The sequence below is a fragment of the Dehalococcoidia bacterium genome (genome assembly GCA_022449765.1).
Lineage (GTDB): Bacteria > Chloroflexota > Dehalococcoidia > Lucifugimonadales > Australimonadaceae > UBA2963.
Genome location: JAKUPZ010000001.1, coordinates 1 through 115343 on the forward strand (window position 1 = coordinate 1; position 115343 = coordinate 115343).

The 115343-nt window shown below is 42.8% G+C and carries 105 protein-coding genes, 4 tRNA genes, 2 rRNA genes and 1 pseudogene (1 of these 112 running past the window's edge); 59 read left to right on the forward strand and 53 right to left on the reverse strand.

Annotation, left to right across the window (positions count from 1 at the left end; translation table 11 throughout):
- Positions 1–156: 156 nt before the first annotated feature.
- Genes MK127_00005 through coxB form a run of 3 tightly spaced genes read right to left on the reverse strand, consistent with a single transcriptional unit; the run spans position 157 to position 3836 of the window.
- On the reverse strand, positions 157–810 hold the full coding sequence (locus tag MK127_00005; GenBank protein MCH2531191.1) for a cytochrome c oxidase subunit 3: 654 nt from the start codon (positions 808–810) through the stop codon (positions 157–159).
- A 30-nt stretch (positions 811–840) separates the two neighbouring features.
- A complete protein-coding gene (ctaD, locus tag MK127_00010; protein ID MCH2531192.1) occupies positions 841–2703 on the reverse strand; it encodes a cytochrome c oxidase subunit I in 1863 nt (620 codons plus the stop codon).
- Between the two features lie 26 nt (positions 2704–2729).
- Complete coding sequence (gene coxB, locus MK127_00015) at positions 2730–3836, reverse strand: cytochrome c oxidase subunit II (GenBank protein ID MCH2531193.1); 1107 nt, start codon at positions 3834–3836, stop codon at positions 2730–2732.
- 424 nt (positions 3837–4260) lie between these two features.
- Here coxB and MK127_00020 point away from each other — a divergent pair.
- From MK127_00020 to MK127_00030, 3 genes are all read left to right on the forward strand, one after another.
- Positions 4261–7247: ribosomal RNA gene (locus MK127_00020) — 23S ribosomal RNA — on the forward strand.
- A 63-nt stretch (positions 7248–7310) separates the two neighbouring features.
- Positions 7311–7385 (forward strand) — tRNA-Met (locus MK127_00025).
- 94 nt (positions 7386–7479) lie between these two features.
- Positions 7480–8799 (forward strand): Rieske 2Fe-2S domain-containing protein, encoded by a 1320-nt coding sequence (locus MK127_00030; protein MCH2531194.1) that lies wholly within the window; start codon positions 7480–7482, stop codon positions 8797–8799.
- On the opposite strand, the gene MK127_00035 is transcribed toward MK127_00030, so the two are convergent.
- Positions 8800–9801, reverse strand: a complete 1002-nt coding sequence (locus MK127_00035; protein MCH2531195.1) for an ABC transporter substrate-binding protein — start codon at positions 9799–9801, stop codon at positions 8800–8802.
- A 649-nt stretch (positions 9802–10450) separates the two neighbouring features.
- On the opposite strand from MK127_00035, the gene MK127_00040 reads away from it, so the two are divergent.
- The 9 genes from MK127_00040 (at position 10451) to MK127_00080 (ending at position 19681) form a co-directional block, all read left to right on the forward strand.
- On the forward strand, positions 10451–11326 hold the full coding sequence (locus MK127_00040) for a betaine/proline/choline family ABC transporter ATP-binding protein (GenBank protein ID MCH2531196.1): 876 nt from the start codon (positions 10451–10453) through the stop codon (positions 11324–11326).
- Entirely contained in the window at positions 11326–12315 is a 990-nt protein-coding gene (locus MK127_00045; GenBank protein ID MCH2531197.1) for a proline/glycine betaine ABC transporter permease, read from the forward strand. The genes MK127_00040 and MK127_00045 overlap by 1 nt, the downstream gene beginning before the upstream one ends.
- A gap of 53 nt (positions 12316–12368) precedes the next feature.
- Complete coding sequence (locus MK127_00050) at positions 12369–13466, forward strand: hypothetical protein (GenBank protein MCH2531198.1); 1098 nt, start codon at positions 12369–12371, stop codon at positions 13464–13466.
- Between the two features lie 96 nt (positions 13467–13562).
- A complete protein-coding gene (locus MK127_00055; protein MCH2531199.1) occupies positions 13563–14525 on the forward strand; it encodes a DUF523 and DUF1722 domain-containing protein in 963 nt (320 codons plus the stop codon).
- Positions 14525–15427, forward strand: coding sequence for a TIGR01777 family oxidoreductase (locus MK127_00060; protein ID MCH2531200.1), 903 nt, complete (start codon positions 14525–14527; stop codon positions 15425–15427). Before MK127_00055 ends, MK127_00060 begins: the two co-directional genes overlap by 1 nt.
- A 28-nt stretch (positions 15428–15455) precedes the next feature.
- Entirely contained in the window at positions 15456–17450 is a 1995-nt protein-coding gene (gene uvrB, locus MK127_00065; protein ID MCH2531201.1) for an excinuclease ABC subunit UvrB, read from the forward strand.
- Positions 17451–17535: 85 nt separating this feature from the next.
- Positions 17536–18408 (forward strand): hypothetical protein, encoded by an 873-nt coding sequence (locus tag MK127_00070; GenBank protein ID MCH2531202.1) that lies wholly within the window; start codon positions 17536–17538, stop codon positions 18406–18408.
- Positions 18409–18488: 80 nt separating this feature from the next.
- Complete coding sequence (locus tag MK127_00075) at positions 18489–18803, forward strand: metal-sulfur cluster assembly factor (GenBank protein ID MCH2531203.1); 315 nt, start codon at positions 18489–18491, stop codon at positions 18801–18803.
- Positions 18804–18853: 50 nt separating this feature from the next.
- Positions 18854–19681, forward strand: a complete 828-nt coding sequence (locus MK127_00080; GenBank protein MCH2531204.1) for an Mrp/NBP35 family ATP-binding protein — start codon at positions 18854–18856, stop codon at positions 19679–19681.
- 1 nt (position 19682) lies between these two features.
- Here MK127_00080 and MK127_00085 read toward each other — a convergent pair whose 3' ends face one another.
- From MK127_00085 to MK127_00135, 11 genes are all read right to left on the reverse strand, one after another.
- Complete coding sequence (locus tag MK127_00085) at positions 19683–21920, reverse strand: DUF87 domain-containing protein (protein ID MCH2531205.1); 2238 nt, start codon at positions 21918–21920, stop codon at positions 19683–19685.
- An 85-nt stretch (positions 21921–22005) separates the two neighbouring features.
- A complete protein-coding gene (locus MK127_00090) occupies positions 22006–23664 on the reverse strand; it encodes a ribonuclease J (GenBank protein ID MCH2531206.1) in 1659 nt (552 codons plus the stop codon).
- Positions 23664–24308, reverse strand: a complete 645-nt coding sequence (locus MK127_00095; GenBank protein MCH2531207.1) for a uracil-DNA glycosylase — start codon at positions 24306–24308, stop codon at positions 23664–23666. The genes MK127_00090 and MK127_00095 overlap by 1 nt, the downstream gene beginning before the upstream one ends.
- 11 nt (positions 24309–24319) lie before the next feature.
- Positions 24320–24577, reverse strand: coding sequence for an acyl carrier protein (locus tag MK127_00100; GenBank protein ID MCH2531208.1), 258 nt, complete (start codon positions 24575–24577; stop codon positions 24320–24322).
- A gap of 46 nt (positions 24578–24623) precedes the next feature.
- Positions 24624–25097, reverse strand: a complete 474-nt coding sequence (nusB, locus tag MK127_00105) for a transcription antitermination factor NusB (GenBank protein MCH2531209.1) — start codon at positions 25095–25097, stop codon at positions 24624–24626.
- Positions 25098–25121: 24 nt separating this feature from the next.
- Positions 25122–26033: an ACP S-malonyltransferase gene (gene fabD, locus MK127_00110; GenBank protein MCH2531210.1), complete on the reverse strand. Its 912-nt coding sequence runs from the start codon at positions 26031–26033 to the stop codon at positions 25122–25124.
- 7 nt (positions 26034–26040) lie between these two features.
- Positions 26041–26232 carry a 50S ribosomal protein L32 gene (gene rpmF, locus MK127_00115; protein MCH2531211.1) on the reverse strand — a complete coding sequence of 64 codons (192 nt, stop codon included), beginning with the start codon at positions 26230–26232 and terminating at the stop codon, positions 26041–26043.
- Entirely contained in the window at positions 26216–26767 is a 552-nt protein-coding gene (locus MK127_00120) for a DUF177 domain-containing protein (protein MCH2531212.1), read from the reverse strand. Before MK127_00120 ends, rpmF begins: the two co-directional genes overlap by 17 nt.
- A gap of 52 nt (positions 26768–26819) precedes the next feature.
- Complete coding sequence (locus MK127_00125; GenBank protein ID MCH2531213.1) at positions 26820–27239, reverse strand: cobalamin B12-binding domain-containing protein; 420 nt, start codon at positions 27237–27239, stop codon at positions 26820–26822.
- Complete coding sequence (locus MK127_00130; protein ID MCH2531214.1) at positions 27232–27669, reverse strand: VOC family protein; 438 nt, start codon at positions 27667–27669, stop codon at positions 27232–27234. Before MK127_00130 ends, MK127_00125 begins: the two co-directional genes overlap by 8 nt.
- Positions 27670–27693: 24 nt before the next feature.
- Positions 27694–28851 (reverse strand): acyl-CoA dehydrogenase family protein, encoded by a 1158-nt coding sequence (locus tag MK127_00135; GenBank protein ID MCH2531215.1) that lies wholly within the window; start codon positions 28849–28851, stop codon positions 27694–27696.
- 80 nt (positions 28852–28931) lie between these two features.
- On the opposite strand from MK127_00135, the gene rsmI reads away from it, so the two are divergent.
- The 3 genes from rsmI to MK127_00150 are packed head-to-tail and all read left to right on the forward strand — an operon-like array spanning position 28932 to position 32481.
- The gene (rsmI, locus tag MK127_00140) at positions 28932–29753 is read left to right on the forward strand and encodes a 16S rRNA (cytidine(1402)-2'-O)-methyltransferase (protein MCH2531216.1); all 822 of its coding nucleotides are present in this window, start codon (positions 28932–28934) and stop codon (positions 29751–29753) included.
- Between the two features lie 46 nt (positions 29754–29799).
- Positions 29800–31467: a methionine--tRNA ligase gene (gene metG / locus MK127_00145; GenBank protein ID MCH2531217.1), complete on the forward strand. Its 1668-nt coding sequence runs from the start codon at positions 29800–29802 to the stop codon at positions 31465–31467.
- An 18-nt stretch (positions 31468–31485) separates the two neighbouring features.
- Positions 31486–32481, forward strand: coding sequence for a polyprenyl synthetase family protein (locus MK127_00150; GenBank protein ID MCH2531218.1), 996 nt, complete (start codon positions 31486–31488; stop codon positions 32479–32481).
- Here MK127_00150 and lipA read toward each other — a convergent pair.
- The 5 genes from lipA to rrf form a co-directional block, all read right to left on the reverse strand.
- The gene (gene lipA, locus MK127_00155; protein ID MCH2531219.1) at positions 32478–33356 is read right to left on the reverse strand and encodes a lipoyl synthase; all 879 of its coding nucleotides are present in this window, start codon (positions 33354–33356) and stop codon (positions 32478–32480) included. The two genes, MK127_00150 and lipA, sit on opposite strands and share 4 nt — an antisense overlap.
- Before the next feature lie 70 nt (positions 33357–33426).
- Positions 33427–34800 (reverse strand): DNA repair protein RadA, encoded by a 1374-nt coding sequence (radA, locus tag MK127_00160; protein ID MCH2531220.1) that lies wholly within the window; start codon positions 34798–34800, stop codon positions 33427–33429.
- Positions 34801–34896: 96 nt separating this feature from the next.
- Positions 34897–37377: an ATP-dependent Clp protease ATP-binding subunit gene (locus tag MK127_00165; protein ID MCH2531221.1), complete on the reverse strand. Its 2481-nt coding sequence runs from the start codon at positions 37375–37377 to the stop codon at positions 34897–34899.
- A 49-nt stretch (positions 37378–37426) separates the two neighbouring features.
- Positions 37427–38569 (reverse strand): S1 RNA-binding domain-containing protein, encoded by a 1143-nt coding sequence (locus tag MK127_00170; GenBank protein ID MCH2531222.1) that lies wholly within the window; start codon positions 38567–38569, stop codon positions 37427–37429.
- Positions 38570–38716: 147 nt separating this feature from the next.
- Positions 38717–38833: ribosomal RNA gene (gene rrf / locus MK127_00175) — 5S ribosomal RNA — on the reverse strand.
- A gap of 208 nt (positions 38834–39041) precedes the next feature.
- On the opposite strand from rrf, the gene rplS reads away from it, so the two are divergent.
- The 5 genes from rplS to secF all read left to right on the forward strand — a co-directional run bounded on the left by rplS (position 39042) and on the right by secF (position 44866).
- Entirely contained in the window at positions 39042–39395 is a 354-nt protein-coding gene (rplS, locus tag MK127_00180; GenBank protein MCH2531223.1) for a 50S ribosomal protein L19, read from the forward strand.
- 48 nt (positions 39396–39443) lie between these two features.
- Entirely contained in the window at positions 39444–41924 is a 2481-nt protein-coding gene (priA, locus tag MK127_00185; GenBank protein ID MCH2531224.1) for a primosomal protein N', read from the forward strand.
- A gap of 35 nt (positions 41925–41959) precedes the next feature.
- A complete protein-coding gene (gene def, locus MK127_00190; GenBank protein ID MCH2531225.1) occupies positions 41960–42472 on the forward strand; it encodes a peptide deformylase in 513 nt (170 codons plus the stop codon).
- Positions 42473–42578: 106 nt separating this feature from the next.
- Positions 42579–43928: a protein translocase subunit SecD gene (gene secD, locus MK127_00195; GenBank protein MCH2531226.1), complete on the forward strand. Its 1350-nt coding sequence runs from the start codon at positions 42579–42581 to the stop codon at positions 43926–43928.
- Positions 43928–44866 carry a protein translocase subunit SecF gene (gene secF / locus MK127_00200; GenBank protein MCH2531227.1) on the forward strand — a complete coding sequence of 313 codons (939 nt, stop codon included), beginning with the start codon at positions 43928–43930 and terminating at the stop codon, positions 44864–44866. The genes secD and secF overlap by 1 nt, the downstream gene beginning before the upstream one ends.
- On the opposite strand, the gene MK127_00205 is transcribed toward secF, so the two are convergent.
- Positions 44856–45845, reverse strand: coding sequence for a zinc-binding dehydrogenase (locus tag MK127_00205; protein MCH2531228.1), 990 nt, complete (start codon positions 45843–45845; stop codon positions 44856–44858). The two genes, secF and MK127_00205, sit on opposite strands and share 11 nt — an antisense overlap.
- Before the next feature lie 82 nt (positions 45846–45927).
- Here MK127_00205 and MK127_00210 point away from each other — a divergent pair, with 82 nt between their 5' ends.
- Positions 45928–46776, forward strand: coding sequence for a deoxyribonuclease IV (locus MK127_00210; GenBank protein MCH2531229.1), 849 nt, complete (start codon positions 45928–45930; stop codon positions 46774–46776).
- 6 nt (positions 46777–46782) lie between these two features.
- Positions 46783–47148: a metallopeptidase family protein gene (locus MK127_00215; protein MCH2531230.1), complete on the forward strand. Its 366-nt coding sequence runs from the start codon at positions 46783–46785 to the stop codon at positions 47146–47148.
- 62 nt (positions 47149–47210) lie between these two features.
- Here MK127_00215 and MK127_00220 read toward each other — a convergent pair whose 3' ends face one another.
- The 3 genes from MK127_00220 to MK127_00230 form a co-directional block, all read right to left on the reverse strand.
- Positions 47211–48341 (reverse strand): MFS transporter, encoded by a 1131-nt coding sequence (locus tag MK127_00220; protein ID MCH2531231.1) that lies wholly within the window; start codon positions 48339–48341, stop codon positions 47211–47213.
- Positions 48342–48500: 159 nt separating this feature from the next.
- Positions 48501–50114 carry an ATP-binding protein gene (locus MK127_00225; GenBank protein ID MCH2531232.1) on the reverse strand — a complete coding sequence of 538 codons (1614 nt, stop codon included), beginning with the start codon at positions 50112–50114 and terminating at the stop codon, positions 48501–48503.
- Positions 50105–50707, reverse strand: coding sequence for a hypothetical protein (locus tag MK127_00230; protein ID MCH2531233.1), 603 nt, complete (start codon positions 50705–50707; stop codon positions 50105–50107). Before MK127_00230 ends, MK127_00225 begins: the two co-directional genes overlap by 10 nt.
- Before the next feature lie 83 nt (positions 50708–50790).
- Here MK127_00230 and thiE point away from each other — a divergent pair, with 83 nt between their 5' ends.
- Positions 50791–51813 (forward strand): thiamine phosphate synthase, encoded by a 1023-nt coding sequence (gene thiE, locus MK127_00235; protein MCH2531234.1) that lies wholly within the window; start codon positions 50791–50793, stop codon positions 51811–51813.
- On the opposite strand, the gene MK127_00240 is transcribed toward thiE, so the two are convergent.
- From MK127_00240 to MK127_00290, 11 genes are read right to left on the reverse strand one after another with little or no spacing between them, the layout of a single operon-like run.
- Positions 51806–53332, reverse strand: a complete 1527-nt coding sequence (locus MK127_00240; protein ID MCH2531235.1) for an NADH-quinone oxidoreductase subunit N — start codon at positions 53330–53332, stop codon at positions 51806–51808. The two genes, thiE and MK127_00240, sit on opposite strands and share 8 nt — an antisense overlap.
- Positions 53332–54813 carry an NADH-quinone oxidoreductase subunit M gene (locus MK127_00245; protein MCH2531236.1) on the reverse strand — a complete coding sequence of 494 codons (1482 nt, stop codon included), beginning with the start codon at positions 54811–54813 and terminating at the stop codon, positions 53332–53334. The genes MK127_00240 and MK127_00245 overlap by 1 nt, the downstream gene beginning before the upstream one ends.
- A 4-nt stretch (positions 54814–54817) precedes the next feature.
- Positions 54818–56812 carry an NADH-quinone oxidoreductase subunit L gene (nuoL, locus tag MK127_00250; GenBank protein ID MCH2531237.1) on the reverse strand — a complete coding sequence of 665 codons (1995 nt, stop codon included), beginning with the start codon at positions 56810–56812 and terminating at the stop codon, positions 54818–54820.
- Positions 56813–57001, reverse strand: a complete 189-nt coding sequence (locus MK127_00255; GenBank protein MCH2531238.1) for a hypothetical protein — start codon at positions 56999–57001, stop codon at positions 56813–56815.
- Between the two features lie 9 nt (positions 57002–57010).
- Complete coding sequence (nuoK, locus tag MK127_00260; protein MCH2531239.1) at positions 57011–57355, reverse strand: NADH-quinone oxidoreductase subunit NuoK; 345 nt, start codon at positions 57353–57355, stop codon at positions 57011–57013.
- Positions 57355–57873, reverse strand: coding sequence for an NADH-quinone oxidoreductase subunit J (locus MK127_00265; protein MCH2531240.1), 519 nt, complete (start codon positions 57871–57873; stop codon positions 57355–57357). Before MK127_00265 ends, nuoK begins: the two co-directional genes overlap by 1 nt.
- Position 57874: 1 nt before the next feature.
- Entirely contained in the window at positions 57875–58471 is a 597-nt protein-coding gene (locus tag MK127_00270) for an NADH-quinone oxidoreductase subunit I (GenBank protein MCH2531241.1), read from the reverse strand.
- Complete coding sequence (nuoH, locus tag MK127_00275; protein ID MCH2531242.1) at positions 58472–59638, reverse strand: NADH-quinone oxidoreductase subunit NuoH; 1167 nt, start codon at positions 59636–59638, stop codon at positions 58472–58474. It abuts the gene before it with no gap.
- Positions 59638–60744, reverse strand: coding sequence for an NADH-quinone oxidoreductase subunit D (locus MK127_00280; protein MCH2531243.1), 1107 nt, complete (start codon positions 60742–60744; stop codon positions 59638–59640). The genes nuoH and MK127_00280 overlap by 1 nt, the downstream gene beginning before the upstream one ends.
- Before the next feature lie 3 nt (positions 60745–60747).
- On the reverse strand, positions 60748–61224 hold the full coding sequence (locus MK127_00285) for an NADH-quinone oxidoreductase subunit C (protein ID MCH2531244.1): 477 nt from the start codon (positions 61222–61224) through the stop codon (positions 60748–60750).
- Entirely contained in the window at positions 61221–61877 is a 657-nt protein-coding gene (locus MK127_00290) for an NADH-quinone oxidoreductase subunit B (GenBank protein MCH2531245.1), read from the reverse strand. Before MK127_00290 ends, MK127_00285 begins: the two co-directional genes overlap by 4 nt.
- A 141-nt stretch (positions 61878–62018) precedes the next feature.
- On the opposite strand from MK127_00290, the gene MK127_00295 reads away from it, so the two are divergent.
- The 18 genes from MK127_00295 (at position 62019) to leuS (ending at position 80616) form a co-directional block, all read left to right on the forward strand.
- Positions 62019–62654, forward strand: coding sequence for a haloacid dehalogenase (locus MK127_00295; protein MCH2531246.1), 636 nt, complete (start codon positions 62019–62021; stop codon positions 62652–62654).
- A gap of 126 nt (positions 62655–62780) precedes the next feature.
- A complete protein-coding gene (locus tag MK127_00300) occupies positions 62781–64829 on the forward strand; it encodes a sodium-translocating pyrophosphatase (GenBank protein MCH2531247.1) in 2049 nt (682 codons plus the stop codon).
- 69 nt (positions 64830–64898) lie between these two features.
- A complete protein-coding gene (locus tag MK127_00305) occupies positions 64899–65699 on the forward strand; it encodes an SDR family oxidoreductase (protein MCH2531248.1) in 801 nt (266 codons plus the stop codon).
- Positions 65700–65735: 36 nt separating this feature from the next.
- Positions 65736–66317 carry a dCTP deaminase gene (gene dcd / locus MK127_00310; protein MCH2531249.1) on the forward strand — a complete coding sequence of 194 codons (582 nt, stop codon included), beginning with the start codon at positions 65736–65738 and terminating at the stop codon, positions 66315–66317.
- A 39-nt stretch (positions 66318–66356) separates the two neighbouring features.
- Positions 66357–67442, forward strand: coding sequence for a bifunctional diaminohydroxyphosphoribosylaminopyrimidine deaminase/5-amino-6-(5-phosphoribosylamino)uracil reductase RibD (ribD, locus tag MK127_00315; GenBank protein ID MCH2531250.1), 1086 nt, complete (start codon positions 66357–66359; stop codon positions 67440–67442).
- A gap of 5 nt (positions 67443–67447) precedes the next feature.
- Positions 67448–68032, forward strand: coding sequence for a riboflavin synthase (locus MK127_00320; protein ID MCH2531251.1), 585 nt, complete (start codon positions 67448–67450; stop codon positions 68030–68032).
- A gap of 2 nt (positions 68033–68034) precedes the next feature.
- Positions 68035–69243 carry a bifunctional 3,4-dihydroxy-2-butanone-4-phosphate synthase/GTP cyclohydrolase II gene (locus tag MK127_00325; GenBank protein ID MCH2531252.1) on the forward strand — a complete coding sequence of 403 codons (1209 nt, stop codon included), beginning with the start codon at positions 68035–68037 and terminating at the stop codon, positions 69241–69243.
- 58 nt (positions 69244–69301) lie between these two features.
- On the forward strand, positions 69302–69799 hold the full coding sequence (gene ribH, locus MK127_00330; protein ID MCH2531253.1) for a 6,7-dimethyl-8-ribityllumazine synthase: 498 nt from the start codon (positions 69302–69304) through the stop codon (positions 69797–69799).
- A 2-nt stretch (positions 69800–69801) separates the two neighbouring features.
- Positions 69802–70245 carry a GatB/YqeY domain-containing protein gene (locus MK127_00335; GenBank protein MCH2531254.1) on the forward strand — a complete coding sequence of 148 codons (444 nt, stop codon included), beginning with the start codon at positions 69802–69804 and terminating at the stop codon, positions 70243–70245.
- A gap of 21 nt (positions 70246–70266) precedes the next feature.
- Positions 70267–70974, forward strand: a complete 708-nt coding sequence (gene purQ, locus MK127_00340) for a phosphoribosylformylglycinamidine synthase subunit PurQ (protein ID MCH2531255.1) — start codon at positions 70267–70269, stop codon at positions 70972–70974.
- The gene (gene purL / locus MK127_00345; GenBank protein ID MCH2531256.1) at positions 70974–73181 is read left to right on the forward strand and encodes a phosphoribosylformylglycinamidine synthase subunit PurL; all 2208 of its coding nucleotides are present in this window, start codon (positions 70974–70976) and stop codon (positions 73179–73181) included. The genes purQ and purL overlap by 1 nt, the downstream gene beginning before the upstream one ends.
- A 165-nt stretch (positions 73182–73346) precedes the next feature.
- Entirely contained in the window at positions 73347–73949 is a 603-nt protein-coding gene (gene rplI, locus MK127_00350) for a 50S ribosomal protein L9 (protein MCH2531257.1), read from the forward strand.
- A gap of 29 nt (positions 73950–73978) precedes the next feature.
- Positions 73979–75349 (forward strand): replicative DNA helicase, encoded by a 1371-nt coding sequence (gene dnaB, locus MK127_00355; GenBank protein MCH2531258.1) that lies wholly within the window; start codon positions 73979–73981, stop codon positions 75347–75349.
- Positions 75339–75986 carry a DnaD domain protein gene (locus MK127_00360; GenBank protein ID MCH2531259.1) on the forward strand — a complete coding sequence of 216 codons (648 nt, stop codon included), beginning with the start codon at positions 75339–75341 and terminating at the stop codon, positions 75984–75986. The genes dnaB and MK127_00360 overlap by 11 nt, the downstream gene beginning before the upstream one ends.
- Positions 75916–77277: an ATP-binding protein gene (locus MK127_00365; GenBank protein ID MCH2531260.1), complete on the forward strand. Its 1362-nt coding sequence runs from the start codon at positions 75916–75918 to the stop codon at positions 77275–77277. The genes MK127_00360 and MK127_00365 overlap by 71 nt, the downstream gene beginning before the upstream one ends.
- 18 nt (positions 77278–77295) lie before the next feature.
- The gene (locus MK127_00370; protein MCH2531261.1) at positions 77296–77730 is read left to right on the forward strand and encodes an HIT domain-containing protein; all 435 of its coding nucleotides are present in this window, start codon (positions 77296–77298) and stop codon (positions 77728–77730) included.
- Positions 77723–78100 carry a fluoride efflux transporter CrcB gene (gene crcB / locus MK127_00375; GenBank protein ID MCH2531262.1) on the forward strand — a complete coding sequence of 126 codons (378 nt, stop codon included), beginning with the start codon at positions 77723–77725 and terminating at the stop codon, positions 78098–78100. The genes MK127_00370 and crcB overlap by 8 nt, the downstream gene beginning before the upstream one ends.
- Positions 78101–78141: 41 nt before the next feature.
- Positions 78142–80616 carry a leucine--tRNA ligase gene (leuS, locus tag MK127_00380; protein MCH2531263.1) on the forward strand — a complete coding sequence of 825 codons (2475 nt, stop codon included), beginning with the start codon at positions 78142–78144 and terminating at the stop codon, positions 80614–80616.
- A 9-nt stretch (positions 80617–80625) separates the two neighbouring features.
- On the opposite strand, the gene MK127_00385 is transcribed toward leuS, so the two are convergent.
- The gene (locus MK127_00385; protein ID MCH2531264.1) at positions 80626–83211 is read right to left on the reverse strand and encodes an SMC family ATPase; all 2586 of its coding nucleotides are present in this window, start codon (positions 83209–83211) and stop codon (positions 80626–80628) included.
- 191 nt (positions 83212–83402) lie between these two features.
- Between MK127_00385 and MK127_00390 the strand changes: the two genes are divergently transcribed.
- The 4 genes from MK127_00390 to MK127_00405 all read left to right on the forward strand — a co-directional run bounded on the left by MK127_00390 (position 83403) and on the right by MK127_00405 (position 86969).
- The gene (locus MK127_00390; GenBank protein MCH2531265.1) at positions 83403–84200 is read left to right on the forward strand and encodes an electron transfer flavoprotein subunit beta/FixA family protein; all 798 of its coding nucleotides are present in this window, start codon (positions 83403–83405) and stop codon (positions 84198–84200) included.
- Positions 84200–85165: an electron transfer flavoprotein subunit alpha/FixB family protein gene (locus tag MK127_00395; protein ID MCH2531266.1), complete on the forward strand. Its 966-nt coding sequence runs from the start codon at positions 84200–84202 to the stop codon at positions 85163–85165. Before MK127_00390 ends, MK127_00395 begins: the two co-directional genes overlap by 1 nt.
- 17 nt (positions 85166–85182) lie before the next feature.
- On the forward strand, positions 85183–85629 hold the full coding sequence (locus MK127_00400) for a hypothetical protein (GenBank protein ID MCH2531267.1): 447 nt from the start codon (positions 85183–85185) through the stop codon (positions 85627–85629).
- Between the two features lie 89 nt (positions 85630–85718).
- Positions 85719–86969, forward strand: a complete 1251-nt coding sequence (locus tag MK127_00405) for a hypothetical protein (GenBank protein MCH2531268.1) — start codon at positions 85719–85721, stop codon at positions 86967–86969.
- Here MK127_00405 and MK127_00410 read toward each other — a convergent pair.
- The 6 genes and pseudogenes from MK127_00410 to MK127_00435 all read right to left on the reverse strand — a co-directional run bounded on the left by MK127_00410 (position 86960) and on the right by MK127_00435 (position 91888).
- Positions 86960–88006: a DPP IV N-terminal domain-containing protein gene (locus MK127_00410; GenBank protein MCH2531269.1), complete on the reverse strand. Its 1047-nt coding sequence runs from the start codon at positions 88004–88006 to the stop codon at positions 86960–86962. The two genes, MK127_00405 and MK127_00410, sit on opposite strands and share 10 nt — an antisense overlap.
- Positions 88007–88084: 78 nt before the next feature.
- Positions 88085–88441: a hypothetical protein gene (locus tag MK127_00415; protein MCH2531270.1), complete on the reverse strand. Its 357-nt coding sequence runs from the start codon at positions 88439–88441 to the stop codon at positions 88085–88087.
- The gene (locus MK127_00420) at positions 88438–89199 is read right to left on the reverse strand and encodes a DNA alkylation repair protein (protein ID MCH2531271.1); all 762 of its coding nucleotides are present in this window, start codon (positions 89197–89199) and stop codon (positions 88438–88440) included. The genes MK127_00415 and MK127_00420 overlap by 4 nt, the downstream gene beginning before the upstream one ends.
- Before the next feature lie 72 nt (positions 89200–89271).
- Positions 89272–90564 (reverse strand): Rieske 2Fe-2S domain-containing protein, encoded by a 1293-nt coding sequence (locus MK127_00425; GenBank protein ID MCH2531272.1) that lies wholly within the window; start codon positions 90562–90564, stop codon positions 89272–89274.
- A 50-nt stretch (positions 90565–90614) separates the two neighbouring features.
- Positions 90615–91733, reverse strand: a pseudogene (locus MK127_00430) (zinc-binding dehydrogenase).
- A 78-nt stretch (positions 91734–91811) separates the two neighbouring features.
- Positions 91812–91888: transfer RNA gene (locus MK127_00435), tRNA-Glu, on the reverse strand.
- Positions 91889–91990: 102 nt separating this feature from the next.
- Between MK127_00435 and MK127_00440 the strand changes: the two genes are divergently transcribed.
- The 4 genes from MK127_00440 to MK127_00455 are packed head-to-tail and all read left to right on the forward strand — an operon-like array spanning position 91991 to position 95438.
- On the forward strand, positions 91991–93649 hold the full coding sequence (locus MK127_00440) for a hydantoinase B/oxoprolinase family protein (protein MCH2531273.1): 1659 nt from the start codon (positions 91991–91993) through the stop codon (positions 93647–93649).
- Between the two features lie 16 nt (positions 93650–93665).
- On the forward strand, positions 93666–94595 hold the full coding sequence (locus MK127_00445) for an MBL fold metallo-hydrolase (GenBank protein MCH2531274.1): 930 nt from the start codon (positions 93666–93668) through the stop codon (positions 94593–94595).
- A gap of 26 nt (positions 94596–94621) precedes the next feature.
- Positions 94622–94930, forward strand: coding sequence for a hypothetical protein (locus MK127_00450; protein ID MCH2531275.1), 309 nt, complete (start codon positions 94622–94624; stop codon positions 94928–94930).
- 22 nt (positions 94931–94952) lie between these two features.
- Positions 94953–95438: a YajQ family cyclic di-GMP-binding protein gene (locus MK127_00455; GenBank protein MCH2531276.1), complete on the forward strand. Its 486-nt coding sequence runs from the start codon at positions 94953–94955 to the stop codon at positions 95436–95438.
- Between the two features lie 3 nt (positions 95439–95441).
- Here MK127_00455 and MK127_00460 read toward each other — a convergent pair.
- Together MK127_00460 and gltX are read right to left on the reverse strand one after the other, a co-directional pair.
- Positions 95442–95515: transfer RNA gene (locus MK127_00460), tRNA-Gln, on the reverse strand.
- A 23-nt stretch (positions 95516–95538) separates the two neighbouring features.
- Positions 95539–96990: a glutamate--tRNA ligase gene (gltX, locus tag MK127_00465; protein ID MCH2531277.1), complete on the reverse strand. Its 1452-nt coding sequence runs from the start codon at positions 96988–96990 to the stop codon at positions 95539–95541.
- Positions 96991–97088: 98 nt separating this feature from the next.
- Here gltX and MK127_00470 point away from each other — a divergent pair, with 98 nt between their 5' ends.
- The 3 genes from MK127_00470 to MK127_00480 all read left to right on the forward strand — a co-directional run bounded on the left by MK127_00470 (position 97089) and on the right by MK127_00480 (position 101500).
- The gene (locus tag MK127_00470; GenBank protein ID MCH2531278.1) at positions 97089–98429 is read left to right on the forward strand and encodes a Rieske 2Fe-2S domain-containing protein; all 1341 of its coding nucleotides are present in this window, start codon (positions 97089–97091) and stop codon (positions 98427–98429) included.
- A gap of 93 nt (positions 98430–98522) precedes the next feature.
- Entirely contained in the window at positions 98523–99473 is a 951-nt protein-coding gene (locus MK127_00475; GenBank protein ID MCH2531279.1) for a cyclase family protein, read from the forward strand.
- Positions 99474–99499: 26 nt separating this feature from the next.
- Positions 99500–101500: a tripartite tricarboxylate transporter permease gene (locus MK127_00480; GenBank protein ID MCH2531280.1), complete on the forward strand. Its 2001-nt coding sequence runs from the start codon at positions 99500–99502 to the stop codon at positions 101498–101500.
- Positions 101501–101508: 8 nt separating this feature from the next.
- Here the strand turns inward: MK127_00480 and MK127_00485 are convergent, their stop codons facing one another.
- Both MK127_00485 and lspA read right to left on the reverse strand, forming a co-directional pair.
- A complete protein-coding gene (locus MK127_00485; GenBank protein ID MCH2531281.1) occupies positions 101509–102444 on the reverse strand; it encodes an RluA family pseudouridine synthase in 936 nt (311 codons plus the stop codon).
- The gene (gene lspA / locus MK127_00490; protein ID MCH2531282.1) at positions 102434–102949 is read right to left on the reverse strand and encodes a signal peptidase II; all 516 of its coding nucleotides are present in this window, start codon (positions 102947–102949) and stop codon (positions 102434–102436) included. Before lspA ends, MK127_00485 begins: the two co-directional genes overlap by 11 nt.
- Positions 102950–103036: 87 nt before the next feature.
- Between lspA and ltaE the strand changes: the two genes are divergently transcribed.
- Positions 103037–104056, forward strand: coding sequence for a low-specificity L-threonine aldolase (ltaE, locus tag MK127_00495; protein ID MCH2531283.1), 1020 nt, complete (start codon positions 103037–103039; stop codon positions 104054–104056).
- Between the two features lie 7 nt (positions 104057–104063).
- Here ltaE and MK127_00500 read toward each other — a convergent pair whose 3' ends face one another.
- On the reverse strand, positions 104064–105434 hold the full coding sequence (locus MK127_00500) for a replication-associated recombination protein A (protein MCH2531284.1): 1371 nt from the start codon (positions 105432–105434) through the stop codon (positions 104064–104066).
- Between the two features lie 69 nt (positions 105435–105503).
- Here MK127_00500 and MK127_00505 point away from each other — a divergent pair, with 69 nt between their 5' ends.
- The 3 genes from MK127_00505 to MK127_00515 are packed head-to-tail and all read left to right on the forward strand — an operon-like array spanning position 105504 to position 108280.
- Entirely contained in the window at positions 105504–106262 is a 759-nt protein-coding gene (locus MK127_00505) for a molybdenum cofactor biosynthesis protein MoaE (protein ID MCH2531285.1), read from the forward strand.
- Positions 106237–107550: an MFS transporter gene (locus MK127_00510; GenBank protein ID MCH2531286.1), complete on the forward strand. Its 1314-nt coding sequence runs from the start codon at positions 106237–106239 to the stop codon at positions 107548–107550. The genes MK127_00505 and MK127_00510 overlap by 26 nt, the downstream gene beginning before the upstream one ends.
- The gene (locus tag MK127_00515; protein MCH2531287.1) at positions 107540–108280 is read left to right on the forward strand and encodes a class II aldolase/adducin family protein; all 741 of its coding nucleotides are present in this window, start codon (positions 107540–107542) and stop codon (positions 108278–108280) included. Before MK127_00510 ends, MK127_00515 begins: the two co-directional genes overlap by 11 nt.
- Here the strand turns inward: MK127_00515 and MK127_00520 are convergent.
- From MK127_00520 to MK127_00530, 3 genes are read right to left on the reverse strand one after another with little or no spacing between them, the layout of a single operon-like run.
- Positions 108270–109034, reverse strand: coding sequence for a class II aldolase/adducin family protein (locus tag MK127_00520; protein MCH2531288.1), 765 nt, complete (start codon positions 109032–109034; stop codon positions 108270–108272). The two genes, MK127_00515 and MK127_00520, sit on opposite strands and share 11 nt — an antisense overlap.
- A gap of 12 nt (positions 109035–109046) precedes the next feature.
- Complete coding sequence (locus MK127_00525; GenBank protein ID MCH2531289.1) at positions 109047–110465, reverse strand: amidase; 1419 nt, start codon at positions 110463–110465, stop codon at positions 109047–109049.
- Positions 110465–110647: a hypothetical protein gene (locus tag MK127_00530; GenBank protein MCH2531290.1), complete on the reverse strand. Its 183-nt coding sequence runs from the start codon at positions 110645–110647 to the stop codon at positions 110465–110467. Before MK127_00530 ends, MK127_00525 begins: the two co-directional genes overlap by 1 nt.
- Before the next feature lie 41 nt (positions 110648–110688).
- Here MK127_00530 and MK127_00535 point away from each other — a divergent pair, with 41 nt between their 5' ends.
- Positions 110689–111393, forward strand: a complete 705-nt coding sequence (locus MK127_00535) for an HAD family hydrolase (protein MCH2531291.1) — start codon at positions 110689–110691, stop codon at positions 111391–111393.
- 13 nt (positions 111394–111406) lie between these two features.
- On the opposite strand, the gene nadC is transcribed toward MK127_00535, so the two are convergent.
- The 3 genes from nadC to MK127_00550 all read right to left on the reverse strand — a co-directional run bounded on the left by nadC (position 111407) and on the right by MK127_00550 (position 113727).
- Positions 111407–112258 carry a carboxylating nicotinate-nucleotide diphosphorylase gene (gene nadC, locus MK127_00540; GenBank protein MCH2531292.1) on the reverse strand — a complete coding sequence of 284 codons (852 nt, stop codon included), beginning with the start codon at positions 112256–112258 and terminating at the stop codon, positions 111407–111409.
- 48 nt (positions 112259–112306) lie between these two features.
- A complete protein-coding gene (gene miaB, locus MK127_00545; GenBank protein ID MCH2531293.1) occupies positions 112307–113596 on the reverse strand; it encodes a tRNA (N6-isopentenyl adenosine(37)-C2)-methylthiotransferase MiaB in 1290 nt (429 codons plus the stop codon).
- Positions 113597–113634: 38 nt separating this feature from the next.
- Positions 113635–113727, reverse strand: a tRNA-Ser gene (locus MK127_00550).
- Between the two features lie 76 nt (positions 113728–113803).
- Here MK127_00550 and MK127_00555 point away from each other — a divergent pair.
- Entirely contained in the window at positions 113804–114007 is a 204-nt protein-coding gene (locus MK127_00555; protein ID MCH2531294.1) for a hypothetical protein, read from the forward strand.
- On the forward strand, positions 113994–115343 hold the 5' portion of the coding sequence (locus MK127_00560; GenBank protein MCH2531295.1) for an amidase. The gene runs 54 nt beyond the window's last position; 1350 of the gene's 1404 nt are visible here — the first part of the coding sequence; it begins with the start codon at positions 113994–113996; its stop codon lies off the right edge, out of view. Before MK127_00555 ends, MK127_00560 begins: the two co-directional genes overlap by 14 nt.

Genomic DNA, 115343 nt, shown 5'->3' on the forward strand with positions numbered 1-115343 from the left:
ATTAGCGTCATTGCCAAGGAGCTTAACTCTAGGTAGAAAACGCCAACCTCAATTGCAGTGATGACAGCTAAAATAATCCCGATGATTACATATTCTTTTGGTCCGGGATGACTGTGATTTTCGCTATGTGAATGCTCAGTTGCCATTCTGATGTCCTTACATAAGTCCTAATAATTGACCGGCATGTTTCGCACCTTCAGCAGCATGTCCTTCTTTGCCGTAGGCACCAATGAGGTATACCACCCCGAAGATAACAATCCATACTATATCGACAAAGTGCCAGTACAGGCCCGCAATTTCGACTTGAAGTGAGTTATCCTGACGAATTTTCCCTTTATAGGATGAGAACACAATCGTCCAGAGCCATATTACACCGAGAGTAACATGCGCCCCATGAAATCCTGTCATGATTAAGAAAGTACTTCCAAATAAGTTGGTTTGCGGTACGAGCCCGTAGTGTTTAAATTCTGCGAATTCATACATCTGGAAGCCAATAAAAATTGATCCTAATAAGGCAACTGAAACTGTCCAAAAACGGAATGACCCCATATTCCCACGTTGAATTGCAGCAAGCGCAAGGACCATTGCCAAACTGCTCATAAGAAGCACGAAAGTGCTGACGGAGGTAACAGGTATATTAAGAATTTCCTCTTGGGGGCCGCTAAGAGATTGGCCAGTATAAATAAGGTGTGTAGCAATCAGCGTTCCGAAGAACATGACATCCGAACCTAAGAAAGCCCACATAAGGAGTTTTCGGTTATCGAGGCCTGTTGAGGTTCGATGATCGTCTATGCCGCTAACGTATCGCATTTATTTCAATAGTTCCTTAAAAGCCATAATTTAATGTTCGGATTCCTCTGCAGTAAGTGGCTCAAAGACCCAACCATATGCACCACGAAAGAGAAGACAGCCAAAACCTACCATCACTGCAATGCCAGACCAGAAGTAATTATCATAAATCAAAAGACCTGCAGCAATCCCTGTAGCAGCGAACGCGAGTACTAAAGGCCAGTATGAAGGGCTGGGCATGTGCGGCTCTCCGTGTTCTGGTAATTCTGGAGGCTCGACAACATTCGCCTCTTCATCCCACAATGGGTAAAGACTTTCTACAGTAGGTACCACCGCAAAGTTATAATGATGTGGTGGCGATGGAATTGACCATTCTAAAGTGGCACCTTGCCATGGGTTCATCCCCGAAGGTGCACCAGAGCGGGCAGATACGATTAAGTTGTAGATCAAGACCAGGATAGATAAGGCAATAATAAATGCTCCGAAACTGACAAAAAGATTTAAATCGTCCCAATTTTGATCAGCCGTGTAGGTATAAATTCGTCGTGGCATTCCTAAGACACCAAGGATATGCATGGGCATGAAAGTGACATTAAAACCAATAAACATTAGCCAGAAATGGAGATGCCCAATTTTTTCACTCATCATCCTGCCGGTCATTTTAGGGAACCAGTAATACAGCCCTGCAGTAAGGCCAAAAATGCTTCCACCAAAAAGAACATAATGGAAGTGAGCGACAATGAAGTAGGTATCTTGTTGCTGCGTGTCTACGGGTACCGCGGCGTGCATAACCCCACTTAGGCCACCAAGCATGAACATGCTGATAAATCCAAGGCTAAACATTAGAGGTGTCCTATATTGAATAGTCCCCCCCCAAAGTGTTGCAAGCCAATTAAAGATTTTCACGCCCGTGGGGACACCAATAGCCATAGTTGCAGATGCGAACGCTGCAACTGCCCAAGCTCCGATTCCGGTAGTGAACATATGGTGAGCCCAAACGCCAAATCCCAAGAAAGCAATGACTGCGCCTGCAAATACAATAGTGGCATAGCCAAAAAGTGGTTTTCTCGAGAAGGTGGGGAGAATGTCGGACACAATACCCATTGCAGGAAGAATCAAAATGTAAACTTCAGGGTGACCAAACACCCAGAAGAGGTGCTGCCATAGCAAGGGATCAGCTCCTGCGCCGACAGTATCAAAGAAGTTCGTGTCAAAGAAGCGATCAAACATCAAAAGGGTAAGTGCAATCGTTAGCGGAGGGAATGCAAAAATAACCAAGAATGAAATAATGAGAGTCATCCATGCAAATACGGGCATTCGCATCAGGGTCATGCCCGGAGCTCGAAGATTAAGTATGGTTACAACGAAATTAAGACCCGCAGCTGTTGTGCCTATACCCATAATCTGCAAGCCAAGGACCCAGTAATCGGTACTGGCCGATAATGTATATTCACTAATTGTAAGGGGTGCGTACCCGAACCATCCCATGTCAGGGAAGGCGCCCACGAAGAAGCTAAAGTTCATGAGGAGCGCACCGAACAAATACAGCCAATAGCTAAATGCATTTAATCGAGGGAACGCAACGTCCCTGGCACCGATCATTAGCGGTATTAGAAAATTAAAAAATGCTGCACCGGCTGGCATGACGACCATGAATACCATGGTGGTTCCATGCATTGTGAATAATGAGTTGTAAGTTCCTGCGTCCATAAAAGTACTGTCAGCAGAGGACAGCTGGACTCGCATAAGGAGGGCTTCAATCCCGCCAAGAATGAAAAATATGAAAGCGCTTATGCCATAGAGAATTCCAATTTTTTTATGATCTACCGTAGTGATCCACCCCCAGATACCTTCCGTTGATACTGGACGTTTGATTACTCCGATATTCACTAGATTTGCTAAATTCGCTGCCATTTTTCAGTAATTCTCCGCTTGTAGCCTTAGCGCTTAAGACTCTGTAAATACGCGACTACTTGATCGATTTGTGCTTCAGTCAATAAATCGGTATTAGGGTCACCTCTGTGGAAAGTGGGCATTAAGCCGCTACCTTCTTCAGGGACAGGTTTTAGATCTCTCACGTTTGAGACCCATTGCTTAAGGTTTTTACTATTGTTGTCGAGAATACCGGCACCAAGCGTATTACGCTCACCAAATAAGGTTAAATTAGGGCCGATCTTGCCCACAGCGTTAGTACCATTAATTGCATGGCAACCCGAGCAACCGCCTGCAATCTCAAATACATTTTTACCTAACGCCTCTACGCTTCCTGCTGCAGGTGTCACTACTGAAGAATTCATGCTTTCTACCCACCGGTCAAATCCGCCAGTGGTATCTACGTGGACCCTGAATCGCATCAATGCGTGAGCAGAACCACAAAATTCAGCGCATTGACCGTAATAAATCCCCGGCTCAGTTGCAGTGAATTTTTCTAAAGGATTTTGACGGTTAGGAACCATGTCTGTTTTTCCGACAAGCTGTGGAACCCAAAATGAGTGAATTACATTGTCAGATTCTAGGGTTATCGAGACCTGTCGTCCAACTGGGATGTGAAGTTCATTAGCGGTGATTAGTTCAGAACCATCAGGACCTAGGCCCGGATATTGAAACTCAAACCACCATTGCTTCCCCACGGCGGTAATCTCTAAAACATTAGCATCGGGTTCATCTTGCGTTTGAACTACCCATAGCACGGTAGGTACAGCAATAGAAATCAAGATTAATATAGGCACTACAGTCCATGTAATTTCTAATCCTGTATGGCCATGAATCTGCTGTGCTTTTCTGCCCGGTCGGTCACGAAATTTTACAAGAATATATGCCATGCCAATTAGAACGAATGCTCCCACAAGAGCAGCAGCCCAAATTACATAGATATAGATGTCGTAAATTCGTTGAGTAGAATCTGAACGTGCGACAAAAGTGTTTTGCGGGGTATCACAAGCTGCCAACAGAAGCAAAAACACTCCGATTATGGGCGCAAGAACGAGTAAGCGACTTGATAGGCTTCTTCTGATTTTATGAGGAAGGTACTTTTTGTTGGTTTGCATACTAAAAACTGACACACATTTGACTTGTTACGGATATCACAGATTGAAGGGTAAGGTCAAGCAGATATGCCTGTGCATGCGGGTTTTTAAGACTCTTAATTTTTTGAAATTTGTGATTTCGGGCCGTTGACACTTTTACCTGTAATTCCGTATACTAGCTTGGCTGTCGTTAGGACTGCATGGAGTTAGCATAAAATATGACCCAGGTCGTAATTAACACCTAAAGCACTAACGGCATGGCTACCGATAATTAAGGGCGGTGGCACGCCTGAGCGGCCACCGCCTTTGCACGTTAACAAGAGAATATCGAGTGAGTACGAGCAGCAGTCCATCTGAACAGGATGGATGGGCTGCAACTTCATCATCAATTTGATGATCATTGAGCCAAGAGAATCATATCTGCATTAAGCAGATGTAAGAGTTAGGTCAAGTTATTAAGGGCCAACGGTGGATGCCTTGGCGTCAAGGGCCGATGAAGGGCGTAGCACGTCTGCGATAAGCCTCGGCTAGCTGTCAAGCAAGCTTAACCGGGGATTCCCGAATCGGGGAACCGGTCCTAGAGAAACTAGGACATCCTCAGCTGAACACATAGGCTGAGGGAGGTAACCAGGGGAACTGAAACATCTAAGTACCCTGAGGAATATAAAGCAACCGCGATTCCCTAAGTAGTGGTGAGCGAACGGGGAACAGCCTAAACCTGCAGGGTTTAGTGGCCTGAGGGCCTATACCTTGTGGGGGTTGTACGGCATATCGGCATGAGCCTCAGTGATTGCACAGAGTTACAAATCTGCTTTCTAGCTGAAGGAACCTGGAAAGGACCGCCATAGGGGGTGATAGCCCCGTAAGCGAAAGGAAGTAGACTCTGGATATGTTCGTGAGTACCACGGGACACGAGAAATCCCGTGGGAAGCTGGGGGGACCACCCTCCAAGGCTAAATACCCTTGACGACCGATAGTGTACAAGTACCGTGAGGGAAAGGTGAAAAGAACCCCTGAAGGGGAGTGAAATAGACCTGAAACCGTGGGCCTACAAGCGGTCGGAGCCTCGATTTATCGGGGTGACGGCGTGCCTATTGAAGAATGAGCCGGCGAGTTACTCCTGTGTGGCAAGGTTAAGGAATTTATACGTTCCGGAGCCGTAGCGAAAGCGAGTCTGAATAGGGCGTCCAGTCGCACGGGGTAGACCCGAAACCGGGTGAGCTACCCATGGCCAGGGTGAAGCCTCGATAGTCTCGAGGTGGAGGCCCGAACCCGTGTACGTTGCAAAGTGCTGGGATGAGCTGTGGGTAGAGGTGAAATTCCAACCGAACCCGGAGATAGCTGGTTCTCCCCGAAATGCATTGAGGTGCAGCCTCAAGGGAGAGGAACGGAGGTAGGGCTCTGAATGGGCTAGGGGGCGCAAGCTTACTGAACCCAATCAAACTTCGAATGCCGTTCTATCTATGCCTTGGGAGTGAGACAGTGGGGGATAAGCTCCATTGTCGAAAGGGAAACAGCCCAGACCACCAATTAAGGTCCCTAAATACAGGCTAAGTGTCAAAGGAAGTATGGTCACCCAGACAACCAGGAGGTTGGCTTAGAAGCAGCCACCCTTTAAAGAGTGCGTAATAGCTCACTGGTCAAGGGACTGTGCGCCGACAATTTATCGGGGCTAAAGCCTGTTACCGAAATTGTGGCTTCCGCTTACGCGGAGGGGTAGGGGAGCGTTCTATATGCACTGAAGCTCAACTGTAAGGTTGGGTGGAGCGTATAGAAGTGAGAATGCCGGCATGAGTAATGTGAAGATGCGTGAGAACCGCATCCGCCGAAAGTCTGAGGTTTCCTACGCAACGTCGTTCGGCGTAGGGTTAGTCGGTCCTAAGTCGAGGCCGCAAGGCGTAGACGATGGATAGCTGGTTAATATTCCAGCGCCACCCATGGATCGTTTTAAGGCTAAGGAGGGACACGGGAAGCTAGGTAGAGCGTGCCTATTGGACATGGTACGTCGGAACCTGTAGGTGATCTCGGGATAGGAAAATCCGTTCCGAGGCTTGAGCTGAGGGGTAATGCGACTTTAGGGCTTAGCCCTAGGGAAGTCTATTGATGCTACACCGGCAAGAAAAACTTCGTAGCTAGAGTCATGGGTGTCCGTACCGCAAACCGACACTGGTGGACTGGTATAAATGTACTAAGGCGGACGAGAGAACCATCCTTAAGGAACTCGGCAAATTGACTCCGTAACTTTGGGAGAAGGAGTGCCCTGGGACGTGTACCCCCTTGCGGGAGAAGCGTTTTGGGGTCGCAGATAAGAGGCTCTGGTGACTGTTTAACAAAAACACAGGTCCCTGCTTAAGTCGTAAGACGATGTATAGGGGCTGACGCCTGCCCAGTGCCGGAAGGTCAAGAGGCGCGGTGAGAGCTGCAAATCGAAGCCCCGGTGAACGGCGGCCGTAACTATAACGGTCCTAAGGTACCGAAATCCCTTGTCAGGTAAGTTCTGACCCGCAGGAAAGGCGTAACAACTGGAGCGCTGTCTCAAGGATGGTCTCGATGAAATTGAAGTACGAGTGAAGATGCTCGTTACCCGCAGCAGGACAAAAAGACCCCGTGGAGCTTTACTGCAACCTGACATTGATCCGAGGATACAGTTGTGTAGCATAGGTGGGAGGCTATGAAACTCAGACGCCAGTTTGAGCGGAGCCATCGTTGAAATACCACTCTTCTCTGTTTTTGGATCTAACCCCTGAACAAGCAGGGGAACCGTGTCTGGCGGGCAGTTTGACTGGGGCGGTCGCCTCCCAAAAAGTAACGGAGGCGTGCAAAGGTTCCCTCAGGGTGGATGGAAATCACCCGCAGAGCGCATTGGTAGAAGGGAGCTTGACTGCGAGGCCTACAAGCCAAGCAGGGACGAAAGTCGGCCAAAGTGATCCTACGGTCCCGTGTGGAAGGGCCGTGGCTTATCGGATAAAAGCTACCCCGGGGATAACAGGCTTATCTTGCCCAAGAGTTCAAATCGACGGCAAGGTTTGGCACCTCGATGTCGGCTCGTCGCATCCTGGGGCTGAAGAAGGTCCCAAGGGTCCGGCTGTTCGCCGGTTAAAGCGGCACGCGAGCTGGGTTCAGACCGTCGTGAGACAGGTCGGTCTCTATCCGCTGTGGGCGTAGGAAGTTTGAGAGGAGCTTTCCCTAGTACGAGAGGACCGGGAAGGACGTACCTCTGGTGTTCCGGTTGTCCCGCCAGGGGCACCGCCGGGTAGCTATGTACGGAACGGATAAGCGCTGAAAGCATCTAAGTGCGAAGCCGGCCTCAAGATGAGACTTCCCATCCGAAAGGAGTAAGGTCGCAGAGAGACTATCTGCTTGATAGGCCGCAAGTGTAAGTCCAGCAATGGATTCAGCTAAGCGGTACTAATCGACCGAGGGCTTGACCATAAAATTCTACTCACTCGAATTCTCTTGTTAACGTGTTCCCCATTTGATAAGTCAGGATTTCGATGCGGGGTGGAGCAGTGGCAGCTCGTCGGGCTCATAACCCGAAGGTCCCAGGTTCGAGTCCTGGCCCCGCTACCAAAATTCCCCCTATTAACAGAGCGTCGGATGCGTGTTTGATGATTTAGATGTACAATTTTCACGCTTGCATGAATTCCTTTGAAGGGAGCCATAAATGCTCACAATAGAAGCTAATGATCTTGTGACGAAGGTGACTGGAGATGCCCCAATGGGAATGTACTTCCGGGAATTCTGGTTGCCCTTTCTTTTTTCGAACGAACTTGAAGTAGACGGACCACCTGAAAGAATTAGATTACTCGGCGAAGATTTAATCGCATTTCGTAATAGCGAAGGTAAGGTGGGTCTTATAGGTGAGCACTGCCCGCATCGTTATGCATCTTTGTTTTTTGGTCGAAACGAAGAAGGAGGTATGGCATGTGTATACCACGGCTGGAAATTTTCTCCCGATGGCACCTGCCTAGATATGCCTTCCGAACCCGAAGCGAGTAATTTTAGAGATAAAGTCAAGCAACCTGCTTATCCTTGTGAAGAACGAGGTGGGGTAGTTTGGGCTTATATGGGCGACCAAAAGGTTTTGCCTGCTTTACCTGATTTAGAATGGATGGATTTGCCCGCAGATCAAATTGTCGCTTCAAAACGAATTCAGTACACTAACTGGCTTCAAGGCTTGGAAGGTGAGATTGACCAATCCCATTTGTCTTTCACTCATAGGCGCCTTAAATATGGTGAAGGATTAAATTTTTCAGGCACTCTTGTTAATCAAATAAGGCAATCAGATAAGCATCCAGTATTTGAAACGATTAACACTGAAGCAGGCGTTTGTATTGGTTCAGGCAGGAAAGCGCCTGATGGCCAAAAGTATTGGCGCATAAGCCAATGGCTTACTCCTTCCCATATTATGACTGGCCCGTATGGTCCTAACCCGATGAGGAATTGGAGAATGTGGGTTCCTGTAGATGACGTAACTGTCCTGATTATGGGTTGCCATTTTCATCCCAATCGCGCGATTGAGGGGTCTGAAAGGGAGAAACTGGTTACAAATGGCCAAGTGTGGAACATTTCACCGCATCTAAGGCTTCATAAGCAAGGACAAGCTTTTGCGAAATGGCACCCTAAACCAGGTCTTGAAAATGATTTCTTTATTGATAGGCAGATACAGAAAACCGAGAGTTATTCTGGGATTGAAGAGTTTTGGGCTCAAGACGCAGCTCCTCAAATTTCAATGGGGCCGATCACGCCAAGGAATTTAGAGCATCTTGGGACATCTGATTTAGGTATCATTGCTATGAGGAAACGGCTTCTTAGCGAACTAAAAGCATTTGAGCAAAATAAAACAGCACCACCCCAAGTAAATCACCCGGAATGGTATAGGGTTCGTTCAGATGCAGCCATTCTCGCAAGCGACGAACCTTGGTATAAGGCAACTGCAGAACGTCGGGTTGCCTATGCTAATTCAAACCCTGATTGCCCATAATTAGGTCTTTAATACACCTTCGGCGAATACCTCGTCGAAGGTGTTCTTTTTAGCCATTATTCCTTGTTCGTGACTTATGCCTATGTACCACTCTAGCATTCTCTTGTTCGCCTCGATGCCATAAACGAAAGGATCTCCCCATTTTTTGAATTGATTTTCTATGTATTCTCGTAGGTAAATCACTGAAAAGCTTCCGCGGTCCCTCAGCAAATCATAATAGGCTTGGGCTTTTGACTGCTCAAAGGCATTATAAATTCGCATAGCTAGATCTGGGTTTTCCCTGTTTAATTTTCCACTCATTACCATCATATGCACGGGGGTAAATATACTTTCATCTCGCCAAAGACGCAGATCTTCATCCATATAATCTGGAAATAGCCTGCGTATGCGATGATCACTTTCCACCCATCCGAAAAGTTCAGGGTCGGAGATATCTCCGAGAAAAGCGTCAATTTCGCCATCGAGCAATCTTTGAAGATGATCTTTTACACTAATTTTGCCATTAGTAACGACCTCCACATTGGCCGACTTATCATAAATGGGGAAATAGTCTTCCGCATCTGTAACTAACCATTTGAAGGTAGATGTATCTACCCCATGCCGGTGTTTTAGAAGTCCTCTACACCAGGTCACGATTGCAGAGCGGAATGATCGAGTTGCAATACGTCGTCCTTCAAGGTCTTTTGGTCCTCCTATGCCTCGATCATTACGTACAACCATGTACCAATGAGCACTTTTTCGTTTAACGAAGATTGGAAGTCCAGTGATATCCCAGCCTTGATCGATAGCCGCTAACCAATAACCCATATTTAGATCACATAGGCCGAAATCTCCTGTTTTCATACGAGAATCCCCGGTAGGCGTCGGGCCTAACTCGTCAAAAGGCTCTAATTCGACTCCTTCGATTTTCACTCTTCCTTCCATCAACGGCCTGACTATTTCATAAGTCATTGAAGCGTACCCAACCGAAATTTCTAGCTTCATTGGATTAGAAGAATTCATTTAAGGCTCCTTATGCCGAACGGATCGTGTCTGAGTGCACCCTATTAGTTAATTGGATTGCTGGTCAAGCCTAGAATGAATCGTCAGGTCATGGAATTTATGAATTGAAATAATTAATTATTAGCAATATTAAAATTAGTAAATTTGGAACAAGGTTGAATTATGACGGAATAGGGCTTAGATAAGTAAATGAAGGACGAAAACGGCAAAAATCAAGGCTTTCTTCGTAGCTGATTTCCTAGTAACAATGATTGCCAAGGAGCTAGGCAGTCAAGTGGCTAAGGCGATATTGGTTGCATATTCTACGATGTAGATATTTTGTGAAATCTTGATATCCGATTTGCTCTCTGTCACTAGTTCAAGGGGGCGAGAGCATTAATTGATAGAAAAAGGCAAAAATGATAGTAATCCGACGATAATTAAAAAATATGCTACGAATTATGGACATTGACACGCTTAGTTTAGATGGCTAGGGTGTGTATATCTCTGCGGCAAGGGGGCAGCTTGCAAGCTATATTGCAGGTCCATATTTAAGCCCTTCCATCGATTCCCGCGGGTCGATTCCCCCAACCAATTTTTTTAGTAATTACGGAATTATTATTGATGTATTTAAACCAAAACCTACGAACCAGAAAGACAGGGAGTAGCTATGGCAATTAAGACGAAAGAAAAACCCCAGGTAAGCGTTCAGGGCCTATGGAAACTATTTGGAGATAACATCCCTAAGGAAATTACTCCTGAATTAGAAGGGCGAAGCAAGGCGGACCTTCGAGAAACTGACGGCGTTGTGCTAGCTCTTAAAGATGTTAGTTTTGACGTGAGCAAAGGTGAAACCTTTGTAGTGATGGGGCTTTCCGGAAGCGGGAAATCTACGCTAGTTCGTACATTAATAAGACTTATTGAGCCTAGCTTTGGGGCCATTGAGTTTGAAGGCGAAGATATTTTGCACTACGGCACGGATGCGCTGATACAGTTTCGGCGCTCTAAAACTGCGATGGTATTCCAGCATTTTGGGCTACTACCACATCGAAACGTTAGAGAAAATGTAGCCTGGGGCCTTGAAGTTCGCGGGATGTCGTCTCAGGAAAGATTGCAAATAGCTGATGAGACACTTGAATTAGTAGGTCTCCAAGGCTGGGGTGAGTATAGACCGTCAATGCTGAGCGGGGGCATGCAGCAACGCGTAGGTTTGGCGAGAGCATTGGCTGCAGATCCTGATGTATTGCTGATGGACGAACCTTTTAGCGGATTAGATCCTCTGATCCGCAGAGATATGCAGAATGAATTGCTGCATCTTCAGGAAAAATTTCGCAAAACAATTATATTTATTACGCATGATATGAACGAAGCGCTCAAGATTGGGGATCGCATAGCTATTATGCGAGATGGTCTAGTGGTGCAGATTGGTACGGGAGATGAGATTTTGAATTCTCCCGCAGATGATTATGTATCGGAATTTACAAGAGACGTCCGAGAGGCAGCCCAGTTGACTATTCCTTCTCCTCAGGAATCTGGAATCCGATAATGAATGATTTAAGGCGAAAATTCCTTAAAGGGAACTTGATATCGGCTTGGATTGTACTTAGCTTGGTGGCAGCTGCATATTTGTTGCGTCGGTTCGGTCAAGACCTTGGGCTTCTGAACAAGAAAATGACATTTCCGTGGGAGTGGAGTAGGCCAATTGAAGATGCAATAGATGGATCAATCAGTTGGATCACAAGGAATGGTGCATTTATATTTGACCCTACATCAGATCTAATTTTAGATTTTCTTCTCAAACTTGAGGCAATTCTTTTATGGATACCTTGGCCTGTAGTAATCATTGCAATTGGTTGGATTTCATGGAAATCGGCGGGTCGAGGAGTGATGATTTTTTCTGCCACTGCTCTTCTCACTTTAGGGATCTTTGATCTTTGGGATAGCACAATGGAAACCATCGCACTAATTACTGTTGCTGTCCTATTATCAATAGTTATAGCTATTCCCACAGGAATCGTTGCTTCAAGGAGTGACAAATTAGACGTGGTGTTGAGGCCTGTTTTGGATGGCATGCAGACTATGCCTAGCTTTGTTTATTTAGTTCCAGCGATTATGTTCTTTGGTATTGGTAATGTTCCTGCCGTGATTGCTACGATTATTTATGCAGTACCTCCCGCTATTCGCTTGACGAATTTAGGTATAAGGCAAGTTTCTGCAGAGACCATAGAAGCGGCTCGTTCATTTGGAACAACCAATAGGCAATTACTGATAAAAGTACAGATTCCAATGGCTGTACCAACTATCATGGCCGGGATTAACCAGACCATCATGATGGCAGTTGCAATGGCTGTAATTGCTTCGTTAGTAGGTGCTGGAGGTCTTGGAGAAGATGTTAATCGGGCTCTTGGAAGGATTGAACCAGGAGAAGCTTTACTTGCGGGCCTTGGAATAGTATTCCTTGCAATTATTGTTGACCGAATTACGCAGTCTGCTGCTAAAAAGCGTCAGGCTGCTCTAGAAGGGCCAAAACTATAGATATGGGCAGCTTCTAGATTCTTAGAATGGAGAAGAGAGGAAGGAGATTTTGGATGAGTAAATTTTGGAGATTGGATAAAGCCGCATTAGTGGTAATGACCGCAATGGCAATGCTATTGGTGGTGATTGGTTGTGGGTCAGACCCGACACCAACACCAAAACCCGCAGCAACTGCTACACCTACACCACTTCCTAAGCCTAAGATTGTTTTGGCAGGGCTGAACTGGACAAGTGCAGCGGTACAAAACGAGATCGCAAAAGCGGTGCTGGCAAGTGGTTATGGATATGAGGTTGATGAAATAGCTGGTGGCACAGTGCCTTTGATGGAGGCTTTGACTAAAGGGGACGTTAACGTCAACTTAGAACTTTGGCTTCCAAATCAACAGGCAGCCTATGCTAAGGCAGAGGCTAAAGGTGTCACTCAAATATTGGGAGATACTATAACGACAGGTGCTTGGCAGAGTTCATTCATCATTCCTAAGTACGTTGCTGATGCGAACCCATGGTTGACATCGGTTGAGGATCTCAAGGACCCAAGAGCCACGGAGCTGTTTGCTACAAAACTGAGCAAAGGTAAAGTTGGAATAGTAACTTGTATTCCTGGTTGGGAGTGTGAACAGGTTAATGCTAAGCAGGTTGCTGGCTATGGCTTAAGTGATTACGTTGAATTGATCAACCCGGGCTCATATGCAGCTCTTAATGGTGAGATTCTAGGTGCTTACGAAAAGAAAGAGGCTATTGTTCACTACTACTGGGGACCAGAAGCGCTCCCTGGTAAGCTAGCAGCGGAATACGGCGGATATGTGTTCTTAGAAGAGCCAGAATATACTGTCGAGTGTTTTGACTACTTAGCAACTGTAGAGAAGCCAGAGGATGCAGAGAAGGCTTGTGCTTACCCATTAGCGAAGGTGCATTCTGTAGTAAATAAAGAACAAATTACTGCGGCTAACGCTCCTGAAGCAGTCGCATTCCTTAAGGCCTACAACTGGACCGGTGAGGAAATTGAAGCAATGCTTGCACATGGTGCTGCAAATGACCTAAAGGCAGATGAAATTGCTAAATGGGTTATGACAAATGACACATTTGCCAAGTGGAAGACTTGGGTAGAACCTGCAATTGCAACGAAAGTATTAGCTGCGTTAGCGGGCTAATTTCTAACAGCAATATTGCTAAAATAAGAGGGGATGTACCAAGCGTACATCCCCTCTTCGTTATGTCTATAAGCAGAAGGCTGTTACGATTAGTAAATGGAAACAAATTTTAAACCACGTATAGGGATTAGCACGTGCTTATTAGGTGAATCTGTTCGTTACAACGGAGGGCATCTAAAAGACGCTTTCCTCACAAATACGGTGAGTAAATACGTTGAATGGGTACCCGTTTGCCCAGAAGCAGAATCTGGAATGGGTATACCTCGAGAACCAGTACGTCTTGTGGAGGAAAACGGAAAAGTAAAGATGAAAGGTGTTAAGTCCAAGCATGACCATTCGGTCACCATGGAGAAATGGACCCAATCGCGTATTGACGAGCTAAAAGATAGTAATCTGCACGGGTACGTGTTTACGAAAGATTCGCCAAGTTGTGGATTGTTTCGGGTAAAAATATACGGAACTAATGATCAAGTCGTTTTGCGAAACGGGCGAGGCAAATTCGCAGATGCCCTTTCCTCAACGTTTGAGAATCTTCCAGTGGAAGAAAATGGGAGACTGAATGACCCGCGCCTTAGGGAAAATTTCATTGAACGCGTATTTGTCTATAAACGATGGACTGAGTTGATCGAAGAGGGTCGCTCACCTAGGAATTTAGTTGACTTCCACAGTCAATTGAAATTGACCCTGATGGCACATTCGGTAGTCCATTACAGAGAAGCAGGGCGTATTGTTGCGCGCGCTGGAATTGACGAATGGAATTCAATAACCAATGAATATGAAAATGTACTTATGTCGGCTATGCAGCGCCTCGCGACAGCAAAGAAACACGCAAATGCATTGCAGCATGCAATGGGCTTTTTAAAACAAGACCTTTCTTCAGATGACAAAATTGAATTAATGGGAATGATTGACCAATATAGAGTTGGCCAGTTGCCAATTATTGTCCCAGTTACTTTACTTCGACATCATATTAATAAAATTGGTGGGCCAAAATGGCTGACCAATCAAACATATCTTGACCCCTACCCATCTGAAATGATGTTAAGGAACCATGTCTAATGCGTGTTCTATTAGTTGGGGGTACAGGATTTATAGGTGCAGCTTTAGCTAATTCTCTGATTGAAGATGGCGATGAAGTGGTTTGCATAACGCGCAATCCCGGTAAAGCAATTCAGAAAATTCCTCAGGTTGAAAATATTCACCACGCAGATGTTGTTTCTGACGTACTTCCGAAGTCTATTTTTTCAAATGTAGATGCAGTTGTTAATTTAGCCGGGAAAAGAATTCCAGGTATTTGGACAAAACGTACAAAAAATTTAATTCTTTCCACTAGGCAGATTGCAACGCAAAATTTAGTTGATGCAATGAGAGATTCAGGGGTTGGGGTTTTAGTTAATGGTAGTGCACTTGGGTATTATGGTGATAGAGGAGACGAAATACTGTCCGAATCTGCAGATGCCGGATCAGGGTTTTTAGCAGATGTCTGTAAGAGCTGGGAGAACTCTGCCCATAAATTTGAAGGACGTTTAGTGCTATTACGCTCCGGGCATGTGCTTGGATTAGGAGGCTTGATGACTCCTATGAAAATCATTGCAAACTTGGGATTATTGGGTAAATTGGGCAATGGAGAGCAATGGTGGCCTTGGATTCACATGGACGACGAGATAGGTATTATCAAACATGCGATTAAGTCTGTGAAAATTACAGGTCCATTAAACGCTTCATCGCCAAATCCTCTTCGCCAAAAAGATTTTATTAAATCTTTGGCAAAAATTATGAAACGCCCGTGTTTTTTCCCTTCAACGTCGATGATGATACGTACTGTTTTAAGTGAATTTTCTACTGAAATACTTAGTAGTAGAAGAATGGTACCTTCTTTGGCAGTATCTTCTGGATATAAATTTTTATATCCAGAGTTTGAGGATGCTATAAGTCAAATAATCGAAATGGGGAGACGTTAGACGGCGCATGCGGATTAATGATAGGGAAATGAAGCCTTTTAAGGTAGTGGCAGATTTTGAACCCCGCGGAGACCAGCCTGCTGCAATTGAGAGACTTGCACAGGGCGCAAGCCAAGGTTTAAAGCATCAGACATTGCTTGGTGTCACAGGTTCAGGCAAAACCTACACGATGGCAAAAGTAGTCGAATCTATCCAGAAACCTACACTAGTGATTGCCCCTAACAAAACGTTGGCAGCTCAGTTGGCTCAAGAATTTCGAGATTTTTTCCCTGAGAACGCTGTTGAGTACTTTGTATCTTATTACGATTATTACCAGCCCGAAGCTTACGTTCCTTCAACTGATACATATATTGAAAAGGATTCAGATGTAAATGACGAAATAGACAAATTGAGGCATGCGGCAACAAGATCTCTAATGACAAGAAGAGATACTCTCATTGTTGCTTCTGTCTCATGTATTTACGGCTTAGGATCTCCTGACGAATATTTTGCTTTCGTTGAGCGGATTGAGAAAGGTGAAAGAAAGAATCGTCAGAAGCTCGCAAGAAGATTGATAGAGATGCAATATGAAAGGAATGATTATGACCTTGCGCGATCTCGCTTTCGCATAAAAGGTGACACATTGGAAATCATGCCTGCATACGAAGATTTAGCAATTAGGATTGAATTTTTTGGAGAAGATGTTGAAAGAATAGTAGAGATAGATCCATTAACGGGTGAGTTGTTAACGGATCGTGATCAAATAGATATATATCCAGCCAAGCATTTTGTTACTTCAAGAGATAAATTAATTGAAGCTATTGCTGAAATAGAGCAGCAGCTTGAAGCTCGGCTTGAATATTTTCGAAGCCACGGACGCGTATTAGAAGCACAACGATTAGAACAACGAACAAGGTATGACTTGGAGATGCTTCAGGAAGCGGGATATTGCTCAGGCGTTGAAAATTATGCTCAACCTCTTGGTCGTCGATTGCCTGGTAGTACTCCCTGGACATTGATGCATTATCTTCCCGATGATTTCTTACTGATTTTGGATGAATCACATATGGCAGTTCCTCAATTACGTGCAATGTTTAAAGGAGAGATGTCTCGCAAGGATTCTTTAATTGATTTTGGATTTCGTTTACCTTCTGCGAGGGATAATCGACCTCTGAATTTTGAAGAATTTGAAGAAGTGGTGAATCAGGCAATATATGTCTCGGCGACGCCCGCATCTTACGAACTGCAGCACAGTGAGCAAGTGGTAGAACAGGTTATAAGACCTACAGGGTTATTAGATCCCATTATTGAGATAAAAAAAACAGAAGGGCAAATAGATGATTTGCTTGGCCAGATTCGTTTACGGGTAGATAAAAAGGAACGATGCTTAGTGACTACGCTCACGAAACGAATGGCCGAAGAACTTACTGATTATCTGAGTGAAATGGACGTTAAGGTTCACTATTTACATTCAGAAATTGATACTTTAAAACGCACTGAATTGCTTAGGGATTTACGGCTAGGCGTATATGACGTGTTAGTGGGCATTAATTTGCTTCGTGAGGGTCTTGATTTGCCTGAAGTTAGCCTGGTGGCGATTCTTGATGCTGATAAAGAAGGATATTTACGATCTGCACCTTCTCTTGTTCAAACAATTGGCAGGGCTGCAAGGCATATTGATGGTCGGGTGATAATGTACGCAGATAAATATACAGAATCTATGCGTGTTGCCTTAGAAGAAACTGATAGGCGGCGCAAAATACAGACGGAGTACAATCAGCTCCACGGGATCATTCCGGAAGGGATCAGTAAAGCAGTTCGGGATATTACAGATTCTTTACGCGAAGTTTTTGATAACCGTGCCACACATGAGGTGCGGAAGAATTTAGGAAAAGATGAGCTCGCAAGGGCTATAAAAGAGCTTGAAATTCAAATGAGAGAATCCGCAAGGCAATTAGAATTTGAAAAAGCGGCGCTACTCAGAGATGAGGTTGTCGATTTAAAGAAATTACTAATAACTCAAGAAATTGTTGGTAATTTTTAATAAAGCAACGATGAGGATTAGAGAGAGATATCGATTGCTATTGGTATTTATAAGCGCCTTTAGTATGAGCCTTTTAATAAGTTGTATGCCAGCCCCAGAATTAAACTCGTCGACACTTCCTGTAGGGTTTGATGACTCAAATACATTTATTCATTCAGCAAATTTAGGATTATACATTGGCAGCGACGCCCCGATTAATTCTTTTCTACAAATTGACGAAGGAATTCCTTTAGAGAGTATGGAATTAAGAGCTAAATTAATCCCTACTGATTTGGCTATACGCTTGAAGCTCCGAGAACTGAAAGAGCAAGAATTTCCAGGACGGGCAGAAGATATATTCGGCAAATTCTATGGAGACTCAATAGTGATAGATAATCAGCATAATCAAATTATGTTGATTAATAATGAATCTCAATGGAGCAGGCAGGCGAGTAAACTTTGGATGACTGCGGTTATGGGGAAAAGCGCGATGGATCCTGAGCTGCGAGAGTTGTTGTCATTCCTACCTCAAAATCCTTCTTCTGAAATTCAGGCAGTTGGCTATGTTCGTAATGTTGATACTTTATATGGTGATGTGTTTAGCCATGTAAGTAATTCTTTAAGGGCAGTTGATGGATTTTTAAACTTTTTGAGATCAAATCTAGTTATTGCTGCAGGGTATGGTGAAATCAATGCAACAGACTGGCAAAAACTTAGAAACAACCAGAACTTTACCGGGATTATTGCTTTAGCTCGTAGCAGTTACCCAGGCTTCCTCTCCGAAATAATTTGCGATCAATTTTTCCAAAACTTTTCTTTTGAGCACTTGAGCACAAATGGGCATAAATGGCATATCCTGGATACACGCGAAGATTCTCACATAATGACTAAGTGCCAAGAAGATTTAATTTACCTAGTACTGACACCTAACCTGGATAAGGCAATGACCTTGGCCAAGGTCATTGACCTCGATAGTTGATTCTCTTAATGAGCTATTTGTAACTAAAACTAACTGAAATACAAAAAATTTTGGTAAAATCATTGAAATGGAGGTCTGCTATGAGTGCTGAAGTAACAGTTGAGGAAGTAACAGAGGCCTTGAAGGACGTATACGACCCTGAAATACCTGTGAATGTAGTAGATTTAGGGTTGATTTATGGAGTTCAAGTAGATGATGACAGTAACGTTCATGTGGATATGACGCTAACTGCCGCTGGTTGTGGCATGGGGCCATTTATTGCACAGCAGGCGGAATGGGCTATCGCAGATCTTGACGGGGTTAGAGACGTGAATGTTGAGATTTCCTTCGATCCTCCTTGGACCCCCGAACGTATAACGGAAGACGGGCGAAAAATGCTCGGGCTTGATGATTAGATTGAACTAATATTTCTATGGGAGCATTGCTCGGGAGGGCTACACGTTCGATGACAATGAGCGAGGAGCAGAGACAGGCACGTCTAGCACAGATTAAGAAACAATGGGAGCAGCGGCGAGCTATAAGCCGTTCTCTTGGCAAGATTAAGACTAAGATAGGTGTTTATAGCGCTAAAGGCGGAGTTGGGAAGACTACAGTGGCTGTTAATTTGGCAGCGTTCTTAGCAAAAAAAGGTTATTCAGTAGGCCTTCTTGATGCAGATATTGATACTCCTAACGCCCCTGAGGTTTTAGGAACGGATAGTTATCCAGAAACAGAGGATGGCCGTATTTCTCCGGCTGTTGCACACGGGGTAAAAACCGTTTCTATGTCGTACTTTCAACAAAATAGAGAAGAGGCCATTATCTGGCGTGGTCCAATGATACATAACGCAATTAATCAGTTCCTCCAAATGACAGATTGGGGTGAAGTTGATTTTTTGATTGTTGATATGCCCCCTGGCACCTCAGATGCTCCTCTAACGGTGATGCAAGTCCTGACAATGCATGGATTTGTTGTTGTGGCGACTCCACAAAATTTGGCAGCGTTAGATGCTAAGAGATCTATCAATATGATAAGGAAGCTTAATGTTGAAGTACTTGGTGTTGTTGAGAATTATACGGGCGAGATCTTTGGTTCTGGGGCTGGGAAGCAATTAGCTAAAGATTTGGAGTTGCCTTTCTTGGGCGAGATACAACTAAGAGCCGTATATAAAGACATGGATATTCCACCAGTATTAGGCGATCAAGAAATAGAGGAGGAATACAACTCAATTTGGAGATCTCTAGAAGAGCAGTTACAAAAACTTGAATTTATGCCAGATCAAATTCAAGAATGATTTATCGATAGCGATCGGGAAGGTAAATTACCTCCCGGGCTTTGCCAGGCTCGCTCGTGGAAGCTACGATGCCTTGTTGTTCTAATTGATCCATTAATCGGGCGGCACGAGGGTAGCCAACCCTAAGCTTACGTTGAATTAGAGATGTAGATAATTGCTTATCATTTGCAGCTAATTTCATTACACGATCGTATAATGAATCGTTCTCATCAAAATCTGGATCACTACTGCTTTCTGCTTGAGCGACTTCTGCTTCCCTAGCGAGTTCTTCTAATGGAATTTCAGGTACGTTTATGTTGGTAGGTTGCTCACGCCAGTGCTCACTCAAAAGCTCAGATTCTTTTTCTGAGATAAAAACACCTTGGATCCTTCGAGCTTTAGGTGAATCAGCAGAAAGAAAAAGCATGTCCCCTCTACCTAATAGTCTCTCTGCTCCTGCTGTATCCAAAATGGTTCTAGAATCAACTTGTGATGCTACTGCGAAAGAAATCCTACTGGGGAAATTAGCCTTGATGAGTCCAGTAACTACATCAACTGAAGGTCGTTGAGTGGCGACAATTAAATGAATTCCCGTTGCTCTACCTAGCTGTGCTAGTCGGCAAATTGATTGCTCGACTTCAAACGAGGCAGTCATCATTAAATCAGCAAGTTCATCTATGCATATAACAAAATAAGGGAGATTTTCTTCCCGCCTTTCACTACTGTTATAAGATTGGATATTTCTTACTCCTGCCTGCTCAAGCAATTTATACCTGCGCAGCATCTCGTGGATTGCTCCTCTCAGGAGTCGAACAACACGATCCGCATCTACTACAACAGGCGTTACTAAGTGAGGAATCCCGTTATACGGAGTTAGTTCTACACGTTTAGGATCAACAAGCAGCATACGAACTTTTTCGGGTGATTGGTGAGTGATAAGCGAAGAGATAATAGTATTTATGCAAACGCTTTTACCGCTACCAGTTGCACCTGCAATTAATAGGTGTGGCATCTTTAGCAAATCAATCGTGATAGGCTCTCCGGCTGATGCAAGTCCAAGGGCAACTGGTAGTGAATCTGAATGGATCTTTTCTTGGTATTCCTTTGATTCCATAACTGTGCGAATTGTTACCAGCGTGGAGTCTTTGTTCGGAACTTCAACCCCTACTACCGATTCACCAGGCACTGGAGCCTCTATTCGCAAGCTAGGCGCAGCAAGAGCTAATGCTAAATCTTTTTCTCTTGCAATAATGCTATCGACTTTTACCCGATTTCGCGCCTGTGCTTTGATATCTTCTTGCAAATTTTGAGAGGGATTTTGGTCTCTGGTATTTCTTGGTTTTCTATTCCAACCTGGTACAAGCCCGAACATCGTGACACTGGGACCAGGTCGGATTTCAGCTACACTAACTTCTACACCATGCTCAGCAAGAGTTTCTTCAATTAAGGCTGCGGTGGATTGATGCGAGCCTGAAACAGATGCAGCAGAAATAGAAGGGGAAAGCAATGAAAGCGGAGGGAGCTTTGTAATAGACGGTTTATGTTTGCGTTTTGCCGTAGTAATTAGCTCTTGGTCTATTCCGAGAGCAGTGGCTTCAGATGCCAATGGGCCAGAGTCCGGAACAGACGAGGCGTATAATTCGTCAATGTCTTCAATCCAGTCTTCCTCTTGTTCAGTTGCTTCCAACATTAAATATTCACGCTTAGGATTGGAAGCGAAATGCTCTTGCATTTGGCGGCCTAAAGGATTACGAGCATTACTGAATTTATTTCGCCCCATTTTGAACGAATGGTTAAAAAGCCTAGATGAGCGCTTTGCAAGACTTAATAAAGTTTTTGTTGAAGTTCTTGGGAATATGAAATATATGCCAGCAATAAGAGGAAGGCTTGTGCGCAGAAGACCTAGGATTCCTTCGCTTCCACGGATATTAATACCTACATTTCCTCCAAGAACATGATTTCCAATAATTGGTAAATCTGCTTGAAAATAAGACATTAAAGAAAATGAGCTGGAAGTTAAAATACCGAAGCCAATGACGTAACGCCATTTTTTAAATATTCCTAGGAAACTATTTGCCAACAACCAAAGAACCCATACAAACCAGATACTTAGAGGTATGATTCCCACCCCGAGGGAAAATAATATTTCTTGTGCTCCAGACTCCAAGGGCTTAATCAGCCAGCTTGGCTGGAGAATATATATGGACGTTAGAGCCAGCCCTGCTACAAAAGCAAAGGTAAGCCCATATCGTGTTGTCACCAGCCATTTAAATATTTTCACGTATAAACGATATCTTAAATTGAGCTAAATTTAATAGGGTTTGAACTCTTGTTTTAGAAGGCTGTTAATGCTTAATTAAGGTAGTGACTATCATCGGGCGTTTTTTTGTTTCTTTGCTAAAGAAAGGCTTCAGTACTTCAGCAAAGATACGGTTGAGGCTTGCTTCGTCATGGTCTTCCAAATTGACGGATTTTATAGATTCAATGAGAAGATCCTTCGCGGTTTCTATTACTTTATTACTACCGTCGTCTATGTCAACAAAACCTTTGGAAACTATTTCGATACCTGGGGCGAAGCTATTTTCTGCGAAGGAAGTTACTACTACTAGGACAATCCCATTTCTTCCTAAAGTGCGCCTGTTTTGAATGATATTTGCGGGCAGATCCCACATTTGAAGGCCGTCAATCACGATATCGCCAGCGGGGATTTTTTCGAGTAATTTTGCACTATTAGCATCAATCCCGAGTACATCTCCATCTTGAAGGACAAAAATATTTTGTTGAATTACGCCTACTTCTTTTGCGAGTTCACTGTGTGCTACTAGCATCCTATATTCCCCATGTATTGGGATGAAATATTTAGGAGTAAGAAGCCTTAGCATCAGTTTTAGTTCTTCTTGGCTTGCATGTCCAGGAACATGAACTCCCGGTATATTTCTGCGTGTAATGACTTTTGCGCCTTGCTTAGTAAGGCCATCAATTACTGATGCAACGGCTACTTCATTTCCAGGTATAGGTGATGCAGAAATAATAACTGTGTCTCCTTCAGAAATGGAGATCTCCCGATGGCGCCGGTTTGCGATTCTAGTCAAAACGGACATTGGCTCTCCTTGGGCACCAGTCAACACAATTAATTGAGATTCATTTTGAAGAGAATTCAGTTGTTCTAATGGAATGATGGTTTGTGAATGAGCCTTCAGGTAACCTCTTTCAAGAGACATTGTCATATTGTTAACCATTGAACGGCCTAACAAAGACACTTTGCGGTTGTGCCTTATTGCAACGTCGACGACTTGCTGAACCCGAGCTATCAATGATGCAAAAGTGGCGACCAAAACTCTTCCTGTAGCTTTTCCGATAACCCAATCGAGCGTTTCTGTTACGGTTTTTTCTGATGGCGTGTAGCCAGGAACCTCAGCATATGTTGAATCAGAAAGTAGGAGTAATACGCCCTCTTTTCCTATTTCTCCCAATCGTTGGAGATCGGCGGCTCTGTTATCAATAGGCGTATGATCGATTTTGAAGTCTCCAGTATGAACGATTGTTCCTAAGGGGGTTTTGATGATCACGCCACAAGCATCCGGGATGCTATGGCTCACTTGAAAGTATTCTATGGACAATTTACCTAGCTTTATACGCTCACCTGTCTTGATCTCTTTGATTACAGATTTACTGATACTAGGGTGTTCATTTAACTTCGTTTTAATGAGGTCGCATGCAAGGGGTGGGCCATACACGGGAGCATTAATTTTCCGTAATAGGTAAGGTAGTCCACCGATATGATCCTCGTGTCCATGGGTAATTAAAATACCTTTTATACGAGCTTTATTCTCCTCAAGATAATTTGTATTGGGAAGAAGAAGATCTACACCAGGCATGTTGTCTTTAGGAAACATGAGGCCAGCATCCACGACTACAATATCTTTATCGTAGTCAATGCATAGCATGTTCTTTCCAATTTCTCCAAGCCCTCCTAAAGGGATGATTTTTATTTCTTTAGACATCAGAGCATTCTCATTTGACTAGGAGTTTTGTCGGATGAAGGATAAGGGTCTTTAGATACCTCGGGTGTTGATCTAGTCGTTGGACGATTATTAAAACTTAGAGTAACTAGTAGCTCTCCGAGCTTTAGGAAATCAGCTTGGATTGCTTCTCTTAATTTTCCGTTATGCAAGGCCGCTGCGGGATGATACAGAGGAAATAAAGTTAAATTTCCTATCTGCCGTGGCTGAGCACGAATTTTACTAATGGGTTCATTCGGGAACCAATGAGAAGCAGCATGGCGCCCCAACGGGACAATTACGTATGGGTTAAGCATATTTATCTGCCGGTCTAAATAGCTAGAACATGCTTCTTTCTCATCTGGAAACGGATCACGATTGTTTGGAGGTCTGCACTTGACTATGTTGGTGATAAAAACAGCACTTCGGTCAAGTTGAATTAACTTAAGCATTCTATCCAATATCTGCCCTGCAGCACCAACAAAAGGAATTCCTTGCCGATCTTCATTGGCACCTGGAGCTTCGCCTACAAATAAAATCTTTGCATCTACGGATCCATGGCCTGGGACGGCTAAAGTACGCGTTTTTGCGAGTGCACAAAGCTGGCAGGCTCGTATTTCATCTGAACATGTATTGATATCAGACATTTGTTCAGAAATTAATCAGACACCCCTTGTGCCTTTATAAAGTCCACTGCATCTTGAATAGTTCGAATTTTTTCAGCATCTTCATCCGATATTTTTACTTGCTTATCATCTGTAGAGAATTCTTCCTCGAATCCCATTATTAATTCGACTAGATCTAATGAGTCCGCATTAAGATCATCAACAAAGGATGCCTCTGGCTGCACGGTATCGCCGTCAGATCCTAACCTATCAACAACAACATCCTTTACTCGATCAAAAACTGTAGCCATATATTAATCCTCGCTTACCTTATTACGTATATTACCTAAGTTAATATCATTTCAAAACTTTATTATGCCTTAAGTTAGTAATGATTTCATTTGAGCTATCTAACAAAGAACCAAGCACTCCGTTAACAAATTTCCCTGAATTTTCACTCCCGAAATCCTTTGCAATTTCAATAGCTTCATTGATAACTACTTTGATCGGGATTGTCGAGCCCTGTTGCAGTTCAAATATGGCCATTCGTAGAACATTCCTATCAATTGCTGAGATTTGACTTATAGGCCATGTAGGAGCTAGCGACTGGATTATTTCGTCAAGGGATGTTTTTTGATTAAGTACACCTTCGATTTTTTCCCTAGCTAATGCATTAATTTTGGAAGAAGTTTTCCCTTTTGGAGAATGAGACTCCAGGGCAAAAGCCCAATCGTGCATTGTTAAATCACATTCATATAGAACTTTTAGGGCGAGTAACCGCACTTTTCGCTGTGGGGTTTTTTTAATCGGGGTTTTTGTAGGCTGAATCACAGGTCTATTCCAGTATCTAAATATTCAAGGTAGATCATCTAGCACGGCGTAACTCGCCATTGATATGGCACGAGCTTCTGGTGCAATTCTTTTCGCCAATCCACTTAATACGCCACCAGGCCCAAATTCAATGTAGGTGCTTACTTTTTCATTAATCAATGTGTGCATGGATTGGAGCCAATAGACGCACCCGCATAACTGTTGCTTTAATTCTGCGCGTATTTGTTCAGGCTCTGTAATGGGATCGCCTGTCGTATTTGCGATTATTGGAGAGATCGGGGTATTTATACGAATTCTTTCCAGTTCTATTTCCATTGGTTCTTGCGCTGGGCGCATTACTTCAGTATGGAACGCTCCTGCAACGTCTAAATTTATGGCCCGCCTTGCGCCTAAGGATTTTGCTCTTTCAATAGCTTGCTCTAATCCATCTAGTGGTCCGCCAATTACGATCTGTTGCGCAGAATTGACGTTTGCTACTTGTGCAGTTGTTCCTAGGCAAGCCTCAAGTGAACCTTCGTAATCTAAACCTATGAGGGCTGCCATAGAGCTTGGTTGAGCTTCGCAAGCTAATTGCATTAACATTCCACGTTTTCTTACCAGTTGCAAACCGTCAGCAAAGGATAGTGCATTGGATGCAACCAATGCAGTGTATTCACCAACACTATGGCCTGCATAATAATTAGCAGTGGCTAGGTCTTTAACTTCCTGAGCTGCACGCAGCATTGCAATACTTACGCAAAGTATTGCAGGTTGTGCATTTTCAGAACGTGTTAACTCGGCGGAAGGACCTTGAAAAATAAGCTTAGATAATGAGGTCTTTAATACGGAGTCTGCCTCTTCAAAGACAAGTTTTGCAGCATTAGAATTAGCAAAAAGATCACTACCCATACCTACCGCTTGAGAACCTTGTCCAGGGAAAAGGAAAGATGTTGTCATAAATGCGCTATTGAAGCTCAGCTTCTACTTTCAGGATATCCCTACCTCGGTAGTACCCGCACGATGGGCATGCATGATGCGGCTTCATAGGTTGATGACAACGCTGGCATTCGACTAAGCTTCCAAGCTTGATATTTTGATGCGCCCTATTTGTCCCTACTCTGGATTTGGATCTTTTGCGTTTAGGTAATGGTGCCATTAGTATTCAGTAACTCCCGTAGTTTTGCCCAGCGTTGGTCTTGGTATGGTTCGCAAGAACAGCTTGATACATTTAAATCTATTCCACATTCAGTACATATCCCTTTACAGTCTACTCTACATAAGGGCGCAATTGGCATTGTAGACAATCGGTATTGACGTAATGCCTCACTCAAATCTAATACATGGTGCGCGTCGATACTGTAAGTATCCTGGTTGATTTCGGTGTCAGCATATCGCAACTTGGCGCCAGAATTTATATCGACACTTGGTAAAAACTCGTCATCGATAGCGATCTTGTTTAATGAAGAGTAATGAACTAAGCATCGACTACATTCTAGAGATATATATATTTCTACTATTCCTGATACCCAGACACCTCGGTCGGTTCGAGTCAGTAGTACTTCGCCATCGATTTTTGATGCGCTATCTTCGTCCTCAAGATCGAGGATAGCTTGATCTAATCCGAATTTTTTGACAGAGCCAACATTAGTTTTAAGCAGCTGCGAAACATTAATTTGGAAGTCTAATTCCATATTGCACCTTGAACAACCAAGGGATTATACCTCAATTTTCAGTCTATAGAAATTATGTATGATCTGGTATATGAACTTTACTTCCGGTAATTTCTGCCACTCTAGCAATTATTTCCTCCGAACGAGAACCTGGGCTAAATATAGCGGCAACTCCCATCTCAAGTAGCATAGTGCGATCGTGAGAGGGAATGATTCCTCCTGCTATTACAGGGACGTGTTCTAAGCCGAGAGATTGAAGGCAGTTGATTACCTCAGGTATCAATTCCATATGAGCGCCAGACAATATACTTATACCCACCACGTCCACTTGCTTATCCTTTGCAAGTTGAGCGATTTCAATCGGTGTTTTCCTTATGCCGGTGAAAAATACCTCAAAGCCAGCATCTTCCAGTAGTCGCACGACCATCTTTGCACCTCTGTCGTGCCCATCCAGTCCTGGCTTTCCTATTAGGATTTTGCTTGGTTCATTCATTGTGGGATTGGTTAAATGGTGTTACCAGTTCGATTAATATTCCGTGAGTATCAGTAGGATTTGTAAACGCTATTCGACCAGTGAATCCTTCTCTAGGGCCGGTGATAATTGAAATACCTAATTTTTGTAGCTCCGAAACCTTTGTGTCTACGTTGCCGACAGTAAATGCCATATGGTGGATTCCTTCTCCATGGGTTTCTAAAAATTTGGCAATTACCGATGTTGCATTAAGTGGCTCCAACAACTCTATGTGAGTTTCTCCTTGTTCGATGAATGCTCCTCGTACTGCATGCTCATGATTGACTAAGATTGAAGCTTCAGGGGAGTCAAAAAGTTCGTAAAATTGCTCGAGTGATTTTTCTATATTCATTACGGCAATCCCAATATGGTTTAATTCCCCTACGCGTGTATCACTACTTGATAAAGTCATTATGGTTTTCCCTGGTTGTAGAATTTAATCGACGGCATATTCTTTCAATAAGCTACGTGCTATTACAATTCGTTGAATCTCAGATGTCCCTTCGTAGATCTCACTTATCCTTTGGTCACGATACATTCTTTCGATAGGGTTTTCTTTGAAAAACCCATAGCCTCCGAAGATTTGTAAAGCTTTATCCACGCAGTAATGAGCGGCTTCAGAAGCATAAACCTTTGCCATTGCTGATTCTCGGTTGTGCGAAAGGCCGTTATCTTTAAGCTGAGCTGCTCTTCGAGTTAGTAGCCTAGCCGCTTCAATTTGTGTATGCATGTCGGCAAGCATAAATTGAAGCGCTTGACGCTCTTTAAGTTTTTCCCCAAAGGTTTCTCTTTGTTGGGTGTATTTTATGGCGGCTTCAAACGCTCCTTGTGCTATACCAACTGATTGACTGGAAAGTGATATGCGGGAGGAATCTAGCACGGTCATCGCAATTTTGAACCCTTCCCCCTCTTCGCCGAGCCTATTTGAAAGAGGAACCTCCACGTTATTAAAGTTAATTTCAGCTGTACCCGAGCCTCTAATTCCCAGTTTTCCGTGCATGGGCTTCATGGTAATTCCGTTCGCATTTGAATCGACTACAAATGCTGTGGTTCCTTTGTGACCAGCGGCTCTATCAGTGGCAACAAAAATTACTATTACTCCTGATTCTTCTGCGTTGGTAATGAAAATTTTAGAACCGTTCAGGATATAGCTATCAGCATCTTGCCGTACTGCAGTAGTTTGCATATCTGCTGCGTCACTTCCTGAACTAGGCTCACTTAATGCCCATGCCACTATGCTATTCCCAGCGTTTGCTTCAGGTAAGAATCTTGAAGACTGTTCGGCATTGGCGAATTTGTCGATAGTGGAAACACCTAAAGATAAGTGAGCTAAAAGAGTTGTACTTGTTGACATGCATACGCGTGCGATTTCTTCACTGGCAATTGCAAGCTCAGCGTAGGGAGCGCCTGAACCTCCATACTCGGGACGAGAGGTCATGCCCATGAGTCCCATTTTTTTCATGGCTTCAACGCTTGCCCAGGGGAATTCTTCGTTCTCGTCCCATCGTGCCGCGTTTGGAGCAATCTCGCTGTCTGCGAATTCCCTCATGCTTTTTGAAAGTAATTTTTCGTCTTCGCTGTATAACGCTTCCATAATTTCCTTTTGTACCCCAGAGTCACTGTTTATAGTACATAATTGAATTATACCAATTGGACGAAAGGGTCAACTTAATTATGGCAGGAACGTTATTCATTGTCGCAACTCCAATTGGCAACTTGGAAGATATTACTTTTCGTGCTGTAAGGGTTTTGGGAGAAGTCGAGTTAATTGCCGCGGAAGACACACGAAGGACAAGAAAATTACTTAATCACCTAACTCTCAAAAAAAAGGTTATTAGTTTTAATGAGCATAACTCGGGTGACAGAGTAAAAAATATAGTAGAGAAATTAAGCACTATTGATATTGCGCTTGTTACAGACGCAGGGACACCTTGCATCAGTGATCCGGGAGCGTCATTGGTTGCAGAATGCTATGCCCAAGGGATTAAAGTCGTAAGTGTGCCCGGTGCTTCTTCCCTCACAGCCTCAATGGCAGTGTCCGGTTTTACAGCAAATGAATTCCTTTTCCTTGGCTTTTTAGCTCGTACTACCAATGTTCGTAAAGAAATTCTAGAGCGACATAAAACATATAGTAAACCCATAGTGATATTTGAAGCTCCTCATCGCATTCAATCTTTGCTAGCGGTAATTTTGGAAACTTTCGGAAACCGAGAATTAGCAATTTGCCGTGAGTTGACTAAATTGCACGAGGAGATTTTCAGAGGAACTGTCAAAGAGGCTTCTGAATTTTTTGAAAACCCTCGTGGAGAGTTCGTATTAGTAATACTAGGTAATAGCGAAGGTTCCATAGAAAAACCCCCTGATATAGAGGTTGTGAAAAAATCTATGGAGAAAGCCAAAATACAAGGATTTAGTCGTAGAGATGCTGCGAAAAAAGTGTCTAAAGAGCTTGGAGTTTCGCGACGCTCTGCTTACAGATTTTGGGAAACAGAGTAGGCCAGTGACTGCTAATTGTTCAGGATCCTGTTAGAATTAAGTATCCATGTCGCAAAGAATTTTGATTGGAGTAGCTTGGCCCTATGCTAATGGGCCTGCACATTTAGGGCACTTAGCAGGAGCCTATCTTCCGGCTGATGTTTTTGCCCGGTTTAATCGAATGATCGGTAATGAGGTACTTATGGTTTCGGGAAGCGATTGCCATGGAGCTCCTATTACTATGAGAGCAGACACTGAAGGCCTCAAGCCCAAGGATATTGTTGACAGGTACCATAAATCCTTCTTGGATACTTGGGACCGACTTGGCGTTTCGTTTGATTTGTTTACAACAACAATGACGGAAACTCACCGACGAATCACTCATGAAATTTGGGCTTCATTATGGGAAAAAGGATTTTTGTATGAAGCGTCGATGAAAGTAGCTTACTCTCCTTCATTTGATAGATTCTTGCCGGATCGGTATGTTCGAGGCACATGCCCCCATTGCGAATTTATTGATGCTAGAGGTGATCAGTGTGACAATTGTGGAGCAATATTGGATCCAATTGATCTTCACGACATAGCTTACGTGCTTGATGGGGTTCGCCATCAAGTCGAGATCAGGGATTCAAACCACATTTTCCTAAAGCTTAGTGCTTTCCAGGATCAATTACTTTCTTGGATTGAACCGAAAGAATATTGGCGCCCAAACGTTCGTAATTTTTCTAAAGGAATTCTCAGTGAAGGCCTTAAAGATCGTGCTGTTACCAGAAATCTAGATTGGGGTATATCAGTTCCTGTATCTGGTTATGAAGACAGAAGGATTTATGTTTGGTTTGAAGCTGTTATTGGGTACCTTTCGGCAAGCGTGGAATGGGCTGAGCTTTCAGGAGACACAGAAGCTTGGCGACCATTTTGGCAGGACTCTTCCACTAAAGCCTATTACTTCGTTGGAAAGGACAATATCCCATTTCATACTATTATTTGGCCTGCGATGCTAATGGGGAATGGTAACTATATTTTACCGTACGACGTACCAGCTAATGAATTTTTGAACCTTGAGGGACGTCAGCTTTCAACAAGCCGTAACTGGGCAGTTTGGGCTCCTGAGTACCTAGATAGGTTTGATCCTGACCCTTTGCGGTACCATTTAATTTCTAATCTTCCGGAGACAGGTGATTCAGATTTCTCATGGGCTGATTATGTTCGAAGCAATAATGACGAACTGGTAGCCACGTTTGGTAACTTGGTCCATAGGACGCTTACTCAGATATATCGCAATTTTGAAGGTAGAATTCCTACTCCTAATGCTTTGGACAAGGTGGACCAAGATTTAATAGATAAGTGCGAAGAAATTATGGATAAAGTCGCTTCTAGCTTGGGTCGAGTCAGGCTAAGGGAAGCATTAAGTACTGCGATGTTGCTTAGCCGTGAGGCCAATAGATACCTTGATCAGCGTGCTCCGTGGAAGCAAATTAAAGAAGATCCTGCATTGGCAGGGACAACATTGTACACAGCAGTTTGTGTACTTATGGTACTTCGTATAGTTATGTATCCATTTATACCGTTTAGCTCACAAAAGCTTCATGAATTGCTTGGGCAAACTGGCGAGATTCAGAATTTAGGTTGGGCAATAGAAAAACCTTTGCCGGGTACTAACATTCTTCCTCCGACACCGCTCTTCACTAAGTTAGAAGATTCAATCATTGATGAAATGGTTTCAAAACTAGGATGAATAGTTGAGGAATTGACTGTGCCTAATTCGATTAATACCGGTGAGTTGGATGAGATTAGTAATTACATTTCTGAGCCTGTAATTACAGAGTTAGAGAGTGTCGTATCCAATTTACAAGATCTAGCGGTATCTTCAGGGTTTTCAAATGATGTAGTTTCACATGCGGTTATAAGCGGCGGTAAAAAGCTTAGACCAATCATTACTCTTTTGTCAGGGGCCGCCTGCTTAAAGATTAATGAGTATGTTATTACGATGGCTACTGCGGTGGAATTGTTACATATAGCCACTTTGATTCACGACGATACGGTAGATAAGGCGGGATTACGAAGGGGACGTTCAACTGCAAGCAGCATATTTGGAGATGATATTGCAGTTCTCTTAGGGGATTATATTTTTGCTACATCAGCAATGTTTGTATGCGATACAAAGAATATACGAGTAATCCGAAGATTTTCTGAGACAATTATGGAGCTAGCTCGTGGAGAATTAGCTGAACGTTTTTCTGTATATGATTGGACGCAAGATATAGCAAAATATGAACAACGTGTCTATGACAAAACTGCCTCATTAATATGTACAGCAGCTGAATCAGGGGCAATTTTGAGTGGCTCAGAACCTTCATACGCAGAAAACCTGAAGCAGTACGGAATTAACTTGGGGATTGCTTTTCAGATAATCGACGACATTTTAGATTTCACTAGTACCGAAGAAGAACTTGGTAAGCCTGTGGGGAATGATTTGATTCAAGGAACCATTACCTTGCCTGCACTAATTTACGCTAAAAGTTACCCAGAAGATCCCGTTTTGTTAAGGCTTAAAGCAGGCAGTAGAGAAGAAATTGACCTACGAGAGTTAGTGGATAGAATCAAAGATTCGTCTGCTCTTACAGAATCTTTTGATGTTGTGGATAACTATTGTGAACTTGCGAAGCTGAACCTAGAGGTGCTTCCATACTCAAGACCAAAATCTTCATTAGAGAAATTAATTGAATATGTAAGAGTTCGGAAAAGCTAAATGGCGGTTGCTGCAGCGTGCTGTTCGTCAGCGTGGTATGAAGAACGTACAAGTGGTCCGGCTGCAACACTGTCAAAACCTAAACTGTAGGCATCTTGTTCCAGTTCTGTAAATTCAGAAGGTGTATAGAATCGGTCCATCTCGATATGCTTTTGTGAAGGCCTCAAATATTGCCCTATTGTAAGCAATTTGACTCCAACATTGCGCAAATCTTTGAATGTTTCGTGAAGTTCATCCGCTGTTTCTCCTAGCCCAACCATAAGCCCACTTTTAGTAGGAATATCAGGCGCATAGCGCTGAGCCTCCTCTAGAATAGAGAGGGATAAGTCATAATCACCTTTGCTTCTGACTGATTTGAATATTCGGCGTACAGATTCCAGGTTGTGGTTAAAGACGGCAGGTTGTGCATGCAATACCGTATGCAAAGCCGACAGATTCCCTGCAAAATCAGGAGTTAGAATTTCAACTTTGCAGTTAGGGGAACTGCGATTTATTTGATTTAAGCATTCTGCAAAAATGGAGGCACCTCCATCAGGCAAATCATCACGGTTAACTGATGTGATGACGCAGTAATTGAGGTCTAATGTCTGCACTGTTTTTGCTAATCGTAGAGGCTCTTGCAAATCAAGAGTCTGAGGTTTTCCACTAGTTACGTCGCAATATCTACACGCACGTGTGCATATGTCTCCAAGTATCATGAATGTAGCGGATTTTCGTTCCCAGCATTCTCCGATATTTGGGCAACTAGCCTCCTCACACACAGTGTGAAGATCTGCAGATCGCAAAAGTTTACGCATGCCCAAATAATTTTCCCCACCAACCCATCGTACTTTTAGCCATTCAGGCAATCTTTTCTTAGGGTTAGGTGTAGTCACAATTATTCCTTGTATATGCACATTCTGCTATCTCATCATCTACTAGACTCAGATGTAGTACAAGTTTTTACTACTTTGTAGATAGCGTTATTGCCTGCCTTAAATTGCTTACAGGCAGTATTTCAATAGGGGGTTTTAGTTTAAATTTAGATTGATTGAAATGAGGTACGATTACTTTAGTGTACCCTTGCCTATAGGCTTCATTGATTCGAGTTTCAAGGTTTGAAGCACTTCTGGTTTCTCCGTTGAGTCCTATTTCTCCAATAATCACACTTGATGGGTCTACGAGCTTGTCTAAATAGCTGGAGGCTATGGCCACTGCAATAGGTAAATCTACAGCGGTTTCTGAAATACGTAATCCACCAGGGACATTGACCATTAAATCTTGGTTCCCAAGTTGTACATTAGCGTGTCGCGATAATACCGCGGATATCATCATACTGCGATTAAAATCCACCCCGGTTATGGTCCTTCTAGGAGGGTTAAAAGTTGAAGGGTTTGTCAAAGCTTGTATTTCACAGAGGATGGGGCGAGATCCTTCAAGCGCAACTGCAATACATGATCCAGGAGAAGAAGTATCGCGTTCACTAATTAAAGCTGCAGAAGGATCCGTTAGTTGCTCCAGTCCGGTGCCTGTCATCTCAAATAATGCGACATCATTGGTGGACCCAAATCGATTTTTTGAATTTCGGATCATACGTAAATTACCGAAAGAGTCTCCCTCCAATGAAAGAACTACATCTACCATGTGTTCAAGTACTTTAGGTCCTGCTATAGCCCCTTCTTTAGTGACATGACCAGTAAAAAAAGTGGGACTTCCTGATGATTTAGCCCAATTCACGAAAATTTGAGCACATTCGCGTATTTGCACGATGCTTCCAGCAGTAGAGCTTGAGGTGGAAGATGTTAATGTTTGTATCGAATCGATGATTAGAATATCAGGAGATAAGGCTGAAAGATGAGGACCAATAGTTTCGGTATCGGTTTCAGACAAGAAATAAATTTTTGAAGTGTCTACTCCTAGTCGCTCTCCTCTAATCCGAACCTGTGTTCCAGATTCTTCACCAGAAAGGTACAGTACTTTTTTCCCTTGCTGGGTTAAAGAGTTTGCAACTTGCAGTAGGATTGTGGACTTTCCTATTCCGGGATCGCCTGCTAAAAGAAGCACCGATCCTGCTACTAATCCTCCGCCTAGAACACGATCAAACTCACTTAACCCGGAACTAATTCGGGAGCCATCTGAAATGGGTTGTTCATCGAGTGTACTTACTTGTGATTCCGTATTAACCGGAATCCTATATTGTTTGGAGGCAGATGGACTTTCTTCTTTAAATTCAATTAAAGTCCCCCAGCTATGGCATGAGGGGCAGCGGCCATTCCATTTAGGAGACGAATGACCACAATCCTGGCAAAGAAAATGAGTTTTTTGGGTAGGCCGTAACATAGGACCTCATACTGCAGCATATGTTGCTTTGGCGCAAGGCGAGAGTGTCTAGTGCCTTACAAAATAACAATTATTTAGTTGTTATCAGTGGAATTACTATGCAGTAGTAGGGGCTGGCTCAGTTTGGACTTCATGTTTTATTAACAAAGAATCAAGCGCAGGGTCTTCGTTAACATCTACAATAACTGTTTGACCTGGCTGGAATTTTCCGCTGAGGACATCTTCAGATAGTGGGTCTTCAATTTTCTGTTCAATTAAGCGTCGCAAAGGCCTGGCTCCAAATGTTGGGTCATATCCCTTTTCTCCTAGCCATGCTTTTGCAGCTTCTGTTACATCTAAGCTAAGACCTTTTTCAAGCATCGGCTTTCGGACGTCATTCAACATGAGGTCTACGATACTCACGATGTGCTCTTGGGTTAAGGCGTGAAACACGATTTGCCCGTCTATTCTATTAAGGAATTCGGGGCGGAAAAAGCGTTTAACCTCTTCTTCAACTTTTGATTTCATTTTATCGTAGGCGTTGGCTTCCATCTTTGATTGCTCTAGAGTAGCGAAGCCTAATGAAGTATCACGCTTGATTAAATCTGACCCAATGTTCGATGTCATCACAATTATAGTGTTCCTGAAATCTACTTTGCGGCCCTTTGCATCAGTTAAGTGCCCATCGTCAAATATTTGAAGCAGGAGATTGAATACTTCGGGGTGAGCTTTTTCAATTTCATCTAATAGAATGCACGTGTAGCTGCGTCGGCGAACAGCATCGGTTAGCTGCCCTCCTTCTTCGTAGCCTACATACCCAGGAGGTGCACCAATAAGTCTAGCTACGGTGTGACGTTCCATAAATTCAGACATATCTAATCGAATGATAGATTCGTCAGATCCAAACATGAACTCAGAAAGTGCACGCGCAAGCTCAGTCTTACCAACTCCAGTTGGTCCTAAGAACATAAAACTACCGATTGGTCGACGAGGGTCTTTTAATCCTGCCCGTGCGCGACGAACTGCTTTCGCTATCGAAAGAACAGCTTCATCTTGACCAATTATTCGATGGTGTATGTGCTCTTCCATTTTAAGTAATCGTTCCGTCTCTTCAACAGCCATACGTGTAACCGGTATTCCAGTCCACATACTTACTACTTCTGCTATTTCCTCACTTGTTACTGAATCTTTTTCTTCATCAGCGTTTGCCTGCCACTCCTCTTGTAATTGCTGTAGTTTTTCAGCAAGTTTCAATTCACGGTCTCGGAGCTCTGCAGCATATTCATATTGCTGTTGAGAGATTGCTTCATCTTTCTCACGACGGACTGTTTCCAAAACTTTTTTGGATTCTTTTACAGATAGTGGAGTGCCGCTTGATCGAATTCTGACCTTTGAGCCAGCTTCATCCATTAGATCAATTGCTTTATCTGGTAGGTAGCGATCCGCTATAAAACGCGAAGCCAAAGTAGCAGCAGCTTGTAGTGCTTCGTCTTCGATAGTAACGCCATGATGCTCTTCGAATTTAGCTTTTATCCCTCTAAGAATTTCGACAGTTTCTTCAGTAGAAGGTTCCTCTACATTTACTGGCTGGAAACGACGCTCTAAAGCAGGGTCTCGTTCCACATATTTACGATAGTCGTCTAGGGTGGTTGCCCCTATGCATTGCAACTCTCCACGAGCAAGCGAAGGTTTTAAAATATTAGCGGCATCGACTGCACCCTCAGCGGCACCTGCTCCGACCATGGTGTGCATTTCGTCAATGAATAAAATACAGTTACCAGCGGCTTTAATTTCTTCCACTACTTTTTTTAGCCGCTCTTCAAATTCACCGCGGTATTTAGTGCCTGCAACAAGCGCCCCCATGTCCAGAGTAACAACCCTGCGGTTTGCTAGATTCTCAGGAACATCACCTGAGGTGACTTGCTGTGCCAGTGCTTCGACAATTGCAGTTTTTCCCACGCCAGGGGGACCGATAAGAACAGGATTATTTTTTGTACGCCTGCTCAAAATTTGTAATACACGGGCGATTTCTTTACTGCGTCCTATTACAGGGTCTAATTTGTCAGCGCGGGCTGAGCTAGTCAAATCAATTCCTAGTTGATCAAGCGTGGGAGTTCTGGTACTGCTCCGACTTTGTGATTTACCTTGCGACACGCTTTGATTGAGGATACGAGTAGTTTCAGCTCGTACTTTATCGAGTGATACCCCGAGGCTTTCAAGCACTCCAGCGGCAACTCCTTCGCCTTCTCGCATAATACCAATTAGAAGGTGTTCTGTACCTATGTAGTGGTGGCTTAACCTGCGTGCTTCATCAACAGCAAGTTCAATAACTTTTTTAGCTCGAGGGGTTAGGCCAATGTCTCCAGGGGAAGGTCGCTCCCCTCGGCCGATAATGAATTCGACCGCTGATCTAACTTTTGAAAGCTCAACGTTCAAACTACTTAAAACGCGTGCGGCAACTCCGTCAGTTTCTCTGACCAAGCCTAGAAGAATATGTTCAGTACCAATGTAGTTATGATTGAAACGCTGAGCCTCTTCTTGGGCGAGCGAAAGAACTCTTCTTGCACGTTCTGAAAATTTTTCAAATCTGCTTGACATGGAGTCTCCTCTACATATCTAAACACAATAACCGAGATAAGGCGATACCTCAATCAACAGGATCAAAATATTCGGTTGGCCAATCCTCATCTTCAGCAGCTTGTTTTAGGCTGAGCCCTAGCCTGCGGCGAACCGGGTCTAGGCTGATGATTTTCAATTCAAGTGTATCCCCAATGGTCACAATATCTTTAGGGTGATTGATGTGTTTTTCAGTCAATTCTGAGATATGAATTAGTCCTTCAATCCCTTCACCAACCTTGGCAAAAGCACCAAATTCCGACAGCTTAGTTATTTGGCCAGATATAAGTTGGCCTACTGAATATTTGTCGGACGCATCCGACCATGGAGTAGGAGTAAGCCTTCGCATGCTTAGGCCTATTCGCTTTGATTCATTATCTATGCTGATGACTTCAACATTAACGGTTTGCCCGACATTGATGAAATCGTCAATTTTTTTAACGGGATTCCAAGATAATTCTGTCAAATGGACAAGTCCATCTACTCCGCCAATGTCGACAAATGCTCCGAATTTTGATATGCCCGTTACCGTACCTTCGCGGCGGTCTCCTATCACTAGTCCTTGGAGAAGCTCACCCTTTAATATATTTTTTTCTTCTTGAGTTGCATTACGTTCTGAGAAGACTGCTTTGTTTTTCTTGCGGTTTACTTCAATAGCTTTCATTGTGACTGTGCTGCCTAGTTTTCTCGTGAGCGCAACTTCTTGATCGTAGCCGGGCTCAAGAACTACATGGGAAAGCGGGATAAAACACTGTAAGCCGTCAACATTGACTACAACGCCTCCACGGTTATGCCCAGTTACTATCCCCGAAACGGATTCATTTTGCTCAAAGGAATTTTCTACTTTGGCCCAAGCAGTGATTGATTGGGCCCGGTCAAATGAAAGCATAATTTGACCATTTCGCGCTTTAGTGTCTAGAACCATAACGTCGATGGAATCTCCGATTTTGAATCGTTCGGTCGCAGGCATTGGATAAATAGATCGAATTTCACTAGAAGGGATCATTCCTTCGAATTTATAGCCTACGGAAAGAGATATACCATTTTCATCCATGCCCATAACTTGGCCTTTTACTATGCGACCTGTGCGAAGTTCAGCATGCGCTTCTTCGCTCGCAAGTAATTCAGCCATAGTAGGTTGCTCAGAATTATCGAAATTAGGCTTGTATGCCATTTAATACACCGTCAGTTATTTGCATAAAATTTTATGTTTATCCTTTGAGGCTGTAAACCCAGGAAGTGGGTATAACTGGCAGAAATAAAAATAAATTATTGTGCGATAGAAATAAAAAACCCGGGCATCGCCCGGGTATATATTTTAAGCTGGCGGTGACCTATTTTCCCAGCAAGTTGCCCTACCAGTATCGTAAGCGCTGGAGCGTTTCACTTCCGTGTTCGGGATGGGTACGGGTGGGTCCACTCCGCTCAAACCACCAACTAGAATATGATAATTCTCTCTGGATTAATTGTCAACACTGATTTTTCCGTTCCAGCAGTCTATAGACTGCTGGAACGGAAAAAGAAATTGATTAATAAAACTCGGAATCCGCACTATCTTTGTGAGGTAGGTGCAAGAATCTTGCTGTTTTTAAGTGAGGAAACTATAATTTCAGGGTTGTTTATTTCAATTGTTACTTAGGTGAACTATGGAACCGCGTGATGTAGTGGCTCTTGTGCCAAACGAAAAAATTTGTGAATTCCAATCGGGCGACACTGTAAAAGTAAATGTTTGGATTCGAGAAGGTGAGCGCCAAAGGTTACAAGGATTCCAAGGTGTTGTACTTCGCAAGAGGGCTGGTGGACCTTCTAGTTCTTTTACCGTGAGAAGAGTAGCTTCAGGTATTGGCGTAGAACGTTCATTTTTCTTCCACTCACCCAATGTAGAAAGCGTAGAGTTAGTTCGTAAGGGTATAGTCAGGCGTGCTAAGCTCTACTACTTAAGAGGCTTATCAGGTAAAGCTGCACGGATCAAGGAACGTACTATTGGCGGTAAGCGCTAGTACTGCCATTATCTAATTTCTGTAAGAATTAACGGATTGTATACTCCAGTGGTCAACACTGGAGTTGCTGTTTTGGGCGATCAGATAGATGTGATAAGCAATATAAAATTTGCTCGTGTAATCGTAGAGGCTCGCACTTCCAATCGTGACGATGCTTTTACTTATTCAATACCAGCTCATTTAGAAGTAAGGGTAGGGCAATTAGTTCGCATTCCTTTTGGATCTAGGTTCATACGAGGGATAGTAATTGAGTTGAAGGAATTTCCTGACGTTAATTACACGAAACCGATTGACTCGATTATTGAGCATGCTCCTTTAATAGATTTACAAAAATTAAGTATGGCCAAATGGATTTCAAATTACTACAGGTCATCGTTGTTCGAAGCTATTTCACCAATGCTTCCTCCAGGTCTTCGTCAGAGGCCAAGCATTCATATAGAAGTAAAGGCAGACCCTGCCACTATTGATCACATTGACTTGCAGAAAGGCGAGAAAGCCTTGATGGAATTTTTAGTTCAATCTTCTAATAGTACCTACTCGTTACAGGGATTAATTAATTCACGAGGGGCTTGGGTTAGAAATACAGTAATGCGCCTGAGTGACAAAGGTTTAATTGAGCTGGTAACTCGAGAGCATACGCGCAAACATAGCTCCGAACGTCCCAATTTTCTTGAGCTAATCTCAAAAGGCGAGAGCTTGCGTATGTTCATTACGAATCACCCCCAAGCAAAGAGACAACTCGCATTATTAAATGAATTAGCTAAGCGGAATAGATTAGAACTTGTAAGAGCCAGAAAATTCTTTGGTTCTAATGCGGTTGCTTCGATTGTAAACGCTGGTCTTGCTCGACTAATTACGGCCAATACTGCTGGCGATCGACCAGCAATCCTAGAGCTACCCAAATTGCCTACGCCTGAGCAAAAAAAAGCCCTAGATCATATAAAACAATCTCTCGATGAAAAACTTACTAGTAATGGAACAACTTGGTTGCTACATGGAATTACAGGGAGTGGAAAGACTGAAATATATCTTCAGGCGATAGCTCACTGTCTCGAATTGGGGGGTAATGCGATTGTGCTTGTCCCAGAATTAGCATTGACCCCACAAATCTTAGGCCGATTTAAAGCAAGGTTTTCTTCGAGTGTAGGTATTTTGCATAGCGGAATGACTATTAATCAACAGGGCGAAGAATGGTGGAAAATTTTAAACGGTGATCGAAACATAGTTATAGGAACACGTAGCGCTTTGTTTGCACCACTGAGTGATGTGGGATTAATCATTCTGGATGAAGAGCATGAATGGACGTATAAGCAGCAAGAACCTTCGCCTAGATACCATGCCCGTGATGTAGCAAGATATATGGCTCAAACCTTAGGATCGGTAGTTATTTTAGGAAGTGCTACTCCAGATATAGGAACTGCTTTTAAGTCCAATAGCGGCTTAATCAGAAAACTTGAATTACGCAAGAGAGTGGAACGATCTGGGGCAGAGAGAGATACCGCTAACGTTGAAATCATTGATATGCGAGAGGAATTAAAAACAGGGAACCGTAGTATCTTCAGTCGAGCACTGAAGGAGCAATTAATTGCTAATTTGGAATCAAAAAAGCAATCGATCTTATTTTTAAATCGAAGAGGCTCTTCACGAGTGATTAAGTGTCGCGAATGTGGAATTGTTGTTAATTGCAATCGTTGTTCTACGGGAATGACTTTTCATCAAAATGGAGGTCAGCAGCGGCTCTTATGTCATCATTGTGGTCGACAGAGAGAAGTCCCAATTAAATGCCCAAAATGTAGAAGTACTCGAATCAAATTTATGGGCATTGGAACTGAAGGGGTAGAGACTCAGCTTAGACAATTTCTACCGTCAGCACGTATTTTGCGATGGGATAGTGATTCTGCAAAAAATATTAAGGCGCATGAAAGGATTCTGCAGTCTTTCGCAAGCCATGATGCTGATGTATTAATAGGTACTCAGATGGTTGCAAAAGGCTTAGATATACCATCTGTAGATTTGGTTGGAGTCGTATTAGCAGACATAGGACTGCATTTGCCTGATTTCCGTGCCAGCGAGAGGACTTTTCAAACGCTTACCCAAGTTGCCGGGCGCGCAGGTCGTGGATCAGGCCAAGGTAATGTGATTATTCAATCGTACATGCCTGAACACTACGCAATTCAGGCTGCTGCTGCGCAGGATTATGAATTATTCTATGACGCTGAAATTAAATACAGGAAGGCAATGTTATATCCACCCTACACCAAAATGATTCGGTTTCAGTTAGAGCAATCTAATTACGATATCGGAGCAAAGGAATCTATGCGGTTTAAGAATTTTTTGAACAAAGTGGTTCGAGAATGGGATATGACGTCTGTCCAAGTAATTGGTCCTGCACCTTCAATACCCCATAAGATAAAAAATTCTTGGAGATGGCATATTTTTGTTCGTTCTGTCACGCCTGAATATTTAATTGACAAGATAGCTATTCCTCCAGCATGGACCGTGGATGTAGATCCTGAGAGTTTTTCTTAGCAGTATTGATGCTAGAAAAAACGTATAATCGTAATATGTCTGTATTAGAAATGCATTATATTCCCGATCCTGTACTGAGGCAGAAGGCTAAAAAAATTAGAGATTTTAAAAGCCAAGAACTTAGTCGTTTGGCTCAAGATATGGTGGACTCCATGTATTACTACAATGGAGTTGGATTGGCTGCTAATCAAATAGGTTCATTGAAGCGAATTTGCGTTATACAAATGCCTGAGGACGACGAGCCCACTATATTGATCAATTTGGAAATCACTCGTAAGGAGGGTGAGCGGGAAGTCACCGAAGGTTGCTTAAGTCTTCCAGGCTGGCAGGGGAGAATATTGCGCGCAGAAAAAGTTTGGGCTAGGGCAGTAAATTTGGAAGGAAGACCAATCAGATATAAGGGCGTTGGCGATTTACTTGCTCAGGCACTTGAACATGAAAATGATCATTTAGATGGGAAATTATATATCGATTTTATTGATTCAAAAGATGATCTATATGAGGTTGAAATAGGGGAAGAAGAAGAAAATGAAGGCGAGGTAAACTAAGGATAGTTTCGCCAAGTCGCTTCGCCTGATAGAATTCGCTAGATTTACAGAAGGTGGATCGTTTGCTGCCCCTTCTAAATATTCAAATGGACTCGAATGATTTTTTATGTTGCGTAAACTTCACTGGAAATCTTTATTAGCTATAACTCTGATTGTTGCCGTTTCTTTCACGGTTCTATATTACGACGAGTTTGAAGTTCCGATTCTTGGCGAAAGAGGATCTGAAGATATTCTCGGATTACGCTTGGGATTAGATCTTGCGGGAGGAACACAGCTTATTTACCAGGCTGGCGACGAAAATATGAAGCCCACCGATAATGAAATGGAAGGGCTTATTGGGACTATAAGTCGCAGGATTGATCGTCTTGGAGTCACCGAACCAAGCCTGCAAAGATTGGGCGAAGATCGACTACTTATACAGCTTCCTGGAGTAGAAGATGTACAGCAAGCAAAAGACTTGATTGGGCAAACTGCTCAGCTAGAAATTATCGAGCGGCTTTGCGAGGACTTGCAATGCACCATTTTTAAAGACCAAGAAACTGGTCTTACTGGGGACGATATGTCTCGTGCTTTTGCTAGCCAAGATCAGGTTACTCAGGAGCCAATTTTGAGTTTTGAGCTTAAGCGTGGTGCTGCTCAACAATTTGCTACTGTGACCCAACGAATATATGACTCAAATACATCCGAAAGTCCGGACCAGCTGGCCTTTGTTTTAGATGATAAGGTTTTGGTTTCGGCTGCAGTTCAATCTCCGATTCTTTCAGGTAGTGGCATTATTAGTGGGAATTTTTCTCCCGAAGATGCCCGCCAACTTGCGATTCAAGTTGAATCGGGGCGCCTCCAGATTGATATCACAGAGTTGTCTTCATCTGTAATTGCAGCTTCGCTTGGTAGTAGGTCTTTGGAGGAAGGTTTAATTGCTGGCTTAGTAGGATTAGCTCTCGTCCTTCTGTTTATGGTGGGTTACTACAGAGCATCAGGCCTTGTTGCGGGTGTGGCACTTATTTTCTACACGCTTATAGTTTTAGCTATTTTTAAGTTAATTCCCATCACGTTGACGTTGGCGGGCCTTGCTGGTTTTATCCTTTCCTTAGGTATGGCGGTGGATGCAAACATCCTTATTTTCGAGCGAATTAAAGAAGAACTACGAGTTGGAAGGACGCTCCAATTTGCAGTACAAATTGGATTTAATCGTGCATGGACTTCGATTCGCGATGGTAATGTTTCGACGATATTGATTGCTTTGGTTTTGTTCTTCTTTGGAAGTGGCTCTGCCAACTCTGCCATAACAGGGTTTTCTATAGCTCTGCTTGTCGGCGTAATGACGAGCATGTTCACTGCAATTTTCATAAGTAGGAAATTATTGGGAATTGTAGGTGGAACGTTCTTGCGCAGATTCCCTCAATTGTTTAGCCCAGAGTCTTTGTCGAATAATAACTCTGGAGGACAAAGCTGATGCAAGTTGTTCGCTTTCGTAAGTGGTTTCTTCTCATCTCAGCTTTGCTAGTGATGGCCTCTGTAGTTTCTTTGTCATTGTACCGATTAAACCCTGGTATTGATTTTACCGGGGGTGCTGCCATTAATGTGAAATACACTGAGGCAATTAGCTCGAATCAGATTGTTGAGGCCCTTTCTGGCGTAATGCAAGATGATGCGGTTGTACAAGCTACGGCAGATAACTCTTTTTTCATTCGTGTAGGAATTTTAGAACTTGATCAACGCGACGATTCTGGGCAAGTTGTTAGAAGAGGAGAAGAATCAGAAGTTAGGCAAGCTCTTAAAAGTATAGGTCCGGGTGAAATCGTTTCTTTCGATAGTGTTTCTGGTGTTATTGGAGATGAAAATGTCAGGAATGCAATAATTGCAGTGATTGTTGCGTCAATCGTAATTTTGGTTTATGTGACATGGGCATTTCGCCGCGTTCCAACGCCTTTCAGATATGGAGTTGCTGCTATAGTGGCTTTAATTCACGATGTGTTTATTGTGTTAGGAGTGTTCTCTGTACTTGGCGAAACAATTAATTTGCAAGTAAATGCGATGTTTATTACAGGTGTGCTCACGACAATCGGTTACAGCGTGAATGACACTATAGTTGTATTTGATCGCTTAAGAGAGAATGTTGCACGCTACCCAGGGGCCGCCATTAGTGAACTGGTTAACATAAGCGTAAGAGAGACAATAGGAAGATCCCTAAATACTTCGATCACATTGATAGTGGTAGTGGTAGCATTGTTGCTTTTTGCTGGCGCCTCAATTCAACCTTTGCTCTATGTTTTGTTAGCGGGCGTAGCGGTGGGTACCTATAGCTCAATTTTCATAGCCAGTTTGACATTGGTTGCTTGGGAACAAGGGGAAATAGGTCGAGCTTTTAGATTACTGACCTTTAGACGCTAGATGATGCTAGAGGGGAAATCAAGATTCTGCCTACGACCTCTCGATTTGTCATTCTTGTAAAAGCCGTTTCTAAAGAATGTGCAGATAAAGGCGAAATTCTATCGACAATCGGTTCAATTGCTCCTTTTTTTATAGCATTAAGGCATTCATCAATTTCTGGCAGACTAGCGCCTAGGCTCCCTATAATTTGTAATTCACGGAATATGACTTCAGCGGGGACAATAGGGCTTTTGGACGATGAAATTTGCCCACTTAAAACGAGCCTTCCTTTTGGGGTCAAAGTATTCAAAAGCCTTTCGATTGACATACTCGTGGTTTCTATTGCGGCATCGATTCCATGATCATCAGTCATTGCAAAGAGAATTTCTTCATAAGGTTCTGTTTCCATAAACACTGCAAAAAACCAAGGCATCTTTTGTAGAAATTTGAGTTTCTTCTCAGAGCTAGTAATGCCGATCACTTTGACTCCCTTGGCTGCTGCAATTTGTGCTGCATGAATACCTAAACCTCCACTGGCTCCACTAATAATGAGCCAATTATCTTTTACTAATTGACACGTTTTAACAGCCTTCGCAGCTACAGAGATTGGGGAAAAAAGTAAGCATGCTTTTTCAATTGAGTCGTAATCTGGAGGTAAAAATACTAAAGAAGAAAAAGGGACGCTGGTAAATTCGGCAAAGCCACCATTTTGTCGATGCCCTAGGTCTTTAGGTATTACTACCACTTTTGACCCAATTAGCTTTTTCGAAAGTTTGCTACCCACATCAACTATCACACCAGAGATCTCATGCCCCAAAACTCGAGGTAGAGATACTCCACGATTAAGTGTGCCATTGATAATCAATGCGTCGTGATAACTAAAACCACACGCTGAGACTTGGAGAATGACCTCTTCTACTTCGGGTTTAGGATCGTCTAATGAGATATCATTGAGGCTCAAACCTTCTTTCTCGGAAAATTGTAGGATAACTGCTTTCAATTGAGTCCTGATTCAGAAGAATGTTGGTTAATAATAGAATCTTTAGTAATTAGTATATTCAACATGGAGGTAGGTGGCACCTATGCGAATCGGAGCACACGTGTCTACATCAGGCGGGGTAGATAAGGCAATCGACCGTGCAATCGAAATTGGAGCTGAGTGTATTCAGATTTTCCCCTCTGCGCCTCAGGGTTGGGGATTCAAATCACCTGACGAGCTAGCTATTGCTGAATTTAAACGTAAAGCTTTTGAAAATGACGTAGGTCCTAATGTTTTTCACGGGATTTATCTAGTGAGCTTGGGTTCAGATGATTTGGCATTGGTTGAAAGAGGAAAAGCCTCCTTGATTAAATATTTGAATACGGCTGATGACCTAGGTGTTGATGGTGTTATTTTTCATCTCAATAGCCATAAGGGCCGAGGTTTTGATGGTGTATTCGATCAAGTTCTAGGTTCGATACAGGAAGTTTTAGCTGATACTCCGGATAATACCAAATTGATAATTGAGAATAGTGCGGGAATGGGGAATCATATTGGTTCAAAATTTTCTGAAATAGGAATGTTTATTCGGGAATTGAATAATCCACGTGTAAAAGTTTGCCTCGATACACAGCATAGTTTCGCTGCGGGTTATGACCTCAGGACCAAGGATTCAGTAGAAGCCGTTATGGATGAATTTGATAGAGATATAGGACTGGATCATTTGATGGCCGTTCATTGCAATGATTCGAAGCCTGACCTGGGAGGAGCCTTAGATAGGCATGAAAATATAGGGGAAGGGTTTTTGGGCACAAATGCTTTTGAGTCAATTCTTGCGCATCCAGCTTTTATGGATATTCCTTTTTACCTAGAGGTTCCTGGATTTGAAGGCAAAGGCCCTGATGCAGAAAATGTTCAAATCCTAAAAGAATTAAGAAGAGGGGTTAATTAAGGATTTATGCGTAAAGCATTATTTGAGGAGTTAGTAAGAGAAGCAGTGGCTGATATTCCAGAGGATTTTCGTCAAATTATGCATAATGTCGATGTCCATGTGCGCCGAATGCCTACCCAAAGGCAATTAAAAAAGATTTCTTTATCACCAGGGCAAGTATTACTTGGGCTGTATGAGGGGATCCCTTTAACAAACAGAGAAAATTATGGAATGGTCCTCCCTGATGTTGTTACCCTTTTCCAGCTACCGATTGAGCAGATTTGTTCTACCGAAGATGAAGTGAAAAAAACTATACAAGCAACGGTGATTCATGAAGTGGCACATTTTTTTGGTATTACGGACGTGGAATTAGAGGCTTGGGGTGTTGCATAGTTCTTGCAAAAGCTTGAATGAGCAAATATAGAGATTTTGGGGATTGTTAAATTCAGTGCTTATTAGGGACGCTCAATGTGCTTGGGTTCAGGGGTGACTAGCATAACTGCAAAGGATAGTAAATAAGTAATTACGATAAGCCATAAGCCTAAATTGTAGGAGCCGAGACGATCATAGGAGAGGGACAAAATCACTGGGCCGACGGCCATGACAATGCTTACTAAAGGGTAGACTAAACCTTGTATTGAGCCAAGGTGAGCTCTTCCTAAGTAAGCAGGCCAAATTAATGGATTCAGAACAATCATCCCTCCGATCGCCAAGCCGCTACCCGCTGCTAATAAAAATAGTAAAAACTCCTGAGTTTGAATAATGGCAAGTAATCCCATAACTAAGGCGCCCATAATGACCAATCCAAGGAAAGATATGCGCACTGTTGTTTGATTTGCAATATAACCCCAAAAATATCGGCCTGAAACTGACATTAACCCATAAATGCTTAGTGCGAGAGCTGCGCTATTTTGACTAAATCCACGATCTTCAAATAAAGGGACCATGTTGGCTGGAATTGCGATTGAAGGAAGGCTTGCTAGTGCTACTGCAGCTATGAGCATCCACGTACTTCGGATTTTCAATGATTCCTTCAAGTTATAGCCCGAAGGTGAAGAAGATCCTTGTAATGAAGAATCATTGATTTCACCATCCGGCAACAAGCCAATATCTTCTGGTTGTCGGCGAATCAACAGAGCTAGCGGTACTCCTATTAATATCGTAAAAACACCATAGACTACCCAAGCATCACGCCATCCTAGTGCACTAATTGTAGCGGCTGCAATAAGCGGTAGAACAAGAGCGGCAAAACCTCCTCCTGTAGTTCCAATTGCCATTGCTATGGGCCTTTTTTTTACAAACCATTTAGGAACAAGTGCTGCAGCTATAATATTTGTTTGCCCGACCCATGCAATTCCTCCAATGACACCGTAGAGAAGCATAAATTCCCAAGGATTTTGGACTCTTGATATACCTATTAATACCGCACCACCAACGCCGCTTGCGATCATACTCAATACCATTGCGCCACTGCGTTTATCCATAAATCGCCCAACTAAGGGAACGCCTGCTGCAGAAATTAATACACGTACGGTGACAGCACCAAAAATATCAGAGCGGTCCCATTGAGTGAGCTCATTAGTCATGGGACCAACAAACACACTCAATGCCCACAATTGGATTCCTACTTGAACAAAATGAGTTATGAATGAAACACCTACAATTACCCAACCGTAGAATAAAGGTAATCTAGCTTCCCAGTGCGCAGCTGTCTTAAAGTGTTGCAGTACTAATTCCGATCTTTATTATCCAAATAAGTCTTTTTTATTGATATTTCCAAATCCAGGAAGCGTGATGTCAGAATAAAAATCATTGTCGTAATTACGAGTTCTCACTACCACCGGCATTGGCATTGCATGGCCGAACATTAAGGATTGTTGAATGGATTCTAATCGTGACAATATATTACGTAAGTTCCTTGCGCCTGGTGCCCCGGTCAAAACGGCGTCAATATCACGGTCGTTATCTAATTGGCATACTACTCGTGTTCCTATTTGACTCAGAATTTCTTCGTCTATGCCGGATGGCCTTTGGTCCACGATAAGCAATGTTACGCGATATTTGCGCATTTCTCTTGCAATCGTGCCGAAAATTGTTTGGTTAGCAAGACCAGAATTTAGGAACCTATGAGCTTCTTCGATAGTTATCACCAAAGGACTAGGCAATTCCTCATTTCCAGCCATTGCGGATTCTGTTTTTTTGCGGTATTCCTCATGAATCCTTCGGGTAATGAGATTCGCGACCAATAAATATGCGTTGACATTATCTCCGTGCTTTCCAAATTCAAGCACTACGTGTCTATTGTCTAAGAGATGCTCCAGAATTTCCGTTGCTATTCCTTTTCCTGATGATTTTTCAACCATAAAATCGAAGCGTTTTAATTGAGATAACCTGCGGCGGAGAGCTTCTAATGTATTGGTATTTTCTCTTAACGTTTCGGCCAATTCGTGCAGCTCTTCACTGGTGAGGTCTAGAAACTTTAGGATCCATGGAGAAGAGTCATTTTTAAAATAATCTGCTAATGCGTAACAGGATTGTATACCTAATTCTGTAATATTCAGGGTAGTGCCTAAGATAGCGATATCTTCAGGTTCGATTTCATTAAATCCAATTTTTGCATCAACATCGTACTTAAGACCACGAGTACTTGCAGAGGAGCCGTCTAATGTAAATATCGATACGCGGCTACCAAAAAGCTGTTTGAGACCTTTTGCTGAATAACCAGTTTCACTTGATGATTCCCAACCATATTCGTTGTGCATATCAAAAATTAAATTCGTGGCAACTTGGCGCTGTAAGATGCCTGCAAGTAGAATACGTGTCAGGAAGCTCTTGCCTGTACCGCTTTTCCCAAATACAGCATTGGAGCGTTTTACAAACTCTTCAAGATTTAGGCATACGTGCGCGTCCTCCATATCGAGAGGACTACCGATCCAGATATGCCTTTCATCTTCATTTCCAAATACCTCCGCAACATCTTCATTGGATGCTCTAAATGCTACGGAGAAGTGTTGAGGAAGTGATTTGGAAGGTTGAGGAGTCAGAAATGCAGAATCGATATTTAGGCTGGGCATAATTGTCGCTACGGAATAAGTGGATATGCCCGATATGACCTCTATCAAGCTTCTACTATCCGAAGATACGCTTGATGAAAATTTATTATCGGCAGTATCAAGCCTTAGGTCAGTGATGGTTCCAAAGAATTTACTATGAGCACCATTAATTGTAACGAAGGTTCCTATTTTGGTTTCCTCTATAAGCTTGCTGTCTTTAAGCCGAACTTCTACTCCTTGGGAGATAGAACCTCCAATTACGAGTCCAAGCTGATTAGATTCATGGCCCATACTGTTCATAACCATTCATCCATTGGAAGTCTTTTGATGATTGTCGATACACGAGAGACATCCGCAGGCAATTGGCTTGATATATAGCGAGCTGCATTTAAAAGAAAAGCCCTGGGGTCTTCAAATGAAGGTAGAGCTTGTTTGATCGTTGCTGCAATGACATCATCGATGACTCGATCATTACTTCGTAAAAGCAGGACTAAGAAATCAACGCTAGTCATAAATTCTCTTATCTCGTTTGATGAGCATAAATGGATAAAACTGTGGATTCTTGGCGGTAACGGAGGGAGGTACTGGTGCACAATAGTTCCTTCACGAAATCCAATAACAGAGATATTTACAATAGTCCGCATTAATTGCTCTAATTGTGGATGATCTTCGTAAATTTGATCTTCGGTATCGAGGTTCTGACCTCGAGCAATAACGCCTCGACTAGGATCAATTGAGCCAGTGTTGATACCGTTAATCACGCCAAAAACAGAATCTCCGATTCTGACTAAGCTTCCAAGTGGAGGACAGTTATATAGCGTGTGGCATTGCCCTTTGAGGATTTCGATAGAAGATTCAATTACCTCGCCGAACCGTGAATTTTTTTGGAGCGATTCCATTTTGCAATTCTCAATGACTTTCGGTCTAACTCGCAAGAGGCATTAAGTACATATGATAAAGTCATTGTTGTTTAAGGAATCTAATGAATCAAAAAGAGGCACCTCATTTTACAAAGGAATGGTTATTGAGTGCGTTGAGCTATGTTCGGCGTGATTTTGAGGCAACAATCACCCAAAGCGTTAATGATGATCGTGCCCTGATTAGATTACAGACTGCTCAGAATTTGGGGCTGGATACGATTGCTCATGATGCAATAACTGCTATTGATCAGGCTATAGTAGATGCAAATAACTTGCAGTGGCCTGGGGGGATAGAAATTCGGTACGTAGCACTTTTAGGAGCACTTAAGTCCTTGGCTAGTGCCAGCACGGCTCTTCAGCCGAACACTCCCGATTTGCCTCATTTGAGCTACCTTACAGATTTGATGAGGAAAGCAGAATACTTGGCAGCCAGTAATTTTCGTAGACGCTTAGCGAAAAAATTTACTGGCATATACGTCATTGTAGACCCTGAACTAACAAATGGTCGGGACATTCGGTGGGTAGTGGAGCAGTCAATAAAAGGCGGAGCTAGTGCGATCCAACTAAGAGTAAAAAATAAGGATAAAGGAGATTGGCTGAAATTAACTTCCGACGTATCGCAGGTTTGTAATTCTGAGGATGTAGTTTTTATTGTTAATGATCATGCAGATATTGCCGTTGCATCGAATTCTCACGGGGTACATTTAGGCCAGCACGACTTACCACCTGAAAGTGCAAGAGAAGTTTTAAACCCATGGCAATTAATTGGAACTTCAAATGCATTGCTCACAGAAGCACAGGATTCTTATAGAAAAGGGTGCGATTATCTTGCTGTGGGTAGAATGTTTCCGACTAGCTCAAAAAGCAACACTAGACATGCAGGTCTTGAAACGCTAAGTGCTATTCGGGAGAGTATACCGGAAGATGGACCGCCAATAATTGCCATTGGTGGTATAAATTTGGCAAATGCGAACCAGGTAAAAACCGCAGGTGCGGATTGTATTTGCGTGATTTCTGCAGTTACTCTTGCGAAGAATCCATGTGATGCAGTAGTACGTCTGCGGGATGCTTTCCTCGCTAGTTAAATAAGCTTTTCGCGGCAGTGCTCGCAGCTTCAAAAAGGCCGGCGGGCCACAATCCCAATACTAATATGGAAACTGATGTTACGGATAGAGCAAATAGGTTAGGCTTTGAAATTCTAATTAAGGAACTATCATCTGCATTGCGAAAATACATGGTCCGAATGATGGAGGTATAGTAATAGGCTGAAACAACAGAATTTAGCACAGCAATTATTGCAAGCCAAATTAAACCTGAACTTACAGCTGCATTAAAGAGGAAGAGCTTCCCTGTGAACCCTACAGTGGGCGGTATCCCAATTAAACTGATGAGCGATAAGCTGAGCACAAGTGCTATTAAGGGTGAGCGTTTACCCATACCGGCAAGGGAAGCAATTTGCCCGCTTCCTGTTTTGGAGATGATTCCTAAAGCCGCAAAAAATGCAGTGAGCGTCATTGTCGCGTAACCACCAAGGTAAAAAAGCAAGCTGGTTATTCCAAGATAAGAATCATTAGTTACTGGTGGAATTGTTGTAACTGCAGCGACTCCAATAAGCATGTAGCCAGCATGAGCAATCGTACTGTACCCCAATAATCGTTTTATCGAATTTTGCTGGATAGCAATAAAATTCCCTACAGTCATAGTGATGGCTGATAGTGACGCGAACATGATCGACCAATCTAAGGTTACGTTACCAAAAGCTATGTAAAAGATGCGAAGGATGACTGCAAAGGCGGCAGCTTTACTTGCGATGGACAAAAATGCACCAATAGGTAGCGGTGCACCTTCGTAAACGTCTGGAGTCCACATGTGGAAAGGAACGATGGAAAGCTTGAACCCAAAACCTGCCGTAATGAGTACTATCGCTGTTGCGATACCTACATTTGAAGCCATAGATGTCGAATCGATAATAACCTGAGCTATTGTAGGTTCGGTAATACTTATTATTCGCATTGTTCCTGTAAGCCCATAAAGAAACGCAAATCCGTAAATTAATATCGCGGAAGATATAGCTGAGAGAACAAGAAACTTAAGGGCAGCTTCTAGCGATTTACTAGATTTTCCGAATGCTATGAGTGCGACAATTGGTAATGAGGCAAGTTCTAGCGATAAATAAATAGTGATTAAATCGGCAGAACTCCCTAATAACATTAGTCCCGCAGATGATAATAAGAGTAATGCAGTGAATTCAGATTGATTTTCGCGGAATTGCTTTGCGTAGCTGGAATTTGTGACAGATTGTTTTGAGTAATCAGAGCATGAAATTAGTACTAGTCCTAAGACGACAAGAATGATTAGTTTGAAGAATAGAGCAAAATGGTCTGTAAGCAAGGAGCTCTGGAAAGCAAAATAGGCACCATTGCCACTAACTTCATTCCAGAGGAATAAGGTAGCACATATTGGGAAAAATAATCCTAAAATCCCTAGCGCTTGGCCTAAAGCTTTCTTAGGGAAAATTAGATCAATGAATAAGACGCTGCTAGCTAACAGAATAAGCGCAAGCTCGGGCAAGATGGCAATTAAATCAGTACTTTCGATACCCATTAAAAGGTAAACCTTTCAAAAATAGGATTGATTCCAGACTCAAAGACCTCTGTGATAATAGCTGGGTATATACCTATTACAAATATGGGTAATATTAAAATTGCCATCGCCGCAATATCAACAGGCGTTGCATCCTTTAGTGAGTTCCATTTTTCAGTGATTGGGCCAAAAAAAATACGCTGTGCGGTCCATAGAATATACCCTGCAGCAAGCACGACTCCTGTAACTGTGAGAATGGTCGCTAACTGGTACGCGGGGAACGTTCCTATGAAGACGAGTACTTCGGCAACAAACCCACTCGTCATTGGTAATCCAAGTGAGGCAAGCCCCGCTACCATGAAGCCGACCGTAATTAAAGGTACCCGCTTAGCTATACCACTCATATCAGAAATGTTTCGGGTATGAGTTCGCTCGTATATCAACCCCACTACAACAAACAAGAGACCAGTTATAGTTCCATGAGTAAATAACTGAAGTGCCGCACCATTTAAACCTGCTGCATTTAAATTCCCTGGTACAGCACTAACTGAGGCTAGTCCCAAAACTACGAAGCCCATATGGCTGACACTACTGTATGCAACGAGACGTTTAAGATCATTTTGACGCATTACGATGAATGCACCGTACAGGACATTAATGACTGCTAACGTCGCCAAAACAGGGGCAAAAGAAACTAATTCTGAAGGAAATAACCCTGCATTGATTCTTAATAAACCGTAACCTCCCATTTTAAGCAGTACCCCCGCGAGCATCACACTTACTGCAGTAGGAGCATCTGTGTGTGCATCAGGAAGCCAGGTATGAAGAGGGAAGATAGGTAACTTGACCGCGAAAGCAACTAAAAAGCCCATAAACACAAAGGATGATGGTACGAGCAGATTAACCAAATTTTTTTCTGCTAGAACTGTAATATCGAAAGTACGCTCCAATTCAGGATAAGAAAAATACAATACGAGGATTGATGCGAACATAAATGCTGAGCCCAGAAAGGTGAAGATAAGGAATTTCATTGCAGAGTATTCCCGTCGCCCGGTACCCCAGCTAGAGATTAGGAAGAACATAGGAATGAGTTCAAGTTCCCAGAAAACAAAAAATAAAATTAAATCTAGTGAAACAAAAACTCCCATCACTGCACTTTGGAGCAGCAATAGCCACATAAAGTAAGTGTGAATTTTTTCAGAAATATGCCATGAGATTAGAACCGCAGATAATCCTAAAATCCCATTCAGCAGTATGAGAGGCGCGCTGAGCCCATCAATGCCTACGAGGTATTCGATATTGAAGGCTTCAATCCAAGTTGCTCGTTGAACGAATTGGTAACCACCTTGCGCTGTGTCATAGCTAAAGTAAATAATCAGTGTGAGCAGTAATGTAACGAGTGCAGTAAGTAAAGCGATGAATCTCGTAGTACGAGCATCCCCACGGAGCAATACCAAGAGGATTGCACCTAAAGCTGGGGTGAATGTAATTAGAGTGAGCATACTTTTACTGCAACTGGAAGAATAGCAAGATAACTACTACTCCTAGCGAAACTCCTAATCCATAAACTTGAGCCTGTCCAGTTTGAAGCTGCGCAATGGCTTTTCCGCTATTGCGCCCCAACCATCCGAGGCAATTAACACTGCCATCTACGATCCATTTGTCCATTAGATGTGAGAAATTGAATAGGCCTTTGTATAGAACTCTCTTTACGATCAGGCCTTCATAAAGGTGATCTAGATAAAACCGGTTCGATAATATTTTTTGGGAGAATACTCCAAGTATAGTCGGATTTGTTAGTTCAGAAATCCCTTTGCGATAAAGATTAATTGCGTACGTAATACCTGCTAAAGCTGTAAATGTGGATATAGATGCAATCAATATGTTGAAAGCAGGTGCTTTTTCGTGAAGGAAATGTGAAAACCAATGGGCTTCAATAAATCCAAGATCCATTATCGAATTAGCTACTAGACCCGAAAAAATTGCTAAGATAGCCAAAATACCCATAGGGAAAGTCATTACTTTGGGAGATTCGTGTTTGTGGGTGTGGAGGTCAGATTCCTCAGGGATACGTTCCTCTAACGGCACTGAATCGACGCCTCCTCGGAAATCTCCGTGAAAAGTTAAGAGCATTAGGCGCGTGATGTAAAAGGCGGTTAAAAACGCTGCTGCCAGCGCCAAGAAAAAAACAATTTTGCCAACGGAGTCCGTATTGGAGAACGCGGAAGATAGGACTTCGTCTTTAGACCAAAAACCGGCGAGAGGGAAAATTCCTGCAAGGCTCAGGCTTGCGATTAGAGTAGTTACGTACGTTACCGGCATCCACTTTCGAATACCACCCATATAACGCATATCAAACGTGTGGACGGAATGATGAACAGAGCCAGCACCTAAGAAGAGCAGACATTTAAAGAAGGCATGATTGAAAAGATGGAACATTGCGACACCTGGCGCACCAACTCCTATTGCTAAGAACATATAGCCAAGTTGACTCACAGTAGAAAAAGCCAATACTCGTTTTATATCGTTAGCAACTAATCCCATTAATGCAGCAAATATTGCCGTAAATCCACCAATAAGAGCTACTGTATTCATAGCTGTAGTACTTACTGCAAATAAATCAAATAATCGAGCGACGAGAAATACTCCTGCAGCAACCATGGTTGCTGCGTGAATTAAGGAGCTAACTGGAGTGGGGCCTTCCATAGCGTCGGGTAGCCATGTGTGCAATGGAAATTGAGCAGATTTTCCGATTGCTCCAGCGAACAGACCTAGTGCAACCCAAGTCGCTACTCCAGGTCCTAAGAGAGGGGCCATTTCACTGATGGCAGGAATTTCAAGCGGATTTAGGCCACGTTCAATAAATTCGAAACGGTTAAAGAAGAGATAGAGGATACCGATCATAAAACCGAAATCACCAATCCGAGTAACAATAAATGCTTTTTTTGCAGCAGCAGCAGCAGCAGGTCTGTGGTACCAGAAGCCGATTAATAGGTATGAGAACAATCCAACAAGCTCCCAAAAGACAAACATTTGCAATAGATTGTAGGCAAGCACTAGGCCTAACATTGACGAGGTAAATAATGAGAGATAGGCAAAATACCGTGGGTAATCCGACCATGGTGATTCCAGAGAATCGACATCTTTTCGCATATACCCCAATGAGTATATTTGAACAAGCATACTTACTCCTGAGACTATTGCTGTCATGATCGCTGACAAAGGATCAAGCAATATTCCAACAGTCATTTCAAAAGATGTGCTGCTCCCTTTTTCTCCAATGGTGAACCACGTATGAGCGGAAAAGTTAGGATCCGAATGTTCTAAAATTGAGTAGATGGCAATGAGGCTTAATATAAATGCAACTGCTACTCCAAATATCCCCACGTAACCTGAGAATTTCCAAAGCTTTGAGTTCCAAGGCCGGATTAAGAAAATGATCGATAGCCCCGCCATTAGCGGAGCACCAATTATCAGCCATGATAACGTTTCAGATATCATCTAAAGCTTCCTCAAAATTTCATCTGCTACGTGTTCGCGTCCTCTAGGAACCATTACTCGGAAGGATGAAAATTCTCTATGGTCGGTAATATCAGTTTGTGGAAGAAGCCGTACGGGGAGGCCTTCGCCTTCTAAGATTTCTTTCCATGCTTCGGCGATCATCAAATTTGGTGCTTTTTTGTAATCCACCCACATTGGTCAGCCTCGCATAAAATTAAGATTGGTAATTTGAGAAGTATTTTGCCTGCGTGCAATTGCAATGATTAAGGCTAATCCGAGTGCAACTTCGGCAGCTGCAACGACAATTACAAATATCGCTAACGTTTGGCCTCCAAGGAGCAATTGCTCAGGATTGGCAGATGATGCGGGGAATCTATAGGAAGCGGGTACTGTGTAGCGGGAAAAAGCGACTAAGGCCAAATTAGCTGCATTAAACATAATCTCGGCTGACATAAGAATAGAAATAATATGCTTCCTTGAGAGGGCTCCGTAAAGTCCGATGCAGAAAAGAATTGCGGATATGATTAACAATCGTTCTAACATTAGTCTTCTCTCACCAATGACAATGCACCTACGACCACAGCTAGTAATAAAACTCCAGCTATTTCAAAAGCGAGAACAAACTCGTTGAGCAGAAGATGTCCGAGGTAAGCCGGAGAGTTTACAAAAACATCGATCATCGGCTCAGGCAGTGTGCTTGGTAAAACTTTCCATTGGGCCTGAATAATACTATAGGTTAAAACACCTAGGATTGAGATTGCGGACAATAATGCAAGTAATTGTATTTTGTTACTTTGGTTCCCTTGGTCTACATCTGTGGTCATCATTATTGCGAAAATAATTAAAACTGTAATACCACCACCGTAAATTAAGACCTGTACAATTGCTAAAAACTCCGCATTGAGGATTGCAAAAATACCTGCAACTCCTACAAAACTTACAAGCAACATTAATGCAGATCTAAAGATGCTTTTCAAGTGAATGACCAGAACTGCAGAAACGATACTTAATGTTGCAAGTACCCAGAAAACAATTTCAGAAAAGATATTGTCTAGAGCCAAATTAATTATCTTCTCCTTCGTAAGTTCCTTTAGAGCTTGCCCTGTGATCCATTTCATCAGAAATTTGCCCTGGCCTCTTGGGATGCCAGAAAAATGGCTCTCTTCCAACTTTGTCCCACTCGAGAGAGCCTTCTTCGTAAGGGTTAAATTCATTGCGTTCAAGCTGAGGTCTATACCATGTGCTCGGGTGCTTGGCTCTTTCTTTTAAAGTATTGATATCGATTACTAGCTCTTGACGAGTGAGCTTGGCAGCTTCAAAACCTGTCCCCATGTGCAAAGCATCATAAGGGCATGCTTCAACGCAAAGGCCGCAGTACATGCATCGTGCTTGATCTATATCAAACACCTCTACTTTGTAACTTCCACCGTCTTGTTCATTTCCACCATCAGGGTCAGTTACTATTCGGATAATTCCTAACGGGCAATATTTGGCACAGCTTGCACAGCCAGTGCAGCGTTGTTCATACCAGCTGAATTCTTGGCCTCTAAAGCGAGAATGCTGTGGGATTTTTTTCTCAGGATATTGAATGGTAAAAGGAGTTCTGACTAAATTCCTTAGAGTTACTCCGAGGCCTTTAATTATTCCAATTCCATACATTTAATTATGCTCCTGTAGGGCCCCATTAGAAGGACCTGTTTGCAACGAAACAAACTTACTCCATATTAATGCTGCTGGAATTGTAACTCCCCAGTTGATCAGCGACATAATTAGCAGTTCGCTAGTACCTCGATTTGGCCAGGCAATTACTTCAACTGCTAGAAGTAATACATTTAACAGGCTTAATGGAAATAAATATTTCCATGCTACAGAGAGAATCTGGTCGAGTCGGTACCTTGGAAGTGTGGCGCGTACCCATATTGCCACGAAAACAAACATCCCTATCTTTATGAGGAACCACAAATAGGAAGGCAGTATTGCCCATTGCCAGCCTTGGAGGAAAAGCACGGCAAAAATTGCCCCAGCCACCACAGTATTGGTGAATTCTGCAAGCATAAATATGCCATATTTCATACCACTATACTCAGTCATATAACCGGAAACTAACTCAGATTCGGCTTCAGTAACATCGAAAGGTGCACGGTTTAATTCTGCCGAGATTGCAGTTAAGAATATGAAAGCACCTAGGGGAGTTACCAATAAGAATGGGATTGATTGCGCTTCGACAATATCAATTGTAGACATTGATTGAGCTAAGACGGTAATGCCCAAAAGAGACATAACTAGAGGCACTTCATAGCTTACAAGCATTGCCACAGCTCTCATGCTGCCAAAAAGGGAGAAGGTGTTATTAGAGGAATAGCCTGCCATCATTACTGCAATAGTCGAAATACCGCTCACAGCAGCTATGTACAGAACTGCTACGTTAATATCAACAAGCCAGGAATTTTTGCCGAATGGAATTACTGCCAATACTAGAAGAGTGGGAGCCAGCATGAGTACCGGTGCAATAGTAAATACAACTTTATCTACTCCTCTTGCCATGATGTCTTCTTTGGTAAGGAGCTTTACTGCATCCGCAATCGGTTGCAATATACCAAAAGGCCCTGCTCGATTTGGCCCTAATCTTCCTTGGAATCGTCCAAGCAATCTTCGCTCAAACCAAGTATATAAAGTTCCCAGAAGCAAGGTTGTGTTGGTTATAAGCAGAATGATTGAAAACCCAGCAATAAAATAGGCTAGCCATGACCAATCCTCACCCAGAAGCCCTAAAACGGAAGAATAGATACTGCTATAGATTGAATTATTAGCGAGAGTCTCACCCATTAGCGATCAACCTCACCCATATTGAAATCAAGGCTACCTAATGTCACTATGGCATCAGCTAATTTCCACCCTACAAGCATTTCTCTGAACAAAGTGAGACTCATAAATGATGGTGCTCTAACGTGGCAGCGGTAAGGGGCGATACTCCCGTCACTGACTAGATAAAATCCTAATTCTCCCTTTGGTGCTTCTATAGGAACATATGATTCACCGGGTTCTGGCCTGAATAACATTGCAGGAGTTGATCGGACAGGACCAGGTTCAATTTGCTTGTAGCATTGTTCAATTATTGAAATGGATTGCCTTACTTCAAGCATACGAACCCAAAAACGATCGTAATTATCTCCTGATTTTGTGGTGGGAATTTCGAAATTCACACGATCATAAGCATCATAAGGTAGCTCTTTACGCCAATCCCAGCCGATTCCAGATGCCCGAAGTATGGGGCCAGTGAAGGATGCATTGAGTGCGTCTTCGCTACTAAGAACTGCCACGCCTCTGGTTCTGGAAATTACAATTTCACTATCAAAAACTAAGGATTGCATTTCATCAGCATATGCGGGCATTTCATCTAGGAATTTTCGTAACGCCGTCCAAAACTCATCTGGCGTATCTTGGAATACTCCTCCTATGCGCATATACGAGAGAGTAATTCTAGCGCCACACAGCATTTCAAACATTTCAAGGATTCGCTCGCGTTCCCTAAATGCATACATCAGAGCAGTTCCACCAAATACTCCAAGTTCTGCAAGGAAAAACCCCACTCCAATTAGATGGCTTGCAATTCTTTGTAGTTCTGCTGTAATGACCCGAAGGTACTTGCCTCTATCTGGGACAGCTATGCCTAGCAATTGCTCGCAAGAAAGAACATAGGCTTGGTTATTGGTCATTGAGGAAACGTAATCTAGGCGGTCGGTTAACGTAATAACTTGAGTATATTGACGCTCTTCGGCAAGTTTTTCAGTTCCTCTATGCAGGTAGCCAATAACGGGTTCAGCATCAAGTATGTTTTCACCGTCAAATGTGAGCTTCATTCTAAAAACCCCGTGCGTACTGGGGTGATGTGGACCGACATTTACTACTACCGGTTCAGTGGGGATTGTCATTAATTACCCTCCATGAGGCCACGTATAGGGTAATGGCGGTTCTAAATAATCGCGTCGCAAGGCATGACCTTGGAATCCTTCCCATGTCAGAATCCGAGAAAGATTTGGATGGCCATCGAAAGAAATTCCGAGGAGATCCCAGACCTCTCTTTCCTGTAAAATTGCACCTTTCCAGATTGTATGCACGCTGGGAACAGAAAGATTGTCTCTCCCGTATACCCGAGTTTTCAAAATCGCCATTTTCTTATGGCTTAGGGAAGTAAGGTGGTAGACAACATCAAAAAATTCGATGTAATCAACAGCGGTCAGGGAATTCAAAAGACCATAATCTTGGCCAGGATCTTCTTTAAGGTATGTACAAATTTCTACGATTGATTCTGGCTTGACCCATACCCCGCTACTATCAGACAGTGTAATGGAATTAGGGAAAGCAGATTCAATAGAGTCCCCTAATTGTTGTATTGCTATTTGTACACTCATGAACGGTGCACACCTGCGGCATGACTACGTATACTGTATTTCTTTATTTTGTCATGCAATTGCATGATCCCGTAAAGTAGAGCATCGGGTCTTGGTGGGCATCCCGGTACGTATACATCAACAGGAACAATGTGATTCACGCCTGGGACTACACTATAGCCTTGATAGTATGGACCACCGCTCGTAGCGCAAACTCCCATCGCAATTACCCATTTTGGTTCAGCCATCTGATCATAGATTCTTCGAACAGCTGGTGCCATTTTCCAAGTCAGTGTGCCTGAAACAATTAGAAGATCTGCTTGGCGAGGCGTTGCTCGCATTGCTTCCATTCCGAATCGAGATATATCAAAACGAGACATCGCTGAGGCAATCATCTCAAAAACGCAACATGCTAGACCAAATGCAGCGGGCCATGTGGCAGATCTCCTACTCCAGTTAAGTAATGCATCGATAGAGGTGACTGCAATATTACCTTGCAAATTTTCAGGTACGTAAATAGAAGGGTCAGGAAAAGCTTCTTGAGCGCTCCATTTTAATTGCTCAATAGATTCACCTTCAATACGCTCGGTATCCCAACCTTCAATGGACGGAGGTCGAGGCTGACCGTAAGGTGATACAAGTTCGTTGCTAGTTGGCTGAAATGGGTTAACCATGCCTAAAATAGATTCCTACTGCACCGGGTAATGACCAATTTGATCCTATCTCAAAGCACTCGAAGCATAGCATATGCCTAGATTAAGTGAAATGTAGCACAATCTTTTTTTACTCTGTTAACCTTCTCTCGGAGAACTTTAATGAGCCGAGAAAAAAAACTTCAAGAAATTGCGACAATTTCCCTTGCCGAATTCTCAAAAAAACATGAATTGCGTGAGCAGGCGATCAAGGTTTCACGCGAAATTATAAGAAACTCTGCAAATGCCATAAGAGCGATACACCGAAATGATCTGATCAGCGCAAAATCTTTGATTGAATCAGCTAGAAATCAAGTAGCAGATACAAAAACGATACTTGAGGATTATCCCGAGTTATATTTCACCGGATATACATTAGATGCTCAGAAAGAGTATGCAGAAGCCTGTTTTGTTTACGCTGTGATAGTTAAACAAGAGTTGCCCATACCTGGGGAAATGCAGATTGAAACATCTTCTTTTCTCAACGGTTTGGCAGAAGGTGCAAGTGAACTTCGCCGGTACATATTGGACTCTCTTAGAAAAGAAGATGTTTCTCGCACAGAAGAATTTATGGAATGGATGGATGAAGTCTATAACTTGCTTGTGTTGATTGACTTTCCTGATGCATTGACTTCCGGTTTACGGCGTACCACGGATCAACTTCGAGGGGTTTTAGAAAGAACTAGAGGTGATTTGACTATGACGTTGCGCCAGAGGCGGTTAGAGAAATTGCTGGAAGCATTGGAAGGAAAATTTTAGGAATAGGCTTAAATTGCTGACCTGCGATATGTTGAAAATTCAGGTCTTTAAGTAAAATTCGCCTTGTATGTTCAAAAATCATAAAACGGGATAGTTATTTTGGCCTGTTCCGTTAAGGAGGTAGATATGGACGGCTTAGTTTTGGCCTTAGCGGCTGGAGTTTTAGCGATAGTGTTTGCGGGATATCTTGCTAAACGGGTTCTAAGTGCAGATGAAGGAACAGATCGGATGCAAGAAATTGGCGCTGCAATTCAGGAAGGTGCGAATGCTTTTTTGAAACGTGAATATACGGTCCTAGCGGGCTTTGTTGTGATCGTTTTTGGTGTACTTTTAACACTAGGTTATCTTCAAGATGAGCAGAGCCCTGAGACTGCAATCGCTTATTTAGTGGGTGCAATTGCATCTGCAATAACAGGGTTTGTGGGTATGCGTATAGCTGTTAAATCCAATATGAGGACCGCAGCAGCAGCGCAACACGGCTTAAATAAAGCTTTGCGGGTAGCTTTTTCTAGCGGTGGAGTTATGGGAACTACCGTCGTCGGGATAGGGATACTTGGGACTGCAATATTATGGATGATTTTTGAGGATCCCAAAATAGTTGCGGGATTTAGCTTTGGCGCATCCAGCATTGCTTTATTTGCACGTGTTGGTGGAGGTATATATACCAAGGCTGCTGACGTTGGTGGAGATCTTGCGGGCAAAGTAGAAGCGGGTATTCCCGAAGATGACCCCCGCAATGCTGCAGTTATCGCAGATAATGTAGGTGATAACGTAGGAGATGTTGCAGGGATGGGAGCGGATTTATTTGAATCTTACGTTGGTTCAATAATTGCGGCTTTGGCGCTTGCTGCTACGGCTAGTGCCTTTATTACTTCTGACAGCCCTGTAGATAATTTGTACATACTACCTTTCCTTATAGCTTCGGTTGGTATTGTGGCTTCAATTTTAGGTACGTTTATTGTTCGTACAGGAGAAACTGCAAATATTGGAAGCTTATTATGGTCGCTACGTCGAGGAATATTTGCTGCTTCGCTACTTGCTCTTTTAGGATCATTTGGAGCTATTTATTGGTTGTTAGAAATTGAATCTTCCTTAGGTGTCGAGAAAGTTTGGCAGTTATGGGGGGCAGTAGCAGTAGGTCTTGTTGCAGGCGTGATTATTGGGGTAAGTACGGAGTATTACACTAGCTATGAGTACAAGCCGACTAAAGGTATCGCCGCTCGTTCCGTTACTGGACCTGCAACAATTATTATCACGGGTTTTGCTACAGGAATGCTTAGTACAGTCATACCCTTAATAGTGATTGCTGTTGCGGTACTTGGAGCTTACGAGCTAGCAGGAGTTTATGGCATAGCTATCGCTGCAGTTGGAATGCTGTCTACCTTAGGCATAACGCTTGCTACTGACGCTTACGGACCAGTTGCTGATAACGCCGGAGCTATTGCAGAACAGGCTCATCTCGACCCTGAAGTGAGGGAACGTACTGACGCTCTAGATTCCCTCGGGAATACTACAGCTGCAACGGGTAAAGGCTTTGCAATAGGTTCTGCAGTATTAACATCTTTGGCTTTGATGGCAGCTTATGCCGAAGTCGTAGGTTTGGATGCAATTGATTTGTTGAAAGTATCAACGCTAGTTGGGCTTTTAATCGGAGCTTTGATGCCATTTGTGTTCAGCGCGCTTACTATGGAAGCTGTAGGTCGTGCTGCCCAGGACATGGTTGAAGAAGTACGAAGGCAATTCAATGAAATCCCTGGATTGCGCGAAGGTAAAGAAGGTGTTCGTGCAGAATATGCTAAATGCGTGGATATAAGCACAAAAGGTGCGCTGCGTGAAATGATTATCCCTGGCTTGCTAGCGGTTATTGTTCCCATTGTGGTCGGATTAATACCATTTTTGGGAGCAGAAGCGGTAGGAGGTTTACTTATTGGATCTATTGCTGCTGGCTCTCTTCTTGCAATTACGATGGCTAATGCTGGAGGAGCATGGGACAATGCGAAAAAATTTATTGAAGCAGGAGCCCACGGTGGCAAAGGTACCGACGAACATGCAGCTGCGGTTGTAGGTGATACAGTCGGAGACCCATTTAAAGACACTTCAGGGCCATCGCTGAATATTTTGATAAAATTAATGGCAATTGTTGCTGTAGTGTTTGGTAGTACTTTTGTTTCTTAAAATCTTTTAGTATTCACAATGCGGACCACTAATTTTAGTGGTCCGCATTGTTGTTTCAAGGGAGAAAACGTGAATTTAAATATTGCCGGTAAAAATGCTTTAGTTACTGGAGGAACACGAGGTATCGGGCTTGCTGTAGCGAATGCATTAGCTGACGAGGGAGTTAACGTTGCTTTGTGCTCGCGCAATGAGGAAGAGGCGACAAATACCGCTAATAATATACGTACTTCTAAGGGCGTAAAATCTTTAGGCATTCGTGCAGATACAGGTGTTTCCTTAGATATTCAGAGTATGGTTGAGATTACGTTTCAAAATCTCGGTGGTATAGACATTCTTATCAATAACGCTGCGCGAGTTGGTGGCACCGGAGGCCCTGACACTCTCAGTTCCCTAAATGAAGAAATGCTTCAAAATGATTTTGACGTGAAAATATTGGGGTATTTAAGGTGCGCTAAAGCAGTGCTGCCCTATATGGAAAACTCGGGATGGGGTCGAATAATTAATATGGATGGCATGGCGGCACGCAATGCGGCTGGAATTAGTGGAGGCATGCGGAACGCAGCTGTAATGAATTTCACCAAAGTAATGTCTGAAGAAGTTGGAGTTATGGGTATCACTGTGAATGCTGTTCACCCTGCTGTTAGTAAGACAGAAGCCTTGATCCAAAGACTTGAGGCAAATGCAAAGAGAGATGGAGTTACGATAGAGGAAGCCGAGCAAAAAATTGCAAAAAATAATGCTATTAAAAGACTCGTTACTTCAGAAGAAATAGCATCGATTGTTACTTTCCTTTGTTCCCAGCAGGCTGGCTGTATAACTGGAGAAGCAGTTGCACCTGCAGGTGGTAATTCAAGAAGTGTATTCTATTAACCCCCGTGGGCTGTAGAATGTCTTTGGAGGAGATATATGGTCCTTAGTGACCGAACAATACGAGAAGAATTGGCAAAAGGCCGTATAGTTATTAACCCTCTTGAGGAAGGTTGTATTCAGCCTGCAAGCGTTGATTTGCATTTGGATCGTAATTTACTAGTTTTTAGGAATAATAAGATTCCCTATATAGACGTACGTGCGAGTAGTGAACGCCTTACTGATATGGTAACTATGGCTGATGATGACCCGTTTATGCTGCACCCTGGTGAATTTGTCCTTGGTAGCACTCTTGAGCATGTTGAAGTCCCTTCTGACCTAGTAGCTAGATTGGAAGGTAAAAGTTCTCTTGGGAGAATCGGTTTGCTAATTCATTCAACTGCAGGCTATGTAGACCCAGGGTGGAAGGGTCACTTAACGTTGGAATTGAGTAATGTTTCTAATTTCCCAATAACTCTCTATCATCGTATGAAAATAGGTCAAATTTCATTCTTGAAATTAACAACACCTGCAGACGTTCTTTATGGATCTGCCGAATTAGGGTCCAAGTACCAAGGCCAGCAAGACCCGACTCCAAGTAAAGTCCATTTGGATTTTGATAAAACTGAGGGTCACGCTTAATAGATTGGGATTTTTTCTCCTCTCAAGATTGGAGGAACATTGTTGTCTCAAAATCAATACATGAGTCGCGCAATTGAACTTGCTCAAATGGCGAGTGGGCATACAAGTCCGAACCCTCCAGTGGGTGCCGTCCTTGTTAAGAATGATCAAATAATAGGAGAAGGGTACACTTTGCCTGCTGGTCAAGATCATGCCGAAATCGTTGCTCTGAAGAATGCTGGTTCTAATGCGTTGGGTTCTGAATTATATGTAACGCTTGAACCTTGCGACCACTTTGGTAGAACGCCGCCATGCACAAGAGCCATCATCGATGCAGGGGTTAGAAAAGTTCACATAGCTTTAATGGACCCTGCACCGCATACCAAGGGACTAGGTGTTAGGAGCCTCGAATCTGCCGGAATTCAAGTTTCAATTTACGAACCCACACAACAATCTCTTCAATTAGTGGAGGCATTTGCTAAGCATATAACAACGGAATTTCCTTTTGTGGTAGCAAAATTTGCTATGAGTTTGGATGGGAAAATTGCCACAAAATTAGGTGAATCTCAATGGATTTCTAACGAGGATTCAAGGGCATACGCTCATATACTCCGCTCAGAATGCGATGCGGTAATTGTAGGTATAGGAACAGTGATAAAAGACAATCCTAGACTTACAGCCAGAGTGAAAACTCCGTTGGTTAAGCAGCCTCTCAGAGTTGTTCTTGATAGCGCCGGGCGCTTCCCTCGTTCTTCAGCGATGCTGAAAGAGGAAGGCGAAACTTTAATAGTAGTTTCTAACGAGGAGGCCGCTAGTCGCATTAAATTAATGGGCTTGGATGTTTTTATTGCTCCTAATTCAGAGGGGGCAATAGATATTTCGACACTACTCAAGGAATTAGGACGTAGAGGCATTGTATCTGTTTTAATAGAGGGAGGCGCTAACGTTTTAGGTTCTGTATTTGAAGCGCGACTTGTCGATAAAGTCGTCGTATTTATTGCACCTAGAATTATTGGAGGCTTAGGATCACCATCGCCTGTATTAGGGGACGGTATTGATGTACTTGCAAACGCAGTAAACTTGATAGATGTTCGGGTAACTGAACTAAATGGAGATATTGTGGTCGTGGGCTATATGCCGGGTTAAGGATTATGTTTACTGGAATAGTTGAAGAGCTTGGTAAGGTAATTGAGATAATGCCCAATCATTTGTGCATTGAAGGGCATGTTGTTATGGAAGCGCTTGAAATCAGCGATTCAATTTCTATCAATGGTGTATGTTTGACTGTCGTTGCTATAGAAAATAATTCGCTATGCGTTGACTTAAGTGCTGAAACTCTTAGGCGTACTAACTTGGGATTTGTCGAGGAAGGCCAATCAGTGAATTTAGAAAGAGCAGTAACCCCTTCAACCAGAATGGGAGGGCATATTGTACAAGGCCATGTAGACACCTGTGGGACAGTTGTGGATTTATCGGGGTCAACTACTGACTATGTATTAAAAATTAGCCTTGACGAAGATTATTCAAAATACATTGTGGGGAAAGGGTTTATAGCTATCGATGGAGTAAGTCTTACAGTGGTTGAGACTATTGATAATGAATTTACGATTGCGGTAATCCCATATACTTTAGAGAATACGGTCTTGAAATCGCGTAAACTTGGAGATTTGGTAAATATAGAGATAGATATTTTTGCGAAATATATAGAGCGCTTTATAAGCGCTAAGCAAGGTTAAAAATGCCCAGAATTACAGTGTATGAGGCAATTGAAGATATTCGCAGCGGCAAGATGCTCATCGTAGTAGATGACGAGGATCGTGAAAACGAAGGAGATTTTGTGATAGCTGCCGATTGGGTCACACCCGAAGCAATAAACATTATGGCAACTCATGGCCGTGGATTGATTTGCGTTCCCATGATTGAGGAACGGTTATTAAAATTGGAGATCGACCCGATGGTTGCTCATAACACTTCGAAGCATACTACTGCATTCACGGTTTCAGTCGATGTGAACAATGGCGGGACCGGCATTTCAGTTTTTGACAGAGCTGAAACAGTTAAAGCGCTTATTGGGCAGGAGACATTACCTTCTGATCTAGCAAGACCTGGACACATGTTCCCGTTGCGCGCTCAAGAAGGTGGAGTTTTGGTTCGAGCGGGGCAAACAGAAGCTAGCGTAGATCTTGCAAAAATGGCATCCCTTACACCTGCAGCCGTGATTTGCGAAATCATGAGTCAAGATGGAACTATGGCCCGCATGCCTGAACTGGAAGAAATTTCGGAATCTTTGGATATAAATATAGTTACCGTTGCAGATATAATTGCCTACCGATTGGAGCATGAACGTTTGATAGAACGCGTAGCAGAAGCACGGTTGCCCACCGACTATGGTGAGGCGAGAACGATTGCTTACCGTTCTGAAGTGGACCATTCGGAACATGTAGCCCTAGTCTTTGGAGATGTCGATACTGAAAACCCCGTATTAGTAAGAGTTCATAGTGAATGTCTGACTGGGGACGTTTTTGGAAGCTTGCGTTGTGATTGTGGTGTTCAAAGAGATATCGCAATTGATGCTATTGCTAAAGAAGGGAATGGAGTTTTTCTTTATATGCGGCAAGAAGGTCGAGGGATAGGCCTGCACAACAAGATAAAGGCGTACGCACTTCAAGATAACGGTGCAGATACTATAGAAGCAAATCAAGAATTGGGATTTGCACCGGATTTAAGACATTATGGCGTAGGTGCACAAATTCTTGTTGATTTAGGCGTTCAGAATATGCGATTGATGACTAATAATCCCAAAAAAATAGTTGGGCTTGAAAGTTACGGATTGAAAATTACTGAGCGAGTTCCTATTGTGGTGAGTAGTAATCCTGAAAATGATTTTTACTTAAAGACCAAGCAAAAAAAAATGGGGCATTTGCTTGATTCTCAAGAACTAAAATAACATCGAGTCAAGTACCTTAAATTTACTGTTCTTATTCAGTTGACTGGTTAAGTATCAAATGGCAAACGAAATTATTGGAAACCTTGATGGTCAAAATTTACGTATTGGCGTGATAGTTTCCCAATTCAATGAAACTATTACTGCTAGACTCCTGAAAGGAGCTCGTGAAGCGGCCGATTCTCATGGTATTAAAGAAGAAAATATTACTATAGTTTTTGTGCCTGGTTCTTTTGAATTGCCCGCTGCAGCAAGCAAAATGTTGGAAACTTCTAATTGGGATGCGGTTGTGGCATTGGGCTGCGTGATTCGAGGAGAGACACCTCATTTTGACCTTGTCGCATCGGAATCTGCACGAGGTATAAGTGAAGTTTCTAGGAAATTCGGCAAGCCTGTCATATTTGGTGTTTTGACTACTAATAATATGGATCAGGCATTAGCTCGGTCAGGCGGTTTTGCAGGGAATAAAGGTTTTGACTCAATGTCAACGGCGATCAAGATGGTGGGGGTCTTCGACGGGATTGAAAAATTTACGAATATTAACGGAGCTGCGGAATAATTATGTTACTTCAAGATCGACTAAATGATGATTTAAAAACAGCAATGAAGGCTCAAGATATCCTTACGAAGGATACAATCAGGCTGATTAGGGCTGCTATAAAAAATGTTGAAATCGAAAAAAGAAGTGAGCTCCCAGAAGAAGCTGTAATTGATGTTTTAGCAAAAATGTCTAAGCAGTATAGGGATAGTATCTCTACATACCGTGATAATGGGCGCGAAGATTTGGCAAAGAAAGAGGAAGATGAGCTTGAAGTGTTGATGCGTTACTTGCCAGCGCAGCTTTCAGAAATTGAAATCAGAGACTTGATTAATGCAGCTATAGCTGAAACTGCTGCTGCTGGGCCTCAGGACCGTGGCAAGGTTATGGGGATTATTATGCCTAAAATTAAGGGGAAGGCTGATGGAGGCGTAGTAAGTAAAATTGTTGGGGAGCTATTGGGCTGATTTACAATATATGAGGATTCTTTGAGTAATAAATTTGGAGTTCTAGTTTTTCCAGGGACATGGTCTGAGGGCGATTGGCTTTACGCATTATCAGAGGTAATGGGGCTTAATGCAGAGTACGTTTTTCATAAGCAAACTAATCTGCATGAATTTGATTGCCTTGTGATTCCTGGTGGTTTCTCGTACGGAGATTATCTAAGACCCGGTGCAATCGCACGATTCTCCCCTGTTATGGGCTCACTCATAAAATTCGCCAATGCTGGAGGGCCAGTGGTTGGCAGCTGCAATGGATTCCAAGTTTTATGTGAAGCTGGATTACTTCCTGGAGCATTAATAAGAAATAAAAGTTTGGAATTTCGGTGCCAAAGCCAAAATCTTAGGGTTGCAAATAATAATTCACCATTTACTTCAGAGCTGGATATTGATGAGATTCTTTCATTACCCATATCACATGGCGATGGGAACTATTTTGTGGATGAGCAAACTTTGGCGCAGATGGAATCGAATGGCCAGATAGCGTTCCAATACTGTAATTCTGATGGGGAAATCACCGATGAATCTAATCCTAATGGCTCGGTCTCTAATATTGCAGGAGTTACTAATGAGTCAGGGAATGTACTTGGACTGATGCCTCATCCTGAGCGAGTTGTTGAGCAAATTTTAGGTGGAACGGATGGATTGAAACTTCTGGCTTCAATAAATAATTTTCTTTCAAGGCCAGAAAATTAATGGAAAACCTACAACTACTACTTGAGCAAACAGCGTTAACCAACGACGAATATGATCTAATTGTTCGAAAAATTGGAAGAGATCCTAATGTTCTGGAATTAGGGCTTTTTGGAGCTTTGTGGAGCGAGCATTGTGGATACAAGCACTCTAAATCATTACTGAGAACTTTTCCCAATGATAGTGAGGCTGTAAAAGTTAAAGCTGGCGAGGAAAACGCAGGGGTAATTGATATCGGCGATGGCCTAGGAGTGGTCTTTAAGATTGAATCACATAATCATCCTTCTGCTGTAGAGCCTTATCAAGGAGCAGCTACAGGCATAGGGGGCATTGTTAGAGATATTCTTGCGATGGGCGCACGGCCCATTGCATTACTTAATTCCTTACGATTTGGAGAACTAAGCAAAGCGCGTAATAGGTACTTGTTCGAGGGAGTAGTAGCAGGGATTTCTGGGTATGGGAATTGTATAGGAGTTCCGAATGTTGGTGGAGAAGTGTTGTTTGCTCCTTCCTATGATGGTAATCCTTTAGTTAATGCAATGTGCGTAGGACTTCTTCAGATTGACCAATTGATGCGTTCTGCCGCCACAATACCAGGTTCACTTTTGATGGTAGTTGGATCTGCTACGGGAAGAGACGGAATCCATGGAGCTTCAGGCCTTGCCTCTAGATCTTTTGACGAAGATCGTGAAATGAGACCTACAGTCCAGGTAGGTGATCCATTTTTAGAAAAAGTGTTGATTGAGGGATGCTTGGAAGCTGCCAGCAGTGGTTATGTAGACGCTATGCAAGACATGGGAGCTGCAGGTTTGACAAGCTCCGTAATGGAATGCGTTGCGAAAGGTGGTACTGGGGTAGATTTAAATGTTGATTTGGTTCCAAGAAGAGAATCTGGCATGTCAGCATATGAAATTATGCTTTCTGAATCCCAAGAACGCATGTTATTGATAGTCCAGCCCGAAAATGAGGAGCACGTAAAATCGCTATTTGCTAAATGGGATCTAGTGGCAATAACTATTGGTACAGTGACGAGTAGTGGACGTGCACGAATTTATGAGGGAGGTAAGATTGTTGCTGATTTAGACATACCCACATTGGTAGAAGCTCCTATTTATCAGCCAGATTCACGCCGACCAGCTTATTTAGATGGATTGTTGAATGTGGCTATGCCGCCTGCGCCTAACGTCAAAGATGTTTTGAAAATTTTCAAACTGCTTCTAGCATCTCCTAATATTTCTAGCAAAAAGCAGGTTTATAGTAGGTATGATCATGAAGTACAAACGAGAACTGTGGTAAAGCCTGGGGAAGGGGATGCTGCAGTCCTTCGGTTAAAAAAGTCGACAAGAGGTTTGGCTGTATCAGTTGATGGTAACGCAAGATACACCTATTTAAACCCTTATGTAGGTGGAGCTATGGCAGTGGCGGAAGCGTGCCGAAACGTAGCGGTGACTGGCTCAACGCCAATAGCAGTTACAGACTGCTTAAATTTTGGGAACCCTGAAAAACCAGAAGTTTATTATCAATTGCAAGAATGTATTCGTGGCATGTCAGATGCATGTCGTTCTCTAGGGGTTCCTGTCATCAGCGGTAATGTTTCCCTTTATAATGAAACAGAAGGAAAATCTATTTTCCCGACAGCAATTGTTGGTGCGTTAGGGGTAATTAATGACTGTGAAAAGCTTATCCCCACAAGCTTTCAAAATATAGGCGACTGTGTTTTATTAGTTGGTCAAGGGCTGAATATTGACGAAACTAGTATGCCCGCAAGCGAGTACCTAGCTAGGATGTATGAATTAGAGGCTGGTAACCCGCATTTTGATTTGCAGAGGGAAGCATCGCTCCAAAAATTCCTATTAGAAGTTGGAGCATTAGGATTGTTAAATTCAGCACACGATTGTTCGGAAGGTGGTGTAGCAGTCGCAATTGCAGAGTGTTGCATAGTCGGAGGGATAGGATTCAATGGGACTGGTGATTGGCAGAACCCTAGGTGGGATACCGTTTTATTTGGCGAACTACCATCACGTGTAATTGTAAGTTGTGATACTGCAGTAGAAAATCAATTAATGGAAATTGCATTGCGCTATGAATTACCTATCACGAATTTAGGGATAACTAAAGTGGAGGATTTTACGATCGATTCACTACTAACATGCTCAATACACGAATTGAGTGATGTTTACTACAAAGGGCTGGATAACGCCTTGAATTGAACGTAGGTACGTTATTTGTGTATTTTGATTTCTTTCACCACTTGCGGTTTTTGCTACTAGTAGATTCAAATTGAGACATCATGTTGGCGCATGTTTTTATTGTTATCCGTTATCATTAAGTATTAGGGGCATAAAAAAGCTCGTTTTAATAGTCAGGGGAGTTTTATGAAGGTAATTTTTTTAGAGGATGTTGTCGGAACTGCGGATGCGGGCGAAGTAAAAGAAGTCAAAAATGGTTTTGCTCGTAATTTTCTTTTACCGCAAGGCCTTGCTGCGCCTGCCACAAAAGATCAAATTCAAAGAGAACAGGCTATAAAAGCTGCTGCAGTAGAGAAAAGATTGAAATTTTCACAAGAATGGAAAGTAGTAGCTGACGCTGTAAATGGAACACAGATTTCACTGGAAGTTCGTGTTGGGCCTACTGGGCGTCTTTTTGGTTCCGTTACTAGTAGGGCGATTGCTGAGAAATTGTCTGAGGAAACCGGTCGTGATATTGACCATCGTCATGTTTTGTTAGGTGCTTCAATTCATGAACCAGGGGATTATGACGTTACTATCAGACTATATCGGGATGTAACTGCAGAGATTAAAGTTAAAGTCATTCCTGAAGGGTATGTTGCTGCAGAGGATGAAGCTTTTGGAGACGTTGATACACCTGCAGAAGATTCGCAGGCTATGAATGAAGATTCCCAGATCGTCGATGCAGAAGCATCAGATGAAGCAGAAATTACGAATGAGGAATCGGAAGTTACAGAAGAAGCTGACTAATTGCAGTCCTTGGAGAGCGTGAAGACTAAATGTATGCAGAGAAACTTCCACCGCATGACCCTGATGCTGAAGAAGCTGTCGTAGGCTCTCTTTTGATTGACGGAGAAACAATTAATCGTATTGCGACTGTGGTTAAATCAGAAGATTTTTACCGAGAGCGTAATCGGTGGTGTTATGAGGCATGTCAATCGCTCTACCATCGTGGGGAGGCAATTGATCAGATTAGCGTTGCAAGAGAATTATCCTTGAAGGATAGATTGGAAGAAGTAGGAGGGGCTGCTTATCTTAGCCACCTTGTCAATGTAGTCCCTACTTCTGTTCACGCAGAGTTCTTTGCGCAGATCGTTAATCGTACAGCGACAATGCGCAGGCTTATTCAAGCAGCAAGTGAGATTGCAACGATTGGCTATAACGATGCGCCTGACACTGAACAGGCTTTGCAACAAGCAGAAGACTTATTATTTAAAGTTCGCAATACTCATGTGACTCGAGATTTTGTCACTATCAGAGAAGTACTGGATCAATACCTTGAAGATACCTCGAATATTGAGGCGATGGATCAGAGGGTTGCTCCTATTCCGACTGGTTATACAGATATAGATAATGCGCTTGGGCGGTTGCAGCGAGGTGATTTGTTTATCTTGGCGGCTCGACCTGCACTAGGAAAATCTACCTTGGCAATGAACATTGCAAGAAACGCAGCTGGTCAGGGTGCCGTTGTAGGTATTTTTAGTTTGGAAATGAGCCGGGAACAATTAGCATTAAGGTTGCTTTCCGCGGAATCCGAGGTCGATAGCTATTTGATGCGTTTGGGTCTCTTGGGTGAATCAGCTACAGATCGGGTTATGACAGGAATTGGTGAGCTTTCTGACTTATCAATATATATGGATGATTCTCCTGCACAGGCTGTACTAGAAATGCGCGCGAAATTGAGGAGATTACACACCGATCGTGGTGTCGATCTTGTGATCGTGGATTACTTACAGTTGATTGCAGGTAGAGAAAGCAGAGGAGAGAATAGGGTTCAGGAATTAAGCGAAATAACTAGGCAACTTAAGGCAATCGCGCGAGATCTGAACGTTCCTGTTATTGCGATTTCCCAGCTTTCTCGTGCCATAGAGCAAAGACCAGACCATTATCCCCAGTTGTCGGATTTGAGAGAATCTGGTTCTATTGAACAAGATGCAGATGTAGTTGCTTTTATACACAGAGAAGATCGATACACTACGGCAGAACAATGGGAGCAAAGGCACCCGACAGAGCCGTATCCTGAAAACTTGGCTCAGCTAGTGATAGCTAAAAATCGCCATGGTCCTACGAAATCAATACATTTGTATTTTAGAGGGAATTTCTCTAGATTTGAGAATCTTGCAACTGAGTTAACTTCTAATGAGCGGTGATTTGTTTAAAGGGTTTGACTCTAAAAATAAACTCATCCCAGTGCCTAGCGTGCTTTTAAGTTCGCTTCTTGTCGAAATTGACGATTTTGCAGAACTGAGATGTACTCTTCGTTTATTTTGGCTACTTTATCAGGCCAAAGGTTTTCCTAAGAAAATAAGATTTGAGCATTTGTGCAATGACGACGTATTACTTAAGTGTTTAGGTACGCCTGAAGCAATTAAGGAGGGTTTCAAAAAGGCCATCAATAGAGGAACCGTTTTAGAAACCGATGGCTGGTACAGAGTTAACAATGGACAAATAGACGAAAACGAAACTCGATTTCAGTTAGATCAACTAGCGGTTCTTGAGCTGCAGCACGATCGCCCGAATATATTTAGTCTTTATGAAGAGAATATTGGCTTGATTACTCCAATAATTGCTGAAGAATTGCAATACGCGGAAAAGGAGTTTCCTCCGAGTTGGATTCAGAGTGCGATTGAAGAAGCAGCAAAGAATAATGTTCGTAATTGGCGTTATATAATGGCGGTTCTAGATTCTTGGAAAACCAAGGGGAAGGGAGGGTTTCGTGGAGAGCTTGGGCGACATACTGAAAAGATTACAGCAGCAGAGTATATCCAACGCCGACGTAATTCCTAATTGGGTAGAAGAACTAGAAAATACGAATGACCTAGTGACCTGTACCTTTTGTGGCGGCAGAGGCTGGGTAAGGGCAGATCTTCCAGTTAACGACCCAAAGTTTGGGACTGCTATTCCGTGTACCTGTAAAAGAATTGACCAAGGCGATATCCGCCTGCCTAGATTGCAAAAATTCAGCAACCTCGGGGTACTTGGGACTGTTGATTTTGATGATGTTTCCAGAACTGGACCTTCCGAGATTGCCGAGTCACAAGCACGTTATCTAGCAGCTTATGATGCTGCCCTTGAATTTTGTAATAATCCACTAACTACCATGGTATTTGTAGGCGGGAATGGTACTGGTAAAACTTATTTGGCTGCAGCAGTTGCTAATAGTTTGATTAATAATGGACATCCCGTATTTTTTTCGTTTGTTCCTGATCTGCTAGACCAACTCAGAGGGTCATTCACCTCAGATGCTGATTTCAATTACGATGAAATGTTTGAGCAAGTTAAGAATGTCCAAGTACTGATATTAGACGACTTGGGCATACAAAGTAGTACGCCCTGGGCCGAGGAGAAACTGTTTCAAATAATTAACCACAGATTCCTTAGTTCTTTACCAACATTGATTACTTCATCCGTTCCACTTGAAAGGATGGATGGGAGATTGCAAAGTAGGTTGTCAGATCCTAGAACGTCACGCGTTATTGATTTAGGTGGTAGTTCTAGGACTAGAAGTAATACTATGGGGCTTATCGAACCAACAATGCTGAAAAATATGACTTTTGGCTCGTTTGATATAGAGGGAAAGGCATATGATCGACAAGGGAGAGAGACTTTAAATGCAGCTAGAGCAATATCTTTAGCATTTTCAGCTAATCCCGAGGGTTGGCTAGTCCTTGTTGGGGACTCAGGTTGTGGGAAAACGCACCTAGCAGTTTCAATTGCTAATGACCGTATGGCAAAAGGTGATGAAGTTTTTTTCGCTTTTGTGCCAGACTTACTGGACCATTTGCGCTACACCTTTAGCCCAGATAGTCGAGTAACATATGATGAATTATTTGATCGTATAAAGCAGGCTTCATTACTGATGCTTGACGATTTAGGATCTGAGAGTTCCACAACTTGGGCTAATGAGAAGCTTTATCAAATAATTGTTCATAGGCACAATGCCCAACTTCCTACTGTAATAACTACACGAGCCATCCCCTCTGCTGCTAAAGACCCTGTTGCTTCCAGGTTAAATGACGCCAGGTTAGTCCAGATAATGCCAATTACAGCTCCAGATTATAGGGATGTAGGTCGTTAGGAAGGAAGTTACCCTGTTATGGGAACGAATTTTGAAAGCCGCCTAAGCGAGTGTGTATTTTGTGATGTCATCGCAAATAGAGTCCCGCGTAAAGTGCGATACCAGGATAATGAACTAATTGTTTTTGAGAATGCTTTAGATTGGGTTCCTATTATGTACATAATTGCACCTAAGGTACATTTAACTCAGTCGGAATTTTGGTGTTCAAGTCTATTCCTTAATGCTACTAGAGTAGCGGTGCAAATCGGTGAATCTGATGCAGTAAATGGATTTAGATTGGTATCTAACTTTGGGGATGATGCAATGCAATCACAGCCGCACGGGCATTTGCACCTTTTAGGCGGGGATCATCTTGGTTTGTATGTGGATTTTCCAGATAAGAGCGAATTCTGGTTGAAAATTTACGGCCAGAGTGCGTATGATCCTAAGAAATTCCGAGCACTAAATGATTGAATTGCTACTTGTAGGAGCAGGAGGGTTTATTGGTTCTACTTTTCGCTATGTGTTGATGCAACTTTTTTCCAACATTGCAAGCAATTCTAGTTTCCCATGGGGGATTTTTATAGCCAATATTTCAGGCTCTTTATTAATAGGACTATTGGCAGGTTTAACGGAATCAAGAAATGCCATTAATCCGGAGATTCGTTTATTCCTATTCGTGGGGTTGCTGGGAGGATTTACTACTTTCTCTTCTATAACGAACGATACACTTACGTTATTTCGTAGCTCGCAATTTGTCTTGGCCTTCGCAAATATAGGACTTACTGTATTTTTAGGAATGCTATTCGTTGCACTAGGTTATTTTCTGGCTCGTTCTAATTAATTTGAGTAATATACTTCATATTTCCCAACTCCGGAGATTGAATGACTACCCGTAAAAGAATTTCAAACATGCGATATGACCCTCAAGAAATTGACGGGAAATGGCAGCAAAAATGGGAAAAGGACGATATATATAAAATTGACGAAAGTTTAGATCGTCCGAATTGGTACGCTTTAACTATGTACCCCTATCCTTCAGGTGATTTACATGTGGGTCATTGGTATGCCATGGCTCCTTCCGATGCACATGCGAGATATATGCGAATGCGTGGTTATAACGTACTCCATCCGATGGGATTTGATGCATTTGGATTGCCTGCAGAGAATGCTGCTATAAATCGCGGTATCCACCCCCATACATGGACAATGGATAATATCGAAAGGATGCGCGGGCAGCTACGTTCGATGGGATCGATATACGACTGGAGCCGAGAAGTAGTTACGTGTGACCCCAAATACTATCGTTGGAATCAATGGTTTTTCTTAAAAATGTATGAAAAAGGTTTGGCTTATCGCTCGGCTGCTCCAGTTAACTGGTGCCCGACATGTCAGACTGTGCTTGCAAACGAGCAAGTAGTAGATGGTAGATGCGAAAGGACGGACGATATTGTTGTCCGTCGTGAGATGGATCAATGGTTCTTCAAAATTACTGATTATGCAGATGAATTATTAGATTTCTCTGGCGTGGTGGAATGGCCTGAGCGTATTCGGTCTATGCAAACTAATTGGATTGGAAGGAGCGAAGGCGTAGAAATATCTTTTGATATTTCTGACTATGGTCTTGCAGAAACAGAGATAAAAGCTTTTACAACTCGAATAGACACCATTTTTGGGGTTACTTACTTGGCCCTTGCACCTGAGCATCCCCTGGTTGAGAAAATAGCAACCTCTAATCATATTGAACAAATTCGACAATATATCAATAAAACTAGTGAAGAATCTGAGATCGACAGGCTTGCAACTGATCGAGAAAAGACGGGCGTGTTTACTGGGGCGTATGCAATAAATCATCTAAATGGATCTCATATTCCAATATGGATTAGTGATTATGTCCTTTTAACGTACGGAACAGGGGCAGTAATGGGTGTCCCTGCACATGATCAAAGAGACTTCGAATTTGCTCAAAAATTTGAGTTACCAATTACTGTTGTAGTTAGCCCTCCCCAATGGGACGGTTCTGATTTACAAGCTGCATGGGTGGAAAAAAAGGGAGTACTAGTAAATTCACAACAATTTGATGGACTTCCTAATCACGAAGGATATGAAGCCATTGCCGATTTAGTGGAATCTGCTGGATATGGAGGAAGAAAAGTTGGTTATAGGATTAGAGACTGGCTGATCAGTCGCCAACGCTACTGGGGCACCCCCATACCTATAATTTATTGCGATAATTGTGGTGTTCAGCCTGTCCCCTTTAATGAATTACCTGTCCTTTTGCCTGAGAATGCAGAATTTAAACCAACGGGGGAATCTCCTTTAAAATATAGTAGTGAATTTCTCAATGTGCCATGTCCTTCCTGTAGGATTCCTGCCAGGCGAGAGACAGATACTATGGACACTTTTGTAGATTCATCCTGGTATTTCTTACGTTACGTCAGCCCTGAATCTTTAGACGCTCCGTTTGATTCGAACAAAATAGGATTATGGAACCCGGTTGATCAATATACTGGTGGTGCAGAGCATGCTGTAATGCACTTACTCTATGCTCGATTTTTCACAAAAGTAATAAGGGATTTGGGCCTAATTGAATTTGGGGAACCTTTTTTAAGGCTTTTTAACCAAGGCACTGTTCTCTCCAACCATACAAAAATGAGTAAAAGCCGAGGCAATGTCATTGCCCCTGATATTTACACTAAAGAACTTGGGGCGGATGTGGTTCGACTATACCTGATGTTTATGGGCCCTTGGGAAGGTGGTGGTGACTGGAGCGATTCTGGTATTAATGGTGTTGCCCGATGGGTGAATCGTTTATGGGATTTATGTACTAAAACCTCAGAGGCGCTGCCAGAAAAGGAGCAGGAATTAGATCGAGAGCTTTTAAGGAAAATGCACCAAACGATCAAAAACGTAATTACTGATTACGATCGATTTAAGTACAACACAGCTATTGCTGCGATGATGGAACTTACAAACGCCGCGTCTCCTGCATATGAAAAAAAATTAGTATCACAGAAGGTTTGGATTGAATTAATTTCGAATCTTCTACTTTTGATTGCACCGATGGCTCCGCATTTGTCTGAAGAGCTTTGGGAGATTATTGGCAAGGAATATAGTATCCATCAAAACATGTTGCCTGCGTGGGATGAAGAGCTGTGCGCAGATGATGAAGCAACACTTGTGGTACAGGTTAATGGCAAGGTTAGAGATAAAATTATGGTGGCTGCATTAATAAATGAAGAAGATGCTCGGGATGTGGCACTATCTTCAAATAAGATCCAGGAGCATCTTTCAGGGAAAGAGATTGTAAAAATTGTGTTTGTTTCAGATAGATGTTTATTGAGCATAGTGGCCAAATAAAGCAAGCTATCAGTAAACTGAGAAAGTAGAACCTTCAGCAGTACGTCGAACTTCTATCCTTAAAGGGAAAGCCTCTTTAATGGAATCTAGGTGTGTAATTACCAATATACATTCAAACTGATCCTCAATTGCCTTTAAGACCTCAATTATTCGATCTCTTCCGTCTGTGTCTTGCGTCCCAAACCCCTCATCTATAAACAATGTTGGTAGAGGTGCTCCGGAACGCCATGCTAGCAATTTACTAAGAGCTATCCGTATAGCAAAATCGACTCTGAAACGCTCTCCTCCACTAAACATTTCATACGATCGCGTACCTAGTTCATCCGCGACGATTATTTCTAGAGTTTCAGCAACATCAGAGCTTGTATTCGCACTTTTTCGTTGCTTTTGAGTTTCTAATCGTATAGACATTTTCCCGTCGCTCATACGGTGGAGTAACTCATTGGCTTCGTCTTCTAACCGAGGAATTGCGGCTTCAATTAACAGAGCTTGAACGCCTCCCTTCCCAAAAGTTATTGCTAACTCAGTGTAAATTGAAGATTCAAAAGCTAAATTTTTCCGCTCATTTTCTAATGCGCTTAATTCAAGTTTCGCTTTTTCAATTTCCTTCAATTCTTGTAATAAGGATCCTTCTTCATTCAGTAATTTGTTTTTTTCGGATTGCGCAATTTGCAAGGAGTTATCAAGGGCTGCTTTTTCTATATTTAAAGAAGAAAGCTCTTTGACTTTTTCTCTGATGGAAACCAATTCAGTCGTATTTCGAGCTAAATCATCTTCATTATCCTGAATTCGGGCTTTCAACGATATTTGTAACTCCAAGTCTTCATTCAGCCTTGAGTTTGCTAAAAGAAGCTTCTGATGAGACTCTTCCCATATGAGAAGCTTTGAGATTTTGTCCTTAGACAATTCGATTAGCTGAGGATCGTAATTTAACTCATTTAATTGCGCTCGGATTTTTTCGCACTCGACTTGTTCCCTTGGTGCATAATTACACTCTTTAAGATTGATTTCGAAGCCTGAAAGCTCTGCCCGTAGTTTTTCGTACATCTCAAATGCTTTCAAGGAATTGTCTAGAAGGGTTTTAAGCTCTCCTCGGGTTCTCTCCGAGTCGATTATTGCGGAAGTAATACTCGCATTAGAATCGTTATATTGTTTCTCTAGGCGTGTATAGATCGACTCTTCGGATTCGATCAGTTCGCTTTTTTCTTTATATAAGGAACGCTGAGATTCAATTGTTTGATTATAGGTTTTCTGGAGCCGTTCAATGCCATCTGCAGTTAGTAACGTTTCGCACAATGGACAGCTATGTTGACTGGAGTGGGCATGCTGAAGGATTTGTAATTTTTCCTTAGTGGCATTTCCTTCTGTGTATAAATTATTTTTTGCATGCTTGAGTGCTTCTATTTTTTTGTAACGCTCATTATTTTTTTTGTGATCTTCAGCTAATTCAAGCAGCTGGCTTTTGAGTTTTTCAATTTCGATACCAACAGAACTGTACTGAGACTCTAAAGAATTTCGAGAGTCGATCTTGGGTTGGAGCTCATTCTGCATAGTCTGTTGGATGGAGGCGATTTTCGCTTCTAAACTCACTCGAGATTCGTTAATTATTTTTTCTAAAGGTGCTAGTTCTACTTGGAACGCTAAAGCCTTTTGTGCGGTAATATTCAAGGAATTGAGGATTGCTTTTTCGTCCTGTAGAGCAGCGTATCCTTGAAGAATTGGTTCTGAGCTAGCCTGAATTTCATAATGTTCATTAATTTTAGATTCAAGATTTAGTAACTCTGTATCAAATTCTTTTTTTCTTCTGCTATATCGTTGCTCAGATTCTTCCCTATCAATTTGGTAAGATCGCAATTGCTCTAATTCAATGATGGTTGAATTAATTGTGCCCAGCTTCAAAAGCAAGTGAGCTTCCAAATCATTGGATTTGGCTAGCTGATTCCCTACGCTGGATAATGCAATTTTTTTAGCATCGTAATTTGAAATTTGTTCTTCTAGCCGGAGGCTTATCGAATTAGACGTAGACAGATGACCTTGCAAATCTCGTGCGTGCATTTTGGCACGATCCTCTAACCGATCATAAAGTCCTAATCCTAGTACTTTAGTAAGAACCTCTTTTCTTTGTGTGGGGCTAGACATTGTAAAAGCATCTGCTCGGCCCTGGACGAGGAATGCGCTATTCACAAATGTGTCATAGTCCATATTGATTAGCCGTATAATGAAAGACTGAGTAGCGGTAATTGAGTCCCCAGTAATAGGGGCGTAATTACCATCAGTATTTTTCAAATAAAGTTCTAAAGAGCTTTGAGGAGTGCTTCTAGCCTTCGAGTATCTTCTAGAAACACGATATCGATTATTCGAAATATCAAAAATGAGATCGACTGACATCTCATTTTGCCCATGATGTAATAGTTGGTCTGTTCTTTGCCCCCGAGCTCTGCCCCATAGAACCCAAGTTATTGCATCCAATAACGCAGATTTTCCGTTGCCATTGGGGCCGCAAAGGCATGCAACATGTACATCTTCGAGCACGAGATTCGGTGCCGCTTCTCGGTAGGATAAGAAATTCTTTAATGAAAGTTGTATAGGTAGCAAAATTTGCTCAATAAATAAAGATAAGTAATTTTATCATCGTTTTTTTTAAGTGATCCGATGAGGAGTATACAAAAAATATGATTTCTGGTTACAGAAATCTTGCTACCCTTGGGGGTGGGTGCTAGCATCATGGTGATGGAGATTCAAGATTTCCTGAATTTAAGCGTGAGATATAGCGGAGCTAGTAATCAATGACTCTACACATAGTGGTTACAGCCAAGCAAGTTGTAGACCCTGAAACTCCTGCTTCAGCCTTTGTAATAGAAGACAAAAAAGTGGCTATTTCTGCAAATTTTTCGCCCGTAATTAATGGGTATGATGAACAAGCGGTGGAAGCGGCCTTAAGAATTAAAGAAGCTGTTGGAGATGCTCGGATTACGGTCCTTTCCTGTGGCCCCAGTTTTGCTTTGGATGTAATAAAGAAGCCCTTGGCTATGGGCGCTGATGATTTAATTTTGCTTCAGGATCCTAATTTTGAAAATAGTATAGATCCAACCTTAGTGATAAAAGCACTTGCCATTGCTATAAAGAAAATTGGAGATGTAGATTTAGTTATTTCAGGCAGGCAAGCCAGTGATTGGGACAATGCTCTTGTACCAATTGGGATAGCTGAGTTTCTTGATTGGCCTTTGGCCACAATTGCACGAAAAATTGATGTTGAAGGTACGAAAGTGACAGTTGAACGTGTGCTCCCCGATGGGTATGAAATAGTAGAAACATCAACACCTGCGGTTATTACTGTTTCTAATGAGTTAGGGAATCCACGATACCCGAATATGCGCGGCATAATGGGAGCTCGTAGGATTCAACCAACAATTTGGGATACTAATGAGTTAGAACTAGCGGGAGAAGCCGTAGATATTGCGATGGAGCTTGTCTCACTGGAAAAACCTACCAAGCTGGTTCAGACAGAGATCATTGAAGGCGAGGACGAAGCAGATTCTGGAAGGAAGTTAGCACTAAGATTAAGAGAAGAGCGTGTGATTTAATGGCAAAAGCGTTGATTGTAGGTGAAATTCATAATCAGGAATTGACTGCAACAACTCTTGAAAGTATTGCTGCTGCACAAATACTTGAAGCCTCGAGCATAGCGGTAATAATTGCGGGTTATGATATTGAGTCTATTGCAGAGCATGCGATATTTGCAGGTGCTGATCATGTCTATACTGTTTCAGAAGGTCCTGCAGCAGACGGTGAATTCGACGATCTTGTAAATGCGGCGTACAAAGTGGCCATCGAAATTAAGCCTGATTTTGTTTTAGGTTCCAAAACAATTACAGGTCGTGACGTTATGCCTCGACTTGCCTTTCGCTTAGGTACAATTTTAGTTACAGATTGCATGTCACTGGAGCGTGATGATGCTCGGCGAATTTGCGCTACTAGGCCGACGTATGGCGGGAATGTGAACGCAAAAGTTGCATGTCTTGGAGAACCCGCGGTTTTGTCATTGAGACCTAAAAGCTTTGAAGTAAATGATTCAGACCGCTCTAGGAAAGGCGAAATTCAGGAAGTCGTATTTGACTCGAATATTCGCACGAGAGTAATCAAGAAAATTGAAGAACAATCTGAAGGAATAAGCCTTCAAGATGCCAAGACTGTCATCGCCGGAGGGAGAGGCCTTGGCGGCCCTGAAGCATTTTCAAAACTTCATGATCTCGCTCTAGTCCTGGGGGGGGCAGTTGGAGCATCTCGTGCTGCATGCGATGCAGGGTGGGTTCCTTCGAGCTATCAAGTAGGACTTACAGGAAAAACTGTGACACCTGATTTATATATTGCAATAGGTATTTCTGGAGCGAGTCAGCATATGGCAGGATGTAGCAATTCAAAAACACTTGTTGCAATCAATAAAGATGAGGGAGCAAATATTTTCAAAGAAGCAAGATTCGGTGTGAAGGGTGACTGGGAAAAAGTACTTCCTGCATTCATAGAGCAGTTACACGAGTTAATAGATTAAGAATACAAGGTGAACTGATGGCAGATTCTGAATTTGAACGAGAAATGGCTGAGGCAATAGAGAATGCTGAAATTGCTGAAGTTGTCTGCGTTATTTTACCGATGATCAACCAATGCCTTGTATTTGATAGTCGGGCTACGGAAAATGATCCGCCCATTATTACCGTTTCAGCCCCTCTTGGATCTGCAGATCGACGCTTGCGGCATGTTAATCGTGCCAGACCGCACCTTCCTCATGCTCATGCTTTAGCAGTTATCCCTTGGCATAGCTCAATTCAAAGCTTGGTAGATTCATTGGTTTGGGAGATGCTATTTCGCAGGATTACCCTATCGGGCTCTTCTCTTTGCTTGGAACAGTGTTCAAACGCCCTTGAAGAGCTTAAGCAGTTTGAAAGGCAGGCTATGGTCTCTATGATTAGAGGACAGGGTCCATATCATACAATTTGGTCTCGTTCTTCGACTTAATGCTTGCTAGAAATAACATTGTTTAAAGGCAAATTTTATTGCGTCTAACAATTTTTAGAGATGGTAAATTATCCCCCCCTTCGGTCTTCTTGTTAATCAGCTTACTTCTATTTACTGCGACTGTAATCGCAAGCGTGTTTTTCACTAATTCATCTAATTCTTATGACCGAATCCTCAAGGGTAATAAACAAAATTTGATTCACTGGGAGATTTCCAATTTCTTTAATAAATGGATCCATTTAAGTACAACCCTATTTCGACATGAATTATCAGAATCTGAGAAACAGGTAAAAATAGTAAAATTTTTTGAACTTGTGGGGTTGCAACATTCAGAAAAAAGTAAATTGGAATACCTAATCGCACAGAATGCTGATCAGGATGAAATTTTACATATAGGGGAGGAAATTGAACGTATACAGGGCCAAATAATATCGATAACTCCGCTAGTAGAAGAGCTATTAGAAGCAAAGGTGTCCAAAGTTTTATCTGAAAATAATATTATCGATGAATGGGGCCCAGTTCATTGGCCACCAGTAGATTTTACATTTGAACCTGGGGGATTACTTTTAATGACTTCTCCAGTGGAGAGGATTTTTCGTCAACGTGAATTTCTCCTACAGCCTAATCTCAGTTTGCTGGAACAAATTAGCATTGAAAATCATATTGAAGAGGCGCACCCAGACACATCAGCCCTAGTGATTCGTATTGGAGGAGTTGCAACATATCCTGCGCAAATTAGGAATACCTCATCTCTACATGGTGCTTTAAATTTAATTTCGCATGAATGGCTTCACCATTGGCTTATTTTCCGCCCCTTGGGTAAGAAATGGTTTGAAGGTGGGGAATTAAGAACTATTAATGAAACTGTGGCAAATATTTTCGCAGAGGAAATTGGTGACGAGACCTATTTGCTAATTACAGGGCAAAAAATAATAAGAGAGCCGTGGACCCCTGCAACTCAACGCTCTCAAATCATTGTTAGTAACCAATTCGATTACAAGGCTGAGATGAGACGTACGCGGCAGAAATTAGAAGCGTTACTTTCAGTGGGGTCGGTAGAGGATTCGCAAATTTACCTTGAAGATAGAAGAAGATTTTTTGTAAATCAAGGTTATAACATAAGGAAATTAAATAATGCATGGTTTGCTTTTTACGGCAGTTATGCGGATAGTGGCGGGTCTATCAGCCCGATTGAATCACAATTAAGATTCATTCGATTACAATCAATTGATTTGCGGGATTTCCTATCGAAAGTTAAGCAGATTGACGAAGTTGGGCAATTAGAGAAGATCGCTATGGGGTTAGGCTGGACAGCTGAGCAACTACACTCTTACCACTGAGGTAGACTTGAGGGAATAGAGCCTTCCGTAATTTGCTTTTGAACTCCATCTGGATTCATAACAAAAAGTTGACTTAATCCAGAGGTTATTGATTCGAAAACTAGCCGTTCGTCGTTGCTCCATTCTACCGATGTTTCATCAACGGGACTTCTAGTTAGCGTTTCTAGGTCTTCTCCATTAGGAGAAACAGTGAAGATATCAACATTACCGTTTCTATCCGATAGGAACGCTATTCTTTGACCATTCTCTGACCATACTGGTGCAAAATCCCGCCCAGGAGTGCTTGTGATTCTTAACGCTTGCCCACGAGGCCCATTTTCGCCAATTTCAACTACGTAAATATCTTCACTCCCGTCTCTGGTCGATACAAAGGCTAGCTGTTTAGAATCGGGTGACCATACTGGATCACGATCGTTTGATTGTGAAATCTGTATTCGATTTACTCCATCGGGGTTTCTTAAAAATATCCCAGTAGAATTACCATTATTGTCTAACACTGAAAAGGCAATAAGCTCTCCGCTGGGCGACCAAGATGGATCGATTTCACTATCACTACCAAATAATAAACGATTAGGACGTAAATCCGATAAATTCAACCAATGAACTTGAGGAACTCCGTTATCAGATTGAGAGGTGTATGCGATACGATCACCTTTAGGAGACCAAGAAATTTGAGATTCATCTACTCCAGTGTTTGTAAGACGCATGAAATTAGAACCATCTGCAATTGCTAAATAAATTTCATGATTCCCATCTCTATTGCTTATGAAGGCTAAGTGTTGCCTATCTGGAGACCAGACAGGCGCAAAATTGTCAGAGTTACTACCAGCGGGATCCATCGTTATAATTCGCTGATCTGTCCCATCAGGCATAGACACGGCTATAGCGCGTGACCCTTCCTCACCTAGTGTGTAAGCGATATAGCCGGGTTCGGCAAAGAGTCCGCAGGCAGTTAAGCTCAATCCAATGGACAATGCGGCCCAAATGGATAATGCGAATTCTGCAAAGGATTTTTTTCTTTTTAAGTAGGAATTCATAGCACATCACAAGGTACCAGCAGATAGCAAGAAACTCTATGATTTTGTCTAGCGATTAAATTTGATTAAACCGCCTAATCAAAAAGGTAGCCACCTTTCATTGGATAGGTTCCTGGATGAGGATCTTGTTCTGGGAGGGACAAACATGCCGTAGCCTAATCCGCCTAATGAACCGATTATGCCACCGCCTATAAGTATTACAGGGGGTAGCCATACTGGTGGATCTTTAAATCCGTCTATGCAGTTAATTGATGCATTGCCACCTGCTTCATATATTTCAATTGCTTCGATACATCTTTGCGCTTCAGCAACAAATACAGATTGAATGAATAATGCAGGTACTGCGCTAAGTGCAAGCCCTGAAAAACCTACAATTAATGTAAATTTAATAGATCGTAAAAAACGTTTCCAAGGATTTAAGCCAGCTTTGTTCATACGTTCAGGAGTTTAGATCGCTGATCAGGGCGTAATTTAGAGGTGGCAATTTGAAAAATATTTTTAGAAGAATATCCTTTCCATTCTTCTAAAAATTCAATTACTCTACCTGCTTGTAATCGAGTTGCTTCTAATAGCATTGTTCCCACTCCTCGCTGGACGTCAGCGTTATTATCCTTCATGAGAATTGCAGCAACTTCTAAAGCATCCGTAAGAAATCGGCCTTCGCGCACTAATGGATTGAATGAAGAAATTGAGGATCGGCGTTTCGAAGCATTGTCAGAGCGTGCCCATTCACGCATAGTTTTGACCAAGGAAGGCTTTGCGGCAAGGCAAGGGCTTATACAATTAATAGCAAATGAATCGGCAGTCCGAGGTGAATTTACTAGGTCTACCCATGGTGATATGTTTTCAAAATCTGAAGCGGAAATTAATCGTGCAAGGGCACCCACCAATTGGCCTCCGATAAGCGCTTCTTCGTACTTGAGTGATTGGAAAAGGGCGTCAGCAATATGAATAGTTTGCGAAAGGCCTTCTGCCCTTAATTTTCGAACCGCATCTAGCCCAATTTTATGAGTATCGGTGGTTGTAACTCCGTAACAATCGATATCTTCATTAACGGATTTACGTATTTGGTCAGCAGTATTTTTTTGGCTGGCATTATGAAGCTTCCGTCTGATTTCCGTTACGCATTTTTCACTAAATTGCTCGTTGGCCGCAGGGGAAGTTTTTTCTTTTTGATTGTATTTATTGACCATTAGATATGAAAGGATACTCTATTATACAAAAGCAGAGAGGAGATAAAACTGTATCTCCTCTCTGCTTTTGTATTACCAAGTAGCTGTTTGGAGGTCTTGGATGACAGGATCTTTTACCCAATTTTGTTCAGGCCCTAGCAATACATCCCCTGACCTTAAGTAATAGAAATTACCCTTTGAAGCCGCTTCTGGTTCAGAACCATCCTGCAGAGCAGTTGCCTCTTTGAGTAATCGCCTTCTTGATTTTATGATACCTATATCGGTAGTACCTAAGTGCTCTTTATTCCGTGGGGTGATTGGACCCATGCCTTCTTGCACTGAAAAATCTTGCTCCCCTGTTCCAGTAATTCCAGTAAAAGATAAAGTTTTCTGGTAATCGCGATTGATTAGATAATCATTTTCTTTATTTCTTAAAGGCCAATGATCTGGTCCTGGTAGCGCTGCCGCGTGAAGTCCCGAACCATTTCGCCAATCTTCTACATCCGTTGCAAGTAGGGGGCGAGCCAAGTTCCAAACAAATGTCCATCGCATATTGTTGTGGTCGTCGATGGGGACAAACGCATGGAAGAACTTTTGAGTAGGAGCCGAGGGCGGCATTGTGTAAAACGGAAGTAAGAATAAATTATATCTCCAGTAAAATTCGCCTTCTCCGGTATCTCTTCGCGCGCCAGTAATCACGCCATAGTCAGTATCTTCAGCAAAAAACTTTGGATGTTGGTCCCTCGCATGGTATTTGTCACGTAAGTTCTGCGACTTTTGCCATTGTTCTTTCCATGCTTCTGTCATGTTGTAGGCGTCCAAAGAAGCATGGAGATAATTAGAATGAGCGGAGTCAATACCGCCTTCAATAGCTTGTGCATAATTAGTTTGCTGCCAATTCCAAGATACAAACCTATGTGATTCTGGCATTTTGAGATATTCAAAATCGGGTATTTCTGGAGTAAGTTGCTTGGGACCCATATAGGTCCATAGGATTCCAGCGATTTCTTTTACTGGGTAAGCTGCTATTTTAATTTTGTCTTTGTAGGTACTTTCGTCGGTTTCAGTGGGCATATCAACGCAATTGCCTTCACTGTCAAATTTCCATCCATGGTAGGTACATCTGATGCCAGATTCTTCATTACGACCAAAAAACAGGTCCGCCCAACGATGAGGGCAGTTACTCTGAATTAGACCTACATCTCCTTTAGTATTTCTGAACGCTAAGAGATCCTCACCCATTAGCTTAATACGAATTGGAGCTCCATCTGCTTCAGGCACATCACTACTGAGGCGGAAAGGTATCCAAAATCGCCTAATGTAGTCACCCATAATGGTTCCTTGGTCGGTTTCACAAAGCTTTTTATTTTCTTCTATTGAAAGCATTTTTCACCTTTAACTGCATGGATTTACTCATCCACAATAATACGACTTATTTACTCCCATGGTAATACAGAAACATGAATAGCGTCGCTGATTCCTTCACCTGCTACTGCTCGAATAGCAGTGTCTACGTCTTTTAATCCGAAGGTATGTGTTCTCATTTCTTCCAAAGGGAATTGATGGGAAGCAATTATCTGCAGGCCTTTTTCTACTGCTTCAAAGCTATGCCCTCTTGCGCTTTTTAAAGTCATGTACTTCCTGGTTAAGCGCCCGATCGGAAAATCTGGGAATGTGGGTGCCTCCGCTTGGGCTACCATTATTCCGCCTTTTCGCTTAGTAGCTTCAACTGATAATAGAGTGGGAGCATTCCCTGCGTGTGAAGTACAATCCACAACTGTGTCTACACCTGCTTCAGGGCCTCCACCGGTTAATTCTTTTATGAGAGGTAGAGGATCCTGCTCCTGAACGTTTATTATCGCGTCCGCCCCTAGAAGCTTAGCCACTTCAAATCGCTTTGCATCTTTATTTGTGCCGGTCACAATTATGAGATCAGCGCCTGCTTTTTTAGAAGCTATTACGCAGGCAAGACCTTGTTGCCCAGGACCTTGGATTAATACAGATTTGCCGAATCCTGCTTGACCTTCCATCAATGCCCATTGAACGCCGTTACCCATTGGAAGTGCCATTGCTGCTTCCTCTGCAGTTACGCCAGAGGGCACTTTGTGCAATGCTGCATTTGGTGGGATATAAAGATATTGCGAGTACCCTCCCCACAATGAAGGGAGAATGTCTACTGATGTAGATCCATATCGAATAGCATTGTCATTAGCTGAGGAATCTGTAGCAAAACAATGCCTATATTCTCCAATTCGGCAGAATTCACAATGGCCGCAAGGTAAATACTCTTCTAAGGCGACGAGGTCGCCTTCCTTAACATCCCATCTTGCACTAAAGACTCGACCAACTTTGGCCAAATATCCTACGTTTTCATGCCCCATAACGACAGCGGATCCATCCATATGTCGGTGGTACCCACCGACGTCGCTTCCTCAGACCCCAGCAACTTCAACTTTTAAGAGGGCTGCGTCTTCAGGAATTTCGGGAAGTGCTATCTCTCGGAGTTCAGTTTCCCCGGGCGCAATTTTTGCAGCAACGGTAACTAATTCTGACATGTTTCCTCCGGCTTATATGCTGAATTCATATCACGTAAACAATATGCTTGAGAAGTGACACGGTCAACTAAGTTTTCTTGGTGGCGCATACGGGATTCGAACCCGTGATCTCCGCCTTGAGAGGGCGGTGTCCTGGGCCGCTAGACGAATGCGCCAATTTTTGCGACTCGCGGCAATTATAACGGAATAATACTTTAGCCTGAAACCTTTGTAGAATTTACGCTAAAAAGCGAGGTGGAATTATAAAAAATAACGATTTGGACATCATCACTTTTGAAGTTATAACAGCTCGCTTGGATGGAATTGTAAGAGAAATGGAGAATGCCGTTTTTAGAACGGGGTATTCGACTATTGTAAGGGAATCTCATGATTTCAGTTGTGGAATCCTTGATGCCAAGGGGCGACTCGTAGCTAGAGGTTCCCATCCAGGGCACATGGGTGGCTTGCCGGTATCGATCCAAGGATTGTTGGAATTTTATAGAGAGGAAAGCTTTGAAGAAGGTGATGCGTACCTTGCAAGTCATCCATATTACAGTGGGTGTCCGCATGCAAACGATATGGTTGTGATTACTCCTATTTTTTCAAATAATCACCTTATGGCGTTTGCTGCTAGTATCGGGCACACTCCTGACACGGGGGGAGTTTCACCAGGTACACGTAATTCTTCCGCGCATGATTTGTACGGAGAAGGGCTGATTATCCCTCCAGTGAGATTTATGCGTAATTATAAAATCCTTCAAGACGTGGAGTCGTTTATTAGAGGTAACAGCCGTGTACCTTCAATGATGATTGGAGATTTAGTAGCAAAAGCGGGCGTATGCCACACAATTGGTGAATCTAGGCTAAAAGAATTAGTCGAGATTTATAGTCTTGATGCCTTGAATACTCAATTCCAAATGAATGGAGAAAAAAGCCGTTTTCGAATTCAAGAGCAGTTAAAAAAATGGCCAGACTCTCTTAGCGAGGTGGAAGCTTGGGTTGATGATCCTGCCTCGGGTGATCAAATTAGGCTTCACGTTTCTGCATTTATAAAAAATAGCAATTTAATTTTAGATTTCTCTCAAACAGGTGATCAATCTATCGCACCAATTAATTTGAGGCCCGCCTTCATAGAAGGATTAGCAAGGAATGCTGTCATTCGGCTAACAGACAGGTACATCCCTTTAAATTGGGGTGTTAGTGATGTTGTAAAGTGTGTATTCAGTGAAGGGAGCTTGCTTAATCCGACATTCCCAGGCCCCGTGGGCTTTTATTCCAAAACCCTTGCGCTGGTAGAAAGCGTTATAGGAGCGGTGATGGCGAAGGCTTCTGGGAATAAAGCTCTAGCTCATATTGCAACGCAGAGCTCTATCGTTATTGGCTATGAAGGTGATCATAATCGGCAATATGTACAGTACGAGCTAATGTACGCAGGTTCTCCTGGCTGGGACGGGGGAGATGGTTTTACCGGAATTGGGTCAAGAGCGAGTTATGCAAAGCTTACAAGCTGCGAAGTAATTGAGTCAGAATTTCCTGTGGAGATGCTGCGATTTGAGGTAATACCTGATAGCGCAGGGGAAGGTAAGTTTAGGGGAGGACCAGGCTATATAAGAGAATATCGTGTCTCCGCTACCAGTCGTCTTTCAGGAGGTGCTGCTCGTAGAAAGGCAGCCGGGGTTGAAGGTGGAGATGATGGGAGTAATGCCTTCGTTGTGATAAATCCAGATACTGATAGAGAGAAACGGTTTCCCGGCATAGTTTCAAATATAATTTTATATTCAGGTGATATTTTTCGAATCGAAACAGGTGGGGGCGGAGGTGCCTTCCCTGCTTCCGAACGTTCATTTGAGCGAATAAAAAATGATGTTGATGACGGGGTATTGAGTGTCAGTAAAGCAGAAAGCTTTTATGGCATCAATATAACTGACAGTAACTAAATCTATTGGAGTATTCATGGATGTAGAACAGATTTTCCCTGGGGTTTGGGAGCTTAGAACTTCTTACGGGCAGGATACAGCTGAACTTTTCACAGATGGACCCATGCCACATGCAGCATGGTTCATCGCTGGGGAGCAATCGGCAATATTAGACCCCGGCCCCACTTCTATTGCTGAAGAGATTTTATATGCCATAAGGAAATTAGGTTATGAAACTGATCTAATCGAGTCGATAATTCCTTCACATATACATATTGATCATGCAGGAGCCGCTGGTTGGATGGTAGATCAATTGCCTAGCGCTAAGGCAATATTCCATACGCGTGGCGCTCCTTTTATGCGAGATGTATCACGTTTAACTGCTGGAACTGCAGATGTTTTTGGTGAAGATTGGGAAACTATTTTTGGGGCGCTTCTACCAGTGCCTGATGAAAAAATGGTAGTTGTAGAAGATGGTACTGTTTTAAAACTTGGTGATAGTGATTACCGTGTAGTGTTTATGCCAGGTCATTCTTTAGATCATATAGGCATATTTGATGAAGCTAATAAGGCGCTTTATTGTGGCCATGGACTGGGTAATTACAAACCTCATCGATACATGCCAGACCCACCAATGACCCTTCCTTACTTTGATGTTGATGCAAGCATTGAATCTATAAGAAAAGCTAGAAAGCTAAACCCAGAGTATTTACTGCCAGTGCATTCGGGATTTTTAGCATCTAATCCCAGTTTTGCCATAGACGCTGTTGAACGTGTGACAATTGAACTTGGTGAAATAATCAAGGAAGGAATGTCCAAAGGGTGGAGTGATCCGGAAATAGAGATTTCAGTATGTAAGTATATGTTTGCAGACCCGTCAAAATCAGATCGATCATACATACCTTTAGTGGTTAGCTATAGGAAGTACTATGAGCGACAAATAATGAAAGCAAAAAAAAACCTATAAGATTAATCTGCTGATATGGAGGAATTATGTTTTTAATCAGAAGGGTATTTAGGGTAAAAAGAGGTGAAGTTCGCCAGGTTTGTGAAATTTTGAAAGCAATTGGTGATAAATATGAAGCTGCTGGACAAAGGCAGCCTTCTCGCATTTACCATAGTGGCTATACTACACCTGGTCCCCAAAATACTGTTTATATGGAATGGATTGATGCTGAAATTAAATCAATCTTTCGGGACGATAATCCTTCTCCGGAGGGGATTGATGAGTTGTTTGCTCAGCTGCACCTTAAGGAAGAAGAGACTTGGATTGAGTTTCACGAGCTATTTAGCGGCGAATAATTAATTTTTAGGGAGAATCAAAATGCCCTCATTTGACATTGTTTCGAAAATAGATATGTCAGAAGTTGATAATGCCTTGAATGGTATTAAGAGAGAGACACAGCAAAGGTTTGATTTAAAGGGTACTAAGGCCGCAGTGGATCGTAATGGCGATGTATTGACGGTCACAGCCGATAACGACCTCCAACTTCGCCAAGTACAAGAATTACTCTATACCTATTTTGCACGTAGAGACGTTGATAGCAAAGCTCTTGATTTCAAGCCTACTGAGCGGGCATCGGGAGATACCCTTAGGCAGACGGTTGGAATTAAGCAAGGGATTGATGGTGACTCGGGTCGTAAAATTATTAAAGCTATAAAAGCTACAAAATTAAAAGTGCAAGTATCTTTGCAAGGTGATGAACTACGAGTTACGGGTAAGAAACGTGATGACCTCCAAGAGGCGATAACTTACGTAAAATCGATGGAAAACGATCTTCCTTTACAGTATGTAAATTTCCGAGATTAGGATTGGCTGGGGATGATGGATTCGAACCATCGTTACCTGATTCAGAGTCAGGCGTCCTACCACTAGACGAATCCCCATTGAAGGTCACAGACTGGAGATATTATAGGCACTCTTTTGCTTTATGTATTCTTTCGATACAACGCTGTTTTCCTAATGCGTGAATAGTATCAAACAATGGTGGTGCCGCCGTTCTTCCGGTGATGGCAACTCTGATGCTCCCAAATAATTGCCCAGTTTTAATCTCTAATGTTTGGGCTAATAGCCTGAAAGCATTTTCTAGTGTTTCAATATCCCAGTTATCTGCGTTGTTTATCAAATCATAAGCAGCATTTAACGCTGTTTTAGTCGAAACTAAATCCATTCCTTTCTGGATAAGTTGATTCTTATCGTAACCCAAATCGTCATTGAAGAAGAAAGAGAATAATTCAGGGGCTTCAGATAGCACTTTCAATCGTTCACGCTCGAGTGGAACAATCGATTCTAGGTATTCAATATTGACTGCTTTGTAAAAGGAGCTGTTTTTGCTACTTCCGTCTATCAACCAAGGAAGCACTGCTTGCGCTAAATCCTGATTATTAAGTTGCCTTATGTATTGACCATTAAACCAATCTAATTTCTCGTGATTAAATACAGACGGGCTGGCAAGGATCCTATCTATGGAGAAATGTTGTATTAGATCATTAATTGAAAATATTTCGGTAGAATCGTCCAATGACCACCCTAGTAATGCGAGAAAATTGACCATTGCTTCTGGAAGATAGCCAGTATCACGAAATTGCAAAACTGAGGTAGCTCCATGACGCTTACTTAATTTGGATCTGTCAGGGCCTAAGATTATTGGGAGGTGTACAAGGCAAGGCATTTCATAACCAAATGCTTTATACAATTCTTGATGGCGTGGCGCACTGGGTAGCCATTCTTCCGCCCTCATTACATGACTAATTTCCATTAGATGATCATCTACGATATTTGCTAAGTGGTAAGTCGGAAATCCGTCGGATTTCATTAGAATGAAATCGTCTAATAAATTAGCTTCGAAACTCACACCTCCACGAACGTAATCACTAACAGTGATGGTTCCGCTATAGGGCATTTTAAACCTGATTACAGGGGGATTAGCGCTCTCATTTATTTTATCTCCCCCCTTTTGACGACAATGCCTGTCATAGCCTGGTCGTTGGCCCTTGGACTGTTGCATAGTTCGCATTTCAGCTAGGCGTTCCGAACTGCAGTAGCAGTAATAGGCCTTATCTTGCTGAATCAACCAATCTGCATGCTCACGGTAGATGTGTAAGCGTTGGGATTGCACATAAGGACCAAAACCACCATCTTTTTCTGGGCCTTCATCCCAGTCGAGTCCTAGCCACTCCAGAGCATTTAATATCGAATCTAAAGCACCTGGCACTAGCCTCCCTTGATCAGTGTCTTCAATCCTTACGATGAATTTCCCATTCATGCTGCGGGCAAAGAGCCAATTGAATAGAGCGGATCTAATATTTCCTACGTGAGGTTCTCCGGTTGGGCTGGGTGCGTAGCGTACACGAACGGTCATAAGGTTTTTTCACCATAATTATCTAGTAAAAAGTATATTGGTTGATTCTGTATACTGCTGTTAGGATAAGCCATGCAAAGAAAATCGGGGAGGGTTTTATGCTGACTATAGAGCAAAATGAGAAATTGACACGAGTTGGCCCTGGTACTCCAATGGGTGAGCTTATGCGTCGTTACTGGCACCCTGTTGCTGCCAGCGTAGAGTTAGACCCTGAAAATCCCACTAAAGAAGTACGCTTATTAGGTGAAGACTTAGTTCTCTATCGTGACGCCAAGGGGAAACTAGGATTGATTGAACCTAGTTGTGCACATCGAAAGGCGAGCCTCGCATACGGTATCCCCGAAGATAACGGTATTCGGTGTGCCTATCATGGATGGATATTTAACGAAGAAGGGCACTGTGTTGACCAACCTTCGGAACCAGAAGGTTCAAAATTTAAAGAAAAGGTAAGAATTAAAGCCTACAAGGCTCAAGAGCTTGGGGGTGCAATCTTTGCCTACATGGGGCCAGAGCCGGCGCCTTTGCTTCCCAATATTGATGTTTTGATGTGGCATGGCATTAGGCGAATTCAAACAGTAATGATTCCAGCTAATTGGCTGCAGTGTCATGAAAACTCTCTAGATCCACTACATTTCCAATGGCTTCATCGCTACTGGGGCGGGCGGGTTATGGCGAAGAAGCTTTCGCCAGAGGATCGTGATACGTGGAATTCTCGTATCGCCTCCCGTGGTGCAGACCATCGAAGAATAGGGTTTGAAATTACTGATTATGGGATCATTAAAAGGCGATTGGTAGGTGACGAAACTGAACAGGATGACCATTGGCAAATGGGTCACCCAATTTTATTTCCTAACATTTTGCACATAACATCTAATCTCCAGTACAGAGTTCCTGTTGATGACACTCATACACTCCATTTTGTGGTGGATTTACACCCCTTGAGTGCGTCAGAGATTGCTCCAACTGTAGTTGAGCATGAGGATATTCCTTGTTTTGATGAGGACGGCTCTATTAAGGCAGATTGGGTACTTGGGCAAGACCAAGCAGCATGGATCATGCAAGGGCCTATTACAGATAGGACAACGGAGCGTTTAGGAGTATCAGACGTTGGGATAATTATGTATAGGAGACTACTTGATGAGCAAATGGAATTAGTAGCCCAGGGTAAGGACCCTATGAATGTGATTCGTGACGAAACTGAAAACGAAATATTGATTTACCCAGTAGAACATTTTGAATATCCAGGCTATGAAGGACGGCTAAGAGGCCCTTTTCAGAATATCGTGGTTAATAATCATGTAGAGCAAGAGCTTTCTGGCACTGGTGCCACCCTCCCAGAATGGGAAGGTGTAGAAATTGAAGATCCAACTTTGAGGAATGGCGCACCTAATAGAGTGGGTCTGCGCAGGCCTCTAGGTAAAGTAGGCGATGTTCTTTGAGATTGCCTAAAATTTAATTATAAAAAGGGTTCGCAATGCGAGCCCTTTTTACTTTTAAATTCCCATTATTTTTCAACTAAAAAGGAGGGTGAGATGGGAAAATATAATAATCTGCCATCAGAATTGGAAATAAAAGAATATTTTCACTCGTTGAGTAATTGGGGTCGTTGGGGCGAAGACGATCAAATAGGAACCTTAAATTTAATTACGCCTGAAAAAAGACTACAAGCTGCAGGATTGGTGCGGCAGGGAATATCTATCGGGTGCGCGAGGCCCATTAGTACTCAACATGCAGTTGATCAACCTCTAACACCAATTCATTTTATGGTTGAAAGCGGCGAGACATATTGTCTTGATGATGACCAGGAATGGACTTCCCAGCATTCGACAGATTATTTCGGAATGGGTATTCATGGACCAGGGCAAACGCATTTAGATGCCCTTTGTCATCAATTTTGGGAAGGGAAAATGTATAACGACCGTCCCGCTAGTATTGTTTCTACTGCTCATAAAGCAAAGTTCGGCGCGGTTGATGGTATGAACAATGGACTTGTTACTAAAGGTGTTTTATTGGATTTAGCAAAACAGAGAGAAGTCCTTTGGTATGAGCCCGGCGATGCGGCATTCATCCAAGACTTGGAAGCTGCAGAAAAAGCACAAGGAGTAAAAGTTGAGGAGGGAGACGCATTACTACTTAGGTTTGGGTGGACTCGGAGGAGATCAATGTTGGGGCCTGTACCAAGAGATGGAGGGAGAGCTGGTCTTCATGCATCGTGTTTGCCATGGTTGCATGAGAGAGGCATTTCGATTCTAGCGTGTGATAGTGCACAAGAAGTAAGACCTACTGGCTACGAGGGTATGTATGGACCTATTCATTCAGTTGGTCAAGTTGCTATGGGGTTGTGGTTAGTGGATAACGCAGATTTTGAAGCTCTCGCGGTAGAATGTGAACGGCTGGACACTTATCAGTTTTTGTTCTCTTTAGCGCCATTGAATTTTCCTTTTGCCACAGGTTCACCAATAAATCCTATTGCAGTTTTATAGTTAAAAATCTGAGGCATTAAAAGCAAATGGATCCAATACTAACAGCGTTGGCTTTTTTATTAGACCCAACTTATTGGGTTGTGATGTTGGGCGTTGTTTTTCTTGCAGCATTAACCAGCGTTATTCCCGGCACAAATGCTTTTTTGGTAATGGCTCTTGCTTTTCCTCTCATACTTTTTGAAGTAGATGACCCTGCAATTGGTCTCGTTGCTTTAGCCACGATAAGTGGGGTAAGTAATACGCTTGATTCAATTCCCGCGATTTTGATTGGCCAGCCTAGTGCAGCTACGCAGGTTACTTTTCTGGAAGGCCACCAATTAGCAAGGCAAGGTAAGGCAGCACATACACTCGGAGCGGTATATACCGCATCTGCAATTGGCGGGATCGTTGGAGCTTTGATTTTGATGGCATTAATACCCATTGCCAGACCCTGGGTATTGAGCTTTGGGTTTGCTGAAATAGGGGCTACTGCAGTATTTGGAATTGCCATGGTAGTTATTTTATGTCGTGGCGCGATGATTAAAGGACTTGTGGCTGCTTTAGTGGGCATGCTCCTAGCAATAATTGGAGATTACGGGCGCCTTACCGTTGATCCGTTTGTGCGGATGCCGTTGATACCTTTTATTTTAGGCTTATTTGCTCTTCCCGAATTGATAGATCTTATGATTAGCCGCCAGCCTGTAGCGAACAAAGGTGCGTATGTATCTAAAAAAGAAGTCTTACAAGGTGCAAGATTTGCAATATCTCGATGGAAAATGATTCTTCGGCAATCCGCATTTGGGGTATTGCTAGGGGCTATCCCAGGAGTTGGATCATCGGTGGTTGATTGGCTGAGCTATGCATTTGGTATTACTTTCACTAAAGATAAATCGCTTTTTGGTAAAGGTTCTTTGGAGGGAGTTTTATTTGCAGAATCTGCTCAAAATGCGAAGGAAGCTGGAGCTGCACTTCCTACTCTTTCGCTTGGTGTTCCCGGTGCACCGACTTGGGCTTTAGTAGTAACAGCAATGATTCCATATGGAATTGCTCCTGGTCCTGAGATGCTTGGTATCAATGCCCATATAACGATTTTATTGGTACTTACATTGGCGATTTCTAATTTTGTTATTGCTTGCTTGGGGTTGGGTATGACTGGGTATATTTCAAGGCTTACGATGATTCGCTACCCAATCATTGGCTCGATTGTAATTCCTTTAGTATTACTATCTGCATTCGTGGATACTACAAACTGGAGAGGGATTCAAATTGTTCTTGGTGTGTCCGTGATGGGTCTTGTCATGAAGAAATACGGATGGCCGAGACCTCCAATGATACTTGGGTTTATATTAGAACCTATCATAGAGAAAAACTTTCTCAACTCCATCAGTATTTATGGCTTCCAAGGTACTTTTAGCAGATCTTTAACGATAGCAATCTTGTTGGTGTCTATTGTATTTGGCTTTTTCCTTGTACGAAATACAAGAGGGCAATTTTTGAATGACTCATCTGTGAAACTAAATACATTTAAGAATCACTCCCTACTTAAAAGATTTTTCTCTGCACAAATTCTCATTCCAGTAATTATTTTACTTGGAGTGGGTTTGTTGCTCTCGGATCATTTGATGAATCCTTTAAGAGAGGAATTAAGATTTACAGGATTTCCTTTCTGGATTTCGTTATTTGCAATAGGTCTTCTTTGCATTGAAATTGCAATGAATATTAAAAGAAAAAGCCAGCGGCAAAGCTCATACTTAATGGATCTAGGAATATTGAGCACCGGAATTGAAGGTGTGAGAGAAGCGGCATTTAAAGTGCTGGGACTTTTTCTTCTTTTTCTTCTTGTTGGCACTACCATAGGATTGAATTGGGCTGCATTGGCGTTTGCTTTCACAGGCCCGTTATTATTACTTGATGGCCGCTTTCGTATCGCATGGGGATTACTGTCTACGTTGGTTGTTGCTGCATTTATGGTAGTGATATTGGATAATTTGTTATTTGTAATATACCCTCAGCCATTTTTAAGAGAATACTTTTTTCAAATTTGGTAAATTAATGCCTATGCTCTAAATTGCTGAAGTAAGCCATTTAAATCATCTGGTAGAGGAGCCTCAAAACTAACGCGAGAAGACGCAGATGAACCAGATAAAGGCATTTCAAACTCTAGTCTTGCAGCGTGTAAGAATTGACGATTTATCCTAGAGTGGTTTCCTCCGTAAATGGAGTCGCCTACAAGTGGATGCCTGATACTTGAAAAATGTACACGTATTTGATGCGTTCTACCTGTTAGAGGATAAGCTTCTACCAAAGTGTACTGAGAGGATTCAAAATTTATCCTCTCTATAACTTTATACCTCGTTATTGCATCTCGACCGGTGCTGACAACTGCCATCTTTTTTCTGTTATGGGGGTTCCTTCCAATGGGTTCATCGATTTCACCTTTGTCATTGCCAAGCTTGCCATTTAGAAGTGCAATATAAGTTTTAGAGACTAACCGATTTTTTAATTGATTCGAAAGATGCCTATGGGCGTAGTCATTCTTTGCAACAATTATTAGGCCAGAAGTATTTTTATCTAGGCGATGGACAATTCCTGGTCTTTGTTCGCCTCCTATCCCGCGGAGATCTGGTATCGCATGCAATAATGCGTTAACTAATGTTCCATCAGGGTGCCCTGGTGCTGGATGAACCGTTATACCAGCTGACTTATTTATAATTACGATATTCTCGTTTTGAAAAATAATGTCTAGCGGCATTTCTTGTGCTGGTAAATTTAAAGGTTGAACAGCGGGAATCGAAATGGTGATTACGTCATTTACATGAACGATCGAAGAAGGTTTCGCATCCTTATTATTAATTTGGATATTCCCTGTGCGGATTAAAGCGGCTGCTCTCGATCGGCTTATTTCTTCAGTTTGATTTTGAATGAATAAATCTAAACGATGTCCGGAACTATCCTGCTTAACAATTACCTGTAGAGTCTCGTTATCCTTCATACTCTTCATCGCCGGCGAAACTTCTTACGAGAGAATGTGGATTTTTGCCTTGGTCTTCAAATAAAATTTTACTTGTAATTAAAACGATCATTCCCGTAACTATCGAAGCATCTGCAATATTGAATATGTACCACGGGCCAACATCAATGAAATCCGTAACATGTCCTAGTAGTAGACGATCAACTAGGTTTCCCGCTGCGCCAGAGAGCACTAGCCCTAAGCTGACTTTCAACCAATTTGAAGGGTTTGGAGAAGAGTGATAGAAATAAATCAATATCCCTATACCTAGGAATGCCCCTACGGTTAGAATCAGATTCTGATTGTTAAAAAGACCGAACGCACTTCCTGTATTAGCGATATGTGTTAATCGAAAGAACCCGGTTTTGGGCCATGAATGGCCCATCGGTAGCGATTGTATAACAGCATATTTGGAGATCTGATCCAAGAAAAAAGTGATCAGGCTAATTAGAATAATTAATCGGTACTTATGAAACGATATTGACATTGATTTAGTCTAGCAGGGTGTTTGACGGTAGTGATATAGATGGATATATGACTTATAGGTGATGAAGTGAGCGAAATACAAGCCAATATTATTGATCTCAGAAGCGATACTTTGACAAAACCTACTCCTGAGATGCGCCGTGCCATGGCAGAGGCCGAAGTGGGCGACGATGTCTATGGAGAAGACCCTTCGGTTAACCGTTTGGAACAAGTGTCTGCAGAGTTAATGGGCAAAGAAAAAGGCTTATTTGTTGCTAGCGGTTCAATGGGAAATATTGTTTCAGCATTATCTTGGTGTGATCGCGGAGAGGAACTTATTTGCGGGGCAGAGGCTCATTTACTAGTTAATGAAATGGGCTCAATCGCCGCATTTGGTGGCATTCAGATGAGGGCAGTTCCTGATGGGAAACGGGGATTGATGGACCCTGATTTAGTAGACAGCACTATTTCTCCAAACGGATGGTTTCCCAACACTTCCCTTTTGGTGTTGGAAAATACACATAATCGAGGTAACGGAGCAGCCTATTCTAAGGAAGAAATGGAGCCATTGGCCGAAGTAGCCCGTGCCCGTTCCTTAGCAGTTCATATTGATGGAGCCCGTATCCTTAATGCGTCTGTAGCCTTAAGTACTCCTCCAAGTGAATTGGCGAGCGTGGCCGACTCAGTGACCTTTTGCTTGTCAAAAGGGTTGGCTGCACCAGTAGGTTCTGTTGTTGTAGGAGATGAGGCGTTTATTCATCGGGCTCGGCGCGTACGCAAGATGCTTGGAGGAGGAATGCGACAAGCGGGCGTGCTTGCCGCGGCAGGTCTAGTAGCACTGGAAACTATGGTTGATCGATTGGCTGATGATCATCTAAATGCTCAAAGATTGGCGGAGGGTCTTGCATCAATTTCCGGATTTAGTATTGATCCTTCAACAATTGAAACAAATATTGTGTATGTTGAGCTTGATGACGGGGATGGTCCTGCCTTCGCTTCGAGGCTTCGAAATCTAGGAGTTTTAGCAAACGGTCGGTTCAATTGGGTGAGATTTGTAACGCATTACGGTATTAACTCTGAAGATGTGGATGAGGCTTTATCAATTGTTGAAACTTTGGCAAAATCGTAGATTTGCCCTAAGTTTCGTTCGGGCTTCGGTTTTCCCACCAACTTGCTAAGCGCTTGCGAATAACTTCCTCGTAGCCCTGATCAGAAGGCTGATAAAATTTTTTATTGGCTATCTCTTCCGGTAAGTTGGCTTGCCCGGAAAAATGCCCTTCGTAATTATGTGAATATCGATAGTCCTTACCATAACCAAGATTTTGCATCAAAGCAGTAGAGGCATTTCTTAAATGCAAGGGAACTGGGTATAACTTTCCTGCCTGGATTTCATTTTGTGCGTTCTTTAATGCTAAATATGAAGCATTGCTTTTATATGTAGTTGCCAGATAAATACTTGCTTGAGCCAATGGAATTGCACCTTCTGGTAGACCGATGAAGTTAAGAGCCTGTTGGGCTGCGATAGCAATTGGCAGTGCGTTTGGATCTGCATTTCCTATGTCTTCTGACGCAGATATAACCAAGCGCCTTGCAATAAACATGGGATCTTCACCGGACTCAAGCATTCTGACGAGCCAATAGATGGTCGCATTTGGGTCGCTTGCACGAATAGATTTTATGAAAGCAGAAATTGTTTCGTAATGCTGATCGCCCGCTTTGTCGTACGCAGGTGTTTTCTGCTGAAAAGCCTCTTCTATTGTTACTTTCTCAATTGAAGACACTCCATTTGAGGAAGGCTCTGCAATTTTGGCGGCAATTTCAAGGCAGTTTAAGGCCTTGCGTGCATCACCATTCGAAAAATTAATCACTAGCCTGCGGGCTTCATTGGTAAGTGAAATCTTTTGATTGCCTAAGCCTCGTTCCTTATCAAGTAAAGCCTTATCTAGGAGCAATGATATCTCATCGTCTTGAAGAGGCTCGAGTTTGATTACTCGAGTTCGAGATAATAAAGCTGGAATAACTTCAAAAGATGGGTTTTCTGTGGTAGCGCCGATAAAAATGAAAGTTCCGGATTCGACATGCGGCAATATAGCGTCCTGTTGAGCTTTATTGAATCGATGGACCTCATCGATGAAGAGAATGGTACCCAAATCCTTCATGGAACGAATTTCACGAGCTTCAGCAATAGCTTCTCGTAATTCAGAGACTCCTGAGGTAACTGCTGATGCAGAAATAAAATGCATCTTGGTGGCGCTTGCTATTATTCGTGCTAGCGTGGTTTTTCCTACTCCTGGCGGTCCCCAGAGTATCATCGATGGAACTTGGTCTTCCTCAATCGCTCTTTTCAATAAGCGATTTTGATCAAGCAGATGTTTTTGCCCAATGTATTCATCAAAAACGCGAGGGCGCATACGTGTTGCTAAAGGGGCATTCAACGCCTCGCTTTTTAATCTTGCATGCTCAAACAAGGTTGATTTACGCAGGTTTGAAAATTTATGCGTGCTCATAAGTAGTGTTCTATCAGAGTCGTTGGATGGATTCCAGATACTGTTGTCAATTTCCTATACAATGGGTACATGCAAGTACTAATTAGATTGTATGCGTCATATAGAGAGCAAGCAGGTGTGAGTAGGATCAATATTTCCCTACGCGAAGGGTCTGTTGTAGCGGATGCTGTAGAAGAACTGGTAAAAACAATTCCAGCGTTGCCAGCTAGCTTCCATCCACATTTAATTGCTGTAAACGAAGAATTTGCTAATTACTCATATCCACTGAATGATGCCGATGATATTGCTTTGTACCCACCTGTAAGCGGTGGTATTGACGTAAAAGTAGGAGTCGAACCGGTAAATCTGGGGGTACTGACAGATTCTGTACGCCGGAGTTACAACGGAGCCATTGTGACATTTGAAGGTACCACTCGAGATAATACTAATGGTAGGCAGGTACAGTTTTTAGAATACGAAGCTGACCAGCGAATGGCTTTGAAAGTGATTGGCAGCATATTACATGAAACCGTCATCAAATTTGGAGTGGCTGCAATTTCGGCGCACCATCGTTTTGGGCGTTTAGAAATTGGGGAAGTAAGCCTCGCCGTTGCTACAGGAGCGGCCCATCGTCAAGAGGCTTACCTTGCGGGCCTTTATGTAGTAGATCGAATTAAACATGTTGTACCTGTTTGGAAAAAGGAACATTTTTCAGATGGGGAGATTTGGGTAGGCGAGGCGTGTGATCCTGAAACTCACGCCTTGCATTTAGAACGTGCACCGTATGCCGATTTTCTGTCAGAAGTTGAAAGAGAGGCAACGGATGCAAGCTTTACCAGAGCAAGATAATCGGGAGCACCGAGTTTTCTACGGATGGTACATTCTTGCAGTTATATTGCTTACAGGTTTTTTTGCGGGGCCAACTAGCCAAGTTTTTGTCGGTTTACTTGTAGAACCAATAAATGAAGCGACAGGCTGGTCCAAAACATCAATAGCGTTTTCAGTTACGGCTGGAGGAATACTAGCAGGTGTTACAGCCCCATTTATAGGGTTTTTAGCTGACCGATATAGCCCCAGAGTGCTTATGACTCTGGGATCGGGTTGGATGGCATTGTCCTTTTTCGTTATTGCTGCTTCACCTAATGTATTTTTTTTAATTGCTGGGTATGCATCCTCTAGAGGTATTGCGCAGAATTTGATAGCGGGAATCGTACCAAGAGTTATGGTTGTTAATTGGTTTCGTAGGATGCGGGGCAGAGCCATTGGGCTTACAGGAACCGCCCATCCCGTAGGAACCTTTGCATTGGCTCCAGCAGCATTATTGATAATTGATGCAGGTCTTACGTGGCGTTGGGTATGGGTACTATTTGGTATTGCAATTTTGATTCTTCTTGTAGTACCAAATGCGCTAATTTTACGCAGGACACCTGAAGAAATGGGATTGCTTCCTGATGGAGATAAAGTAATTTCCTCCACAGAAGCGGAAGAGCGGACTGCAAGAGAATTAGCAGACTCTTGGACCTTTAAAGAAGCGATTCGAACACCAGCGCTGGGATTGATTTTGGCATCAATAATTTTGACAAATTATGGTGGTGGTGGTCTTCCTTTCCACATGCCTCAATACTATGAGCAGCAAGGCTTAGCTCCAGGCATTGCAGTAGCTGCAGTTAGCATGTTTGCAATATCAGGCGCCTTTGCGAATACTTTATGGGGATTCTTGGCAGAGCACATTTCTGAACGTATATTAGGTATCTTCACAATGCTTCTAGGAGTCGTTTTAGCTTTTGGGTTTCAATTTGTTTCACACCCTGTTGCAGCGGTTGCATATGGTTCAATCTTAGGTATTGCTGCACGTGGAGAGGGTTCTATTTTAATGCTTTTGATTGCGAATTATTACGGACGGAGATCGTACGGAGCTATATCTGGAGTTGTACAAACAGCTTTACTTGTCGGGTTAGCCTTAGGCCCATATTTCATGGCCCTGCTGCGCGAGCAGACTGGTTCATATACGATGGTTTTTTATAGTTCTATGGTTACTTTTTCATTGGCAGCATTGCTGCTGGCATTGGCAAAAAAACCTGTTAAGCGTGACGTAGAGGGAATTAATAATAATGAGCGGGGGAATTATGGCATCTGAAAACGATATCAATGAATTGAAGAGGCAAGTTGCTGAAAGTTCGCATGTATTGGATCATCAGGGGTTAGTTGATTTTCATGGCCACATTAGCGCAAGGGTCCCAGGTACCAATACTTTGTACATCAAGCCTGTTCTAAGGGCACATAATCAGATTAAGGCGGAAGATATTGTTGGGGTAGACATTGACGAATACCTTGCAGTAGGAGATGCCCAGTGGGTTCCTGATGATCAAAAAGGTAGAGTTATTGACGCACCTGTTCCCCCTCGGGAAACTGCCTTACATGCTGCAATCATGCGAGAACGCCCAGATGTAAATTCTGTAGTCCATACGCATCAATTAGTTGCTACAGGTATTGGAGCTGGTAATGTACCTATCAAGGCTTTGTATAACCAGGCTGTACCATTTGCACCTGAGACACCAATTTTTGAGAAACCGGATTTAATTACGACTACTGAGCTTGGTCAGCAAGTAGCTCAAACTTTGGGTGATCGAGGAGCAGCTCTTTTGCGCGGCCATGGTGTTGTAGTGGTAGGAGGGTCTATGGACGAATCTGTTTCAAATACTATTTACTTAGAGCGCGCTGCCATGATTCAAGTAATTGCAGCAATTGTAGGCAATCCGACTCCTCTAACTGAGGAATACGTAGCTCGTTTTGGTCCTGATTGGTCTAAACGCGCTTCACATGCTTATGAATACTTTAAATCCTTAGTGCCTAGTCTTAAGTCTTAAGGCTAGCTTTTGCTGCGTAATGCTTCCATATGCCACCAGGCTTACGCGGCGTTGCAGCCAATTCTGGGTTTAAATGCTCAGCTTCGGCCATAGTGCGCATATTCGCTACAAAATCCATTTGCTGATCTTTAGTCAAAGATTGATGGTTAGAACCTACTGCACAGTATGCTAAGTAATTCATTCGGGCTTGCTCTTCCAGATGTAGCATATTTACCATGGCGTCTTCCATATCAGCGCCAGCAGTTGCAGCTCCGTGCCCTTGCAATAGAATCGCGCTATGCTCACCCATGATTTGCGATACTTCGAGTCCATCCTTTTCATTAATGATTAGTCGTGGACTCTCAAACATTGGAATTGGTTTGCTGAACAGTGGCATTCCTTCAATGCACATTGCTTGTAACTGCGCCTCTAGAACACTCATTAGAACAGTGTATCTGGGATGAACGTGAACGATTGAATTTATTTCCGGGCGATCACGAAGTAGGCATGAGTGCATTTTTACTTCATTAGGCAGATTATTTTCTTTTGGGCCACCAACTTTGTAACCATCAACATTTACGATAACCATATGACCGGGGTATGTTTGGGAGAGTGAAGGGCCGAGGGCTTTTATAATAAACTGGTCAGGATTTTCCGGTAATCGTAGGCTGACATGTCCTCTTTCAATGGTGGATGCGTCTGCAAGTCCCATTTCATAGAGCATCCTACTTGCAAGCGCCACTTCATTTATCAATTCATCTAGATTTTTTGTCATTATTCACGTCCATTACTGAGCCTGTTGAATTTTAGGCATCTGTCGATGCCATTTAGTGACACTCTGGTAAGCTTGGCCTGCTTGTAAAGCTTTACTATCTTCGAAGGCTGCGCTTCCTAGCATAAGTCCAATGGGTAGACCTTCAGCAGAAAAGCCGCAGGGTATCGAAATCGCAGGGGTACGACTCAGGTTGAATATTCTTGTGAGTCGTAAAAAAGCATCTCGCACTGCTATATTTGAATTGCCTAACGTTAATACTTCAGCTTGCTGTACTGGGGCAGGTGCTGCGACGGTTGGCATAGCAAGGATATCGACTTTTTCGTATATTTTCGCTAATGCACTTGCGTATTTAAGTCGCGCTCGCTGTGCATGTGCATATGTAGTTGCAGAAATGAACATTCCGGATTCAAATCGCCTGCGGACTGATTGATCCATTTCACTGCCATGCTCAATTACTCGATTACGATGTGCCATGGCAGCTTCGGCCGTAGTGATACTCACTGCAATCAACGGCGTCCAATCTAGTTCTGGAATCGAAACTTCGACTATTTCAGCACCCAAATCTTCTAAAACTTTTATAGCCGTTGAAACAGACGAAGCAGTTTCTGGATCAATCGGATCCCAAACATATTCCTTGGGCACTCCAATTTTGAATTCTTTTACTCCGTTGTGCAGCGAACTGGTGTAGTCAACAGTGGTATGTGGCCTTGAGAACGGGTCTTTGGGGTCATGCTGAGCCAAAACATTCAAGCATATTGCTAGGTCTTCTACGGTACGAGCCATTGGCCCAGCAGTATCTAGGGAGTGGGATAGCGGAGTGATTCCAAAGCGGCTAATTAACCCAAAAGTGGGCTTGATTCCTGAAATGCCGCATAGCGATGATGGAATACGAATAGAACCACCAGTGTCTGAACCCAATCCCATGGGGAAAAATCCTGCTGCAATACCAGCACCTGTCCCGCTTGACGAACCGCCAGGCATACGATCAATTTTCCAAGGATTGTTGGGCATGCCATATGTTGCATTACGTCCTGTAGGATCGAAGGCAAGTTCTACAGTATTTGTTTTGCCTAGTACTACACCTCCAGACTGTTTGATAAGCCTCACTGACGTTGCATCTTCTTTTGGTACAAATGCAGCATCAAGCGCACTACCTGACGTGGTGATAGAATTTTTTTCCCAAAAAATATCTTTAATCCCAAATGGAACGCCGTGCAATGGGCCGAGAGATTTACCAGATGCAAGTAAAGAATCTGCTTTTCTTGCTTCTTCAATGGCTTGCTCCGTCGTGCGAGTTATGAAAGCACCTATAGAGGATTCATACTCGTCAGCATGTGTGATAAATGCACTAACAACTTCCTCAGAGGAAAATGCCTTTTTTACGATGCCATTTGCGATTTCCGAGCTTGAGGCTTCGATGATGGAGTTCATTACACCCCCCCTATGGCATGCTCGATGGGTATTTCCGTTACATCAATTTGCTGTAACGCTTCTATCCTTTGCAGCATTAGTTCTACTTCAGGCATAAGAATTGCAAGGTGTTCAGTTGAGACATTTAGCCCCACAGAACGTGCCCAAGCAGCGAATTCTTCAAGTGATAAATTTTTAGACATAGAGAAATATAACTCCTTAATAATAAAAATAGCCTTGACCATTGGAAGAAAATGGCTTACATATGTTTCCTATGGATATCCCCTTCAAGGCAATAGTTTTTGATTTCGATGGATTAATTGTAGAGACCGAGGAGCCCATTTTTGAATCCTATTCTGCAATTTTTGCTGAATTTGGTCTCGAATTAACACTTAAAGTCTGGGCCAACGTAATTGGTGGCACGGGCCATCGAGATGTTCTTTTTGATTACCTTGAACTTCAACTTGGCCGCAAGGTTAACCGAGAAATGATTAGAGAGCGAGCCCGAAATCATCACCATAATGATACTGGTAAGTTGCCAGCTAGGGAGGGAGTAGTGGATCTTATCGTGGAAGCGTCAGAATTTGGACTGCAATTGGGTATAGCATCCAGTTCTACATTTCCTTGGGTTAAAGGTCATTTGGATCGTCTAGGGTTATCAAAATACTTTAGTGTGATGTGTACTCGTGAGGACGTGGAATTATCTAAGCCGGACCCTGCTTTATACCTGCTTGCAGTTTCGAAATTGGACGTTCCTCCTAACCAAGTGTTTGCTATTGAAGATTCACCTAATGGAGTGAAAGCTGCTCAGGCTGCAGGCATTCGATGCATTGCCGTTCCTAACCCTGTGACAAAAAGCATGGATATAAGCCACGCAGATATCCTGGTCAATTCACTTGCAGAGATTAATCTAGATGAAATTTTCCGGTTGCTAAGAACAGCTAGTTAACATGAAGCTCGAACTATTGAGGTCGGACTTCAAGGCTAATATCTAGGGCTTTAACTGAATGCGTGATCGATCCAGTAGAGAGTAGGTCTACACCTGTTTCGGCTACTTCTCGGACATTATCGATAGTTATTCCGCCTGATGCCTCGGTCAGAGCTTTACCTTTGCAGATTTCTACAGCTTCGTGCATTTGCTCAGCTGTCATGTTGTCGAACAATATGATATCAGCGCCTGCTTCAACTGCTTCCTTGACTTGTTCTAGAGTATCGCACTCTACTTCTATTCGAATAGTATGCGCTGCATCTACTTTCGCTCGTTGAATCAACTGAGTCATAGCTTCGCCACGTGTAGCCATCGCAGCGATATGATTATCTTTTATAAGTATGCCGTCACCCGTACTCATTCGGTGATTGTGCCCACCACCCATGCGTACTGAATATTTATCTAAGAGCCTCCAGCCCGGTACTGTTTTCCTAGTATCAATAACTTGCGCGTTAAGACCTTGGACTTTAGTAACAAATTCATTTGTTGCTGTAGCTATTCCACTCATACGTTGAATGAAATTTAAAGCAGTGCGCTCTGCACGTAAAATGCTTTGCATTTTGCCTCTTATCGAAGCAATATAAGTGCCTTTAGTCAGTAGCGAACCATCCTTTAAGTAAGTATCGAATTCAAGAGTGGGGTCTACTTGACGGAACACTTGAAGTGCAACTTCTAAGCCGGCTAGCACTCCATTAGATTTAGCCATTAAAAGAGCTTCGCTCATTAGATCATCCGGCATTAAAGAAGAGGTGGGATCGTACGCTACTTCATCTTCTGATAACGCCATGTTTATAAGCTGAATTGTACCGTGCCATAAATGAAGCATGAAATGATTGTACTGTATGTGCAATCATTATTGTGAAATATTACACAATTAGGGATTTGCGGTGAGTAATGAGCCGCTCAATGACCATGGCGTGGTTTTAGTGATTCTTACTTTGCGTAGTTGACCTAGCTTGGCATCTTCACTTTCAAAGAAAACTAATTTGTCCGTCCTGGTTCTTCCTTGCCACCTACCTTTGTTGTGGCCGTCAACCAAAATTTCCTCGACAGAACCAAAATAGGATGCATTTATCTCGCTTAGGATTGTTTCTTGAGTTGCTTCGATTACTTTCAATCGTCGGTGCTTTTCTTCTTGCGTTACATCGTCAACCATTTTTCTTTGGGCGAACGTGTTTGGTCGCGTGGAGTACATAGCAACATGTACTTTATCGAAACGCAAATCTTGTATTAGTTGTACGGAATCTTCGAATTGCTCTTCAGTTTCCCCGGGGAAACCAACTATTAAATCAGTAACTATCGCGACTTCCGGTACAGTTGACCTTACTTTGGAGATTAATTCTCTGTATTGAGCGTTTGTATATCCTCTTTTCATGTTACGTAGTACTTCATCGTTCCCTGCTTGGAATGGAAGATTAATATTTTCCATAACATGAGGTAATCGGGCTACTGCATCAATAATTTTGTCGCTCATATCGTTAGGATGTGAAGTGAGAAAGCGGATTCGAGACAATTCTGGGACATCATCGTGTATTGATTGCAGCAGATTGGCTAAATCGGATGGTTCCTCAAAGTCGTGCCCATAAGAATCCACATTTTGTCCTAAAAGAGTCACCTCTTTCACTCCACGTGCAACAAGCATTTTGCATTCTTGCACTAATTCATTGGTGCTTCTGGATATTTCTCGGCCTCTGCGATAAGGGATGATGCAGAATGTGCAGAATTTGTCGCATCCATGAATTATTGGGACATGCGTAGTCACTGAAGGGCTTCCTGGAACGAAGGGACCAACGCAGCCATCAGGATCTACTCCAACTTTATCCCCTACTAGCTCAATTAAAGGTTCAAATTGCTGCGGTTGCATAAAGAGATCAACGTAGGGGTATCGTTTTAAGAGATCATCTTTTTTGGGACCAACCATACAACCCATGAGCGCAAGAGTTTTATCGGGGAATCGTTGTTTCCAAGGCTTCAAAGAAGTTAGCATTCCAACAACCCGTTCTTCTGCTTGTTGCCGTACAACGCAACTATTAAGGACAATGACATCTGCATCTTTTGGATCTTGTGACCATTGGAGACCAAGTTGCTCTAGCCCAGCGCCCATGCGCTCAGAATCTGCCTTGTTCATTTGGCAACCAACGGTCCAAATATGGTAACTAGTCATATGTTCTCATCGCTTTACTTATACGCTTTTGATTTTACTGGCGGAGGGAGCGGGATTCGAACCCGCGAGGGAGCTCATCACCCCCAACCCGCTTAGCAGGCGGGCGCACTAGGCCACTATGCGATCCCTCCCTAGACGAATACCATACCAAACATAACAAGGTACTGCTATCAATTCAAAATAAGAGGAACTACCATTGGAGGTGCCATGCGCGACTTAACCCATGAAGAAATACTCTCTCAGCTACAAGCACTAGATCTTCATCCTATGGATGCAATTGATTTGGATGAGATTACCAATCGAGTCAATGCTATAAACCAAGCAATTAGCGGATTAGAGGATCCGGATGCAGATTTAATGGAGCCTGCTTTTGTATTTTGGTTGACGGAGGAAAACGATGAGCCTCGATGAATTAACACTTCAATCGGCTATGGATTTGTCTTCAATGATCACAAAGGGCGATCTTTCTCCTGTTGAGATCACACAGGCTTACTTGGCTCGGATAGAAAAATATTCGCACTTGAATGCCTATATTACTGTCGATTATGAAGGTGCAATGAACGCGGCTCGTATTGCGGAAAAAGAACTTAGCCATGGATTAATTAGAAGCCCCATTCATGGTTTGCCTGTAGCAGTTAAGGATCAGTTCCACGTCAAAGGAATGCGAACGACACTTGGAGGTAACATTTACGACAAGATCTCTACCGAGGATGCGACCGTAGTTGCACGCCTAAGAGATGCAGGGGCTATTTTCCTAGGGAAATTAAATTTAAGTGAGTATGCACTCGGAGGAAATATCCAGCATCCTTTTGGAGTTCCGAAAAATCCTTGGGATATAACTCGCCAAGCTGGTCAGTCAAGTAGCGGGTCCGCTGTTGCAGTTGCCGCGTCATTATGTTCGGCAGCACTGGGGGGAGATACTGCAGGATCTATTCGTGGCCCAGCTGCATGGTGTGGGATTGTAGGCCTGCGCCCAACTTGGGGTGCCGTAAGCCGCTATGGTGCCTTCCCTATGGCTTGGTTTATGGACACTATTGGACCGATGACCAAAACAGTAAAGGACGCTGCAATTTTCCATTATGCGATTGCTGGTAATGATCCGAAGGATATTTATACTTCAAAAAGAACCGTTCTCCCTTTTGATCATACGCTGGGATTAAAAGGACTTCGAATTGGAATTGTGCGTGAAAGCCTAGATAACGGTATGGCTAGTGAACATGTGATCGATGCATTTAATACTGCTATGGACGTATTTAGAGATGCAGGGGCATTGGTAGAGGATGCATCGTTGCCCCTATTTGAACAGGGAGGTTTGATTGCGAATACCTTATCGGATGTAGAAGCTGCTCATACTCATAGGCATTGGTTGCGGGAGCAGCCAAATGATTATGATTTTGCGACGAGAAGAAGGCTCATGGCTGCTAGTTTAATCTCTGGGGCCATGTATACGAAGCTAAGTAGATTCAGAATGTTAATGCGAAGGGATGTCATGTCGGCATTACATCAGTTTGACGTGATTGTTACTCCTGCTCAAGCTGGGGGGGCTCCATTAATAGCAAATGAGACCAATCTTACTTCGAAGGAAGCAGTCATTAGTCAATTTTTTGGGCTTAGGTCCCATAGGAGCCCATTTAATTTGTCTGGTGTACCTGCGATGGCGATACCTTGTGGTTTCACTGGAGATGGAATGCCTGTAAGTATTCAAATTGCTGGACAACCGTTTGCAGAAAATTTGTTATTTCAATTT

Excerpts from the sequence above, each read along its gene's own strand:
- radA (MCH2531220.1), bottom strand. The coding sequence starts at position 34,800 with ATGTTACGGCCTACCCAAAAAACTCATTTTCTTTGCCAGGATTGTGGT.
- MK127_00040 (MCH2531196.1), top strand. The coding sequence starts at position 10,451 with ATGGCAATTAAGACGAAAGAAAAACCCCAGGTAAGCGTTCAGGGCCTA.
- MK127_00170 (MCH2531222.1), bottom strand. The coding sequence starts at position 38,569 with ATGGCATACAAGCCTAATTTCGATAATTCTGAGCAACCTACTATGGCT.
- MK127_00050 (MCH2531198.1), top strand. The coding sequence starts at position 12,369 with ATGAGTAAATTTTGGAGATTGGATAAAGCCGCATTAGTGGTAATGACC.
- MK127_00165 (MCH2531221.1), bottom strand. The coding sequence starts at position 37,377 with ATGTCAAGCAGATTTGAAAAATTTTCAGAACGTGCAAGAAGAGTTCTT.
- MK127_00415 (MCH2531270.1), bottom strand. The coding sequence starts at position 88,441 with ATGAACAAAGCTGGCTTAAATCCTTGGAAACGTTTTTTACGATCTATT.
- MK127_00060 (MCH2531200.1), top strand. The coding sequence starts at position 14,525 with ATGCGTGTTCTATTAGTTGGGGGTACAGGATTTATAGGTGCAGCTTTA.
- MK127_00130 (MCH2531214.1), bottom strand. The coding sequence starts at position 27,669 with ATGACTTTATCAAGTAGTGATACACGCGTAGGGGAATTAAACCATATT.
- uvrB (MCH2531201.1), top strand. The coding sequence starts at position 15,456 with ATGAAGCCTTTTAAGGTAGTGGCAGATTTTGAACCCCGCGGAGACCAG.
- MK127_00500 (MCH2531284.1), bottom strand. The coding sequence starts at position 105,434 with ATGAGCACGCATAAATTTTCAAACCTGCGTAAATCAACCTTGTTTGAG.
- MK127_00555 (MCH2531294.1), top strand. The coding sequence starts at position 113,804 with ATGCGCGACTTAACCCATGAAGAAATACTCTCTCAGCTACAAGCACTA.
- MK127_00045 (MCH2531197.1), top strand. The coding sequence starts at position 11,326 with ATGAATGATTTAAGGCGAAAATTCCTTAAAGGGAACTTGATATCGGCT.
- MK127_00475 (MCH2531279.1), top strand. The coding sequence starts at position 98,523 with ATGGGAAAATATAATAATCTGCCATCAGAATTGGAAATAAAAGAATAT.
- MK127_00220 (MCH2531231.1), bottom strand. The coding sequence starts at position 48,341 with ATGACTAATGAGCTCACTCAATGGGACCGCTCTGATATTTTTGGTGCT.
- nuoL (MCH2531237.1), bottom strand. The coding sequence starts at position 56,812 with ATGATATCTGAAACGTTATCATGGCTGATAATTGGTGCTCCGCTAATG.
- MK127_00290 (MCH2531245.1), bottom strand. The coding sequence starts at position 61,877 with ATGGTTAACCCATTTCAGCCAACTAGCAACGAACTTGTATCACCTTAC.
- MK127_00070 (MCH2531202.1), top strand. The coding sequence starts at position 17,536 with ATGCCAGCCCCAGAATTAAACTCGTCGACACTTCCTGTAGGGTTTGAT.
- purL (MCH2531256.1), top strand. The coding sequence starts at position 70,974 with ATGGAAAACCTACAACTACTACTTGAGCAAACAGCGTTAACCAACGAC.
- MK127_00320 (MCH2531251.1), top strand. The coding sequence starts at position 67,448 with ATGTTTACTGGAATAGTTGAAGAGCTTGGTAAGGTAATTGAGATAATG.
- MK127_00455 (MCH2531276.1), top strand. The coding sequence starts at position 94,953 with ATGCCCTCATTTGACATTGTTTCGAAAATAGATATGTCAGAAGTTGAT.
- MK127_00520 (MCH2531288.1), bottom strand. The coding sequence starts at position 109,034 with ATGACAAAAAATCTAGATGAATTGATAAATGAAGTGGCGCTTGCAAGT.
- MK127_00370 (MCH2531261.1), top strand. The coding sequence starts at position 77,296 with ATGGGAACGAATTTTGAAAGCCGCCTAAGCGAGTGTGTATTTTGTGAT.
- MK127_00090 (MCH2531206.1), bottom strand. The coding sequence starts at position 23,664 with ATGTCTAAAGAAATAAAAATCATCCCTTTAGGAGGGCTTGGAGAAATT.
- MK127_00285 (MCH2531244.1), bottom strand. The coding sequence starts at position 61,224 with ATGAGTGTACAAATAGCAATACAACAATTAGGGGACTCTATTGAATCT.
- rpmF (MCH2531211.1), bottom strand. The coding sequence starts at position 26,232 with ATGGCACCATTACCTAAACGCAAAAGATCCAAATCCAGAGTAGGGACA.
- leuS (MCH2531263.1), top strand. The coding sequence starts at position 78,142 with ATGACTACCCGTAAAAGAATTTCAAACATGCGATATGACCCTCAAGAA.
- MK127_00300 (MCH2531247.1), top strand. The coding sequence starts at position 62,781 with ATGGACGGCTTAGTTTTGGCCTTAGCGGCTGGAGTTTTAGCGATAGTG.
- MK127_00005 (MCH2531191.1), bottom strand. The coding sequence starts at position 810 with ATGCGATACGTTAGCGGCATAGACGATCATCGAACCTCAACAGGCCTC.
- MK127_00055 (MCH2531199.1), top strand. The coding sequence starts at position 13,563 with ATGGAAACAAATTTTAAACCACGTATAGGGATTAGCACGTGCTTATTA.
- MK127_00280 (MCH2531243.1), bottom strand. The coding sequence starts at position 60,744 with ATGACAATCCCCACTGAACCGGTAGTAGTAAATGTCGGTCCACATCAC.
- MK127_00240 (MCH2531235.1), bottom strand. The coding sequence starts at position 53,332 with ATGGGTATCGAAAGTACTGATTTAATTGCCATCTTGCCCGAGCTTGCG.
- MK127_00525 (MCH2531289.1), bottom strand. The coding sequence starts at position 110,465 with ATGAACTCCATCATCGAAGCCTCAAGCTCGGAAATCGCAAATGGCATC.
- MK127_00075 (MCH2531203.1), top strand. The coding sequence starts at position 18,489 with ATGAGTGCTGAAGTAACAGTTGAGGAAGTAACAGAGGCCTTGAAGGAC.
- fabD (MCH2531210.1), bottom strand. The coding sequence starts at position 26,033 with ATGACAACATCTTTCCTTTTCCCTGGACAAGGTTCTCAAGCGGTAGGT.
- MK127_00035 (MCH2531195.1), bottom strand. The coding sequence starts at position 9,801 with ATGAATTCTTCTAATCCAATGAAGCTAGAAATTTCGGTTGGGTACGCT.
- rplS (MCH2531223.1), top strand. The coding sequence starts at position 39,042 with ATGGAACCGCGTGATGTAGTGGCTCTTGTGCCAAACGAAAAAATTTGT.
- ribH (MCH2531253.1), top strand. The coding sequence starts at position 69,302 with ATGGCAAACGAAATTATTGGAAACCTTGATGGTCAAAATTTACGTATT.
- MK127_00135 (MCH2531215.1), bottom strand. The coding sequence starts at position 28,851 with ATGGAAGCGTTATACAGCGAAGACGAAAAATTACTTTCAAAAAGCATG.
- MK127_00215 (MCH2531230.1), top strand. The coding sequence starts at position 46,783 with ATGCGTAAAGCATTATTTGAGGAGTTAGTAAGAGAAGCAGTGGCTGAT.
- MK127_00400 (MCH2531267.1), top strand. The coding sequence starts at position 85,183 with ATGGCAGATTCTGAATTTGAACGAGAAATGGCTGAGGCAATAGAGAAT.
- MK127_00210 (MCH2531229.1), top strand. The coding sequence starts at position 45,928 with ATGCGAATCGGAGCACACGTGTCTACATCAGGCGGGGTAGATAAGGCA.
- MK127_00125 (MCH2531213.1), bottom strand. The coding sequence starts at position 27,239 with ATGAATGAACCAAGCAAAATCCTAATAGGAAAGCCAGGACTGGATGGG.
- MK127_00395 (MCH2531266.1), top strand. The coding sequence starts at position 84,200 with ATGGCAAAAGCGTTGATTGTAGGTGAAATTCATAATCAGGAATTGACT.
- MK127_00325 (MCH2531252.1), top strand. The coding sequence starts at position 68,035 with ATGCCCAGAATTACAGTGTATGAGGCAATTGAAGATATTCGCAGCGGC.
- MK127_00360 (MCH2531259.1), top strand. The coding sequence starts at position 75,339 with ATGAGCGGTGATTTGTTTAAAGGGTTTGACTCTAAAAATAAACTCATC.
- miaB (MCH2531293.1), bottom strand. The coding sequence starts at position 113,596 with ATGACTAGTTACCATATTTGGACCGTTGGTTGCCAAATGAACAAGGCA.
- ctaD (MCH2531192.1), bottom strand. The coding sequence starts at position 2,703 with ATGGCAGCGAATTTAGCAAATCTAGTGAATATCGGAGTAATCAAACGT.
- rsmI (MCH2531216.1), top strand. The coding sequence starts at position 28,932 with ATGGCAGGAACGTTATTCATTGTCGCAACTCCAATTGGCAACTTGGAA.
- MK127_00480 (MCH2531280.1), top strand. The coding sequence starts at position 99,500 with ATGGATCCAATACTAACAGCGTTGGCTTTTTTATTAGACCCAACTTAT.
- MK127_00335 (MCH2531254.1), top strand. The coding sequence starts at position 69,802 with ATGTTACTTCAAGATCGACTAAATGATGATTTAAAAACAGCAATGAAG.
- MK127_00295 (MCH2531246.1), top strand. The coding sequence starts at position 62,019 with ATGAGCCGAGAAAAAAAACTTCAAGAAATTGCGACAATTTCCCTTGCC.
- crcB (MCH2531262.1), top strand. The coding sequence starts at position 77,723 with ATGATTGAATTGCTACTTGTAGGAGCAGGAGGGTTTATTGGTTCTACT.
- nuoH (MCH2531242.1), bottom strand. The coding sequence starts at position 59,638 with ATGGGTGAGACTCTCGCTAATAATTCAATCTATAGCAGTATCTATTCT.
- MK127_00445 (MCH2531274.1), top strand. The coding sequence starts at position 93,666 with ATGGATGTAGAACAGATTTTCCCTGGGGTTTGGGAGCTTAGAACTTCT.
- MK127_00450 (MCH2531275.1), top strand. The coding sequence starts at position 94,622 with ATGTTTTTAATCAGAAGGGTATTTAGGGTAAAAAGAGGTGAAGTTCGC.
- MK127_00425 (MCH2531272.1), bottom strand. The coding sequence starts at position 90,564 with ATGCTTTCAATAGAAGAAAATAAAAAGCTTTGTGAAACCGACCAAGGA.
- MK127_00485 (MCH2531281.1), bottom strand. The coding sequence starts at position 102,444 with ATGAAGGATAACGAGACTCTACAGGTAATTGTTAAGCAGGATAGTTCC.
- MK127_00095 (MCH2531207.1), bottom strand. The coding sequence starts at position 24,308 with ATGTCTGATATCAATACATGTTCAGATGAAATACGAGCCTGCCAGCTT.
- MK127_00270 (MCH2531241.1), bottom strand. The coding sequence starts at position 58,471 with ATGTATGGAATTGGAATAATTAAAGGCCTCGGAGTAACTCTAAGGAAT.
- dcd (MCH2531249.1), top strand. The coding sequence starts at position 65,736 with ATGGTCCTTAGTGACCGAACAATACGAGAAGAATTGGCAAAAGGCCGT.
- MK127_00230 (MCH2531233.1), bottom strand. The coding sequence starts at position 50,707 with ATGGAATCGCTCCAAAAAAATTCACGGTTCGGCGAGGTAATTGAATCT.
- MK127_00245 (MCH2531236.1), bottom strand. The coding sequence starts at position 54,813 with ATGCTCACTCTAATTACATTCACCCCAGCTTTAGGTGCAATCCTCTTG.
- secF (MCH2531227.1), top strand. The coding sequence starts at position 43,928 with ATGCAAGTTGTTCGCTTTCGTAAGTGGTTTCTTCTCATCTCAGCTTTG.
- MK127_00515 (MCH2531287.1), top strand. The coding sequence starts at position 107,540 with ATGGCATCTGAAAACGATATCAATGAATTGAAGAGGCAAGTTGCTGAA.
- coxB (MCH2531193.1), bottom strand. The coding sequence starts at position 3,836 with ATGCAAACCAACAAAAAGTACCTTCCTCATAAAATCAGAAGAAGCCTA.
- def (MCH2531225.1), top strand. The coding sequence starts at position 41,960 with ATGTCTGTATTAGAAATGCATTATATTCCCGATCCTGTACTGAGGCAG.
- MK127_00080 (MCH2531204.1), top strand. The coding sequence starts at position 18,854 with ATGACAATGAGCGAGGAGCAGAGACAGGCACGTCTAGCACAGATTAAG.
- gltX (MCH2531277.1), bottom strand. The coding sequence starts at position 96,990 with ATGACCGTTCGTGTACGCTACGCACCCAGCCCAACCGGAGAACCTCAC.
- nuoK (MCH2531239.1), bottom strand. The coding sequence starts at position 57,355 with ATGTTAGAACGATTGTTAATCATATCCGCAATTCTTTTCTGCATCGGA.
- secD (MCH2531226.1), top strand. The coding sequence starts at position 42,579 with ATGTTGCGTAAACTTCACTGGAAATCTTTATTAGCTATAACTCTGATT.
- rplI (MCH2531257.1), top strand. The coding sequence starts at position 73,347 with ATGAAGGTAATTTTTTTAGAGGATGTTGTCGGAACTGCGGATGCGGGC.
- MK127_00530 (MCH2531290.1), bottom strand. The coding sequence starts at position 110,647 with ATGTCTAAAAATTTATCACTTGAAGAATTCGCTGCTTGGGCACGTTCT.
- MK127_00510 (MCH2531286.1), top strand. The coding sequence starts at position 106,237 with ATGCAAGCTTTACCAGAGCAAGATAATCGGGAGCACCGAGTTTTCTAC.
- MK127_00410 (MCH2531269.1), bottom strand. The coding sequence starts at position 88,006 with ATGAATTCCTACTTAAAAAGAAAAAAATCCTTTGCAGAATTCGCATTA.
- MK127_00225 (MCH2531232.1), bottom strand. The coding sequence starts at position 50,114 with ATGGTTATGAACAGTATGGGCCATGAATCTAATCAGCTTGGACTCGTA.
- dnaB (MCH2531258.1), top strand. The coding sequence starts at position 73,979 with ATGTATGCAGAGAAACTTCCACCGCATGACCCTGATGCTGAAGAAGCT.
- MK127_00030 (MCH2531194.1), top strand. The coding sequence starts at position 7,480 with ATGCTCACAATAGAAGCTAATGATCTTGTGACGAAGGTGACTGGAGAT.
- MK127_00390 (MCH2531265.1), top strand. The coding sequence starts at position 83,403 with ATGACTCTACACATAGTGGTTACAGCCAAGCAAGTTGTAGACCCTGAA.
- MK127_00505 (MCH2531285.1), top strand. The coding sequence starts at position 105,504 with ATGCAAGTACTAATTAGATTGTATGCGTCATATAGAGAGCAAGCAGGT.
- nadC (MCH2531292.1), bottom strand. The coding sequence starts at position 112,258 with ATGCTTCATTTATGGCACGGTACAATTCAGCTTATAAACATGGCGTTA.
- MK127_00120 (MCH2531212.1), bottom strand. The coding sequence starts at position 26,767 with ATGGAATTAGACTTCCAAATTAATGTTTCGCAGCTGCTTAAAACTAAT.
- thiE (MCH2531234.1), top strand. The coding sequence starts at position 50,791 with ATGAATCAAAAAGAGGCACCTCATTTTACAAAGGAATGGTTATTGAGT.
- metG (MCH2531217.1), top strand. The coding sequence starts at position 29,800 with ATGTCGCAAAGAATTTTGATTGGAGTAGCTTGGCCCTATGCTAATGGG.
- MK127_00470 (MCH2531278.1), top strand. The coding sequence starts at position 97,089 with ATGCTGACTATAGAGCAAAATGAGAAATTGACACGAGTTGGCCCTGGT.
- MK127_00420 (MCH2531271.1), bottom strand. The coding sequence starts at position 89,199 with ATGGTCAATAAATACAATCAAAAAGAAAAAACTTCCCCTGCGGCCAAC.
- lspA (MCH2531282.1), bottom strand. The coding sequence starts at position 102,949 with ATGTCAATATCGTTTCATAAGTACCGATTAATTATTCTAATTAGCCTG.
- MK127_00100 (MCH2531208.1), bottom strand. The coding sequence starts at position 24,577 with ATGGCTACAGTTTTTGATCGAGTAAAGGATGTTGTTGTTGATAGGTTA.